Origin of the sequence: Microvirga soli, from assembly GCF_016734765.1 — a bacterium.
Classification (GTDB): domain Bacteria; phylum Pseudomonadota; class Alphaproteobacteria; order Rhizobiales; family Beijerinckiaceae; genus Microvirga; species Microvirga soli.
Map to the genome: position 1 here is coordinate 1 of NZ_JAERQE010000008.1, position 110,358 is coordinate 110,358.

110 protein-coding genes, 1 tRNA gene, 1 pseudogene and 1 riboswitch (1 of these 113 only partly in view) are annotated in these 110,358 nt (G+C 64.0%); of the genes and pseudogenes, 48 read left to right on the forward strand and 64 right to left on the reverse strand.

Going from position 1 to position 110,358, the window contains the following annotated elements; translation table 11 throughout:
* Positions 1-76 precede the first annotated feature (76 nt).
* The 4 genes from JKL45_RS09310 to JKL45_RS09325 form a co-directional block, all read right to left on the reverse strand.
* Positions 77-745 (reverse strand): calcium-binding protein, encoded by a 669-nt coding sequence (locus tag JKL45_RS09310; RefSeq protein WP_201860859.1) that lies wholly within the window; start codon positions 743-745, stop codon positions 77-79.
* 353 nt (positions 746-1,098) lie between these two features.
* On the reverse strand, positions 1,099-1,509 hold the full coding sequence (locus JKL45_RS09315; RefSeq protein WP_201860860.1) for a hypothetical protein: 411 nt from the start codon (positions 1,507-1,509) through the stop codon (positions 1,099-1,101).
* Positions 1,510-1,597: 88 nt separating this feature from the next.
* The gene (locus JKL45_RS09320) at positions 1,598-1,735 is read right to left on the reverse strand and encodes a hypothetical protein (RefSeq protein WP_201860861.1); all 138 of its coding nucleotides are present in this window, start codon (positions 1,733-1,735) and stop codon (positions 1,598-1,600) included.
* A gap of 386 nt (positions 1,736-2,121) precedes the next feature.
* Positions 2,122-3,999 (reverse strand): ABC-F family ATP-binding cassette domain-containing protein, encoded by a 1,878-nt coding sequence (locus tag JKL45_RS09325; RefSeq protein ID WP_201860862.1) that lies wholly within the window; start codon positions 3,997-3,999, stop codon positions 2,122-2,124.
* Between the two features lie 204 nt (positions 4,000-4,203).
* Here JKL45_RS09325 and JKL45_RS09330 point away from each other — a divergent pair, with 204 nt between their 5' ends.
* Positions 4,204-4,890 (forward strand): Crp/Fnr family transcriptional regulator, encoded by a 687-nt coding sequence (locus JKL45_RS09330; RefSeq protein ID WP_201860863.1) that lies wholly within the window; start codon positions 4,204-4,206, stop codon positions 4,888-4,890.
* On the opposite strand, the gene JKL45_RS09335 is transcribed toward JKL45_RS09330, so the two are convergent.
* Both JKL45_RS09335 and JKL45_RS09340 read right to left on the reverse strand, forming a co-directional pair.
* Entirely contained in the window at positions 4,887-5,801 is a 915-nt protein-coding gene (locus tag JKL45_RS09335; RefSeq protein WP_246498436.1) for a DMT family transporter, read from the reverse strand. The genes JKL45_RS09330 and JKL45_RS09335 overlap by 4 nt on opposite strands.
* A 69-nt stretch (positions 5,802-5,870) precedes the next feature.
* Complete coding sequence (locus JKL45_RS09340; RefSeq protein ID WP_201860864.1) at positions 5,871-6,536, reverse strand: TetR/AcrR family transcriptional regulator; 666 nt, start codon at positions 6,534-6,536, stop codon at positions 5,871-5,873.
* A gap of 135 nt (positions 6,537-6,671) precedes the next feature.
* On the opposite strand from JKL45_RS09340, the gene JKL45_RS09345 reads away from it, so the two are divergent.
* The 5 genes from JKL45_RS09345 (at position 6,672) to JKL45_RS09365 (ending at position 12,548) form a co-directional block, all read left to right on the forward strand.
* The gene (locus tag JKL45_RS09345; RefSeq protein WP_201860865.1) at positions 6,672-7,859 is read left to right on the forward strand and encodes an HlyD family secretion protein; all 1,188 of its coding nucleotides are present in this window, start codon (positions 6,672-6,674) and stop codon (positions 7,857-7,859) included.
* Positions 7,860-7,865: 6 nt separating this feature from the next.
* Complete coding sequence (locus JKL45_RS09350) at positions 7,866-9,461, forward strand: DHA2 family efflux MFS transporter permease subunit (RefSeq protein ID WP_201860866.1); 1,596 nt, start codon at positions 7,866-7,868, stop codon at positions 9,459-9,461.
* 206 nt (positions 9,462-9,667) lie between these two features.
* Positions 9,668-10,837, forward strand: coding sequence for an ABC transporter ATP-binding protein (locus JKL45_RS09355; RefSeq protein ID WP_210345729.1), 1,170 nt, complete (start codon positions 9,668-9,670; stop codon positions 10,835-10,837).
* A gap of 2 nt (positions 10,838-10,839) precedes the next feature.
* Entirely contained in the window at positions 10,840-11,745 is a 906-nt protein-coding gene (locus JKL45_RS09360; RefSeq protein WP_376771018.1) for an ABC transporter permease, read from the forward strand.
* Positions 11,742-12,548, forward strand: coding sequence for an ABC transporter permease (locus tag JKL45_RS09365; protein ID WP_201860867.1), 807 nt, complete (start codon positions 11,742-11,744; stop codon positions 12,546-12,548). The genes JKL45_RS09360 and JKL45_RS09365 overlap by 4 nt, the downstream gene beginning before the upstream one ends.
* Here the strand turns inward: JKL45_RS09365 and JKL45_RS09370 are convergent.
* Complete coding sequence (locus tag JKL45_RS09370; protein ID WP_201860868.1) at positions 12,542-14,353, reverse strand: AsmA family protein; 1,812 nt, start codon at positions 14,351-14,353, stop codon at positions 12,542-12,544. The two genes, JKL45_RS09365 and JKL45_RS09370, sit on opposite strands and share 7 nt — an antisense overlap.
* 199 nt (positions 14,354-14,552) lie before the next feature.
* On the opposite strand from JKL45_RS09370, the gene JKL45_RS09375 reads away from it, so the two are divergent.
* Both JKL45_RS09375 and JKL45_RS09380 read left to right on the forward strand, forming a co-directional pair.
* Positions 14,553-15,290, forward strand: a complete 738-nt coding sequence (locus JKL45_RS09375) for a CoA transferase subunit A (protein ID WP_201860869.1) — start codon at positions 14,553-14,555, stop codon at positions 15,288-15,290.
* Positions 15,290-15,967, forward strand: a complete 678-nt coding sequence (locus tag JKL45_RS09380; RefSeq protein ID WP_201860870.1) for a 3-oxoacid CoA-transferase subunit B — start codon at positions 15,290-15,292, stop codon at positions 15,965-15,967. The genes JKL45_RS09375 and JKL45_RS09380 overlap by 1 nt, the downstream gene beginning before the upstream one ends.
* A gap of 48 nt (positions 15,968-16,015) precedes the next feature.
* Here JKL45_RS09380 and JKL45_RS09385 read toward each other — a convergent pair whose 3' ends face one another.
* The 4 genes from JKL45_RS09385 to JKL45_RS09400 all read right to left on the reverse strand — a co-directional run bounded on the left by JKL45_RS09385 (position 16,016) and on the right by JKL45_RS09400 (position 20,033).
* The gene (locus JKL45_RS09385; protein ID WP_312896934.1) at positions 16,016-17,740 is read right to left on the reverse strand and encodes an ABC transporter permease; all 1,725 of its coding nucleotides are present in this window, start codon (positions 17,738-17,740) and stop codon (positions 16,016-16,018) included.
* A gap of 81 nt (positions 17,741-17,821) precedes the next feature.
* The gene (locus JKL45_RS09390) at positions 17,822-18,862 is read right to left on the reverse strand and encodes a Fe(3+) ABC transporter substrate-binding protein (RefSeq protein ID WP_201860871.1); all 1,041 of its coding nucleotides are present in this window, start codon (positions 18,860-18,862) and stop codon (positions 17,822-17,824) included.
* Between the two features lie 147 nt (positions 18,863-19,009).
* A complete protein-coding gene (locus JKL45_RS09395) occupies positions 19,010-19,672 on the reverse strand; it encodes a Crp/Fnr family transcriptional regulator (RefSeq protein WP_201860872.1) in 663 nt (220 codons plus the stop codon).
* A gap of 139 nt (positions 19,673-19,811) precedes the next feature.
* Entirely contained in the window at positions 19,812-20,033 is a 222-nt protein-coding gene (locus JKL45_RS09400; RefSeq protein ID WP_201860873.1) for a hypothetical protein, read from the reverse strand.
* A gap of 202 nt (positions 20,034-20,235) precedes the next feature.
* Here JKL45_RS09400 and JKL45_RS09405 point away from each other — a divergent pair, with 202 nt between their 5' ends.
* The 3 genes from JKL45_RS09405 to JKL45_RS09415 all read left to right on the forward strand — a co-directional run bounded on the left by JKL45_RS09405 (position 20,236) and on the right by JKL45_RS09415 (position 22,739).
* A complete protein-coding gene (locus tag JKL45_RS09405) occupies positions 20,236-20,964 on the forward strand; it encodes a pentapeptide repeat-containing protein (protein WP_201860874.1) in 729 nt (242 codons plus the stop codon).
* 116 nt (positions 20,965-21,080) lie between these two features.
* Positions 21,081-21,530, forward strand: coding sequence for a sigma factor-like helix-turn-helix DNA-binding protein (locus JKL45_RS09410; RefSeq protein ID WP_201860875.1), 450 nt, complete (start codon positions 21,081-21,083; stop codon positions 21,528-21,530).
* Between the two features lie 432 nt (positions 21,531-21,962).
* On the forward strand, positions 21,963-22,739 hold the full coding sequence (locus JKL45_RS09415; RefSeq protein ID WP_201860876.1) for an outer membrane protein: 777 nt from the start codon (positions 21,963-21,965) through the stop codon (positions 22,737-22,739).
* Positions 22,740-23,225: 486 nt separating this feature from the next.
* Here JKL45_RS09415 and JKL45_RS09420 read toward each other — a convergent pair whose 3' ends face one another.
* The 11 genes from JKL45_RS09420 to JKL45_RS09470 form a co-directional block, all read right to left on the reverse strand.
* Positions 23,226-24,458 (reverse strand): phenylacetate--CoA ligase family protein, encoded by a 1,233-nt coding sequence (locus JKL45_RS09420; RefSeq protein ID WP_201860877.1) that lies wholly within the window; start codon positions 24,456-24,458, stop codon positions 23,226-23,228.
* Between the two features lie 91 nt (positions 24,459-24,549).
* A complete protein-coding gene (locus JKL45_RS09425; RefSeq protein ID WP_201860878.1) occupies positions 24,550-24,939 on the reverse strand; it encodes a DUF805 domain-containing protein in 390 nt (129 codons plus the stop codon).
* Between the two features lie 105 nt (positions 24,940-25,044).
* Positions 25,045-25,881, reverse strand: a complete 837-nt coding sequence (locus tag JKL45_RS09430) for an ABC transporter ATP-binding protein (RefSeq protein ID WP_201860879.1) — start codon at positions 25,879-25,881, stop codon at positions 25,045-25,047.
* A 144-nt stretch (positions 25,882-26,025) separates the two neighbouring features.
* Entirely contained in the window at positions 26,026-27,348 is a 1,323-nt protein-coding gene (locus JKL45_RS09435; protein WP_201860880.1) for an ABC transporter substrate-binding protein, read from the reverse strand.
* Positions 27,349-27,422: 74 nt separating this feature from the next.
* On the reverse strand, positions 27,423-28,508 hold the full coding sequence (locus tag JKL45_RS09440) for a branched-chain amino acid ABC transporter permease (protein WP_201860881.1): 1,086 nt from the start codon (positions 28,506-28,508) through the stop codon (positions 27,423-27,425).
* Positions 28,509-28,521: 13 nt separating this feature from the next.
* Complete coding sequence (locus JKL45_RS09445; protein WP_201860882.1) at positions 28,522-29,478, reverse strand: branched-chain amino acid ABC transporter permease; 957 nt, start codon at positions 29,476-29,478, stop codon at positions 28,522-28,524.
* A 9-nt stretch (positions 29,479-29,487) separates the two neighbouring features.
* Positions 29,488-30,288 carry an ABC transporter ATP-binding protein gene (locus JKL45_RS09450; RefSeq protein WP_201860883.1) on the reverse strand — a complete coding sequence of 267 codons (801 nt, stop codon included), beginning with the start codon at positions 30,286-30,288 and terminating at the stop codon, positions 29,488-29,490.
* On the reverse strand, positions 30,285-32,201 hold the full coding sequence (locus JKL45_RS09455) for an AMP-dependent synthetase/ligase (protein ID WP_246498444.1): 1,917 nt from the start codon (positions 32,199-32,201) through the stop codon (positions 30,285-30,287). The genes JKL45_RS09450 and JKL45_RS09455 overlap by 4 nt, the downstream gene beginning before the upstream one ends.
* A 316-nt stretch (positions 32,202-32,517) precedes the next feature.
* The gene (locus JKL45_RS09460) at positions 32,518-32,721 is read right to left on the reverse strand and encodes a hypothetical protein (protein WP_201860885.1); all 204 of its coding nucleotides are present in this window, start codon (positions 32,719-32,721) and stop codon (positions 32,518-32,520) included.
* A gap of 300 nt (positions 32,722-33,021) precedes the next feature.
* Positions 33,022-33,186, reverse strand: a complete 165-nt coding sequence (locus JKL45_RS09465) for a hypothetical protein (protein ID WP_201860886.1) — start codon at positions 33,184-33,186, stop codon at positions 33,022-33,024.
* Between the two features lie 55 nt (positions 33,187-33,241).
* Entirely contained in the window at positions 33,242-34,765 is a 1,524-nt protein-coding gene (locus JKL45_RS09470; protein ID WP_201860887.1) for a sensor histidine kinase, read from the reverse strand.
* A 223-nt stretch (positions 34,766-34,988) separates the two neighbouring features.
* Between JKL45_RS09470 and JKL45_RS09475 the strand changes: the two genes are divergently transcribed.
* Positions 34,989-35,363 (forward strand): response regulator, encoded by a 375-nt coding sequence (locus JKL45_RS09475; RefSeq protein ID WP_201860888.1) that lies wholly within the window; start codon positions 34,989-34,991, stop codon positions 35,361-35,363.
* A 12-nt stretch (positions 35,364-35,375) separates the two neighbouring features.
* Here the strand turns inward: JKL45_RS09475 and JKL45_RS09480 are convergent, their stop codons facing one another.
* Complete coding sequence (locus JKL45_RS09480) at positions 35,376-36,698, reverse strand: cobyrinic acid a,c-diamide synthase CobB (RefSeq protein ID WP_201860889.1); 1,323 nt, start codon at positions 36,696-36,698, stop codon at positions 35,376-35,378.
* Positions 36,695-37,489, reverse strand: a complete 795-nt coding sequence (gene cobA / locus JKL45_RS09485; RefSeq protein WP_201860890.1) for a uroporphyrinogen-III C-methyltransferase — start codon at positions 37,487-37,489, stop codon at positions 36,695-36,697. Before cobA ends, JKL45_RS09480 begins: the two co-directional genes overlap by 4 nt.
* Before the next feature lie 71 nt (positions 37,490-37,560).
* Here cobA and JKL45_RS09490 point away from each other — a divergent pair, with 71 nt between their 5' ends.
* Complete coding sequence (locus JKL45_RS09490; RefSeq protein ID WP_201860891.1) at positions 37,561-38,664, forward strand: cobalt-precorrin-5B (C(1))-methyltransferase; 1,104 nt, start codon at positions 37,561-37,563, stop codon at positions 38,662-38,664.
* Positions 38,665-38,675: 11 nt separating this feature from the next.
* On the opposite strand, the gene cobM is transcribed toward JKL45_RS09490, so the two are convergent.
* Genes cobM through cbiE form a run of 3 tightly spaced genes read right to left on the reverse strand, consistent with a single transcriptional unit; the run spans position 38,676 to position 41,040 of the window.
* Positions 38,676-39,449, reverse strand: a complete 774-nt coding sequence (gene cobM, locus JKL45_RS09495) for a precorrin-4 C(11)-methyltransferase (protein ID WP_201860892.1) — start codon at positions 39,447-39,449, stop codon at positions 38,676-38,678.
* Positions 39,446-39,850 carry a cobalamin biosynthesis protein gene (locus JKL45_RS09500; RefSeq protein ID WP_201860893.1) on the reverse strand — a complete coding sequence of 135 codons (405 nt, stop codon included), beginning with the start codon at positions 39,848-39,850 and terminating at the stop codon, positions 39,446-39,448. Before JKL45_RS09500 ends, cobM begins: the two co-directional genes overlap by 4 nt.
* Positions 39,829-41,040: a precorrin-6y C5,15-methyltransferase (decarboxylating) subunit CbiE gene (gene cbiE / locus JKL45_RS09505; RefSeq protein ID WP_246498437.1), complete on the reverse strand. Its 1,212-nt coding sequence runs from the start codon at positions 41,038-41,040 to the stop codon at positions 39,829-39,831. The genes JKL45_RS09500 and cbiE overlap by 22 nt, the downstream gene beginning before the upstream one ends.
* Between cbiE and JKL45_RS09510 the strand changes: the two genes are divergently transcribed.
* A complete protein-coding gene (locus tag JKL45_RS09510) occupies positions 41,039-41,830 on the forward strand; it encodes a cobalt-precorrin-6A reductase (RefSeq protein ID WP_246498438.1) in 792 nt (263 codons plus the stop codon). The genes cbiE and JKL45_RS09510 overlap by 2 nt on opposite strands.
* Here the strand turns inward: JKL45_RS09510 and cobJ are convergent.
* The 8 genes from cobJ to JKL45_RS09550 are packed head-to-tail and all read right to left on the reverse strand — an operon-like array spanning position 41,812 to position 50,802.
* Entirely contained in the window at positions 41,812-42,576 is a 765-nt protein-coding gene (gene cobJ, locus JKL45_RS09515; protein WP_201860896.1) for a precorrin-3B C(17)-methyltransferase, read from the reverse strand. The two genes, JKL45_RS09510 and cobJ, sit on opposite strands and share 19 nt — an antisense overlap.
* On the reverse strand, positions 42,573-43,313 hold the full coding sequence (locus JKL45_RS09520; RefSeq protein ID WP_246498439.1) for a precorrin-2 C(20)-methyltransferase: 741 nt from the start codon (positions 43,311-43,313) through the stop codon (positions 42,573-42,575). The genes cobJ and JKL45_RS09520 overlap by 4 nt, the downstream gene beginning before the upstream one ends.
* Before the next feature lie 7 nt (positions 43,314-43,320).
* Positions 43,321-43,953 carry a precorrin-8X methylmutase gene (locus JKL45_RS09525; protein WP_201860898.1) on the reverse strand — a complete coding sequence of 211 codons (633 nt, stop codon included), beginning with the start codon at positions 43,951-43,953 and terminating at the stop codon, positions 43,321-43,323.
* Positions 43,950-45,248, reverse strand: coding sequence for a precorrin-3B synthase (gene cobG / locus JKL45_RS09530; RefSeq protein WP_201860899.1), 1,299 nt, complete (start codon positions 45,246-45,248; stop codon positions 43,950-43,952). The genes JKL45_RS09525 and cobG overlap by 4 nt, the downstream gene beginning before the upstream one ends.
* On the reverse strand, positions 45,245-48,691 hold the full coding sequence (gene cobN / locus JKL45_RS09535) for a cobaltochelatase subunit CobN (RefSeq protein ID WP_201860900.1): 3,447 nt from the start codon (positions 48,689-48,691) through the stop codon (positions 45,245-45,247). The genes cobG and cobN overlap by 4 nt, the downstream gene beginning before the upstream one ends.
* A 1-nt stretch (position 48,692) precedes the next feature.
* Entirely contained in the window at positions 48,693-49,730 is a 1,038-nt protein-coding gene (gene cobW / locus JKL45_RS09540) for a cobalamin biosynthesis protein CobW (RefSeq protein ID WP_201860901.1), read from the reverse strand.
* Between the two features lie 27 nt (positions 49,731-49,757).
* Positions 49,758-50,153, reverse strand: a complete 396-nt coding sequence (locus tag JKL45_RS09545) for a DUF1636 family protein (protein ID WP_201860902.1) — start codon at positions 50,151-50,153, stop codon at positions 49,758-49,760.
* Between the two features lie 19 nt (positions 50,154-50,172).
* A complete protein-coding gene (locus JKL45_RS09550) occupies positions 50,173-50,802 on the reverse strand; it encodes a HupE/UreJ family protein (RefSeq protein ID WP_201860903.1) in 630 nt (209 codons plus the stop codon).
* A gap of 120 nt (positions 50,803-50,922) precedes the next feature.
* Positions 50,923-51,108, reverse strand: a riboswitch (cobalamin riboswitch).
* Positions 51,109-51,212: 104 nt separating this feature from the next.
* Between JKL45_RS09550 and cobO the strand changes: the two genes are divergently transcribed.
* Together cobO and JKL45_RS09560 are read left to right on the forward strand one after the other, a co-directional pair.
* Complete coding sequence (cobO, locus tag JKL45_RS09555; protein WP_201860904.1) at positions 51,213-51,818, forward strand: cob(I)yrinic acid a,c-diamide adenosyltransferase; 606 nt, start codon at positions 51,213-51,215, stop codon at positions 51,816-51,818.
* Between the two features lie 12 nt (positions 51,819-51,830).
* The gene (locus JKL45_RS09560; protein WP_201861013.1) at positions 51,831-53,276 is read left to right on the forward strand and encodes a cobyric acid synthase; all 1,446 of its coding nucleotides are present in this window, start codon (positions 51,831-51,833) and stop codon (positions 53,274-53,276) included.
* Here the strand turns inward: JKL45_RS09560 and cbiB are convergent.
* On the reverse strand, positions 53,263-54,249 hold the full coding sequence (gene cbiB, locus JKL45_RS09565; protein ID WP_201860905.1) for an adenosylcobinamide-phosphate synthase CbiB: 987 nt from the start codon (positions 54,247-54,249) through the stop codon (positions 53,263-53,265). The genes JKL45_RS09560 and cbiB overlap by 14 nt on opposite strands.
* An 11-nt stretch (positions 54,250-54,260) precedes the next feature.
* On the opposite strand from cbiB, the gene cobD reads away from it, so the two are divergent.
* Both cobD and JKL45_RS09575 read left to right on the forward strand, forming a co-directional pair.
* Entirely contained in the window at positions 54,261-55,259 is a 999-nt protein-coding gene (cobD, locus tag JKL45_RS09570) for a threonine-phosphate decarboxylase CobD (protein WP_201860906.1), read from the forward strand.
* 590 nt (positions 55,260-55,849) lie between these two features.
* Positions 55,850-56,020, forward strand: a complete 171-nt coding sequence (locus tag JKL45_RS09575) for a hypothetical protein (RefSeq protein WP_201860907.1) — start codon at positions 55,850-55,852, stop codon at positions 56,018-56,020.
* Positions 56,021-56,042: 22 nt separating this feature from the next.
* On the opposite strand, the gene JKL45_RS09580 is transcribed toward JKL45_RS09575, so the two are convergent.
* Positions 56,043-56,297, reverse strand: a complete 255-nt coding sequence (locus JKL45_RS09580; RefSeq protein WP_201860908.1) for a hypothetical protein — start codon at positions 56,295-56,297, stop codon at positions 56,043-56,045.
* Positions 56,298-56,519: 222 nt separating this feature from the next.
* On the opposite strand from JKL45_RS09580, the gene JKL45_RS09585 reads away from it, so the two are divergent.
* Positions 56,520-56,762 (forward strand): DUF6894 family protein, encoded by a 243-nt coding sequence (locus tag JKL45_RS09585; protein WP_201860909.1) that lies wholly within the window; start codon positions 56,520-56,522, stop codon positions 56,760-56,762.
* 132 nt (positions 56,763-56,894) lie between these two features.
* Here JKL45_RS09585 and JKL45_RS09590 read toward each other — a convergent pair whose 3' ends face one another.
* Positions 56,895-57,206, reverse strand: coding sequence for a hypothetical protein (locus JKL45_RS09590; protein WP_201860910.1), 312 nt, complete (start codon positions 57,204-57,206; stop codon positions 56,895-56,897).
* A gap of 629 nt (positions 57,207-57,835) precedes the next feature.
* Between JKL45_RS09590 and JKL45_RS09595 the strand changes: the two genes are divergently transcribed.
* From JKL45_RS09595 to JKL45_RS09605, 3 genes are all read left to right on the forward strand, one after another.
* A complete protein-coding gene (locus tag JKL45_RS09595; protein ID WP_201860911.1) occupies positions 57,836-58,213 on the forward strand; it encodes a hypothetical protein in 378 nt (125 codons plus the stop codon).
* A 205-nt stretch (positions 58,214-58,418) separates the two neighbouring features.
* Positions 58,419-58,492: transfer RNA gene (locus tag JKL45_RS09600), tRNA-Gln, on the forward strand.
* A gap of 353 nt (positions 58,493-58,845) precedes the next feature.
* Positions 58,846-59,400, forward strand: a complete 555-nt coding sequence (locus JKL45_RS09605) for a calcium-binding protein (RefSeq protein WP_201860912.1) — start codon at positions 58,846-58,848, stop codon at positions 59,398-59,400.
* Between the two features lie 43 nt (positions 59,401-59,443).
* Here the strand turns inward: JKL45_RS09605 and ruvX are convergent, their stop codons facing one another.
* The 5 genes from ruvX to JKL45_RS09630 all read right to left on the reverse strand — a co-directional run bounded on the left by ruvX (position 59,444) and on the right by JKL45_RS09630 (position 64,281).
* Complete coding sequence (gene ruvX / locus JKL45_RS09610; protein WP_201860913.1) at positions 59,444-60,004, reverse strand: Holliday junction resolvase RuvX; 561 nt, start codon at positions 60,002-60,004, stop codon at positions 59,444-59,446.
* 64 nt (positions 60,005-60,068) lie between these two features.
* Positions 60,069-61,205 carry an ABC transporter ATP-binding protein gene (locus JKL45_RS09615; RefSeq protein WP_201860914.1) on the reverse strand — a complete coding sequence of 379 codons (1,137 nt, stop codon included), beginning with the start codon at positions 61,203-61,205 and terminating at the stop codon, positions 60,069-60,071.
* 15 nt (positions 61,206-61,220) lie between these two features.
* The gene (locus JKL45_RS09620) at positions 61,221-62,045 is read right to left on the reverse strand and encodes a carbohydrate ABC transporter permease (RefSeq protein ID WP_201860915.1); all 825 of its coding nucleotides are present in this window, start codon (positions 62,043-62,045) and stop codon (positions 61,221-61,223) included.
* Positions 62,042-63,013 (reverse strand): carbohydrate ABC transporter permease, encoded by a 972-nt coding sequence (locus JKL45_RS09625; RefSeq protein WP_201860916.1) that lies wholly within the window; start codon positions 63,011-63,013, stop codon positions 62,042-62,044. Before JKL45_RS09625 ends, JKL45_RS09620 begins: the two co-directional genes overlap by 4 nt.
* Before the next feature lie 2 nt (positions 63,014-63,015).
* Positions 63,016-64,281 carry an ABC transporter substrate-binding protein gene (locus JKL45_RS09630; protein ID WP_201860917.1) on the reverse strand — a complete coding sequence of 422 codons (1,266 nt, stop codon included), beginning with the start codon at positions 64,279-64,281 and terminating at the stop codon, positions 63,016-63,018.
* A 130-nt stretch (positions 64,282-64,411) separates the two neighbouring features.
* Between JKL45_RS09630 and JKL45_RS09635 the strand changes: the two genes are divergently transcribed.
* From JKL45_RS09635 to JKL45_RS09655, 5 genes are all read left to right on the forward strand, one after another.
* Positions 64,412-65,113, forward strand: coding sequence for a metal-dependent hydrolase (locus JKL45_RS09635; RefSeq protein ID WP_201860918.1), 702 nt, complete (start codon positions 64,412-64,414; stop codon positions 65,111-65,113).
* Positions 65,114-65,444: 331 nt separating this feature from the next.
* Positions 65,445-65,732: an Asp-tRNA(Asn)/Glu-tRNA(Gln) amidotransferase subunit GatC gene (gene gatC, locus JKL45_RS09640; protein WP_201860919.1), complete on the forward strand. Its 288-nt coding sequence runs from the start codon at positions 65,445-65,447 to the stop codon at positions 65,730-65,732.
* 117 nt (positions 65,733-65,849) lie between these two features.
* A complete protein-coding gene (gene gatA, locus JKL45_RS09645) occupies positions 65,850-67,364 on the forward strand; it encodes an Asp-tRNA(Asn)/Glu-tRNA(Gln) amidotransferase subunit GatA (protein ID WP_201860920.1) in 1,515 nt (504 codons plus the stop codon).
* Positions 67,365-67,369: 5 nt separating this feature from the next.
* Positions 67,370-67,669 (forward strand): hypothetical protein, encoded by a 300-nt coding sequence (locus JKL45_RS09650; RefSeq protein WP_312896935.1) that lies wholly within the window; start codon positions 67,370-67,372, stop codon positions 67,667-67,669.
* Between the two features lie 109 nt (positions 67,670-67,778).
* A complete protein-coding gene (locus JKL45_RS09655; RefSeq protein WP_201860922.1) occupies positions 67,779-68,696 on the forward strand; it encodes a DMT family transporter in 918 nt (305 codons plus the stop codon).
* 9 nt (positions 68,697-68,705) lie between these two features.
* On the opposite strand, the gene JKL45_RS09660 is transcribed toward JKL45_RS09655, so the two are convergent.
* Positions 68,706-69,233 carry a hypothetical protein gene (locus tag JKL45_RS09660; protein ID WP_201860923.1) on the reverse strand — a complete coding sequence of 176 codons (528 nt, stop codon included), beginning with the start codon at positions 69,231-69,233 and terminating at the stop codon, positions 68,706-68,708.
* A 154-nt stretch (positions 69,234-69,387) separates the two neighbouring features.
* Positions 69,388-69,708: a hypothetical protein gene (locus JKL45_RS09665; RefSeq protein WP_201861019.1), complete on the reverse strand. Its 321-nt coding sequence runs from the start codon at positions 69,706-69,708 to the stop codon at positions 69,388-69,390.
* Positions 69,709-70,044: 336 nt separating this feature from the next.
* Between JKL45_RS09665 and gatB the strand changes: the two genes are divergently transcribed.
* The 3 genes from gatB to JKL45_RS09680 all read left to right on the forward strand — a co-directional run bounded on the left by gatB (position 70,045) and on the right by JKL45_RS09680 (position 72,722).
* The gene (gatB, locus tag JKL45_RS09670) at positions 70,045-71,520 is read left to right on the forward strand and encodes an Asp-tRNA(Asn)/Glu-tRNA(Gln) amidotransferase subunit GatB (protein ID WP_201860924.1); all 1,476 of its coding nucleotides are present in this window, start codon (positions 70,045-70,047) and stop codon (positions 71,518-71,520) included.
* Between the two features lie 64 nt (positions 71,521-71,584).
* Entirely contained in the window at positions 71,585-72,235 is a 651-nt protein-coding gene (locus JKL45_RS09675) for an SGNH/GDSL hydrolase family protein (RefSeq protein ID WP_201860925.1), read from the forward strand.
* On the forward strand, positions 72,216-72,722 hold the full coding sequence (locus JKL45_RS09680) for a GNAT family N-acetyltransferase (RefSeq protein ID WP_201860926.1): 507 nt from the start codon (positions 72,216-72,218) through the stop codon (positions 72,720-72,722). Before JKL45_RS09675 ends, JKL45_RS09680 begins: the two co-directional genes overlap by 20 nt.
* 166 nt (positions 72,723-72,888) lie before the next feature.
* Here the strand turns inward: JKL45_RS09680 and JKL45_RS09685 are convergent, their stop codons facing one another.
* The 3 genes from JKL45_RS09685 to JKL45_RS09695 form a co-directional block, all read right to left on the reverse strand.
* The gene (locus tag JKL45_RS09685) at positions 72,889-74,295 is read right to left on the reverse strand and encodes an adenylate/guanylate cyclase domain-containing protein (RefSeq protein WP_201860927.1); all 1,407 of its coding nucleotides are present in this window, start codon (positions 74,293-74,295) and stop codon (positions 72,889-72,891) included.
* A 173-nt stretch (positions 74,296-74,468) separates the two neighbouring features.
* Positions 74,469-74,879, reverse strand: coding sequence for a DUF4345 domain-containing protein (locus JKL45_RS09690; protein ID WP_201861014.1), 411 nt, complete (start codon positions 74,877-74,879; stop codon positions 74,469-74,471).
* Positions 74,880-74,896: 17 nt separating this feature from the next.
* Positions 74,897-76,096: an MFS transporter gene (locus tag JKL45_RS09695; RefSeq protein WP_201860928.1), complete on the reverse strand. Its 1,200-nt coding sequence runs from the start codon at positions 76,094-76,096 to the stop codon at positions 74,897-74,899.
* A 160-nt stretch (positions 76,097-76,256) separates the two neighbouring features.
* Here JKL45_RS09695 and JKL45_RS09700 point away from each other — a divergent pair, with 160 nt between their 5' ends.
* Complete coding sequence (locus tag JKL45_RS09700; protein WP_201860929.1) at positions 76,257-76,898, forward strand: glutathione S-transferase family protein; 642 nt, start codon at positions 76,257-76,259, stop codon at positions 76,896-76,898.
* The gene (locus tag JKL45_RS09705; protein WP_201860930.1) at positions 76,895-77,353 is read left to right on the forward strand and encodes a GNAT family N-acetyltransferase; all 459 of its coding nucleotides are present in this window, start codon (positions 76,895-76,897) and stop codon (positions 77,351-77,353) included. The genes JKL45_RS09700 and JKL45_RS09705 overlap by 4 nt, the downstream gene beginning before the upstream one ends.
* 6 nt (positions 77,354-77,359) lie before the next feature.
* On the opposite strand, the gene JKL45_RS09710 is transcribed toward JKL45_RS09705, so the two are convergent.
* Entirely contained in the window at positions 77,360-77,722 is a 363-nt protein-coding gene (locus tag JKL45_RS09710) for a hypothetical protein (protein ID WP_201860931.1), read from the reverse strand.
* A gap of 35 nt (positions 77,723-77,757) precedes the next feature.
* Positions 77,758-78,009: a hypothetical protein gene (locus JKL45_RS09715; RefSeq protein WP_201860932.1), complete on the reverse strand. Its 252-nt coding sequence runs from the start codon at positions 78,007-78,009 to the stop codon at positions 77,758-77,760.
* 188 nt (positions 78,010-78,197) lie between these two features.
* Here JKL45_RS09715 and JKL45_RS09720 point away from each other — a divergent pair, with 188 nt between their 5' ends.
* Entirely contained in the window at positions 78,198-78,905 is a 708-nt protein-coding gene (locus JKL45_RS09720; RefSeq protein WP_201860933.1) for a glutathione S-transferase N-terminal domain-containing protein, read from the forward strand.
* A 126-nt stretch (positions 78,906-79,031) separates the two neighbouring features.
* Here the strand turns inward: JKL45_RS09720 and JKL45_RS09725 are convergent, their stop codons facing one another.
* Positions 79,032-79,433 carry a DUF2147 domain-containing protein gene (locus JKL45_RS09725; protein WP_201860934.1) on the reverse strand — a complete coding sequence of 134 codons (402 nt, stop codon included), beginning with the start codon at positions 79,431-79,433 and terminating at the stop codon, positions 79,032-79,034.
* A gap of 169 nt (positions 79,434-79,602) precedes the next feature.
* Here JKL45_RS09725 and ndk point away from each other — a divergent pair, with 169 nt between their 5' ends.
* From ndk to JKL45_RS09740, 3 genes are all read left to right on the forward strand, one after another.
* Positions 79,603-80,025, forward strand: coding sequence for a nucleoside-diphosphate kinase (gene ndk / locus JKL45_RS09730; RefSeq protein ID WP_201860935.1), 423 nt, complete (start codon positions 79,603-79,605; stop codon positions 80,023-80,025).
* 83 nt (positions 80,026-80,108) lie between these two features.
* Positions 80,109-82,262, forward strand: coding sequence for a molybdopterin-containing oxidoreductase family protein (locus JKL45_RS09735; protein ID WP_201860936.1), 2,154 nt, complete (start codon positions 80,109-80,111; stop codon positions 82,260-82,262).
* 233 nt (positions 82,263-82,495) lie between these two features.
* Positions 82,496-82,861, forward strand: coding sequence for a hypothetical protein (locus JKL45_RS09740; protein ID WP_201860937.1), 366 nt, complete (start codon positions 82,496-82,498; stop codon positions 82,859-82,861).
* Between the two features lie 77 nt (positions 82,862-82,938).
* On the opposite strand, the gene JKL45_RS09745 is transcribed toward JKL45_RS09740, so the two are convergent.
* The 3 genes from JKL45_RS09745 to purM all read right to left on the reverse strand — a co-directional run bounded on the left by JKL45_RS09745 (position 82,939) and on the right by purM (position 85,431).
* Positions 82,939-83,388 carry a cupin domain-containing protein gene (locus JKL45_RS09745; RefSeq protein WP_201860938.1) on the reverse strand — a complete coding sequence of 150 codons (450 nt, stop codon included), beginning with the start codon at positions 83,386-83,388 and terminating at the stop codon, positions 82,939-82,941.
* A 319-nt stretch (positions 83,389-83,707) separates the two neighbouring features.
* On the reverse strand, positions 83,708-84,361 hold the full coding sequence (gene purN, locus JKL45_RS09750) for a phosphoribosylglycinamide formyltransferase (RefSeq protein WP_201860939.1): 654 nt from the start codon (positions 84,359-84,361) through the stop codon (positions 83,708-83,710).
* Positions 84,361-85,431 (reverse strand): phosphoribosylformylglycinamidine cyclo-ligase, encoded by a 1,071-nt coding sequence (gene purM, locus JKL45_RS09755; protein ID WP_201860940.1) that lies wholly within the window; start codon positions 85,429-85,431, stop codon positions 84,361-84,363. The genes purN and purM overlap by 1 nt, the downstream gene beginning before the upstream one ends.
* Before the next feature lie 282 nt (positions 85,432-85,713).
* On the opposite strand from purM, the gene JKL45_RS09760 reads away from it, so the two are divergent.
* The 7 genes from JKL45_RS09760 to JKL45_RS09790 all read left to right on the forward strand — a co-directional run bounded on the left by JKL45_RS09760 (position 85,714) and on the right by JKL45_RS09790 (position 93,346).
* Entirely contained in the window at positions 85,714-86,244 is a 531-nt protein-coding gene (locus JKL45_RS09760; RefSeq protein ID WP_201861015.1) for a CDP-alcohol phosphatidyltransferase family protein, read from the forward strand.
* Positions 86,245-86,271: 27 nt separating this feature from the next.
* Positions 86,272-87,387, forward strand: a complete 1,116-nt coding sequence (locus tag JKL45_RS09765) for an AI-2E family transporter (protein ID WP_201860941.1) — start codon at positions 86,272-86,274, stop codon at positions 87,385-87,387.
* Positions 87,380-88,072, forward strand: coding sequence for a P-loop NTPase family protein (locus JKL45_RS09770; RefSeq protein WP_201860942.1), 693 nt, complete (start codon positions 87,380-87,382; stop codon positions 88,070-88,072). The genes JKL45_RS09765 and JKL45_RS09770 overlap by 8 nt, the downstream gene beginning before the upstream one ends.
* Before the next feature lie 122 nt (positions 88,073-88,194).
* Positions 88,195-90,387: an RNA degradosome polyphosphate kinase gene (locus JKL45_RS09775; protein ID WP_376771019.1), complete on the forward strand. Its 2,193-nt coding sequence runs from the start codon at positions 88,195-88,197 to the stop codon at positions 90,385-90,387.
* A gap of 1 nt (position 90,388) precedes the next feature.
* The gene (gene ppx / locus JKL45_RS09780) at positions 90,389-91,909 is read left to right on the forward strand and encodes an exopolyphosphatase (RefSeq protein ID WP_201860944.1); all 1,521 of its coding nucleotides are present in this window, start codon (positions 90,389-90,391) and stop codon (positions 91,907-91,909) included.
* 122 nt (positions 91,910-92,031) lie between these two features.
* The gene (locus JKL45_RS09785) at positions 92,032-92,655 is read left to right on the forward strand and encodes a 2OG-Fe(II) oxygenase (RefSeq protein ID WP_201860945.1); all 624 of its coding nucleotides are present in this window, start codon (positions 92,032-92,034) and stop codon (positions 92,653-92,655) included.
* A 136-nt stretch (positions 92,656-92,791) separates the two neighbouring features.
* Complete coding sequence (locus JKL45_RS09790) at positions 92,792-93,346, forward strand: NUDIX domain-containing protein (protein ID WP_246498441.1); 555 nt, start codon at positions 92,792-92,794, stop codon at positions 93,344-93,346.
* A 27-nt stretch (positions 93,347-93,373) separates the two neighbouring features.
* On the opposite strand, the gene JKL45_RS09795 is transcribed toward JKL45_RS09790, so the two are convergent.
* Positions 93,374-94,351 carry a hypothetical protein gene (locus JKL45_RS09795; RefSeq protein WP_201860946.1) on the reverse strand — a complete coding sequence of 326 codons (978 nt, stop codon included), beginning with the start codon at positions 94,349-94,351 and terminating at the stop codon, positions 93,374-93,376.
* A 119-nt stretch (positions 94,352-94,470) separates the two neighbouring features.
* Entirely contained in the window at positions 94,471-95,646 is a 1,176-nt protein-coding gene (gene rnd, locus JKL45_RS09800; RefSeq protein WP_201860947.1) for a ribonuclease D, read from the reverse strand.
* Between the two features lie 178 nt (positions 95,647-95,824).
* Here rnd and JKL45_RS09805 point away from each other — a divergent pair, with 178 nt between their 5' ends.
* Positions 95,825-95,947 carry a bacteriocin gene (locus JKL45_RS09805; RefSeq protein WP_201860948.1) on the forward strand — a complete coding sequence of 41 codons (123 nt, stop codon included), beginning with the start codon at positions 95,825-95,827 and terminating at the stop codon, positions 95,945-95,947.
* An 85-nt stretch (positions 95,948-96,032) separates the two neighbouring features.
* Here the strand turns inward: JKL45_RS09805 and JKL45_RS09810 are convergent, their stop codons facing one another.
* The 5 genes from JKL45_RS09810 to JKL45_RS09830 all read right to left on the reverse strand — a co-directional run bounded on the left by JKL45_RS09810 (position 96,033) and on the right by JKL45_RS09830 (position 100,912).
* Positions 96,033-96,977 (reverse strand): peptidase domain-containing ABC transporter, encoded by a 945-nt coding sequence (locus JKL45_RS09810; RefSeq protein ID WP_312896939.1) that lies wholly within the window; start codon positions 96,975-96,977, stop codon positions 96,033-96,035.
* An 87-nt stretch (positions 96,978-97,064) separates the two neighbouring features.
* On the reverse strand, positions 97,065-98,192 hold the full coding sequence (locus tag JKL45_RS09815) for a cysteine peptidase family C39 domain-containing protein (protein ID WP_201860950.1): 1,128 nt from the start codon (positions 98,190-98,192) through the stop codon (positions 97,065-97,067).
* Positions 98,189-99,328, reverse strand: coding sequence for a beta-barrel domain-containing protein (locus tag JKL45_RS09820; protein ID WP_201860951.1), 1,140 nt, complete (start codon positions 99,326-99,328; stop codon positions 98,189-98,191). Before JKL45_RS09820 ends, JKL45_RS09815 begins: the two co-directional genes overlap by 4 nt.
* A 233-nt stretch (positions 99,329-99,561) precedes the next feature.
* The gene (locus JKL45_RS09825) at positions 99,562-99,963 is read right to left on the reverse strand and encodes a hypothetical protein (protein WP_201860952.1); all 402 of its coding nucleotides are present in this window, start codon (positions 99,961-99,963) and stop codon (positions 99,562-99,564) included.
* A 163-nt stretch (positions 99,964-100,126) separates the two neighbouring features.
* Positions 100,127-100,912, reverse strand: coding sequence for a PhzF family protein (locus JKL45_RS09830; protein WP_201860953.1), 786 nt, complete (start codon positions 100,910-100,912; stop codon positions 100,127-100,129).
* 175 nt (positions 100,913-101,087) lie between these two features.
* Here JKL45_RS09830 and JKL45_RS29880 point away from each other — a divergent pair, with 175 nt between their 5' ends.
* On the forward strand, positions 101,088-101,504 hold the full coding sequence (locus JKL45_RS29880; RefSeq protein ID WP_246498442.1) for a GNAT family N-acetyltransferase: 417 nt from the start codon (positions 101,088-101,090) through the stop codon (positions 101,502-101,504).
* Positions 101,505-101,546: 42 nt separating this feature from the next.
* Here the strand turns inward: JKL45_RS29880 and JKL45_RS30780 are convergent.
* Positions 101,547-101,909 (reverse strand): annotated as a pseudogene (locus JKL45_RS30780) (Rap1a/Tai family immunity protein); the annotation flags it as partial.
* Positions 101,910-102,958: 1,049 nt separating this feature from the next.
* Here JKL45_RS30780 and aspS point away from each other — a divergent pair.
* Positions 102,959-104,767: an aspartate--tRNA ligase gene (aspS, locus tag JKL45_RS09840; RefSeq protein WP_201861017.1), complete on the forward strand. Its 1,809-nt coding sequence runs from the start codon at positions 102,959-102,961 to the stop codon at positions 104,765-104,767.
* 165 nt (positions 104,768-104,932) lie between these two features.
* Positions 104,933-107,236: an NADP-dependent malic enzyme gene (locus tag JKL45_RS09845; RefSeq protein ID WP_201860955.1), complete on the forward strand. Its 2,304-nt coding sequence runs from the start codon at positions 104,933-104,935 to the stop codon at positions 107,234-107,236.
* 185 nt (positions 107,237-107,421) lie between these two features.
* Here JKL45_RS09845 and JKL45_RS09850 read toward each other — a convergent pair whose 3' ends face one another.
* On the reverse strand, positions 107,422-109,281 hold the full coding sequence (locus tag JKL45_RS09850; protein WP_201860956.1) for an aq_1923 C-terminal domain: 1,860 nt from the start codon (positions 109,279-109,281) through the stop codon (positions 107,422-107,424).
* 88 nt (positions 109,282-109,369) lie between these two features.
* Positions 109,370-109,696: an iron-sulfur cluster insertion protein ErpA gene (gene erpA, locus JKL45_RS09855; RefSeq protein ID WP_201860957.1), complete on the reverse strand. Its 327-nt coding sequence runs from the start codon at positions 109,694-109,696 to the stop codon at positions 109,370-109,372.
* A 94-nt stretch (positions 109,697-109,790) separates the two neighbouring features.
* Between erpA and JKL45_RS09860 the strand changes: the two genes are divergently transcribed.
* Positions 109,791-110,358: the 5' portion of a deoxyguanosinetriphosphate triphosphohydrolase gene (locus tag JKL45_RS09860; RefSeq protein ID WP_201860958.1), read on the forward strand. Its footprint extends 641 nt past the window's final position; 568 of the gene's 1,209 nt are visible here — the first part of the coding sequence; its start codon is at positions 109,791-109,793; its stop codon lies off the right edge, out of view.

Genomic DNA, 110,358 nt, shown 5'->3' on the forward strand with positions numbered 1-110,358 from the left:
GCTGCCAGTCTACCGCATCGTTCGCTTCGCCGCCCTGCGCTCCCACATCACCCGCCAGAAATGGCCAAAGTCGAGCTCAGATGATGTAGAGATACTTCATGTCGGACGCGAGGCCGGCGTTCTTGAGCACGACGCCTGTCTCGAACTCACCATCGGCGTTGAGATCCGACACAAGGAAGCCTCTGTCGTCCTCAGGATTGTACAGGAACACGTGCCTGACGCTCGTGTCGCCGTACAGATAATCGGCGTCGGAGGCGGCGGTTGCGATGGAATACGCATCCGTCTTGACTTCACGGTAGTTGCGTGATGTTCCCTTGATCGTCATGTCGATGAAATCGTCGTAGCGGTTCCAATCCATGATCGTGTCGGCCGTGCTCTTCGTGAGGCCGGAATCGCCTCTCTTGAACACGAACTCGTCTTCTCCCGCTCCGCCGAACAGCGTGTCGCGTCCGGTGCCGCCGGACAGAAGATCGTCCCCGAAGCCGCCGGAGAGATAATCGAGACCGGACCCACCATAGAGGTCGTCTCGTCCGTCAGCACCGTAAAGGTCGTCATGGCCGGCGCCGCCGATCAGATAATCATCCCCGAAACCGCCATCGATCGTATCGTGATCCCAGCCGCCGAAGATGTCGTCGTGTCCATCCCAGCCGTAGATCAGATTATTGCCGTCATAGCCGTAGATGGTGTCTGAGCTATCAAAGCCTTCGATAGTGTCGTCGAAGTCATCCCCGTAGATAGTCGCCATCGTTGTCTCCGCAGTCTTCTGTTGCCGGGGTGCTCTCGTTGCGAGACCCGTCGAAGGTTCAGGCCCGAGTTGTGCCACAGGGCGGTTAACCCCTCGTGACTGCATCATCGGACAGGATGGCTGAATGGTGGCAAGGCGGCCCGTTCATCGGCCGTATAGCTGAAGGCCCGGCTGCGCACTGATAGCATGATGAACGATTGGTAAAGATCAGGACAGCACGCGAAGGCGTTCTCGCCATCCTGTGAAAGGTGGATGGAGTTTCCTCCATTCATTGGCAAAAAGGGCCGGCGCTTAAAGCATGAGCGCCAGACTCTTCGAATTCTCGGAAAAGGGATCGGTTGTCCGTCTACGGATCAATAAACGTCGTAGGATCGGTAAGGGCGCTCGTATCCCTCGTCATAATAGTCCCTCTGACCACGATCATACTCGCGGAAGGATCTGCGGTATCCGTCGTCGTATTGTCTGGGACGCTCCTCGTACCGTCTCGGACCCCGATCGCGTCCTTGGGCGATAAAGGCGCAGCGCTTGGCAACGCCTGGAGCGGGATCGCCGAACGCTCTGTTGGAGCAGGGGATGCCGCCGTCCCGAACGAAAACCTCAACGCTCCGACCGGGAATGCCGTAGATCACACGGGTCGGATAGGGAACGCGGCAAAACCCGTTCTCCCGTGCGCAAGGCACCAGCCCTTGCGCCTGTGCTCCCGACGGTATTCCGACGATGGCGCCACCGATGAGAAAAGCCGTGGCCAAAACTGCACGAAACATGGTCCGTTCTCCATTCCAGGTGTACCGGTGTACGCCTCTCATGATGAACGCAGCAATAATGGCGAGTGTTCACAACCGAGGTGATCGCTTACCGCCACACGCTCGGGAGCGGCGCCAGGGGATCGTCGTCATTGGCGCTCGCGACCGGCCTGGGCTTGATCATCACCAGCGGCAGGACGGCGTGCGAGAACAGTTTCGTGGTGCAGTAAGACAGGACCTGAGCCATCAAAGCCTCCATCGAGGGCAGCCGGAAGCTAGCCTCAGATGGGACGGCCCGATGTGCTCTTCCGCACCCTGCTTATGAAACGGCCTGACGCGTCAGATCGGAGGAGTGCCTCCGGTGCAGCCGTAGCCTCCATCTGGATACGGCCTGAAACGTGTTGTCGTTCACGGCTGACGTCGATCCGATCGTCATATGGGCCATCGGGATGAGACCCTCAGTGAAGGCTTTGTCGGTGCAGGCGGAAATCAGGATTCGCATGGTCAGCCTCCCCCAAAGGCTAGGATCAGCTTACGATCATGTTTCGATTTCGGGTGCACTCGGAGGAGGTAGCCTCGCTGCTCTGGGGGAGTATGCGGGCAGGTGCAGCCTAAAGCATCGGATCCGATGCTTTAGGCACTGGCATCCTCTATCTCGCTGCTCAGGGCCAGCCACTCTTCCTCGACCGCTCCCAGGGTGAACGCGGCCTCCGCGCGCATTCTGGACAGCTCGGATGCCTTCGCCGGGTCCTTCTGGAAGGCGGTACCGTCGGCCAGCGCCGCATCGACCTTGCCGATGACATCCGTGAGTTTGGCCATCCGGTTCTCGAGCGCCTCCAGCTTCTTGCGCAGAGGGGCAAGCGCCGCCCGGCGCTCAGCAGCGGCCCTGCGCTCGTCGGTTTTGGAGGCCGTGGGAGCCTGCTGCTTGTCGGAGCGCTTCTGCGGATCGAGCTCTCCCGAGAGGACGAGCTGGCGGTAATCGTCCATGTCGCCGTCGAAAGGCTTCACACTGCCGTTGCCGACGATCCAGAGCCGGTCGGCGCAGGCCTCGATCAGGAAGCGGTCGTGGCTGACCAGGATGACCGCGCCTGTATAGTCGTTGATCGCCTCCATCAGGGCCGTGCGGCTGTCGATGTCGAGGTGGTTCGTCGGCTCGTCGAGGATCAGCAGGTGAGGGCCGTTGAAGGCGGCAAGCCCCATGAGCAGGCGCGCCTTCTCGCCGCCCGAGAGCGCGGAGACCGGCGTGTCGGCCTTCGCACCGGGAAAGCCGATCTGCGCCGTGCGGGCGCGGATCCTGGCGACGGGCGTGTCCGGCATGCGCTCGGCCACATGGTCGTAGGCGGTGGCCTTCGGGTTCAGCTCGTCGAGCTGGTGCTGGGCGAAATAGGCGACATCCATGCGCGTGGGTGTTCGCATCTCGCCCTTCATGGGCGCGAGCCTGCCGCCGATGAGCTTGCAGAAGGTGGACTTGCCGTTGCCGTTGGAGCCGAGAAGCGCGATGCGGTCATCCGGCGAGATCGTCAGGTTGAGGCGGTCGAGGACGATGCGCTCGCCATAGCCGACAGCGCCGCTCTCGACAGTGATCAGCGGTGGGGCGGCCGGGCGCTCAGGCCCCGGCAGGTTGAAGGGCAGCACGTCGTCTTCCACGATGGTGGTGATCGCCTCCATCTTCTCCAACCGCTTGACGCGCGATTGCGCCTGCCTGGCCTTGGAGGCCTTGGCCTTGAAGCGGTCGACGAAGGCCTGGAGGTGCTTGCGCTCGGCCTCCTGCTTGGCAGCCGCCTTTGCGGTGAGCTCACGCTTTTCCGCGTATTGCTTGGCGAACGACGTATAGCCGCCGCGATAGATCGCGAGCTTGCCCCGGTCGAGATGCAGGATGTGGTTGACGCAGGTGTCGAGCAACTCGCGGTCGTGGCTGATGACGAGAACGGTATGCGGATAGCGCCCGAGATAGTCGTAGAGCCAGAGCGTGCCTTCCAAGTCGAGGTAGTTGGTCGGCTCGTCGAGAAGCAGCAGGTCGGGTTCGGTGAAGAGCACGGCGGCGAGCGCCACGCGCATGCGCCAGCCGCCGGAAAAGTCCGAGCAGGGGCGGTTCTGCGCCTCGGCATCGAAGCCGAGGCCGTGGAGGATGGCGGCCGCCCGCGCCGGGGCCGAATGGGCACCGATATCGGTGAGCCGCGTCTCGATCTCGGCCCGGCGCAGGCCATCGGCGGTTTCGGCCTCGGCCAGGAGGGCGGCGCGCTCCTTGTCGGCGGCCAGCACCACCTCGATCAGGGTCTCGGGGCCGCCCGGCGCCTCCTGGGCTACGGCGCCGATCTTCATGCCGCGGGGCAGGGTGACGGTGCCGCTCTCCGTGGCGAGATCGCCCTGGATGATCTTGAACAGGGTGGTCTTGCCCGCACCGTTGCGCCCGACGAGGCCCACCTTCGCGCCGTCAGGCAGGTTGAAGGAGGCGTGGTCGAGGATCAGCCGATCGCCGATGCGGTAGGTCAGGTCGTTGACGTGAAGCATGCCGCCTTTTGGCGCGGGACGGCCGCGCTGGCAAGGTGTCTGGACGGCTTGACCGCTTTGCCGCTGCCTTGCGGAAGGCCTGTGCCATAGCCGGAATCGCCAGTGACAGGATCCTCAAGGCTTGACAAAGGGATAAGGCATCTCTTCCGTACCGAAAATGCGGGATCTATGGTATAGCCAAGATATCGTGCAGGGAGGACACCGATGGGGCGGCTCACCGGGATCAAGTTGTTCAAAGGGCTGGAGATCGACCTTGCGCCTTTCGAGACGCGGGCCAATTGGCGCCGTTTCGACCCCGAGGAGGTTGTGGTCGACTTCGACGAGCCCTCGACGGACGTGTATTTCCTTCTCACCGGAGAGGTGCGGGTCCTCATGCGCACGGCCTCCGGCAAGGAGGTCATTCTTCACGAGATGAAGCCCGGCGACCTGTTCGGCGAGCTGGCCGCTCTCGACGGCGTTCCGCGCTCCGCCAACGTCACGGCGCTCACCCGGGGCGAGGCTTGCGTGATGCCGGCCTCCGTCTTCAAGGAGCTACTCTTCTCCCATCAATCCGTATCCGAGCGCCTGTTCTGCCTCATGGCGTCCCGCATTCGCGAGCTGAATGCCCGCTTCATGGAGCAGACGGTGCTCGACCTGCGGCACCGGCTCTATTCGGAGCTCCTGCGACTGTCGACGCCGCGTCAGGACAAGTCCGGCGAGCGGGTGATCACGCCGCCGCCCTTCCACCATATCGTCGCCGCCCGCATCGGCTGCCGCCGCGAACAGATCACCCGTGAGTTCACCATGCTGTCCCAGGAAGGGCTGATCGAGCGCACCAGGGGCGCCCTGATCCTGCGCCAGCCGGACGTGCTCAAGGCCCGGGTGGCCGAGGCCTTCCGGACCGATCATTAGGCCGATACGGCTGCGCGCCTTCCCTCGGTGAGGGCGAGGGCTGTGGCAGACAACATCACGGCCATGCCGATGGCTTCCGGCCAGCCGAAGGCCTCGTTCGCGAAGGCGACGCCCACAGTGACCGCCACGACCGGGCTGACGAAGGAGTAGAGCCCGGCCCGGAAGGCGCCCCAGTCACGCACGAGCCAGAGATAGATCGAGAATCCTCCGAGCGATCCGCCGAGGACCAGGATGGTCAGCCCCATGATGGCTCGTCCATCCGTAAGCCCTGCGAAATAGGCGGGGTCGTAGCCTTCCACCAGGAGCGATACGGGGATGAGGCCGAGTGCGCCGATGCTCGTCTCCCAGAAGGCGAGGGTGATCGGGTGCATCGTCTGCATCAGCGGCCGGCTGACCACGCCGCCCCAGGCGTAGCTCAAGGTTGCCAGAGCCACAGCGCCAAGGCCGATCAGGGCGCCATCCTGCGTCGAGCCTGTCCGCCCGGAGAAGAGCATCACGAGACCGAGGATTCCGAGCGCGATGGCTCCGAGCCTGCGGGGCGTGATCCGCTCCTGCCCATAGAGCGCGCCGATGAGGATCAGGAAGATCGGCATAAGGGAGAGGTTGACGATTGACGACAGCCCGGTCGGGGCGCGGGCCACACCCCAGAACAGCAGGCTGTAGCAGCCGGTGGTGATGAGAAGCGACGCGACGACGACACGCCCCGGGTGCTTCATCCTCAACGGCAGCCCTTTGACGAGGATGAAGGCGAGGTAGCAGAGGCCTGCGAGCAGAAAGCGCATCATCGCCAGGAAAATCGGCGGCACAGCCTCGGAGGCGATCTTCATGGGGAGCCAGGTCAGGCCCCAGATCAGAGCCATCAGAGCGAAGGCCACGATGTGCCCCGCTCCGCTCTTGCGCTCTCCCATCATCCCCTCCCAGCCGTCTGCGCCGTTAAACTAGGGAACGACGGGGCAGGCGGAAAGCGTCGCAAGTGGCTATTATTTTTGACCGTCAGGCCCATAGGCGGCAAAGAACACCCGCAGGGCATTCTCCACGTTCTTCTGAATCTGGTCTTCCGTCGGCGGCTCGCCCACCGAGAAAAGCAGGCGGCGCAGCATGCCCGAGACGCAGAGGTCGAGGAAATGCTGGGCAGCAACCTCGGTGTCCTCGATGGACAGCCGTCCCGCCTCGACCTGCCGGTCCAAATAGGCCTTGAGACGGGCCATGCCCTGGCAGGGACCGGCCTCATAGAAGGCTTGGCCCAAGCGTGGAAACTTCTCCGCAGCGCCCATGACCATCCGGATCGAGGAAATATGCTCGGGCTTGCCCATGCGTAACAGATAGCTCAGGCCGAGCTTTTTCAGGACGCCACGAACATCGGGATCCTCAGGGTCGAGCTTGAACAGCACCTCGGCCAAGCCCTGCTTCTCTTCCGTCGTCAGGGCCTCGAACAGGCTCTCCTTGCTGTCGAAGTAGACATAGAGCGTGCCTTTTGAGACACCGGCCACCTTGGCGATCTCGCCCATGCTGGCGCCGTCGAACCCCTGGGCGAGAAACACCTTTCGGGCGCCTTCCAGGATCTGGCGGCGCTTGGCGCTCTCGGCGCTCTCCTCCGTAATCTGGGAGAATTCTCGGTCCTGAGTGCTGACATGCACGGCGGTCATAGCTTCTATAAATTCCCTTTTAGGCTATTGACCGAACGGTTCGGTCAACTCATATATGGCAGGCAGACAACGCAGATCAAGGCCTATCTGGCAGCTCTATGCAAACAGAATTTGCAGGCCTTGCAGAGGTTTAACATGGCTTATCGGGAAGAGTTCGAGCAGGGCGCAAAGAGCGTCCCCGAAGGTGTTGGAGATGCGTCGGGGCGCCAAGCAGGGCAGGGTGCTCCAGAGGCTGCCGCGCCGCCTAAGGCCAAGAAGGGCCTTGGCAAGAAGCCGCTGATCCTGGCTGTTCTAGCCGGAGCGCTCGCCTTCGGCGGGTATGAAGGGCACGAGTGGTGGACGAACGGCCGCTTCATGGTCTCGACCGAGGACGCCTATGTGCAGGCGGACATCACGATCTTGTCGGCTAAGGTGTCGGGCCATGTGCAATCGGTTGCCGTGACGAACAACCAGAGCGTTAAGGCCGGCGACCTGATCGCCAAGATCGACGACGGCGATTATCGCTTCGCCCTCCAATCGGCCAAGGACAAGCTCGCGACGCAGCAGAGCGCCGTCACGCGCATCGGACGTCAGATCGAGGCGGGCCGCGCCTCCGTGGCGCAGGCTCAGGCGCAGATCGCCGCCGCGAAGGCTGAGGCCGAGCGCGCTGAAAGCGACTATTCTCGCCAGCAGCAGCTTGCCCGCTCCGACTTCACCAGCCGGGCAGCGCTTGAGAACGCCAAGGCCGCCCGCGACCGCTTCCAAGCCAATGTGCAGAGCGCCGAGGCCGCCTTTGCTGCGGCCAGAGCGAATGTCGACGTTCTCGCCGCGCAGCAGAACGAAGCCCAGCGCGTCGCGGCCGAGGAGCAGACCTCCGTCGAGAAGGCTGAGCGCGACCTCACCTTCACGGAGATCCGCGCGCCGGCCGATGGGGTGATCGGCAACAAGGCCATGGAGGTCGGCACGTATGTGCAGCCCGGCGCCCGTCTGGCGGCCCTCGTGCCCATGACCAGCGTGCATGTGGATGCCAACTTCAAGGAAACGCAGCTTGCGTCCCTGAAGGTCGGCCAGAAGGTGCGTATCGAGGTCGATGCCTTCCCGGATGCCGACGTGATCGGCACGGTGGAGAGCGTCTCGCCGGCCTCGGGCGCCGTGTTCAGCCTGTTGCCGCCGGAGAATGCAACCGGCAACTTCACCAAGATCGTTCAGCGCGTGCCCGTGCGCGTCTCCGTCAATCCCGAGATTGTCCAGCAGGGCATCCTGCGGCCCGGTCTCTCCGTGGTCGTCGACGTGGATACGCGCACCTCGGCCGACGGCGAGAAGACCGCCAGCCTCAAAGAGTAAGGAACCATGGCCGCATCGGCTGCCATCCCGAGCAAGCCGCAAGGCTCCATGCCGGCCGCGAAGCCGGCTCCTGTCAGCGGGCGCCGGACCTTTGCGTTCTTCTGCATGGTCTTCGGCATGTTCATGGCGATTCTGGACATCCAGATCGTCTCCGCGTCCCTCGCCGAAATCCAGGCCGGTCTCTCTGCGTCCTCTGAGGAAATCTCCTGGGTGCAGACGAGCTACCTGATCGCCGAAGTGATCATGATCCCGCTGTCGGGAACGCTCTCGCGCGTGCTCTCCACGCGCTGGATGTTCGTGATTGCATCGGGCGGCTTCACGTTTATGAGCTTCATGTGCGCCACGGCCACGAACATCGATCAGATGATCGTCTACCGCGCCCTGCAGGGCTTCATCGGCGGCGGCATGATCCCGACCGTCTTCGCCTCCGCGTTCACGATCTTCCCGCCGGAAAAGCGGCCGGTGATCTCGCCGATCATCGGCCTCGTGGCAACGCTCGCGCCCACCATCGGGCCGACGCTGGGCGGCTATCTCACCGACCTGTTCTCCTGGCACTGGCTGTTCCTGGTCAACATCGTGCCCGGCATCTTCGTGACGATCTCCACTTATCTGCTGGTCGATTTCGATGAACCTGACTTAAGCCTCTTCAAGAGCTTCGACTGGGCCGGCCTCGGCTTCATGGCGGCCTTTCTCGGCAGCCTGGAATATGTGCTGGAAGAGGGGCCCCTGAACGACTGGTTCCAGGACGAGCTTGTGCTGATCCTTACCATCGTGTGCGTGGTCGGGGGCCTCGGCTTCTTCTACCGGGCATTCAATGCCAAGCAGCCGATCGTGGATCTGCGCGCCTTCAGTGACCGCAACTTCCTCGCTGGTTCCTCCTTCAGCTTCGTCATGGGCATCGGGCTCTACGGCCTGACCTATCTCTACCCGGTCTATCTCGGCAGCGTGCGCGGCTATTCCTCGTTGCAGATCGGCGAGACCATGTTCGTGTCGGGCGCGACCATGTTCCTGATGGCGCCGGTGGCAGGTGTCCTGTCGCGCAAGATGGATCCGCGCGTCATGATGGGCATCGGCTTTGCCGCTTTCGCCTTCGGCACGTGGATGATGAGCGGCCTGACCAAGGATTGGGATTTCTGGGAACTCTTCGTGCCCCAGATATTCCGCGGCGTCGGCCTGATGATCTGCATGGTGCCGATCAACAACATCGCGCTCGGAACCTTGCCGCCAGACAGGATCAAGAACGCGTCGGGCCTCTACAACCTCACCCGCAACCTGGGTGGCGCCGTCGGTCTGGCGCTCATCAACACCGGGATCAACAACCGCCTGGACCTCCATCTCCAGCGCCTGCGCGAGAGCGTGAACTGGGGCCGGTCGACGGCGGTCGAGACGCTCGATGCCATGACCCAGAAGTTCCATTCCCTCGGTCCGGATGCGGGTGCGGCCGCGATCAAGACCCTGTCCAACATGGTTCACCGCGAGGCGATGGTCATGGCCTTCGCGGATGTGTTCCTCATGCTGACGATCCTGTTCTTAGGCCTGATCCTCGCCCTGCCGTTCATCAAGAAGCCCCGAGCGGCTCCCGCCGGTGGCGGCGGGCACTGAGTTAACCTCCAAACTTCAGCCCGGCTTTCGAGCCGGGCTTTTTCCTTGAATGGGGCTTTGTTCTCTCGGTCGAACGAAGCAGCCGAGCCTCGTTCCTGCCATCCGGCTCGATGGGCCGGGGAGTGGGGCTTTTAAGCTGTTGTTCTTGCAGTCCAAACATCATAGTTTGCGCGCTGGTTTTCTCAGACAGGTGAAGTTCAAGCATCTTGCCTCCTCCAGCCCGTCAATCCGCCTCCGTCGGTGCAGTGCGCCGCTCCTTCGCCCCCTGGGCGAATCCCGATGCCAAGCCGCTCATCCGCTTCGAGAACGTCACGAAGCGTTTCGGGGATTCCACGGCGGTCGATCATCTCTCCCTGGACATCTTCGAAGGCGAGTTCTTCTGCCTGCTGGGTCCTTCCGGCTGCGGCAAGACGACCCTCATGCGGATGCTTGCCGGCTTTGAGATGCCAACCGAGGGAGCGATCACCTTGGGGAACCAGAACCTTGCCGGCGTGCCGCCCTATCGACGGCCCGTGAACATGATGTTCCAGTCCTATGCGCTGTTTCCGCATATGAGCGTGGAAAAGAACATCGCGTTCGGCCTTAAGCAGGATGGGATGCACAAGGATCAGATCGCCGACCGGGTCGGCGAGATGCTGCGCCTCGTTCAACTCGAGAAGCTCGCCCGGCGCTACCCGAGCCAGCTTTCCGGCGGCCAGCGCCAGCGCGTGGCGCTCGCCCGCGCGCTTGCGAAGAAGCCCAAGGTACTGCTCCTCGACGAGCCGCTGGGTGCCCTCGACAAGAAGTTGCGCGAGGAGACCCAGTTCGAGCTGATGGATATCCAGCACGAACTGCACATGACCTTCGTGGTCGTCACTCACGATCAGGAGGAGGCCATGACCATGGCCGACCGGATCGCCGTCATGGACCACGGCCGGATCGTCCAGGTTGCCACGCCTGGCGAGATTTACGAGCAGCCCAAGACCCGCTTCATCGCGGAGTTCGTCGGCGACGTGAACATCATCGAAGGGCATGTGCAGGGGCAAGAAAACGGCCTGTGGCGGGTGAAGACATCGTCGGCCGAAGTGCCGCTCACCATCGACGACCCGGACGAGGTGCTGCATTCCGGGCAGCCGGTGGCGATTGCCGTGCGCCCGGAAAAGATGGTGATCCAGCGCGACCCGCCGGGGCCCGGCGCCATCAACGTGCTCACCGGCGAGGTGTGGGACATCGGCTATCTTGGCGACTGGACCGTCTATCGGGTCAAGCTCGCCACCGGAGAGATCGTGCGCGTGACGCGCGCCAACGCTTCCCGCTTCGTCGAGAGCCCCATCGAGTGGGATGAGCAGGTCTATGTCACCTTCGCGCCGAATGCGGCGGTGATCCTGGCGGAATAGCCATGATGGAACGCACCCTCACGCGGCGTCTCTCCGCAGGACTCGTGCCTGCCGTGCCTTATCTCTGGCTCGGCGTGCTCTTCCTCGTGCCTTTTCTCATCGTTCTCAAGATCAGCCTCTCGGATCCGGCGGTGGCACAGCCCCCCTACAAGCCCGTCTTCGAATGGAGCGACATTGCCGGCTTCTTCAGCGCGCTAGATTTCGAGAATTTCACCCTTCTGATCGAGGATGATCTCTATTTCAGGGCGACGCTTTCGTCCGTGCGCATCGCCGCCGTCTCGACATTGCTGCTGCTGCTCGTGGGCTTTCCCATCGCCTACGGCATGGCGCGCGCGCCGGAGCGCTATCGGGCGCTTCTTGTTGCGGCGATCATCTTGCCGTTCTGGACGAGCTTTCTCATCCGCATCTATGCCTGGGTGGCGATCCTCAAACCCGAAGGCCTGCTCACCCAGGCGCTCATGGCAGTTGGCCTGATCTCCGAACCGCTCGACATCCTGAACACCGAGACGGCGGTCTATATCGGTATCGTCTATGCCTATCTGCCCTTCATGGTGCTGCCGCTCTATGCGACATTGGAGAAGATGGACGACACGCTGCTCGAGGCGGCTCTCGATCTTGGCTCCACGCCCTGGCGCTCGTTCTGGACGATCACCGTGCCGCTCGCCATGCCGGGAATCATTGCAGGCTCCCTCCTGTGCTTCATCCCGGCGGTGGGCGAGTTCGTGATCCCTGATCTCCTGGGCGGCTCAGAAACCCTGATGATCGGGCGCCAGCTCTGGAGCGAGTTCTTTTCGAACCGCGACTGGCCACTGGCCTCTGCGGTCGCCATCCTGCTGCTCATCATCCTCGTCGTGCCCATCGTGATCTATCGCGATGTCGAGGCCCGGCGTGTGGAGGTACAGCGATGACGATACGCCGCCTCAGCGTCTTCAACGTCACCTCGCTGGTGATCGGCTTCGCGTTCCTGTACCTGCCGATCCTGCTGCTGGTGATCTATTCGTTCAACGCCTCGCGGCTGGTGACCGTTTGGGGCGGCTTCTCCACCCAATGGTACGGTGCGCTGTTCCGCAACGACGCGCTCATGGAAGCCGCCTGGGTGACGTTGCGCGTCGCTTTGCTGTCCGCAACCATCGCAACCGTTCTCGGCACCCTCGCGGCGCTCGCGCTCACCCGCTATGGGCGCTTTCCTGGGCGGACGCTGTTCACCGGCATGGTCTATGCGCCCATGGTCATGCCGGAGGTCATCACCGGCCTGTCGCTGCTGCTGTTCTTCGTGGCCGTCGATTTCGACCGCGGCTTCTGGACCATCACGCTGGCCCACACCACGCTCACCATGTGCTTCGTGACCGTTGTGGTGCAGTCGCGCCTCATGACGTTTGATCGTTCCTTGGAAGAGGCCGCGATGGACCTCGGTGCGCCGCCCCTGCGCACGTTCTTCTCGGTGACGCTGCCGCTGATCGCGCCATCCATCGTGGCGGGCTTCCTGCTCGCCTTCACCCTGTCGATGGACGATCTGGTTATTGCGAGCTTCAACGCGGGTCCCGGTGCCACGACGCTTCCGATCAAGATCTACAGCGCCGTGCGGCTCGGGCTCTCGCCCGAGGTCAATGCGGCGTCCGCCATCCTGATCGGGATCGTGACCCTGGGCGTGATCTCAGCGACCCTGCTGAGCAAGCGCTCGGTCCTGCGCTCGCGCCGCAACGCTCACTGAGCGGTGGCCTGCGGCCTCTGCTCACCTGTCGGAACGCGCTGCGACGGGAAGAGGGGCTTCGCCGCCCCCGACCGCTCGATGAGCGAGCGCACCTGAGGGGTGACGGCGACATTGTCCCAGTCGCCCGTGACGTCGAAGGCGAGGGCAGGGGATTGCCCTGCTGGCGCATCGAGAGCCGCAATGCCTGCCGTGACCTGGAGCGTCCGGTCGACCAGCAGCACCTGCCCGCGAAGCTGGGCCTGCACGGCGTCTCCCTTCAGCCGGCCTTCGACGATCTGGCCGACGCCGTCGTGCATCACGACCTGGGCTTCAGCCTTGCTGAAGGGCGTACGGCCGCCCTTCCAGTTCAGGGAGGCGAGGAGAGGGCGCTTCTCCACGCGGAGCAGGGCGTCCTGAAGGTTGATCCCCACCAGTTCTCCCTCCGTCAGCTCGATCGAGGAGCGGCCCTCGGCCTGACGGATTACGTCCGCAGGGTTGCGGCCCTGTCCATCGAAGCTGAACTGCCCCTGGGCACGGCCGGTAATCCAGCGCGGCTCGCCGACGGCGGCGAGAAAGGGGGCGATCTTCACCCCCGAAAAGGTGCCTTGGCTCTTGAAGTCGACGAGACCGTTATGAGCCGCCATCGACAACCGCCCCTTCAAGGTGCCGTCATAGAAGTCGGCCCGCCCGATGGACGCCTCGATGCGGCCGGGCTGGATGAGCACGCTGGCCGCCATGTCGTCCAGGCTGAGGCGCCCGAGGCTGGCGCTTGCGGCCGAGAGGCGGAGGTCGAGGTCGGTCCCCGTGGCCCCGGCCAGGTCGATGGCCTCCTCGCTCCATGAGCCTGAGGAGGTGCGCGTCTGGTTGAACGGCGCGAAGAGGTCGGACAGGTTGAGCGTATCGGCCGCCAGAGTTCCGGCAATAATCGGCCGCTCCGTATCGAAGCGGACCCCCAGGGTGCCCTCCAGCTTGTCCGATCCCAAACTGATGGAGACCGCAGGCCAGGAGAGACGGCGGCGATCCATGGAGAAGTCGCCGCTGATCGACAGCGCCTGCAGCAGGGATCCGAAAGGAAGGTTCAGTCCGCTCCATCGGGTGAAATCGCGCACCGAGGCCGTCTTGATGGTGCTCTCCCCGGTCACGCGTGGCCCATCCCCGAGTTGCGCCTCGCCCTCGGCCGTGAGGCGGGCGCCGGACGCGGACAGGCTCAAGGAGAACGGGCTGATCTTGTTGGAGGCCAGCAGGTCCGGGAAGATCGAAGCCTCGTCCAGGGAAACAAGCTCGTCCCGCCAGCGGGCGGACCCAGAAGCCGTCAGAGGTTCGGACGCGTCCACCCAGCGGATCATGGCATTGAGCCCGTCGAGATTGGCGTCTTTCAGGTCTGTCCAGCGCAACGAGGATTTCGACACCACGAGCCGGCGGGCATGGGTTTCGGTCGAATGGTCATTGAAGACCTCCGTCCATTTGACCACCCGGAGCTTCTGGGCCGAGGCGGTGATGCGGGTCTCTGTCAGGTCGAAATCGGACAGTTCGATCCGCCCGAAGAGCAGAGGCAGAATGCGCAGCTCGCCCCGCAGGGTGCCGCCTTCGGCCTTGAGCGCCTCGTCCGGGAACTGGAGCGCGACATCCTCGAACTTGACCCGCGGGATGGGCAGCACAGCGAAGGTGCTGCGGCCCCTGACCCTCAGGTCCAGGCCATATCGCTCTTTGACGTGCTCCCTCAGCTCCGCCGACAGGCCACCTCCCGGCAGTGTCCAGGGGGAGGCCGCCGTCCCCAGAACGGCAAGCGAAATCAAGGCGATGAGAAAGACAACGCGGCGAGACATGGAACGAATGTTGTAAACCTTGGGCGCTGCCTCGCAAGCGGTGAAGAGGAGATGTCCTCAGGGCAGGGCCGTATTCATGAATGCTATCCATATATCCATACGAAGGGATTGTCTAAATTGAGGCCAGGTTGCAGGGTGGCCGCCATTCGAACCGCGACACTTCGAACGGGCTGGCACCGGCCCACAAGGAGAGGATTTGATGGATAAGGTTTACAGCGACGCCCGCTCGGCGCTGGCTGGCCTGGTCAAGGATGGCATGACCATCATGGCCGGGGGCTTCGGTCTCTGCGGCATTCCTGAGGCGCTGATCGAGGCGATTCGTGATTCGGGGGCGAAGGATCTGACCTTCATCTCCAACAATGCGGGCGTGGACGGGGTCGGCCTCGGCCGTCTCCTGGAAACCCGCCAGATCCGCAAGATGATCTCGTCCTATGTGGGTGAGAACAAGCTCTTCGCCCAGCAGTACCTCTCCGGCGAGCTGGAGCTTGAGTTCAACCCGCAGGGCACCCTGGCCGAGCGCATCCGCGCCGGCGGCGCGGGCATTCCGGCCTTCTACACCAAGACCGGTGTGGGCACTCTCATTGCCGAGGGCAAGGAAGTGCGCGAGTTCAACGGCGAGAGATACGTCATGGAGACGGGGTTGTTCGCCGACATCTCGGTGGTGCATGCCTGGAAGGGCGACACGGAAGGCAACCTCGTCTACCGGAAGACCGCCCGCAACTTCAACCCGATGATGGCCACCGCCTCGCGGATGACCATCGCGGAGGTCGAGCATCTGGTACCGGCCGGCGAGATCGATCCGGACAGCATGCACACGCCAGGTATCTTCGTGAAGCGCATCGTACATGTGCCGAACCCGGCCAAGCACATCGAGCAACGCACGACCCGCAAGCGCGCCGAAGCCGCAGCGCCTGCGGCAGCAGGGGAGGAAGTCTGATGCCTTGGACCCGTGAACAGATGGCCGCCCGCGCGGCCAAGGAGCTGCGCGACGGCTTCTATGTGAATCTCGGCATCGGCATCCCGACGCTGGTGTCCAACTTCATCCCGCAGGGCATGCGCGTGCAGCTCCAGTCGGAGAACGGCATGCTGGGCATGGGCCCGTTCCCCTTCGAGGGCGAAGAGGATCCGGACCTGATCAATGCCGGCAAGCAGACGATCACCGAACTGCCGACCACGAGCTATTTCTCATCCGCCGATTCTTTCGGCATGATCCGCGGCGGCCATATCGACCTGTCGATCCTGGGCGCCATGCAGGTGGCCCAGAACGGCGATCTCGCCAACTGGATGATCCCCGGCAAGATGGTGAAGGGCATGGGCGGCGCTATGGACCTCGTAGCGGGCGTGAAGCGCGTCGTGGTGGTCATGGAGCATGTGGCGAAGGCCAAGGACGGCTCCGAGGACCCGAAGCTCCTGAACGAGTGCAACCTGCCGCTGACCGGGGCCGGTGTGGTGGATCTGGTGATCACCGATCTTGGCGTCTTTTCCGTCGACAAGAAGGGCGGCTCGGGCATGACCCTGATCGAGCTTGCCGATGGCGTGACGGTCGAGGAGATCAAGGCGAAGACTCAGGCCGAGTTCAAAGTGGCGCTCGGCAGCCAGTCCAACGCTGCTTGATCCGAACCAGAAGATGACAATGAAAGCGGCCTGAAAGGGCCGCTTTTCTTATGGACTCGAAGAGCCGGTAGAGTTTGCAGCTTCTGCTGTCACTTTCGGGCGAGCCTCGGCGCTGCGCACCAGCTGGATCACCGGGATGAGCCCGACCAGCACGATTACCAGGGCGGCAAGCGATCCGTCCTCGAAGCGCCCGCGTGACGCATAGGTGTAGACGAGCGTCGAGAGCGTTTCCGTGTTGAGGGGGCGCAGCAGCAGGGTCGCGGGCAGTTCCTTGATGCAGTCGACGAAAATCAGCAGGGCGGCGCTTGCGAGAGCCGGACGCATGAGCGGGATCTGGATCTTCCAGACCATCTCACGCCGTGATGCCCCGAGCGTACGTGCCGCATCTTCGAGACTGGGTGAAACGCGATCCAGTCCTGCGGAGAGCGAACCCGTCGCAATCGACAGGAAGCGGATCACGTAGGCGATGATGATGCCGCCTGCGGCTCCCATGAGCAGGAGGCCGATGCGCTCGCCGGTGAGGTGCCGCCAGATCGTTCCGATCAGGTTGTCGAAGCCGACCAGCGGCGTCATGAGCCCCAGGGCCAGCACGGTGCCCGGCAGGGCATAGCCGAGGCCCGCTGCAAGGAGCGCTCCCTTGGTAAGGGAGTTCTTGGACAGGCGGGCCGCCGAGACCAGCAGGACGGCGATGACCAGCACCGCAGCGGTTGCCACCAAGGAGAGGCCGATGGTCGTCATGAGGTGGGCGAGGAAATCCAAATTGAACTGATCGGCGAGGCCGCCGCGCAGGGTCTCGCGCACCAGGAATCCCGTCGGCAGGATGAAGCCCATGAAGACAGGCAAGGCGCAGAGCAGGGACGCGATCCAAGCGCGTCCACCGGTGAGCGCAACGGGATGGACAGTGCGCTGGCGCTTCGGCGACAGGGCATAGCGTCTGTCCCGACGGCCGTAACGCTCGATTAGGATCAAGCCTATGGCGAAAGCCAGCATCACGCAGGCGATCTGGGCCGCGCCCGCAAGGCTGCCGCGGTTGAGCCAGGTGTTGTAGACGGAGACCGTGAGCGTGCGCACGCCGAGATATTCACTCGCGCCGATGTCGTTGAGTGCCTCCAGCAGCGCCAGCGACACGCCGACTGCGAGTGCCGGTCGGGCAAGGGGAAGCGCGATGATCCGAAAGAGCTTGATGCGGCTCGCGCCCAGGGTGCGCGCCACCTCCAGCATGCTGGCGCTCTGCGTCAGGAACATCGCGCGCGCGGCGATGTAGATGTAGGGATAGAGCACCACGGACAGCACGAGGATGCAGCCGCGGAGAGAACGGATTTCCGGAAACCAGTAATCAGCCCGCGAACGCCAGCCCATGAAGTTGCGAAGCGCCATCTGCACGAGACCGGCGGAGTCGAAGATCTCCACGTAGATATAGGCCGTGATGTAGGTCGGCACGGCCAGCGGCAGCGGCAGGAGCCATACCAGGATGCTGCGGCCGGGGAAGCGATGGGCGGTGACGAGCCATGCCGTCGTGATGCCCATGGAGCCTGCCACGACGGCGACGCCCGCGAGCAGGGCGAGTGTGTCGATCGTGCTCGCCGGCAGCACATTGGCGATGAGGTGCGGCCAGATTTCCGCATCCCCCTCGGCCGCGATGCCGATGAGAGCGCCAACCGGCAGGAGAACGAGCAGACCGATGGCCGCCACGGCAGCGGACAGCCACCATGGAATGCGCTTTGCCTTCGTCGAGGACGAAAGGCCGATGACTGTCTCGGTTCTGGCGATCACGGTCAAATGGAAACGGCGCTACCGTTGCCGGCGGCGCCTCTCTAATAAGGAAGAGGGCGGCTGAAGGAGCCGCCCATTGTCTTATTGGTCGAAGCCAACCTTGTCGACCAGTTCGCTGGCCTTCTTGCGGAGCTTGGCGATCTCGGCGATCTGCACGTTGTCGGCCTTGAGCTCACCGAAGGACGCGATGGTCGGGTGGACCTTGATGCCGGCCTTGATCGGGTATTCCGAGTTGAGTTCGGCATGGATCTGCTGGGATGCGTCAGAGACCATGTACTCCATGAACTTCACGGCATTGGCCTTGTTCGGAGCGTTCTTGGCCAGCGCGAGACCGGAGACGTTCACGTGCGTACCGCCGCCTTCGAAAGTCGGGAGGATCACGTTGATCGCCTGGCCCCACTTCTTCTGCTCCTCGTCCTTGCCGTTGAGCATGAGCGAGACGTAGTAGGTGTTGCCGACAGCGATGTCGCAGACGCCGGCCAGGATGTCCTTGGCTTGCTCGCGGTCGCCGCCCGAGGGCTTCTTGGCGAGGTTCGCCTTCACGCCCTTCAGCCATTCCTCGGCCTTCGCCTCGCCCTTGTGGGCGATCATCGCGGCGATCAGGCTGATGTTGTAGAGGTGCTGCCCCGAGCGGATGCAGACCTTGCCCTTCCACTTGGGATCGGCAAGCTCCTCGTAGGAGATCTTGTCCTGCTTCACGCGCTCCTTCGAGGCGTACACGACGCGGCCGCGCAGGGCGATGCCGAACCAGTGGCCTTCCGGATCGCGGTAGGCAGTCGGAATGACTTTCTCGAGCGTTTCAGACTTCACGGCCTGAGTCACGCCATAATCCTTGGCTGCTGCCAGACGGCCGATATCGACCGTGATGATCACGTCGGCCGGGCTGTTCGCGCCCTCGGTGCGGATGCGCTCCTCGAGGCCGTTATTGATGAAGATCGTGTTGACCTTGATGCCGGTCTCTTTGGTGAACTCGTCAAGGACGGGCTTGATCAGGCCGGGTTCGCGGGTGGTGTAGATGTTCAGCACTTCTTCGGCCGAGGCGGAGAAGCTCGAACCGGCCAAGGCACCAAGGGCAGCCGCCCCGAAGAGCAGGCCGCGCGCAAACGAGATGTTCGCCATCATGAGTTCCTTCAGAATTGATTATGGGCGGCGTGGTGCCGTATCCCAACGATGCTGCAAGAACCATGATCGCACTTTGCGGTCAATCAAAAAGCAGATTGAAATCAATAACTTATAAGAATTCTAAACTGACAGCTCCTTATAATTCTTCTAAGCTGAGGCGGCCTTTCGGACTGTCTCGACCTCCGGCAGGGCAACCCGGAGGCGGGCGATCTCCTCCTCCATCCTCTCCATGTTGGCGAAGAGCCGCTCGCTGGCGAGACGCAGGAAGTAGAAGCCGAACTGCGGGTTCTGGAAGTAGAGCTGGCGCACCTCGTCATAGGAAATGCTCAGCACCTCGCCGGCCTCGATGCATTCCAGGGTCTGTGTGCGGGTGTTGTCGGGTGAGAGGAAGCCCATCTCGCCGACGACCTGGCCTTGAACCAACTCGATGCCCATCTCCTTCAGGCGGTAGCGCCCGGAGATCGTGTAGAACATGCAGGTGGCGACATCGCCCTTGGCGAACAGCACCTCGCCGGCCGCCGTTTTGCTGCGGGTCATGAAGGGCTTGAGCCACTCCATGGACAGGTCGCTCTTGGAAGCCAGCTTCACTCGCTTGATCAGCCCGAGCATCTGATAGAGCCGGACGCTGTTGATCGGCAGCAGGATCAGGTTGGCCACGACGCCTGGGATATTGCCCAGATAGGCAGAGACGATCAGGGAACAGATATTCGCTCCGATCCCGATACAGCGCAGCGGGATGATGGTCTTCATCGCGCTGCCCGTGATGGCGAGGGCTGCCCCGAACCAGCCGATGGCCTCAACCCAAGTCATGGAAAATCACCCGCATTATGATGTCACGTTAGGGCATATATCATCGGAATAGGAATCTGCGCCAGCTACGGATTGGCGCAGTACCGAGGGCTATCGACAGGGGTGTACATAGCCTAGGCCGCGAGCAGTTCCTACAGGGTCAGGAGCGGGGAGCGGCCTGACCTGGCACGCTCAGGGTCCGACGCTGAGTCGTGGTGCGGGCGCCTTGGCTGGCGGCATTGCCCCTCGTTGCTTGGCCGGAGACGGAAGGCGGGGGCGGAACGGGATCGCGCGGCAAAACACCCACCGGGCCTGTGGCGGCAACACAGCCGCCGAGGGTGAAGCCGGCGAGAATGAGTGCGGAAACGGTGATGATACGCATGTTTGGCTCCACAAGAATCGATGCAGAAGCTAGACCATACGTAAGGGAAGTCGAGTCTTGGGCAATCCGGGAAAGTTGCATCTCGGGCCTCCTCGGCAGAGATGCGAAGCCTAGTTATCAATCATAGCCTTGAGAGGGCCCTATGGAGGATTGTGAGTTCGTGCAGATGCGAGCGTCATCGCTGGCGATAGGTCGCCGGATCATGGGAGGCCTCACCCTCCTTGTCCTCTGCGCAGGACCTGCCGCGGCCAAGTGTCAGGACACGCCAAGTCCAGGCGCCGATTGGTCCGGATGCTCCAAGGCCCGCCTCGTCCTCACCGGCGAAGATCTGACCGGAACCATCTTCGAGCGCTCTCTGCTGACTTTGAGCGATTTCGCCTCGTCGAAGATGGTGGGGGCCAACCTGAGCGAGACCGAGGTAAGCCGCACCCGCTTCGAAGGAGCGGATCTGTCTCGTGCCGACTTTACCAAGGCCCTCGGCTGGCGGGCCAATTTCGGGCAGGCCACTCTCACCGGGACCCTGTTCGTCTCGTCGGACATGAGCCGCTCCAACTTCGCCCGGGCCAAAGCCGCGGGAGCGAACTTCAACAAGGCCGAACTGAACCGATCCGATTTCAGCGGAGCGGATCTGACGGGAGCGAACCTGGCCAAAGCCGAGCTTGCGCGCGTGCTGTTTCAGAGCGCCAAGGTGACGGGGGCGGATTTCAGCTACTCCAACCTGTCCCGAGCGCGCCTCAACGGGCTTGATCTTCAAGGGGCGAACTTCACCGGGACATACATGTTCCTGGCCCAGATCGGCGGCGCGGATCTGAGCCGCGCCGTCGGCCTGACCCAGGCCCAAGTCGATATTGCCTGCGGCACGGCACAGACCAAGCTTCCGGAGGGTCTGTCCGGGCCGAAATCCTGGCCCTGCAAGGAAGAGGAGGACTGATCGCCCGGTCCTTGCTGAAACCAAGCCCGAGCGTGGCCGTTGACTCGGTGAAGGACGTTCGTGCTGGAAGCCGGGTGCCTGCTTGTCTTCCTTGTCTCTGAAGGAGTGCGTTCGATTTGACCACGCTCAAGGAATTCGAGGATGCCCTGCGCGAGCAGGGAATGAACATGGCGCTCGCGATCCTGCAGAAGCTGCGGGACCGTGACCGCACCAAGCGTTCGGTGACACCGGCGCGACGCATCGCCGGGAAGAAGATGACGCCGGAACTGGCGAGGCATATCCTGGAGCTTCACGCAACGACGGAGATGACTCAGCAGGAGATCGCCTTCCAGCTCGGCGTCAACCAAGGCCGCGTCAACGAGGTGATCAAGCGCGGCAAGTGGCTGGACGACAACCCGGCAGCCCCGGAGGCGATTGCACGCGATAAAGCCAAGGCAAGAATGGCTGGTGCAGAGACTCGAAAGAGGCCTGAGCGGCGCGACATTCGAGCCGCCGCGGCCCCCAATAAAAAGCGTCCTGACCCGAAAGCAGGCGGCCAGGCTCAATTGCTCCTGGGTGACCTCTAAAGCATCGGACCCAAAAGTGGATCTGCACTTTTGGGATCCATCCAATGCCTTCTTCTTGAGTGAGAGCATCGTTGAGTGCAACCCTCTCTGGGTCCGCACGATGCCCAAGTTTGCCGGCGCCGAAGGCGCGTTCTCCAAGAAAAAACCCTGCCCGGTGGGGCAGGGTTGAGTGATCTCCTCGCCTTCGGGTGTCAAACCGAAAACATGGATATTAGGGCATCTGACGATAGTATTGTCAATCGAGTTTAAAGATTTCATTAAGAGACTTATTTTCATGAACTATGGACAATATTCTTGTTCGCGAAGGTGGTACTACTTTTTTGCCACTTGAATACTTTTTGTTTGTCTGGGTGTTGCCTGTCTGCAATATCTTTCCCCTGGGGAATGGGCGTAAGTTTCTCTCGTGAATCCTCACACCAAGGGGTTACGGTCATGAGAAAGTGCGTACTTAGTCTCCTGACAGGGGTTGCCAGCATAACGCTTGCTGCAGCCGCTGCCTCTGCTGCGGACCTTCCGGCCCGCGAAGCACCACCTCCGGCTCCGATCATCGCGGCCGCTCCAATCTTCACCTGGACCGGTTTCTACGCCGGTGTGAACGCCGGCTGGGGCTGGCGCAGCGACGACCGGCAAACTGTGATCCTCGGCGGGGCGGCGCCAGGCACGCTGATCTTCGACAACAACAACGACGGCGGCTTCACCGGCGGCGCGCAGATTGGCTACAACTACCAGATCGGCTCCTTCGTCATCGGTCTCGAGACCGACATTCAGTGGGCTGACACCGATCAGAACGTGGATGTGGCCTTCGTCCCGGCTGGAGCCCCAGGCACCTTCGTGCCCGGAACGTTCGATAACAACCTGTCGGATTGGTTCGGCACCGTGCGTGCCCGGGTAGGCGTGGCTTTTGACCGGGTCCTGATCTACGCCACCGGCGGCTTGGCCTATGCCGACGACAACACCGGCTGGGTGGCCGGCGGCGGTGTGGAATGGGCGCTGCCGGTAAACTGGTTCGGCTCCTCGGCGGTCACCTTCGGTATTGAAGGGCTATGGCTCGGGTTCGATGACGACGATGACTTTGGCGGGACGGTTGGAACCTTCACCCCGGGTGGTGGGGGAGCTGCCATCCCAGTTATAGCGCCGGACATGGGCAACGATGACAACGACTTCTTCGTCGCCAGGGCCAAGCTGAACTTCAAGTTCGGCACTTACTAAGAGCCAACAGGCCTTGTGCCTGAGGGGTCCGGGGTTTCCCGGGCCCCTTTCTTTGCCTTCAGAGCCTCCAAAGGGTGGAGGCACAGACAGGAATGAAAGAGGGAAAATGGCCGCGACCCGTCCTTAAAGGATCTGTGGTCGCGGCCCCGGCCCGTAGTTGCCCCCACGGGAAGCTCAGCTCTAGACCCGGTAAACGTGACCTCATTGAGGCGCTGGTCCGGCTACAAAATTTTTCAAAAAAGTTTGGAACTAACTTTCGGCACCTGCGTTTATAGGCATCTCCGGTCACTTTTGCCCCTACGGCCGGACACCTTAGAGCACCCTTCGGGGTGCTCTTTCTTTTTTGTATTCCCTTAATTTTCCACGCTTTCCCGAATCACTGTCGAGCTTGAGCTTATGAATTGCGAGTCAGGCGTTCAAGGCTGAGAAGCTTGGCTGTCATTGCATCCACGCAAAGCAAGATTGTCTGCATGAAAGCGGAGTGGCTCAATCATATTTCCGCTGATCGGCTATGACCTTTCCGTCGTTGGGAAGCCCCCCGGGCGAAGCAAATGTAACTGTGCCCTTCAATTTCGTGAGGCTTTGCAGCGTCGTGCCGATAGCCGCAGCAAGGTTATCGCTCGGCGTAGCCGTCTCTGCCGCCAGGGTCATGACGTCCGTCTCGCCCTCGCGGGTCACGATCAGGCGCAGGCGTCCCAGTTCCGGATGCCGGCGGCCGATCTCGGCCACCTGCTCGGGACGCACGAACATGCCCTTGACCTTAGTGGCTTGATCGGCCCGGCCCATCCAGCCCTTGATGCGCGTGTTGGTGCGCCCGCACGGGCTCGTGCCGGCCATCACCGCTGTCAGGTCGCCAAGGGCAAGACGAATGAAGGGATGATGCGGATCGAGGGTGGTGACGACGATCTCGCCCACTTCGCCCTCCGGCACGGGATCGCCGGTGCCAGGCCGGACGATCTCGACGATGATGTCCTCGTTCACCACAAGCCCTTCGCTGGCAGGGGTCTCGTGAGCGATGAAACCGAGATCCGCCGTGGCATACGCCTGATAGGCCTCGATGCCCTTTGAGGAGAATTCCTCCTGCAGCGATTTCGGAAAGGCAGCCCCCGATACGAGCGCGCGCCTGATGGAAGAGATGTCTCGTCCTGACGCCGCAGCCCCGTCGAGCAGGATCTTGAGGAAGTCCGGCGTGCCGCAATAGGCGATAGGGCGATAGGCTTCAATCAGCTCGAACTGCTGCTCGGTGTTGCCGGGTCCCGCTGGAATGACCGCGCAGCCCAGGGCTCGTGCCCCGGAATCCATGATGAAGCCGCCAGGCGTGAGGTGATAGCTGAAGGTGTTGAGCACCACGTCACCGCGTCGGAAGCCTGCGGCGAACAGCCCGCGCGCCGAGCGCCAGGGGTCAGAGACGGCGGATTCCGGCTCGAAGATCGGCCCAGGCGATGTGAAGAGGCGCCCGAAAGATCCCGGGGCATCGGCCACGAGGCCGCCAAAGGGGAGGGCGGCTTTTTGCAGACCCGGCAGTTCAGCCTTGCGCAGCACGGGCAGCTTTGCCAGAGCCTCGCGGTTCGTAATGCTGGCAGGATCGATCCCCTTCAGCCGCTCGGCATAGACCGGCGAACGGACTGCGACCTTGAGGATCTCAGGCAGCTGCGCGAAGAGCGAAGCCTCACGCTCAGAGGGATCACGGGTTTCGAGAGTATCGTAGTGATCAGCCAAGAGCCTGTCCCAAGTTCAATAGGATGTTGATGGAGAGATCGCCGGAACCGCCCGATGATCTCTCCACTGCCGTACTGGCGCCAACAGAGTGTTAGGCGCGGGCCACATGAGCGTTCGAAATCGACGCCTGCAACGGATCCGACCCGAACTGGTTCGGTCCGACAGTACCGCGCTGACAGAAGAACACGATCAGTACGATGGCGCCGACCACCGGAATGAATCCTACCAGAAGCCACCAGCCCGACTTGTCGGTATCGTGCAGGCGGCGCACGCCCGCAGCGATGCTGGGGATGATAAGGGCCAGCGTGGCGATCAGGTAAAGAACCGGAATGTCGCCGAAGATCACGGAGTCAAGAACGCTGGCGACGATGTTCACGATCACCAGGAGCAGGAAGAAGTACCAGTACTCCGAACGTTGGGCCCGGCCGGTGAAGGTGGCGTATTTGTTGAGACAGGTTCTGATTGCTTGTGCGAAGTCCATTGAATGCCCCCAGTAAGGTGTCGCGTGAGCAATTCGTCACTCACGGGAACGGACCGTATGAAAAGCTATGACAGAGGGTCAAGTGCGGTGCGGCACATCCTAGCGTCAAGCCAGCCAGCGCTTGCGGCGCTTGTAGCTCTTCACCTCGCGGAACGACTTGCGGTCACCTTCCGACACACCGAGGTAGAATTCCTTCACGTCTTCGTTCTCGCGCAGCATCTGGGCCGGCCCGTCCATCACCACGCGGCCGGTTTCGAGAATGTAGCCGTAGGTGGCGTATTTGAGCGCCATGTTGGTGTTCTGCTCTGCCAGCAGGAAGGAGACGCCCTCCGTCGCGTTGAGCTTGCGGACGATCTCGAAGATCTCCTCGACGATCTGCGGCGCGAGGCCCATGGAGGGCTCGTCCAGCAGGATCATAGAGGGCTTGGACATCATGGCCCGGCCCACGGCGCACATCTGCTGCTCGCCGCCGGAGGTGTAGCCCGCCATCGACGTGCGGCGCTGCTTGAGACGTGGGAAGTATTCGTAGATCGCCTCGATGTCACGGCGGATGGCGGCATTGCCGTCGCGCCGCGTGAAGGCCCCCGTGAGCAGGTTTTCCTCGATGGTGAGATGGCCGAAGCAGTGGCGGCCCTCCAGCACCTGGATGCAGCCGCGGCGCACGAGCTCGTTCGGTGAGAGCTTGTCGACGCGCTTGCCGTTGAACTCGATCGAGCCCTTCGTCACCTCACCGCGTTCGGCGTGCAGCAGGTTGGAGATGGCTTTCAGGGTCGTCGTCTTGCCGGCGCCATTCGCCCCGAGCAGCGCCACGATTCCACCCTTGGGCACAGTGAGCGAGACGCCCTTGAGCACGAGGATCACGTGGTCGTAAACGACCTCGATGTTGTTGACCGTGAGGACAGTGTCGGCCGTCTGCAGTCGCATCTGAGCAGCGCTCGTCATCAGGGGCTCTCTGTGTTTCCCTCCCCCTTGTGGGGAGGGATTAAGGGTGGGGGTGTGAGCGCTGAGCTGGACCAGCGTGGTGCCGGCACCCCCACCTCCAACTCCTCCCCACAAGGGGGAGGAGGGCTAGGGTTGCGTTCGAATTTAGCTCGCCTTGTCGCAAGCTTCCGAGCGCTTGGGCCAGCCGGCATTCTTCTCGGCATAGTCCTTCGCGGCCGCTTCGAGTTGTCCCTTCACGCGGTCGGTCATCGGCTCGATGGGGTTGGAGATCTTCACCCACTTGGTGCCGTCCCATTCCTGCATGAAGGCGGCGCGATGGCCGTTGTGGTCCGCGCAGGAGAGAACGAGCTGGTCGGTGAAGCCCTCGAGACCGAGCTCCTTCAGGCGGGCTGGATCGAGCTTGATGTTCTCCATGCCGCGGCGCACGTCCTCACCGGTCACGACCTTCTTGCCCGTGACCTTCTGGGCCTGGGCAATGCCCTCGGCGATCAGCAGCGAGTTGTAGACGCCGCGGTTGTAGAGAAGCTCGCCGACCTTGTCCTTCGGGGCTTTCGAAAGGCCCTTGTCGACCACGTGCTTCTGGATGTCCTGGAGAGCTGGGAAGTTCGCCCCCACCCCATGCCAGTTGAGCATCTTGAAGCCCTTGGCGCCGGCGCCACCGGAGCGGGCGTCGTCCTCACCCGGCCACCAGACCGAGTAGAACTTGTCGATGGGATAGCCCGAGCGGACCGCTTCCTTCACGGCCGCGCCGTTCATGGAACCCCAGCCCCACATGATCATGTAGTCCGGCCGGTCGCGGCGGGCGCTGAGCCATTGCGAGGACTGGTTCTGCATGTCCTGGGCAGCAACGGGATAAAGCGCGACCTCGAAGCCGATATCCTTCGCCAGTTCCTGGAGCAGTGGGATCGGCTCCTTGCCGAAGGCGGCATCGAGATGCAGGAAGCCGATCTTCTTGCCCTTCAGCTTCTCAAGCCCGCCTTCCTTCTCGCCGATGTACTTCACGATCATCGACAGGCCGTCCCAATAGGTGGCCGGCGGGTTGAACACCCAAGGGAAGATGTCGCCGCGGGCCGAGGCCGAGAGACCATAGGCCATCGACAGGATCGGGATCTTGTCCACGGAGGCGCGCGGGATGAGCGGCAGGGTGATGCCCGTCGACCATGGGTTCACGATGACCGGGTTCTTGCCCTTCACCGATTCATAGCATTCCACGCCCTTCTTGGTGTCGTAGCCGGTCTCGCATTCCTCGAGAACGAGCTTCACGCCGCCGATGCCGCCGTCGCGCTCGTTCAGCATGCGAAGATAATCATGCATGCCGTCGGCGATGGGGGTGCCGGATCCGGCAAAGGGGCCGGTGCGGTAGGTGAAGAGGGGAACATAGACCGAGTCCTGCGCCAGCGCAGGCAGGGCCAGGCCGGCGAGCATCGTCGCGGCGGCTAATCCAAAACCAATTTTGCGAAACGACATTTTTGCGTTTCCTCCCGTTGTATCGACCGGTGGCCGAATTCTTGTTCCGTCTTTCGTCTCCTTGCAGTCCGCCATCAGTAGGGGAAAGGCCAGACCAGGAGCTTCTGCTTGCCGATCTGCCAGAGCCGCGCGAGGCCGTGCGGTTCGACGATCAGGAAAAAGATGATGAGCGCGCCTACGATCATGAAGCGCAGGTGCTCGATGACGTCGGCGCCCACCGAGAGCCCGAAAGGCGCCAGGATGGCGGGCAGCACGATGCCCAGCACAATCGGAAGGATGAAGATGAGCGCCGCGCCGAAGAACGAGCCGATGAGGCTGCCAAGTCCCCCGATGATCACCATGAACAGGATGAAGAACGACTGGTTGATATTGAACACGTCGTATTCAGCGCCGCCGTACCAGAGGAACACGAGGAGCGCCCCGGCGACGCCGCAATAATAGGACGACACCGCAAAGGCCAGGAGCTTGGTCTGGAGCGGGCGAATGCCCATCAGCTCGGCCGCTAGATCCATGTCGCGGATCGCGATCCACATGCGCCCGATGCGGCCATGGACGAGGTTGGAGGCGAGCCAGGTGAGCAGGATCACGATGGTGAGCACCACCAGATAGCGTGTCTGCGGCGTGGCGTTCGGGCCCATGATCGGCGTGCCGAACAGGGTCCGCAGCGGTGCATCGAGGGCGCCCGAGACATTGTAGTTCACCAGCCACGGAATGCGGATGAGGCACCATTGCAGGAAGAACTGCGCGGCGAGCGTCGCGACTGCGAGATAAAAGCCCTTGATGCGTAAGGAAGGTAGGCCGAACAGAGCCCCGATGGCGGCGGAGAAGAAGCCGGAGACGAAGATCCAGACGATAACGTTCACGCCTGGAAAAGCCGTCATCAACTTGTAGCAGGCATAGGCGCCGACACCCATGAAGGCGCCGGTGCCGAGCGACAGCAGGCCCGTGTAGCCCGTGAGGATGTTGAGCCCGATTGCAGCGAGCGAGAAAACCAGGAACGGGATCAGCACTGCCTGGAGGAGGAAGTCGCTGCCCATGAAAGCTAGCGCATAGGCGGCGATGATGATGAGGCCGAGGCCGATCCTGTCCTGGCGCAGGGGGAAGATCGCGCTGTCCGCGACATAGTTGGTCTTGAACTGGCCGGCCTCACGGTAGAGCACTGAACAATTCCTCTTAAATCCGTTCGATGATCTTTTCGCCGAACAGCCCTTGCGGTCTGTAGAGCAGGAAGAGCAGGGCAATCACATAGGCAAGCCACGTCTCGACACCGCCGCCCACGAGCGGGCCCCAGTAGAACTCGCCGATCTTCTCGCCCACCCCGATGATCAGCCCGCCGATGATGGCGCCGGGAATGGACGTGAAGCCGCCGAGAATGAGAACGGGCAGGGCCTTCAAGGCGATAATCTGGAGCGAGAACGACACGCCGGAGCGTGCGCCCCACATGATGCCGGCCACCAGCGCCACGATACCGGCGGCGAACCAAACGATCACCCAGATCTGGTTGAGCGAGATGCCGACCGAAAGCGCCGCCTTGTGACTGTCCGCCACCGCGCGCAGCGCCCGGCCGATGCGGGTCTTGGAGAAGAACACCGCCAGGAGGCCAATCATGATCGACGCGATGATGGCTGCGGCGATGTCGAGGTGCTGGAAACGCACCATTCCGCCCAGCATGTCCAGTTCCGTCGTGCCCTGGGGCAGGAACAGCGCGTCGGTGATCATTTCCTTCGGATTGCCGCCGAAGATGAGCTCGCCGAAGCCGATGAGGAAGTAGGTGAGCCCGAAGGTCGCCATGAACAGGATGATGTCGGGCTGGTTGACGAGAGGCCGCAGCACCACCCGCTCCACTACGATCGCGAGAACGAGCATGACGAGCACTGCGAGGATCAGGGCAAGGAAGGCTGGCACGCCCTTCTCGTAGAGCCCCACCAGGGTGAGGGCAGCAAACACGACCATGATGCCTTGAGCGAAGTTGAAGACGCCCGAGGCCTTGAAGATGAGCACGAAGCCGAGCGCGATCAGCGCATAGAGCACCCCGGAGACCAGACCTTCCCAAAGGGTCTGGATCAGCAGATCGGGCGCCTCGCCCATGAACACGAAGGGCTCGATGAAAATCTTATAGAGAATGTCCATCGCCCGCCCTCAATGCGCCACGCCGAGATAGGCATCGATCACGCGCTGGTTGCCCTTGACCTCCTGCGGCGTTCCGTCGGCGATCTTGCGCCCGTATTCCAGCACCACGACCCGGTCGGAGAGATCCATCACCACGCCCATGTCGTGCTCGATGAGGGCGATGGTGGTGCCGTATTGCTGGTTCACCTCGAGAATGAAGCGCGACATGTCCTCCTTCTCCTCGAGGTTCATGCCGGCCATGGGCTCGTCGAGGAGGAGAAGCTCCGGCTCCATGGCGAGCGCCCGCCCGAGCTCGACCCGCTTCTGCAGACCGTAGGGAAGACGTCCCACGGGGGTCTTGCGGATGTGCTGGATCTCAAGGAAGTCGATGATCTCCTCAACGAAGCGGCGATGCGCGACCTCCTCCTTCATGGCCGGGCCATGGCGGAAGAGCTGCCAGAAGAAGTTCGACCGCATCTTGATCGACCGGCCGGCCATGATGTTGTCCAGCGTCGACATGCTCTTGAAGAGGGCCACGTTCTGGAACGTGCGGGCGATACCGCCCCGCGCCGCCTCGTAAGGGCGCATCTTGGGCCGCTTCACGCCCTTGAAGGTGATGCGTCCTTCTGTGGGGTAGTAGAAGCCGTTGATGCAGTTGAGCATCGATGTCTTACCGGCACCGTTCGGCCCGATGATGGCGCGGATCTCGCTCTTGCGGATGTCGAAGGACACGTCGGTCAGCGCCTTCACGCCGCCGAAGCCCAGCGAGACGTTGTCCACGGCCAGCAGCACGTCGCCCTTAGCCAAAACGGGGTTGTCGGGCGCTCTCATTCTGCGGCCTCCAGTGCGTGCCCGTTCTCAGCCGGATAGAGCTTCATGTCCTTGATCTTGACCCGTGCGGAGATCACGCCTTTCCGACCGTCCTCGAACGTGACTTCTGTAGAGATGTCCGCCTCGGTGGAGCCATCATAAAGCGCCTGGATCAGGGGTGCGTAGCGGTCGGCGATGAAGCCGCGGCGCACTTTTTGCGTGCGCGTGAGCTCGCCGTCGTCGGCATCGAGTTCCTTATGCAGAATCAGGAAGCGCTTGATCTGGGCGCCGCCCATGCGGGGCTCGGAGGCGAGAGAACGGTTCACCTCGTCCACATGCTTCTCGATCATGTCGTAGACACGGGGATGCCCGGCGAGCTCCTGGTAGGAGGCGTAAGTGACCCCGTTCCGCTCGGCCCAGTTGCTCACTGCAACGAGGTCGATGTTGATAAAAGCCGCCACATGATCCCGGCCGTCGCCGAAGCAGACTGCTTCCTTGATGTTGGGATAGAATTTCAGCTTGTTCTCGACGTATTTGGGCGGGAAGAGCGCGCCATCGCGCATCTTGCCCACGTCCTTGGCGCGGTCGATGATCTTGAGATGACCGTTCTGGTCGAAGAAGCCGGCATCGCCCGAATGCACGAAGCCGTCTGGCGTCTTCGTTTCGGCGGTCTTCTCGTCGTCCTTGTAGTAACCGACGAACACGCCGGGCGAGCGATAGAGCACCTCGCCGTTCTCCGCGATACGGATCTCCACCTGCGGCGCAGGGCGGCCCACCGTGTCGGCGCGGATCTCACCATCCGGCTGCATGGTGATGTAGACGGAGGCTTCCGTCTGCCCATAGAGCTGCTTCAGGTTCACCCCGATGGAGCGGTAGAAGCGGAAGATCTCGGGGCCGATGGCTTCGCCGGCGGTGTAGCCCACCTTCACGCGCGTCATGCCGAAGCGGTTGCGCAGCGGCGCGTAGACGAGCACGTTGCCGAGCTTCCAGAGGAAGCGGTCCCAGGCGCCGACGCCCGGCTCCCGGTTCAGGATTTTCTCGCCCACCTTGTTCGCGTGGTTGATGAAGTAGTGGAACATGCGCCGCTTGAGCGCGCTCGCATCCTCGATGCGAACCATGGTGAGCGTCAGCATGCTCTCGAAGATGCGCGGCGGGGCAAAGACGTAGGTGGCGCCGATCTCGCGGCGGTCGTCCGCCACCGTCTCCGGGTTTTCGGGACAGTTCACGCAGAGCCCGGCAAGGAAAACCTGGGCATAGGAGAAGATGTGGTCTCCCACCCAGGCGATCGGCAGATAGGCCATGATCTCGTCAGTCTCGTCGAGCCTGTCGAAATCGCAGCCGATCTCGGCGGCTGCGATCACTGCGTCGGAGGTGAGCATCACGCCCTTGGGCCGGCCCGTGGTGCCGGAGGTGTAGAGAATGATTGCGAGATCCGATCCCTTGCCATCCTGGAGAGCGCGCTCGATGGCTTGCGCCTCTTGAGCATCCGCAAGCCGCGCGCGGCCTTCCTCCACGACGGACTCGATGGAGTGCAGATGGCCGTGATCGTAATCCCTGAGGCCTTTCTGCTCGTCGTAGAGCACATGCTGAAGCTGGGGCAGCTGCTCTGACACGGAGAGAAGCTTGTCGACCTGCTCCTGGTCCTGCACAGCGGCGTGGGTCACTTCCGCATGGGCCAGCACATAGGCCATCTCGTCCGCGACAGAGTCGGCATAGACCGGAATCGGAATTGCGCCGATCCATTGAGCGGCGGCGATGCTCCAATAGAGATGGGGGCGGTTATAGCCGATGATGGCGATCTTGCCGCCGCGCTTCAGTCCGAGTGCCTGGAGCCCGCTGGCATAGGCCCGCACGATCTCGTGCACCTCGCCCCATGTCCAGGATTGCCAGATCCCGAGATCCTTGTGCCGAAACGCCGTGCGGTTCGGACGCATGCGCGCATTGCGCACGAGCAATTTTGGAAAGGTATCTGCGCGCGCATCTGCTGCCGTCGTCAAAGACGTCAACCTCCCTGGCACCCGCACGTCTTCTCGCGCGGTATGGCTACGTTCCCTCTTGATGCATGGCCGTACCGACGCATGCACCTGCCGGTCTTGCTGCCGGCTGTCCGTCTTCGGACTTCGTTAGGGAAGCATTCTGTCGCGCTCACCCAGGGAGAGCAAGGTGCCGTCACCCGCTACCATGGGCTAATACGCCGCCGGAAGCCGATCTCCGGCGGGTTCGACAGCCAAGCAGGGTTTCAGGCGACGCTTAGGGGACAGCCGTCAGGGCTGCCGGCTCGATCTCGTCGGCCCTGACGAGGCGCTCAATGCCCACCGTGTTCTTGACCCGGTAAACCGCGTAACCGTCCGACTTCGACACAAGACAAACAATGCAGTAGGTGCGGTGATCGGCATAGCCCGAGGAGGGTCTGCTGATCCGGACAAGCTGTCCGATTTGGAATGCCTCTCTCATGGGCGTCTCCACGATCCTCGACGCAAGGGGAGAGAGCTAAAATGCAGACGGGGCTGCCAAGCTCGATGAGCCGCTCGCGTTCTTCCACGCTCTGGCCAAATTAGGAGGGAAGGCTGCGGCGAAAGGATGACGATCACTCGCTTAGAACCCTGCCGCGGCATGATGCCGTCCTGTTCCAGCCATGACAGGTATGAGGAGACCGCGGATCCGTCTGGGGCGCATTAACATGGGATAAGGCCGAGGCGGATGGTCAGTGGCGCCGCCTCGGGACCATTCAGGATCGTGAACCAGTAGACGGCCTTACTGCGCAGGCGGTCCTGCTGGACGGCTGGGAGCAGCCGGATTGGCTGGCGTCGTTTGGGCTGGCTGGTTGTTCTCCGTGCTGCCCGTCTCGTCAGGACCATCATCACCGCAGGCGGACAGGGCGAGGAAGGCAGCCAGGGGCAGGATCAGTTTCAGGCGCATGATGGTCTCCTTGTTGGGTTCTGTTCAACTCCTGCCCCATCAGGAGGTTCATCGATCAGCCCGGTTCGACCGGCATGGTCACCGTGAAGCGCGCCCCCGAGGGAGAGTTCGCGCCCGGTTCCACCTGGGCCTGCAACTGCCGGGCGATGTTCACGATCAAGCGTGATCCAAGGCTCTTGCGGTGCTTGGAGAATTCGAACTCCGCCGGGAGGCCGACGCCCTGATCCGCCACCTCCAGCCGAAGCTCGCCGCCGCTCGCCGAGAGCCTGACCTCGACAGGCCCGCCGCCACCTTCGGGATACGCGTATTTGAACGCGTTGGTGACGATCTCATTGAGCAGCAGGCCCAGCGAAATCGCCCGATCGGTCGTGATCATGACCGAATGACCATGAAACTCGAGCCGGTGCTCCATGGCTGTTTCCTGAAGCTTGTGACAGAGGTCGTTGAGGAAGCCGCAGAGGTCGACGCTCTGGGCATCGTATTGCCGCCAGAGCCGGTCGTGGATCTGCGCGATGGTCTGGACCCGCGCATAGGCATCCTCCAGGGCCTGCCTGGCCTCGGGGTTGGTGGTCGAGCGCGACTGAAGCCCGAGCAGGCTCGCCACCAGGGCCAGGGAGTTCTTGACCCGGTGGCTGACCTCCTGGGTCATCAGCTGGCTTCGCTCCTCCGCCTCGCGCTGCTCGGTCACGTCCGTGTTGGTGCCGAACCAGCGCAGGATCCGGCCAGCGCTATCGCGGATCGGCAGGGCGCGGGAGAGGAACCAGCGGTAGGAACCATCCTGGCCCCGGAGCGGAAAAGTATCCTCCCACGGCTCGCCCGTTTCGAAAGAGCGGCGGAAACGCTCCACCACCCGCTCCACGTGGTCGGGGTGATGCAGGGAGCGCCAGCCCCACCCCTTGATCTCTTCGAAATCCAAACCCGTGTAGTCGAAGATCCGCTGATTGTACCAATAGATCGACCCGGAAGCATCGGCCATCCAGGCGAGCTGCGGGATGGAATTAGCCAGGGTGCGGAAGCTCTCCTCACTCTCCTGAACCGCCTGCTCAACCCTGACGCGCTCCATGGCGACGCCCAGGATGTTGGCCACACCCTGCAGAAAGGCGGTGTCAGCCTGGGTGAACTTATTCTCCTGTGGACTGTCGACTTCAAGCACGCCGAAGGGACCATCGCGTCCGCGGATCGGCGCATTGATGGCACGGCGGACGCCATGCTCGACCATGATCGGGGAGGCGCGGAACCGGTCCCCACCCTCGGCCGCGGCTGCTCCGAGATGACTGGACAGCACGGGTTCACCGGTGCGGAACGTATAGCCCGCCGCCGAGCCCAGGTCGGCCGCCGCGCGCGAATGCCCGACGACGCCGGGCCGCCAACCCATGCCGGCACGCATCAGGAATTCGTCGTCGTCCGGGCGGTATTCGAGCACTTTCGACAGCTCGCCCCCGAGGCCACTGGCGCTAATCCTGCAGGCCTCCTGCAGGAGGGCATCGAGATCCATGGCCTGCAGGGCAAAGAGGCCAAAGCCCGCCAGAACCTCCTGCTGCCGGAGCCGGTATGCCAATTCCTCGGATCGATGCGACATGGGGAGGAGTTCGGCTCCTCTGGACGGTGATGGGCTGCTGCTCACAAGCCGGACTCATGACAAGATGTGAAAACGCTAACCTGTCGAAACGTGCGTTCGCGAAGCTCTGTTCCCCCGCCTGTCCTCAGGCACATGGCTGCCCCTCGTCGAATGTCAGGAACAGCCGCCGGGATGGCGAATTGACTCGATCTGAAGCCCTTGCCCTGCAACTGAGGAGACCGGGATGTTGAATGGCTTGCGTGTTCTCGTGGTCGAGGACGATCCTGCTATCGCAACCGACATCAGCGACCTCATCGAGCGGGCTGAAGGGGAGGTGATCGGTCCCGTGGGATCGCTGCGTGAGGCCCGGCAGGCGGTGAAAGCCGATCAGGCCATCCACGGCGCGGTGCTTGATGTGAATCTGGGCGATGGGGATGTCACGCCCGTGCTCGAATCCCTGCGCGCCCGGAAGGTCGGCGTCGTGGTTTATACCGGAAGCGCCGGGCTGCCCTCGGGCGTGGGCGACCGCCATCCCGACATCGTCGTGCTTCAGAAGCCCGTACAGCCCGGCCGTCTCGTGGGTGAAATTCAGCGCGCCTGTCGCGGCGTAAGCGTGTGAGGGATCACACCATCAGCGAAGGGCGATGGTGTGGAAGAAGCTGCCTGTCACTAGACCTCTGCGGTGGCCGGCGATGCCAAGATCCTGGCCCTCTGCATCTGTGATCCTGGCGAAAGCAGCCTCTTCGGACATGTCGCTCTGCGTCACCGAGGCATAGTGGAATTCATGGCCGACAAGGCGCGAGCCAGCTCGTCCAAGCGCCCCGTCATTGAGCAGATCCGCAACCCGATAACCGAGGTGCATTTTGCGCCTAGCATAGCTCGTCTCGACCGGAAGGAGGCCTGCCATGGAGTGCGTATGGCCATCACCGTCTTCGAGAGACTGCCCTAGCACCATGTAGCCGCCGCATTCCCCATGAACAGGTCGGCTCGCTGCAAAGCTCCGCAGCCCTTCGAGAAAGCGGCTGGCATCGGCAAGGCGTCCCGCGTGCAACTCCGGGTAGCCTCCAGGCAGCCAACAAACGTCGCAGTCAGACGGCGGAGGCTCGTCGGCGAGAGGCGAGAAGGTCACGATCTCCGCACCTGCCTTGCGCCAGCCCGCGAGCACATGCGGGTAGACGAAGGAGAAGGCTTGGTCCGTCGCCAGCGCGATGCGCTGGCCCGGCGGCGGCAGGGGGATCACGTCGTCAGGGCTGTCGAGCTGCGTGGGGCCGGCGAGGGCTAAGAGCCGGTCGAGATCGACAGCGCCTTCCACCGCATCCGCCAGGCGCTCCAGCCGTGCGTCGAGTTCCTCCGTCTCGCCTGCCTGGACAAGACCGAGATGGCGCTCTGGCAGAGCCAAATCCGCGTTGCGCATGAGAGCGCCGAGAACGGGCAGGCCGATGCGGGCCATGCCATCCTCCACCAGCCTGCGGTGCCGCTCGCTCGCGACCTTGTTCAGCACCACGCCGGCCACGTTAATCCGTGGATCAAACCGGGCACAGCCGAGCGCGACAGCGGCGGCCGATTGCGCGTGTCCCGATACGTCCAGCACAAGGACCACCGGCCAGCCGAGGAGAGCGGCGATGTCGGCGCTCGCGCCCGTGCGGCCGATCTCGTGGCGGATGCCGTCAAAGAGCCCCATCGAGCCTTCGGCAATCACGAGATCGGCGCTGCCAGCAGCCTGCGACGCGATGGAGCCGAGCAACGGTCCGTTCATGGCAAAGCTGTCGAGATTGAAGCTCGGGGCGCCGGTGGCGGCCGCGTGAAACGCCGGGTCGATGTAGTCGGGGCCGCATTTCACGCCGCGCACGTTGAGGCCCCGGCGGGCGAGCGCCCGCTGCAGGCCGAGCACGACAGTCGTCTTGCCCGAACCCGAACGGGGCGCGGCGATGAGAAGGCCGGGGCCGAGGCTCACTGGGCGGCCTCGCTGCCGAACTCGAGCAGATGATTGGCAATGGCTGAGCGGAAGGCCGCAATGGCCCCGATGGCCACGATGGCAGGCGAGCGGATGAGCCCATCCTCCGCAAGCTTCGGGAGGGTCGCGAGCGTTCCCTCCACGAGGCTCTCCTTGGCGGTTGTTGCCCCATGGACCACGAGCGCCGGCGTGTCGCCGGACAATCCGCCTTCCATGAGGCCCTGCACGATGGACGACAGGTTCGAAACCGCCATGTAGAGCACGATGGGCGCGCCCGTGCGGGCCAGCGACGCCCATTCGATCTCCGCATCCGGGGCAGGGTGGCCGGTGGCCAGGATCACCGCGTGGTTCGTCTTGCGCATGGTCGCGGGCACGCCGTGGATGGCCAGCGACGCAAGTCCGCTCGACACGCCCGGAATGATGCGGAAGGGAATGCCGGCCTCGGACAAGGCCAGGGCTTCCTCGCCGCCGCGTCCGAAGATGAAGGGGTCGCCGCCTTTGAGCCGCAGCACCCGCTTGCCCTCGCGGGCGAGCTGGATGAGCCGCTCGCAGATATCCCGCTGCACGGCCGAAGGCTTGCCGCCGCGCTTGCCGGCGAATTCGAGAGTGGCTCCCTCGCGGGCGAAGGATAGGACGGCCGGATCGACAAGGGCGTCGTAGACGATGACATCCGCCTTCGCGAGCGCGTTGAGGGCATGGATCGTGAGCAGGCCGGGATCGCCCGGGCCTGCGCCGACGAGCCAGACCGTGCCGGGCGCGAAGGGCGGCGTGAGGCGGGAGAGGGCGGTCATGCGGGTCTCCCGCCGTGACGAGCCGTCCCGAGATGGCTGTTGGAATTCATGAGGACGTTGTAAGAGGGCTTATGGACGAGAGTAAACCCGCCGGATCGTTGCGCCGTGGCTGGACCACGGGCGCCTGCGCCACGGCGGCGGCCAAGGCAGCCTTTTTGGGCTGGCAGACGGGCGAATGTCCCGATCCCGTGGAAATCGTGCTGCCGGGCGGCGCCAGGCCGGCATTTTCCCTGGCAGTCGCGGAAACCATCGAAGGCGGCATGCGGGTCGGCATCGTCAAGGATGCCGGCGACGACCCGGACGTGACCCATGGCGCCCTGGTGATCGCGACTGTCCGTGCCGGCGAGCCTGGCTCCGGCGTGACGTTCCGAGCCGGTGAGGGCGTAGGCACCGTCACCCGCGCAGGCCTGCCCCTGCCTCCCGGTGAGCCCGCGATCAATCCGGCGCCGCGCCAGATGATCCGCGACAACCTGGAGGAGGCGGCGCGAAGCCTTGGGGGACCGGCAGACGTCGAGGTGGTGATTTCCATTCCTGGCGGCGAGGCCATCGCTCAGAAGACCCTCAATCCGCGCCTCGGCATCCTGGGCGGGCTGTCGATCCTCGGCACCACCGGCGTGGTAGTTCCCTATTCCTGCTCGGCGTGGATCCACAGCATCTATCGCGGCATCGACGTGGCCCGCGCCGGTGGCCTCGATCATGTGGCCGGTGCTACGGGTTCCACCTCCGAGAAGGCCGTGCAGGCGCTCTACAACCTGCCGGACTATGCCCTCATCGACATGGGCGACTTCGCCGGCGGCATGCTCAAATATCTGCGCCGCAATCCTGTGCCGAAGGTCACCATTGCGGGCGGCTTCGCCAAGATGACCAAGCTCGGTCAGGGCCTGCTCGACCTGCATTCGCGCTCCGGCGCGGTCGATCTCGCGTGGCTGTCCGAGCGCCTGCTCGAAGTTGGTGCCGAGCCCGCCATCGCGGAGCAGGCGCGCAGCGCCAACACGGCTCTCGAAGTTCTGGAGACCGCCAGAGGCCTCGGCCTTCCGCTGGCCGACGTGGTGGCGCAGCATGCCTGGCAGACGGCCGCCAAGGCCCTGCGCGGTGCCGATGTGGCCCTTGAGATCATCGTGTTCGACCGCAGCGGCGAACTCGTGGGCCGCTTGTCGTTCCATCCAGTGGCCTAACTCTGCGGTTATCATCGGCTGCCCTCGCGGGCGTTCGGGCGGAAGCGCCGGTCGTAATCGGTCGAGTAGAGCGCGCTGTCGCGAAAATCTTTTGCCTCCAGCGTACGCCCGACTAAAATCAGCGCCGTGCGCTCCAGCTTTTCCGCGCGCACCATGGCGGCGATCGTGGACAATGTGCCCTTGATCACGCGCTCGTCCGGCCATGAGGCACGCCAGACCACCGCCGCGGGACAGTCGGGGCCGTAGGCGGGCAGCAGATCCTCGACCACCTGCTCGATCACATGGATCGAAAGATGGATCGCGAGTGTCGCTTTCGTCTGCGCAAAGGTCGAAAGGCGTTCCGTCTCCGGCATGGCTGACGCCCGGCCCGAGGTTCGCGTGAGCACCACCGACTGCCCGACCTCCGGCACCGTCAGCTCGCGCCCGAGTGCAGCGGCGGCGGCAGCGAAGGCGGGAACGCCGGGTGTGATCGTGTAAGGGATACCAATCGCATCGAGCCGCCGCACCTGCTCGCCCAAGGCGCTCCAGATCGAGAGATCGCCGGAATGGAGCCGCGCCACGTCCTCACCCTTCTCGTGGGCCTGCACATATTCGGCCGTGATAGCGTCGAGGTCGAGAGGAGCCGTGTCGACGATCCGCGCGCCGGGCGGGCACCACGACAGGATCTCCGGTGGCACGATGGAGCCGGCATAAAGGCAGACCGGACAGCGCTCGATGAGCGAACGGCCGCGTACGGTGATGAGGTCGGGCGCGCCGGGGCCTGCTCCGATGAAATGAACGGTCATGAGCCGGTCTCCAAACGCGCGAGGGCGCAGGTGGCGGAGCCCGATGCAATGCGCTCAAGGATGAGTTGTGCATGCGGCCCCGCGGCGCCGAGCGCTGTGGCTTCCGCCACCGATCCGACCCCGTGCGCCGCGATGGAGCGCGTCGATTGCGTGCGCACATGAGGCGCTGCCGCCAACAAGGCAGGTTCGGCAACACGTGCAGCGGCAACATCGAGCCGACGGGCGGCCTCCATGAAGGCGGGCAGGGAGGCGAGCGCCTCGATAGTCGCAAGCTTCCCGAGGGCATCGCGCGTGAACGATGCCCGCTCCAGCGCCTGCTCCACGAGCGCCACGATCTCGTCGGCCTCGACGCTTTGCCTGAACCCTACGCCGGCCACGATCATGGTTTCGTCACCACCCATTGCGTAACGGGCATCGCCGCCCGCCAACCATGCATGCCGCCTACAGCCTCGAGACGCGAGAGCGCCAAGCGCCGCATGGTGCCGCCGTGCCGTGCATAGAGCGTTCCGAGCAAGATCTCGGTCTCCAGCGTCACGGCATTGACGATGAGGCGCCCGCCGGATTTCAGTGCCGTCCAGGCAGCATCGAACACGCCGGGCTCCGACGCGCCGCCGCCGATGAAGACGGCATCCGGCCCCGGCAGATTGGCTAGGGCCTCGGGCGCCTGCCCGATGCGGATGTCGAGGGCCGTGACGCCGAGCTCCTGCGCATTGCGTCGGGCGCGCTCGGCCCGTTCAGCCCGCTCCTCGATGCCGATGCAGCGGTTGCGCGGATGACGCAGGCACCACTCGATGCCCACGGAACCTGCACCCAGCCCGATATCCCACAAAAGCTCACCGGCCTTCGGCGCAAGCGCTGCCAGGGTCAGTGCGCGGATCTCCGCCTTGGTGAGCTGGCCGTCATTCTCGAACCAGGAATCGGGAAGACCGGGCGTGAGCGGAACGATCCGAGCATCGCGCGACGCCACGACCTCGACCGCCACCGTGTTGAGCGGGTCGATGTCCATGATTTCGAACCGGTTCGCGTCCGCATGGCGGATGCGCTCACGCGGGCCGCTCATGGCTTCCAGCACCGTGACCGTCGAGGCGCCCATGCCGCGCGCCTTTAGCAGCTCCGCGAGCTTGCCCGGCGTCGAACTATCCCATGACAGAGTGAGAATGCGAGCGCCCGGTTGCAGGAAAGGGATGATCCGCTCCAGCGCCCGCCCGTGCAGGCTCACGCAGCTGCAATCCGGCAGGGACCATCCCAGGCGCGCAGCCGCGAGGCTGAAGGCAGAGGGCTGCGGATGGCATACAATCTCGTCCGCCGGGATCAGGTGCGCGAGTTCCGCCCCAACGCCGTAATGAAATGGATCACCCGTCGCGAGAACGCAGGTCGGCTGCTCCCGGCGGGCCAGGATCATCGGGTAGCCCTCGGCAAAGGGCGAAGGCCAAGTCTGCGTCTGCGCGGACAAGGGCGCCGCAAGCTCAAGATGGCGCATGCCGCCGATGACGAACTCGGCCCGGTCAAGCGCCGCCAGGGCGGCAGGGGAGAGCCCGGCGCGACCGTCCTCGCCGATGCCGATGATGGTGAGCCAGGGAGCCTTCCTCATGCTCGACTCCGCGTCAGAATTCGGGGAAAAGGAGCACATGCGCATTCTCATTCTGGGCGGCACGACGGAGGCTTCCGCACTCGCGAGGTGTCTCTCCGGACGATCCGAGTTCAGCCCGCTTCTGTCCATGGCCGGGCGCACCAGCGACCCACGACCCCTGCCGATCCCGACCCGCATCGGCGGCTTCGGCGGGGTGGAGGGGCTTGCCCGCTTCCTGGTGGAGGAGCGGATCGAGGCGGTGATCGATGCCACCCATCCCTTCGCGGCCGTGATGTCGCGCAACGCGGCTGAGGCCTGCGCGCAAGTGCGTGTCTCGCTGCTCGCCCTGCGCCGACCGCCTTGGACCGCCCAAAAGGGTGACCAGTGGATCGAAGTCAGCTCGATGGAGGAGACTGTCCAAGCGCTGGGCGATGAACCCCGACGCGTGTTTCTCACCGTGGGGCGTCTTGAGCTCCCGCCCTTCGCGGCTGCGCCGCAGCATACCTATCTTGTGCGCACCATCGAGCCCATCAGGGATGCGCTGCCGGTGCCGCACGTCATCACGATCCAGGACCGCGCGCCTTTCAATGAAGCATCCGAACGAGCGCTGATGGAGCGCGAACGCGTCGAGGTGGTAGTCACCAAGAACTCGGGCGGAAGCGCGACCTATCCGAAGATCGCGGCAGCTCGCGCTCTCGGGCTGCCCGTCATCGTCGTGGCGCGGCCGCAGAAACCTCGCGGCGTCGAGGAGGTTGTGAGCGCGGACGCTGCCCTGGAATGGCTCGAGCGCCATCACGGCCGCACTCCGTAGAAGCGCGGCGTGTAGACATAGGGTGCCTTGTCGTCAGAGCGCTCGATGAGCTTGGTGGTGCTGGCGCCGATGGTCACGACGGTGGACATGTCGGCCATGGAGGCTTCGACCTCCGAGAGCGGCACGATCCTGATCCGCTCGTCCGGCCGCATCACGGCTCGTGCAAGGATGATCGGCGTGTCGGGACCGCGCGTCTCCGCCACGATCTTGAAAGCGGCGCCGAGCTGCCAGGGCCGAGCCGAGGAAATCGGGTTGTAGAGCGCCACGACGAAATCCGCCGTGAGAGCGGCGCGCAGCCGCGCCTCGACAACGTCCCACGGCTTCAAATTGTCGGAGAGCGACATGACGCAGAAGTCGCCCCCAAGTGGCGCGCCCACGCGGGCCGCCGCCGCAAGCATGGCCGTAATGCCGGGCTCGACGCGGATGTCGAGGCTGCGCCAGGCAGGATCGCCATTGTCGACAGCCTCGAACACGGCCGCCGCCATGGCGAACACGCCGGGATCGCCGCCGGATACCACAGCCACGCGTGCTCCTTTCGCGGCAAGATCGAGGGCGAAGCGCGCGCGATCAAGCTCGACCCGGTTGTCCGATGAATGGCGGCGCTGGCCTGCCCGCTCCGGAATACGGTCGACATACGGCCCGTAGCCGACAAGATCGGTCGCGGAGGCGAGCGCCTCCGCGGCGGCGGGGGTCAGATAGCGCGGATCGCCCGGGCCCAGGCCTACGATGGTGACGAGGCCCGTCATACGCGCCTCCCTTGACCCGGCACGATGATGAGCGAGAAATAGGGAGCGTCGAAATCCTCAGGCATCTCGGGAAGTGGGATGATCTTCTCTTCCGCCATTGTGGCGCGCTCCACATAGATCGCGCGCTCCAGAAGGCCTGCTGTGCTGAGTGCAGCACGAACCTTCGGCAGGTTGCGTCCGAGCTTCATCACCACGGCGGCATCGGTGCCGGACAGGCGCCGCGTCAGCTCCGCTTCCGGCAATGTGCCGGGCACAATTGTGAGCACGTCGTCGCCCCAGGTGATCGGCGCGCCAGCGCGCGTCCAGGCGCCCGACATGCCCGACACGGCCGGCACGACTTCTGTCGGCACCTTGTCCTTGAGACGCCACCAGAGATGCATGAAGGAGCCGTAGAAGAAGGGATCGCCCTCGCTAAGGACAGCAACTGTGCGGCCTGCCTCGATCTCGGCGAGGAGCCCTGCTGCCGCTTCCTCGTAGAAGGGATTGAGAGCGGCCGCGTAATCGGGGTGATCGGCGGGAATTTCCGTCGTCACCGGATAGACGAGCGCGATCTCCCGCTCAGGATCCTCGCCGACGATCGCATCCGCGATGGTGCGTGCGCTGCCGCGCCGTCCACGCTTGCAGAAATGAACCAGCCGGTCAGCCGTTTCCAGAATCCTGCGGGCGCGCACGGTCATGTAGTCCGGATTGCCGGGGCCGAGGCCTAAGCCGAAGAAGCGGATGGTGTCGTTCGCCATATCCACCTCACTCCACCGGGTTCGCAAGGGCATTGACGGCCGCCGCCGCCATGGCGCTGCCACCGCGTCGGCCGTGGACCACGAGGTACGGCACACGCCCGTCGCGGGCAAGCGCCTCCTTGGACTCCGCCGCCCCGATGAACCCGACCGGAATGCCGATCACGGCGGCGGGCTTCGGCGCGCCGGCATCGAGCAATTCGAGCAGATGAAAGAGCGCGGTGGGCGCATTGCCGAACACGACGAGCGCGCCTCCCAGCCGCTCGCGCCACAGCTCCATGGCGGCGGCCGAGCGGGTGTTGCCGAGCTCCATGGCGAGTGCTGGAACGCGCGGATCGTCCAATGTGCAGATCACCTCGTTGTTCGCCGGCAGCCGCGCCCGGGTGATGCCGTTCGCCACCATCTTGGCATCGCACAGGATCGGCGCGCCATTCTTCAGGGCGGCTTCCGCCTTTGCAGCGAAATCGGCGGAGAGATCGATGTCCTTCGGAAGATCGGTCATGCCGCAGGCATGGATCATTCGCACGGCGACGCGCTCGGCGGTGCCCGAGAAACGTGAGAGATCCGCCTCTGCCCGGATGATCGCAAAGGAGCGGCGGTAAATTTCCGCGCCTTCGCGGATGTAGTCGCGAGCCTCGCTCATCGCGGGCTCTCCGGGAACGCACGGCGCAAGGAATCCGTGGATGTCACAGTCGATAAACGGAGCATGATCTCGTCAATGGAGTGGTGAATGGATGAAGCATCGCGGGTCGAGCCGTCCGGCACGACGTCGTAGCGGCCATCGCCGCGGGCCACCAGGGTGAGGTCCGCCTTGCCGGGGTGAGCGCAGCCTTTCGGGCAGCCTGAGACGTGAAGGGTTGCTCCGTCTCGGAGCACGGTTCCGCAGGACTCCGCGATCCGCAGGGCATCGGCGGGAGCAGCTGTGAGACCGTTGCCGCAATCGGGCTGGCCTGGGCAGGCGAAAAGGGAGAGGCGCGGATCGGCTGGATCTGTGATGAAGCCAGCACGGCCGGCCTCGTCGATCAAAGCGCGTACGTGCTCGTCCGCGATCTTAGGCAGCAGAAGGCCAAGCGTGAAGGAGAGGCGGAGTTCACCACTGCTGAAGCGCTCGCTCCAGGCAGCAACCTGTATCAGCTGCTCGGTGTTGCAGCGACCGAATGGCAGGGCGAGGAGAAGTGCGGATTTCTTGTCGAGGGACAGCACACCCGCGCGAGGACCCGCTGAACGCAAGGTCGGTTCGACAGCCGTGCTGAGAGCAGCGCGTGCCGCAAGCTCCCGCACAAGATCTGGCTCAAGATCACGCAGACGCCGCGCCTCGGCCACGCTCCTGCGCCGCAGTTCCGCGAAGCCTGAAAGCACCGTGTGAACGGCTTCCGGCGTGCGGCAAAGGGTCGACGTTCCGATCCAGCGCGGGCCGTTGGAAGAAGAGATCGCAAAAGCAATGGTGTCCTCACCCATCGCCAGCAGATGAAGATCCGCACCGAGAGTGTCGAGGGGCATCGCCGCGCCACCGTCGATGGTGACGAAGAACTTCGCAGGCAGATCCTGGATGGCACCTGCCGCATTCTCGATGGCTTGCGCCAGGGCGAGAACATCGCACCTCTCGAGCGGATCGAGGCCGGCCGCGGGCGACAGCACCGTGAGGCGGTTCGGTCCATTGCCTTCGGGCTCGGCGAGGCCTCCGCGCTCAAGGAGGGCGAGCAGGGCCGGATAAGTATCCTCGCGGACACCGCGTATCTGCAGGTTGCCACGCGCCGTGATGTCGAGATGGCCGTTGCCATAGTCACGCGCGGCCTGCGCGATGAGCCGAGCCTGATCGGCCGAGACCCTGCCGGCAAAGGGATGCAGGCGTACGAGCAGGCCGTCGCCGGTCATCATCGGGCGGCGCACGCCCGGGCACCAGCCTCGGCGACGCAGGATGTCGGCTTGCGCGCTCATTCGGCAGCCTCCTTCCGGCCATCTTCGAAGAGGGCTGCAACAGAATTGAGGCGGCTCTCCCACAAGCCCCGACGACGCGCATCCGCCAAACGATCGCGGATTGCCTGCGCGGCAGCCGGGTTGGCGCCGGCGATCTGCTCCCAGATGGACTCATCGGCAAGCAGGGCCGTGAAAACGAGATCGAGAGACGTGGAGGAAACGGCGTCTGTGGTCGCAGCAAAAGTGAAAAGCGCATCCACCCCTTGCGCGATCTCCGCCGCGCCGCGCCAGCCGTGGCGCAGCTGGCCGGCGATCCAGCGCGGGTTCGTCAGGCGGCCGCGCACGAGGCGGTCCACATCTTCCGCAAGGGTGCGAGCCTTGGGTGCCTGCGGCCGGCTCGTGTCGAGGCTGTAGAGGGCAGGATTCGTGCCCATCGTCTGCGCGGCTGCCGCGAAGCCGCCGATGGCATCCGCGGCGGAATCGCCATCGAGGATGTCGCGCTCGGCCACGTCGCTCACATGCACGAAGGCTTCCGCCTGTTCAACACGCTGCGGAAAGCTCTGATCGGCCCGAGCCTCGCCGCCGGCACCGAAAGCGTGGGATGTGCCTTCGAGATAGGTGCGGCCGAGATCGCTTCTGTCTGACCATTCACCATCAAGCGCCTGCGCCGAGACGCCCGCGCCGTAGGTGCCGGGCGCAGAGCCGAACACGCGGGAGAGCGCCTCGCCCCGGCGGCGTGCGGCGGCAAGCTCGTTCCACTCGTCGTCCTCGTTGAGCGCCGCGACGGCGCGGGCTGCCTGATCGAGGAGGGCGATCTGGTCCGGGAAGGTGTCGCGGAACGCGCCGGAAACCCGCACCGTCACATCAGCGCGGGGCCGGTCGAGGAGCGGCGCTGGCACGATCTCGAAGCCGGTCACGCGGGTCGAGGCATGATCCCAGGTCGGGCGAACGCCCATGAGGGCTAGGGCATGGGCGATGTCCTCGCCGCCGGAGCGCAGCGTCGGCGAGGCCCAGAGGTCCATTACGATCCGGCGCGGCCAGTCGCCCTGCTCCTGCAGGTGGCGGCGCACCACTTCGGCGGCTGCGCGCCAGCCGAGTTCGGTTGCGGCACGGGTAGGGATCGCGCGCGGATCGAGGGTTGCGAGGTTGCGGCCGGTGGGCAGCACGTCCGTCTGCCCGCGCGAGGGTGAGCCAGAAGGGCCGGGCACCACGAAGCGGCCGTCCAGCGCTTTCAGCAACCCTTCGCTCTCACCTTTGGCGCATGTCTCGAAGCCATGCGGCGCATGACCGAAGACATGCAATCCATCGCGGATCGTCACCTCGCCGAGATCGCAGAGATGCGCATCGAGGCGGGTGAGCGCCTCGTCCATCGGCATTCTGGCATCGACGCTGCAGGCGGCAGCGAGGTCGCTTGCCTGCGCGCGCTCAAGAATGTCCTGCGCCACCAGCTCCGCGCGTCCGGGGTGGAGCACCTGGGCTGAGGAAAACTCTTCCACCAGCTCGCGCAGCGCTGCGGCCTCGCCGTGCAGACCGGCCTCGGCGGTCTGAGGCGTAAGGTGCCCGATGGTGACGGCGCCGATGCGGCGCTTGGCGGGTGCCGCCTCACCGGGATCATCGACGATGAAGGGATAGATGACGGGCACCGGGCCGACAGCGAGGCGCGGCCAGCAGATGGCGGACAAAGCCACCGCCTTGCCGGGCAGCCACTCGGTGGTGCCGTGGGTGCCGAGATGCACCAGGGCGTGGATTCTCTCCAGAGCCCTCAGGCCGCAATAGAAGGCGAGATAGCCGTGGCTCGGGGGGCATTCGGGGTCATGGTAGAATCCCTTGCGATCCTGTCCATGTCCGCGATCGGGCTGCAGGGCGACGAGCACGTTGTCGGCACGACTGGCACGGAAGCGGAAAGCGCCGTGCGAAAAGGCAGGATCGTTCTCGGCAAGCCCCCAGCGATCATCGATGGTATCACGCTGTTCGCGTGGCAGCGTATCGAGCCATGCGCGATAAGCGGCAAGAGGAACCTCGAAGGTTTCCTCGCCTTCCGTGAGACGGGGCATCAACCCGTCAGCGGTGAAATCCCGCTCGGCCAAGTAGCCCGCTTCGCGCAGCAGATCGAGGATCGTGCAGGCACTCGCCGGTGTATCCAGTCCCACCGCGAAGCCGGCGCGGCCGCCGCGTGCCGGGTAGTCGGAGAGCACAAGCGCGAGCCGCCGTTCTCGGCGTGGCGTGCAGGCGAGTCGCACCCAGGCGGCCGCCATATCGGCCACGGCATTGATCCCGGCTGCATCCGGAGCTTGCACCCGGCGGGAGAAGGCGAGTGCCGGATCGGCGGCCTCCTCGGCCTTGAACGATACAGGACCTGCCGCAATGCGGCCGTCGAATTCAGGCAGGGCGATCTGCATGGCGAGATCGGCGGAGGAGAGGCCTCGCGGCGAAGCCTCCCAGGCATCCTTGGCGCTGCCGACAGGGATTGCTTGCAGGATCGGGCAATCGGCTTCGTCGAGCACGAAGCTGTCGTCGTCCCGCGCCGAGAAGGCGGTGGTCGTGACGATGATGTCGGGACGGCGCGTTTGTATTGCCTGTCGAACAACCGCGACGGCTTCCGGATCCTTCAGGCTCGACACCGCCAGCACGAGGGTTTCGATGCCGCGCTCGCGGAGCGCTGCGGACAGATCCTCAATGGCCTGCGTGTCGCCAGAGAGCACGGCGGAGCGGTAAACGATAAGATAGGCGAGGGGGCGCTCGTGGGAGATGCAGGCGAGGGCAGATTCAGGCTCTGCAATGCCGCCGCCTTCGATCCCACAGACCTCATCCTGAGGAGCAGACGCAGTCTGCGTCTCGAAGGAGCGTCCAGAGTGCACTGGAGCCTCCTTCGAGACGCCGCTGGCGAGGCTCCTCAGGGTGAGGTCGGAGTGGTGGAGCGGGGGAGCCCATGCGAAGGCGCGGGGTGCTGCGCGCGGCGGCTCGGTGGCAGCATTTACTTCGCCGATCTCCATGCCGATATGTGCGAGTAGGCGGCTCATGTTGTCGATGCCGCCGGCCTGGAAATAAACTTCGATCTCGTTGCAGAGCGTCTGCGGAACGGTGGCGTAGGCGGCAAGCCTCGGGTCAGGGCGGTCGTCGCCCGGCAGCACCGCGAGCTTCACGCCATGAGAGCGGCACGCCTCGGACAGCCGCTCCAACCCATAGCGCCAGTAATCGAGCCCGCCGAGGCAGCGCACGAGAACGAAGCGAGCCTTCGCTGCCGTCTTGTCGATGTAGAGATCGACCGAGAGAGGATGGCGCAGGCGGCGCAGGGATGCGAGGCGCAGCGACGGGCCACCCGCCTTCAGCCGATGGGCCGCCGCCAGCGCGCCGAGGTCACTGTCCGCAAACGAGAGGACGACGGTATCCCCCGGAGGCTGCTGGAGGTCGATGGCCTCCTGGCCTTCCTCGAGGGAGATCGTTGTGACCGGAAGGAGGTGCATATCATCCCGCGCGCAAGGCGGCTTCGACGGCTTTCACGTCGAAGCCTTTCAGGCCGATCACCACCATGCGTCCGTCGCGTGCTTCGCCCGCCTTCCACGGCCGGTCGAAGTGATGCGCGATGCGCTGGCCGACGCCCTGCACCACGAGGCGCATGGGCTTGCCCTCCACGGGTGCGAAGCCCTTGATGCGCAGTACGCCCGAAGCCTCGGCCGCGCGCTCGACGCGGGCGACGAGCGCCTCCGGGGTCGCAACGGCATCGACGGGGATCGCGATGCTCTCGAAATCGTCGTGGTCGTGATCGTCCTCCGTCTCGTGATGGGAGGGGCGGGCGTCGAGATCGGCCTCCGCCGCGGCGCCCATACCGATCAGCACGGTCGGGTCCACCTTGCCGTGAGCGGCCTCGATCACCTTCACGGCGCGGGGCAGGTGCTCGTTGATCTCGGCCAGAACCTTGCCCTTGTCGCCCGCTTGCATCTGGTCGATCTTGTTGAGGATGATGAGGTCGGCGCAGAGCAACTGATCCTCGAACACTTCCTCCAACGGATTCTCGTGATCGACGGAGGTGTCGGCTGCGCGCTGGGCTTCGAGCGCATCCGGATCATCGGCAAAGGCGCCCGAGGCGACGGCGGGGCCATCGACCACGGCGATCACACCGTCGACCGTCACACGAGAGCGGATGTCTGGCCAGTTGAAGGCACGGACCAGCGGCTTCGGCAGGGCGAGGCCGGAGGTCTCGATCAGGATGTGCTCTGGAGGGTTGGGCCGATTGAGCAGGGTATTCAGGGCAGGGACGAAATCGTCCGCTACCGTGCAGCAGATGCAGCCGTTGGGCAGGTCCACGATGTCGTCCTGCGTGCAGCCTTCGATGCCGCAGCCCTCGATAAAGGAGCCGTCGAAGCCGAGATCGCCGAACTCGTTCACGAGAACCGCCAGCCGGCGTCCGTTCGCGTTCTCCAGCAGGTGCCGCACCAGGGTGGTTTTCCCGGCGCCGAGGAATCCGGTGATGATCGTGCAGGGGATCTTCGAGAGATCGCTCATGAAAGCCTTGCCTTTCGGCGGCGTGTCTCAAGCCGCGCTATTTGTCTTGAACGGAGGAATGCGGGCGACCACGCCCTTGCGGAACGCCTCAGGCCGCTCGCGCCAGGGCACGAGGCCGTCCGAGGTTGCTGCATAGCGGCGCAGGCCGTCGAGAATGGTCTCCACCGAAGTGTCGGCGCTCAGGTCGCCGTAGATATAGGTCCAGCGACCGGGGCCGGAGACCGCGATGGTACAGGGGCGCTTGCAGACCGAGAGGCACTCGACCGGCTCGACGCGTACGTTCGGCGCATCGGAGTGTGAGAGCGCTTCGGTCAGCGCACGATGAAGGATCGCACCAGGCCGGAGCGCCTTGTCGTCCGGGCCACCTGCCTGACGGCAGGTGACGCAGACATGCAGGCAGATCTCCTCAGGGGATGAGGTCATCGCTCGTGAGCCGATCCGCTCAGGCGAAGGCCGGCAGGGCGAGGAAGGCCGCGCCTGTGACCGCAACGGCGAGGCCAGCGAGACGAAGCTGGGGTGCAGGCGCGGCGAACGAACCCTTCATCACAAAACGGGCCGCCAGGGCAATACCGGTGGTGAGCACCGTCTGAACCGCCACGAGACCAATGAGGTAGGCAGAAAGTGGCGAGGTTTCAGCGCCGATGATCGACTCGCCAAGGGCATAGCCATGCACCGCGCCGCCGATGGCAAAGAGACCGGCGATCAGCGCATAGGGAAGGGTGGTGCGGATTGTGGCGGCCAAGCCGATGGCGACAACGCTCAGCGCGACCAGCGCTTCGGTGTAAGGCAGATCGAAGCTGGCGAGGTGCAGGCCCACACCGGCGGCCATGGCCACAACCCAGAAAGCCGGAAGAGTGAGGCCGCGGGCGAAACGCGAGGCGACGAGGCCGACACCCACGAGGGCGGCGAGATGGTCGAGACCGATGACGGGATGGCCGAGGCCCGAGAGCAGGCCCTGCGTGAAGGTGGCCGGAATCATGCCTCCCATGGGGTGGTGGGCGAGGGCCGGGGTCGCGGCCGCAAGGCCGGTGAGCGTCAGGGCGAGGAGGCGGGTCTTGGGCAGAATGGTCATCGTTCTCTCCGTCGGGAGACTCAAAGGTCAAGAGTCTGGTGCGCTTCCACGGACGGAACCGAACGACGGGAGGTCATTCGACTACGGTCACCGTCGGCACACCCCGTCCGACAGACCCGATAGAAGCTAAGGCTGACGGCAGGTCTCCTGGCTCGCGGGTCGATGCTTTTCGCCGCCTTCCCGGGGTTGGATCCCAGTGGCATGTGGAGCGAAGGCTCGCCGCTTACAGTTGCGGGGGCAGCCGCGGTGTCTCACCGCATTCCCTTTTCACCCCGTTGCCGGGGCACCGTCATCACCATGCTTATCTGGCCGGGAAGGATGTTTCAAGTCTGGGCGTCGCGCATGGCCGGCCTTGAAATCGGGTCGCAGCCTGTTCATGGTGCGGCCCTTCCACAGGAAAGCAGGCCGGGATGTCCCAGGACGAAGAGGCGCGCCACCGCGCCAAGATGATCAAGCGCAAGGAAGTGCAGGACCGGGAGGTCGCCTCCAAGACCGTCGAGAAGGGGCTCCTCATCGTCCATACCGGCCCCGGCAAGGGCAAGTCGACGGCCGCCTTCGGGCTGATGCTCCGGGCGCTCGGGCGCGGTTTCCAGGTGGGCGTGGTGCAGTTCATCAAGGGTGCCTGGGAGACCGGGGAGCGCATGGCGCTGGATCGTTTCAGCGATCAGGTCGAGTGGCACACCATGGGCGAGGGCTTCACCTGGGAGACCCAGGACCGTTCCCGCGACGTGGCGGCGGCCGAGCGCGCCTGGGAGAAGGTCAAGGAACTGATGGCCCGCGAGGACATCCGCCTCCTGGTGCTCGATGAGCTCAACATCGCGCTGCGCTACGAGTATCTCGATCTGGCCGAGGTGGTCGAGACCCTGAGGCAGCGCCGGCCCGATCTTCACATCGTGGTCACCGGCCGGAACGCTAAGCCAGAGCTGATCGAGGCGGCCGATCTCGTCACCGAGATGACCCTGGTGAAGCATCACTTCGCCGCCGGCGTGAAGGCGCAGGAAGGCGTGGAGTTCTAGATGCGCGCCCTCATGGTGCAGGGCACCGGCTCCAATGTGGGCAAGTCGCTCCTGGTGGCGGGCCTGTGCCGGGTGTTTGCGCGAAAAGGGCTCAAGGTCCGGCCGTTCAAGCCTCAAAACATGTCCAACAATGCCGCCGTCACAGCCGATGGCGGCGAGATCGGCCGCGCCCAGGCGTTGCAAGCACGCGCGGCGGGCGTGGCGCCCAGTGTCCATATGAATCCAGTGCTCTTGAAGCCCCAGAGCGAGATCGGCTCGCAGGTGGTGGTGCAGGGGCGCGTCGTCGGAACGGCGAAAGCGCGCGAATACCAAGCCTGGAAGCCGCGCCTGATGGAAGCGGTGCTCGACAGCTTCGGGCGGCTCTCGAACGAAGCTGACCTTGTTCTCGTCGAGGGCGCGGGCTCGGCGTCGGAGGTCAACTTACGGGCTGGCGATATCGCCAATATGGGCTTTGCCCGCGCGGCGAACGTGCCCGTGGTGCTGGTGGGTGATATCGACCGCGGCGGCGTGATCGCGAGCCTTGTCGGCACAAAGGCGGTGCTCGATGAGACCGATGCCGCGATGATCCGTGGCTTCATCGTCAACCGCTTCCGGGGCGATCCGGCCTTGTTCGACAGCGGCATGCAGTTTGTGGCCGAACGCACCGGCTGGCCCGCGCTCGGCCTCGTGCCGCACTTTGCCGATGCCGCGCGCCTGCCGGCGGAGGATGGGCTGGGATTGCGGCGCGAGGGGCAAAAAGGCTCGGTCGTGATCGCCGTGCCGGTCACGCCGTGGATTTCGAACTTCGACGACCTCGATCCTCTACGTGAGGAGCCGGGCGTGGAGGTGGTTCTGGTCGAACCCGGCGAGCCGCTCCCGGCGAGGGCCGCTCTTGTCCTGCTGCCCGGCTCCAAGACCACCATCGACGATCTCCTCTTTATTCGCCGGCAGGGCTGGGACATCGACCTCAAGGCGCATGTACGCCGGGGTGGGCGGGTGCTCGGCCTGTGCGGAGGCTACCAGATGCTTGGGACGCGCATCGACGATCCTTCCGGCATCGAGGGTGAGGCGGGCCGCTCCATCGAGGGATTGGGGCTTCTCGACATCGCGACCGTGCTGACGGCGAAGAAGCGGCTGGAGGCCGTGACAGGCACCACGGTTCCCGACGGCACATCGCTGTCCGGCTACGAGATGCATATCGGCGAGACTTCAGGACCCGACGCTCTGCGGCAGCCCTTCGCGCGACTGACGAGCGGGCAGGCGGACGGCGCAGTCTCGGCAGATGGTCGCGTGATGGGCACCTATGTGCACGGCCTCTTCGCGGACGACCGGCAGCGCGCTCGGTGGCTCAGGCTGCTCGGAGCCGAGACGAGCGATCTGGCCTATGAGACCCTGGTCGACGATATCCTCGACCGCTTCGCCGATCATCTCGAAGCGCATCTCGACTGCGAGCGGCTGCTGGCAATCAGCGCACGATGAACCACGCCAGCAGGGCCAATCCTGCGGCGAGACCGAAAAGAAGCGCGCAGGCCGTACGATAGAGCTTCAGCGTCAGGTCGATGTCGTCGGCTGTTGCTTCTGCACGCCCGTCGCCCATCCAGCGATCCTCGACGCGTACATCGCCATAGACGCGCGGTCCCGCGAGCCTCAAGCCCAGCGCTCCCGCCATCGCGGCCTCGGGCCAGCCTGCATTGGGCGAGCGGTGATGCGAGGCGTCGCGCCGAACGGCGCGCAGGGCGTCGCCTGGGGAGGCGCCTGAGTTCAAGGCCGCCGCCGCAATGATGAGCAGCGCCGACAGACGCGAGGCGGGGAGGTTCACGAGATCGTCGAAGCGGGCGGCCGCCCAGCCGAAGGCCTCGTGCCGGGGCGTGCGGTGGCCGATCATGCTGTCGGCGGTGTTCCCCGCCTTGTAGAGCGCGGCACCCGGAAGCCCGCCGAGCCCGAGCCAGAAGGCGGGCGCCACGATGCCGTCGGAGAAGTTTTCCGCCAGACTTTCGATGGCCGCGCGGGAGACGCCTGCCTCATCGAGGCTCTGCGGGTTGCGGCCTACGATCATCGACACGGCCTTGCGTCCTCCGTCGATTCCACCTTCGCGCAGTCCCTTCGACACAGCCGCCACATGCTCATGCAGGCTGCGCTGGGCAATCAGGCTGCCGGCGAGGATTGCCAGAAGGAGAATACCGATGAGACCGAGCGGCAGGAGGAGCGCGCTCAGCACCCAGGCCGCCAGCCCTGTGACGGTGAGGAGGATCAGGAGGGCCAGGATGCCGGCACTGCGTCGCTGCGCGAAGGACCAGGCCTCCCGGTTCAAGGCTCGGTCGAGCCCTTTGATCAGCCGGCCGATCCAGGTGACGGGATGCCCGATCGCCGTGTAAAGGCGGTTGGGATAGCCGACAGCTGCCTCCGCCGCGAGGGCGAGGCTTAAAAGAAGCAGGCTGTCGGAAAGGATCATGGGTGAATCGGATGAGTGAGGCGCGGATCTGGCACGGGGGCGATCTGGACGAGGCCCGGCGGCTGTTTCCGCAGGCGCCCGAGCCGTGGATCGACCTGTCGACGGGGATCAACCCCATAGCCTATCCGGTGCCCCCCTTGCCAGCCTCCCTGTTTGCGCGGTTGCCGTCGCCGGCCGATCACCGGGATCTCGAGGCGGCCGCCGCTGAGGCCTATGGAGCTGAAAGCACCGCCACGGTGGTCGCGGCGCCCGGAACGCAGGTTCTGATCAGCCTTCTGCCTCATCTGCGGGCACCCTCCCGCGTGGCCATTCTGGGGCCAACCTATGCGGAGCACGCTCATTCATGGCGCAAGGCCGGTCATGACGTGGCCGAGATCCCGTCTCTGAATCGCCTCGATCATGCGGATGTCCTGGTCGTGGTCAATCCGAACAATCCCGACGGCAGGCTCCTCAAACGCGAGGCCCTGCTTCACCTCGCCAAGAACTTTCGCCTACGCGGCGGCTGGCTCGTGGTGGATGAAGCCTTTGCGGATTTCGACGCCGGCGAGAGCCTCATGCCCGTGCTGCCGTCCAACGCGATCATCCTGCGGTCCTTTGGCAAGACCTATGGTCTGGCGGGGCTGAGGATCGGTTTTGCGGTGGCGCCGGAGCCGATCACGATAAAGCTGAGATCGGCGCTGGGTCCCTGGGCGGTCTCGGGCCCTGCCATCGAAGCCGGGCGAAAGGCCCTTCGCGACCGGCAATGGCTCGATTCTGCCCGGGAGGCCCGCACTGCCGATGCTCGCCGGTTGGACGCTCTTTTGATGCACGTGGCAGAGGCGCCCCTGCAGGGCACGATCCTCTATCGCCTCCTGGAGAGCCCTCGAGCGGGCGAACTCTTCCGGGCTCTCGGAGACCGCGGCATCTGGGTCAGGCGGTTTCAGGATAGGCCGCACCTGCTGAGGTTCGGGCTGCCCTGCACGGACGCGGAATGGAAGCGTCTTGAGGCAGTCTTGGACAGCTTCTCTTAAGCAGAGCCTCCGGCTTTTACATTGCGCGGAAAAAAGAAAAGCCGCGGCCAGTCGTAAAACTGGTTCGCGGCTCTCACCGTGTCTGCCCCCGCCGACACGAAAGTCTTATAAATTATATATTTGGTTGAGTTCTTTATAATCGTTCCGTCTCAATGCGAAGATCTATAAGCTGATTTGCTGGTTAATAGGAATAGTGGAAATTACGTAGGTCGCTACATTCAGGCTTATACTTCTGCGTGAACGCGGCTCAAAGTAAACTTGGCCATTCGTCTCATCGTAACGCGAATATAGGGCCCAAACCCTTCAGATATCCGGATTTCTGTCCCACCCGGATCATGATTTTCGACTTTCGCGAGAACAGCCACACCTCAAATGACAGCACGCCGGCACTTACCGCGCAAAGTGTCGCACCTCTTCGATTCAAGGGGCTGTTCGGGAGCGACCAGCAGGCCGCAGAGGGGAGAATGTCTCACTTCGTCACTAATGGCCGAAGCGATGTGACGGGGTCTCGATGACCGGGTTCATCAAAGGAGGAACCAGCCGTTAGCGCCAGAGTTCAGCCCTCTACATGGCCTTGACGGAGAGCACTCATGAACACCCGAAGCTGGACGGCGCTGGCGCTTGTTGCGCTTGCCGTTGTGGTCGTCTTCTTCGCGCTTCGCGAAACGCACTCCGACCCGGAGAACGCACCCGGCCGGGCCGCCAGCCAGGAGACGATCAAGCCCATCCCGTCCAATCCGGATACGGTCGCGCCGCGCTGACCGGGGTGATTATCGCCGTGCCTTACCGGCTCAGGCGCTTCGAGTTGGCACGGACTTTCCTGCGATATCCCTTGACGATCTTATGAGCGGAGCCGCCGGTAGCGAGCACGGCTGCCGCTTCCGTGAAAGCCGTGATCTTCTCCGTCACCATGAGCAGGTTCTCCGCGTGGGATCCTTGGCCCATGGCGGCTTGGGACATGCGGGTCCAGATCACAGCCTGCGCCTCAAAGGCCAGCATCGTGGTGTCAGTCGCAAGCTTCATCCAAGGTAAAAGCATCGGAACTCCTGAGGCGCTTCTCTCAATCGATAACATCGAGCGCCGGCATCTTGATCCTCTCGAATCCGGAAAGTTGGACCACATCTCCCCCAGGAGAGCAGGTTTCGCTCGAAAGAGTGGGGGGCGATTCAGAGTGAATTTCAGCGATGCACGCTGTCGTTTAACATACGTGTATATAATGAGGGGCCGCCCCTCAGGTCCAGAGTTATCGAGGGGAATGTCTTGCCCCGCTATTATATCGACATCAGAAGTCACCTCGGCCTCGAGGAGGATCCGAGCGGTGTGGAACTGCCGGATATTGCAGCTGCCAAGTCTGAAGCTCTGAAAGTGATTCAGACGCTTCTGAGCAGCTGGGCCTCCATGCAGCCGAGCTACGGCGACGAGATCTTCATTGAAATCGTCGGCGAGGATCTTCGCCCAGTGCTGATCATTCCGTGCTCCGACGTGAAGATAATAAAGCAGTGAAGGCTGCGTAACGGTTCGTTGGCGAACCGGCATAGCGCAGGAAGCCCTTCAGGTGCGCCCGAAGCAATAACGAGGCGTCATGAGTGAGATTGGGCCCTGAGGCAGTCCTCAAGGCCCTTTGGACTCACTGCGCTAGTTGTTGCTGGCCCAGCCGGACAGAGCAGTCTCGGGAAACTTGTCGGTGGGCACGGCGACCTGCACGGGAGCCGGAGGTCTTGCTCTCGTCATGCACTCGCGCATGTGGTCCTGGCGGGCCACCTTGATGATCTCCCGATAATCCTGGCTGGATTTGTTGCGGGTTCTGTGGATCAGCCGGGTCTCCTTGTAGCACGCATCCCAGCGCGCTTTCCCATCGGGGGTAGAGGCCCATCCTCCTTCCTGAGCGTAGGCATTCATGGAGATAAGGGAGGCTGCTGCAAAGACACACAAAGTCGAAAAACGCATATCGGTGCTCACGTTGTGAGTATCGGCTCACTTCACGAACGATAACCTTTTTCGGCCCTGAACGTCCCGTCGAAGGGGCTAGGGCAAAAGGCTATCTACTTTTGCGTTACCGTCTGAGGAGGAATAAATGGGCCTGGGCCGCTGAGCCTGGCCTAGGGCAACTGGCAGCAGATGAGGAATGCCGTCACAGCAGCCACGAGCGCCGTGGCCATGAGGCCCCGGTCGACGAGATCATGGGGACCCGTTCTGCGGACCAGCGCGCGCCTGATCAAAGCCCAGCTCTCGATGCAATTGACATAGGTTGAGCTAGATGTAGCAGCGGAGGCCATCGTCAACCTCGCTCCCTATACGACTAACAGCTGATCTTCCGCGCCTCGCTGAGAGCACCAGAGACAATTGGGCTTCCTGATCGGCTTGAGAGGCCGGGCTGCATCGAGCCAAGCCTCGAGCATCGTCAGCATAGAGCAGCCGGTTTCGTGCGGATAGCGCGGGCTCCTTGCCTTTCAAGCGTCATCCCTTTGGAACTGCCCAAATGACCTATCGTTTACCCATGTGAGGTATGTCTGTGACGAGGTGGCGATCCCCGATGTGGGCCCAGCGATCATCGTTCGAGCATATGAGGCAAGGCAGTGACGGAGCTGAAAACGATCAAAGAGGCTGTTACGGCCTCCACGCGCGATGAGGAACTGGCCTCGGCGACCTGTTATGAAGTCGAGGCTTACGTGAAGCTCTGGCCGTTCGTTTTCCTGGTCAACGACTGGGAGATCTGGAACGGGAGCAAGAGAGCGCTCAAGCTTCAGGTCGTTCGCTGGCTTGAGGACGAAGGCGGGCCGTACGACTTCTTTCATATCCGAACCGGCTTCGGCCTCATGGGCTTCAAGGATCAAGCCGCGGCCAGAAAATTCGAGCTGCGGTGGTCAGGCGGATCACAAGCAAAGCCGGTCTCAAATGGAGATTGGAACCCGCATCCCCTCAAGAGCACCTTCGAACCAGTCCACGCGAATTAGGCTGCATCTTGGGAATCTGATCCTTAATCTTGGGCGGTGTTTGCTCCGGCCCACTTTTGAAAGACCGGAGCCGATGCAGCGCATATTTGAAGGCTTGACGTAGCAAAAAAAGCCCCCTATCTCAGCGCCACCACGGACGTTGATCGGCGACACTGACATGGCCTGAGGCCTCGGCCCAGAAACGCTTGCAGATCAGCAGCTTCGGTGGGGGATAGTTTAATGGTAGAACAGCGGACTCTGACTCCGTTAGTCTTGGTTCGAATCCAGGTCCCCCAGCCATCTCGCACTCCAGTCGCTTAGCACTCCCTCGTCTCCCGCGGGTCTGACCCCCTTCAACAAGCAGTGCCTGCGATGACGCGACCATGTCGGACATGGCCCGATCAGCAAGAACGCTGCTTCTGCGCCAGAGATCTCAGCCTTCGAAGCGCCTATCCTCCTGCGCCAGCCTTGACTCTCTTCTGATCCATGTGCGCTCCCGCACTGCTTGGTTTCGGCGAAGAACTACAAGGAACAGCCCCGCTGGAGCGGCCGATACCATCGATCGATATGGAGTTGCTTTTTCGGACCGTGGATTCTATTCCAGATCACCGGGGATGACTTAACGTTAGATTGTTCAAAGGAAAGATTTTTTTATGGCCATCAGGAGAGTGAACAGCAAGGGCGTGGCCGTCGGTACGTCTGGAAATGACACGGTCTACGGTAACAACCGTGACAATGTTCTCGGAGGCGCTGGGGGAAATGACACGCTTTGGGGCCGAGGCGGTATCGACATCATCGATGGCGGATCGGGCAACGACAAGCTTTACGGTGAAGCCGGGAATGACATTCTCGTCGGTGGTCTGGGCCAGGATACGCTGGTTGGAGGCTCTGGATATGACTTCTTCGGCTTCGATGCCAGACTGTCGAGCAGCAACATCGATGTGATCGATGATTTCAGCGTCAAATACGACTCCATCCTTCTCGATAAGAAGATCTTCAAGGTATCCGCCGACTCGAAGGGCTACATTAAGTCGTCCGCTTTCTGGACGGGTTCCGCTGCACACGATTCCAACGATCGTATCATCTACGACAAGACCACAGGTGCCCTCTACTACGATGCCGACGGTACGAATCCGAAGGCTGCGGTGCAGTTTGCCGAACTCGATGCGAATCTGCGACTGACCTACAAGGATTTCGGTATCCTGTAAGGCTCAAGTCCAACTTTCTTTCGTGGGTCTACCCGACCTCGAACTAATCATTCCTCACGCCGCCTCCGGGCGGCGTTTCCATGTCAAGGCCGGCTCTCGCGGCGGCCTCGTCCTCGGCATCCGCCGCGTCAGCCGCCATCCGCTCGTAGCGGTCGAGGGCGCCTTGGAGGATGTAGGCGGCGGCCATCTTGTCCACCGCATCGGCCCGCTTGGCCCGGGAGGCGTCCGCGTCGAGAAGGGTGCGGGTCACCACCATGGTGGACATGCGCTCGTCCCAGAACAGGATGGGCAGGGGGAGGAGCGGCTTCAGGTTGCGCACGAAGGCCCGGGTGGCCTGGGAGCGGGGGCCCTCCGTGCCGTCCATGTTGAGGGGCAGCCCGAAGACGAACCCGCCGACCTCGTAGCGGGCGGCAAGATCCTTGATGCGGCCCACGTCGGGGGTGAACTTCGCCCGCTTGATCGTCTCCAGCGGCGTTGCGATCCGGCGCTCCACATCGGAGAGGGCGAGACCGATGGTCTTGGTGCCGAGGTCGATCCCCATGAGGCGGGCGCGCGGAGATAGGCCGTCGATGAAGGCGATCAGTTCATCGTCCTTGGAAATCATGGGCGCCTCCTCATCCAGCGTGCCGGAACACCCGCAGTATAGAGGAAGTCGCCCGGCGTCGAGATCAGGCGGCGCTGCTGGTCAGATCGGGAGAGGGCGAGGCGGGGCTCGTATGACCTTTGAGTGGCGGCAACGCTTCGCCGGTGCCCCGGAACAGGTGGCAGAACTCGCGGGCGAGGTCGAGGGAGACGGTTGAGCCCGCCTCGTGCCGTGCGTCGCCGGGTTCGCGGACGGTGAGGCGGCGGCCCTGGCCTGCGTCGACATAGAGCAGATGGTTCTCGCCCAGTTCCTCCACCAGCTCGACCCGGCCGCTCAGCGCGCCCTCCGGGCTGATCCTGAGATGGTCCGGCCTGATGCCGAGGGTGACGGAGTCACCGGCCTGCACGCCGTCGGGCTGGACCGGGACAGACAGGCTGCCGCCGCCCGGCAGGCTCACCAGCACCTCGCTTGGGCCGACGCCGGCGACCTGGCATGGGATGAGGTTCATCTGCGGCGATCCGATGAAGCCGGCGACGAACAGGTTCGCCGGGCGGTGATAGAGCTCGAGCGGCGTGCCCACCTGCTCGATGTGACCTGCGTTGAGCACCACGATCCGGTCTGCGAGCGTCATGGCTTCCACCTGATCGTGCGTCACGTAGATCATGGTCGCGCGCGTGTCGGTATGGAGCTTGGCGATCTCGATGCGGGTCTGCACGCGCAACGCCGCGTCGAGGTTGGAGAGCGGTTCGTCGAACAGAAACACCTTCGGATCGCGCACGATGGCGCGGCCAATGGCGACGCGCTGGCGCTGGCCGCCGGAGAGCTGGCGTGGCTTGCAGTCGAGGAGCGCCTCGATCTGCAGCAGGCGCGCGGCCTCGCGCACCTTGGCGTCGATCTCGGCTTTCGAGGATTTCGCCAGCTCCAGCCCGAAGGCCATGTTGTCGTAGACGTTCATGTGCGGATAGAGCGCGTAGGACTGGAACACCATGGCGATGCCGCGCTTGGCGGGCGCAAGGTCGTTCACCCGCTCGCCGCCGATGAAGAGATCGCCCGCCGTGATGTCCTCCAGCCCAGCGATGAGGCGCAGCAGCGTCGACTTCCCGCAACCGGAGGGGCCGACGAAAACCACGAACTCGCCGTCGCGGATGTCGAGATCGACGCCGTGGATGACCTTCGCCTTGCCGAAGGATTTCTGGACGTTCTTGAGGACCACGTCAGCCATGCATGTCTTCCCGAATTAGCCCTTTACCGCGCCGGCCGTGAGGCCCGCCACGATCTTGCGCTGGAACACGAGCACAAGAACGATGATAGGCACGGTCACGATAACGGAGGCCGCCATGATCGTGCCCCACGGCAGCTCGTACGCCGTCGAGCCGGTCATGAGCGCAATGGCGGGCGGCACGGTGCGGCGTTCGTTGGTCAGCGTAAAGGTGAGCGCGAAGAGAAACTCGTTCCACGACACGATGAAGGCGAGAAGCCCCGTCGTTACCGCCGCCGGCGCCATGAGCGGCAGGAACACGCGCCGCACCACGATCCAGGGCGTTGCCCCGTCGACAAAGGCTGCCTCCTCGATCTCCTTCGGCAGCTCGCGCATGAAAGTGGTGAGCACCCAGATCGTGAAGGGCAGGGTGAGCATGAGATTGGCGAGGATCAGGCCCGGCAGGGTGTTGTAGAGCCCGAGGCTGCGGATCAGCTCGAACATGCCCGACAGCACGGCCACCTGCGGAAACATGGAGACGGCCAGAATAGTCATGAGCAGGAGCGCGCGGCCGCGAAACGCGATGCGCCCGAAGGCATAGGCCGCCGTCATGCCGAGGCCCAGCGAGATGGCGACGACGGTGCCTGCGACGATGATCGAGTTGAGGATGTTCTGCCCGAAGGGCTGGCGGTCGAAAACGGCGATGTAATTGGTCGGGTCGAAGCGCTCCGGCAAATAGGCGGTCGTGAACAGCGCCGAGCCTGAGCGGAAGGACGAGATGATCGCGTAATAGAGCGGGAAGAGCGCGAAAAGCCCGATGGCGATCACGAGCAGCCAGAAGCCGATGCGGCTGAGGACTTTCATCGCGGATCCTCACCGAGGCGCACGCGGCCCGCCGCCAGGGTGATGACGACGATGAGCGCGATGATGAGAAAAATCAGCGTGGATGCGGCGGAACCCAAGCCGACCTCCTGGAAATCCACGAGCTGCTGGCGCGCATAGATCGACATGGACGCCGTGTCCCGCGAGTTCGAGGTCAGCACATAGATGAGGTCGAACACGCGAAGCGCATCGAGGCTGCGGAAGATCACCGCCACCAGCAGCGCCGGCTTGATCAGCGGCAGGGTGATGCGGAAGAACACCCGGGTGGGAGACACGCCGTCCACCTTGGCGGCCTCATAGATATCCTGCGGCAGCATCTGCAGGGCCGCCAGGATAAGCAGGGCCATGAAGGAGGTGTGCTTCCAGACATCCACCGCGACGGCGGCCCAGAGCGCCGTATCCGCATTGGCCGTCCAGGTCATGGGCGCGGCGATCAGGCCGGCACGCAGCAGCATGTCGTTGATGACGCCGAACTGGTCGTGCAGCATCCAGTTCCACATCTTGGCGGACACGATGGTCGGGATCGCCCAAGGGATGAGAATGATCGCCCGCATGAGGCCCCGACCGGGGAAGGTGGCATTGAGGATTAGCGCCACGATGATCCCGAGCACCGTCTCAATGGATACGGACACGAGGGTGAACCACACCGTGTTCCACACGGATTGCCACCAGTCGGGATCGGTCAGAAGCCCGAGCCACTCGCCATCATAATTGGCAAGGTAGTTCTCGAAGCCGATGAACTCGTAGTCACTCAGGTTATTGAGATTGGCGTCGGTAAAGCTGAACCAGATCGTCCGCGCCAGGGGCCATCCGGCGATGAGCGCGAGGATGATCAGGCTCGGGGCGATGAAGAGCCATGCAGACCGGATGCGCGAGCGCGTCAGCGATGAGCGGCGCCTCCGTGCTGCAACACGCACGAAGACGTCTCCTTGAGCGACCGCGCCGGCCATGCTTACTTCCAGCCGTCCCGCTTGATCCGCTTCAGGTCACGGTCGAGGCGGCTCAGTGCCTGGGCAGGTTCGGCCCGCTTCGACAGTACCTGATGCACCGCGTTGAAGAATTCGGTCGAGACCTTGTTGTAGTTCTGGCCGGTTGCCGTAGCCGGGCGCGCCACCGCATTGGTGAAAACATCCACGAGATCACCGATGAACGGGTTGGCCTTGGCGATGTCCGCATCGCTGTAGAGGGACACGATGGTGGGGTTGAAGGAACCCTCCACGGCCCGGCGCTTCTGTTCCTGCTGACCCGTCAGATAGAGGACGAGATCCGTCGCGGCATCGGCGTTCTTGGAATACTTCGACACGGCGAGAAGCTGGCCGCCCAGCGTGCCCGCGTTGCGCCCATCTGCGCCGCCCTTCGGGAGTGGCGCAATGCCGACCTTGCCTTTGATGGTGCTGTCGGCGCCTTGCGCCAGCGCCCACGCATAGGGCCAGTTGCGCATGAAGGCGGCGTTGCCGGACTGGAAGACGCCGCGGGATTCCTCTTCCGTGTAGTTGAGCACGCCTTCCGGCGTGACGGTGCCGACCCACCCGGCGGCGGCCTTTAGGGCTTCCGCTGCTTTCGGGTTCTCGATGGTGACGTCGCCCTTGTCGTCGATGATCGTACCGCCGCCGAACGAGGCCACCCATTCCAGCGCATTGGTAGTCAGACCCTCATAGGCGCGGCCCTGCCAGACATAGCCCCAGAAGTCGCCGCGCCCGTCCTTGCGCTCGCCGTCCTGGATCATGCGGGCAGTCTCGGTGAGGTCGGCCCAGGTCTGCGGCACGGGGCGCTTGTACTTGTCGAGGAGGTCCTGCCGGTAATAGAGCAGGCCTGCATCGGCGAACCAAGGCATGGCCATGAGCCTGCCGTTGACCCGGCTCGTCTCGACCATGGCAGGCAGGTGATCGTCGATGTCGGCCTGGCCCTTGGCGGTCAGGTCCATGAGATGATCGGCGAGAATGCCGGTCCAGACCACGTCGATCTGGAAGACGTCGATGTCCGACGCGCCCGCCGCCAGGAGTTGCTGATAGAGGGCGAGCCGCTCGGTTGCGGAGTTCGGCGTCGAGACGATTTTGGCCGTGTTGCCGGTCTTCTTCGCCCAGGCATCGACGCCCTGCTTGCAGATCTCGTATTCCTTGCCGAGCGCGCTGCACGAAATGGAGATTTCGACGGCCCAGGCGCTGGTCGAGGCGAGGATTCCGGCGGCGAAGCCGAGGCTGGCAATCAGACGTGGCATGGCTATCCTCCTGCAGGCTTGATGTTTATTGCTTAGCTTCTTAAAGCCCGACCTCTGGTTTTGTTCCTTTGGAACGTGGTCGGACGCCGAAGCCGCTCCATTTCATCTGGCCGAAAACGAGGGACTTTCCATGAAAATCACGTGGTTCGGACATTCCGCCTTCCGGCTCGACTTCGCCGGCAAGGCCGTGCTCATCGATCCGTTCTTCACCGGCAATCCCGGCTTCGAGGGCGACAGGGCGAAGATCACCGAGGGCGTGTCCCACATCCTTCTCACCCACGGCCACGGGGATCACGTGGGCGATACGGTGGAGATTGCGAAGGCGACCGGGGCCAAGGTCGTGACGAATTTCGAGCTCTGCATGTATCTCGCCAAGCAGGGCGTCGAGCACTTCGATCCCATGAACACCGGCGGCACGACCGGGCAGGGTGGCTTCACCGTCACCCTCGTGCGGGCGGACCACTCGTCCGGCCTCGTCGAGATGGATGTGAACTTCCCCCTCGGCAGCGCCAACGGCATCATCGTCAAGGCGATGAACGAGCCGACCGTCTATCACATGGGCGATACGGACATCTTCGGCGACATGGCCCTGATCGCCGAGATCCATCAGCCCGACGTGGTGATCGTGCCGATCGGCGACCGCTTCACCATGGGCCCCGAGGTCGCGGCGCTCGCCGTCGAGCGTTATTTCAAGAATGCCAAGGCGGTGATCCCCTGCCACTACGGCTCATTCCCGATGATCCTGCCCAACGCGGACCGCTTCGTCGCCGCCATGGACGGCAAAGGGATTCAAGTGGTCGTGCCGCACAAGACGGTCGGGGTGACGATTTAGCCTCCCCGCCATGGTCCTCCCGGGGCCGCGGAGCGGAACCCGGGATTGTGGGACGAGTGTGGCGCCTGTTCACCTCTCCCGGTGGGAGAGGTCGCGCCTTCAGGCGCGGGCGAGGGGTTAGCGTCTTTTCCGGATGAGGCTGTAACCCCTCACCCCAGCCCTCTCCCTCAGGGAGAGGGGGCTTAGAGCCCCATCCTGCACACGATCCCGGATCGGCTGCGCCGTCCGGGATGACCGCATGAACATTAGAGCTCTGCACATCCGCCGTTGCCCCCCGGCGCGGGCGGGTGCTATAGCCCGCCGATCAGATATCCAAGGGGTATGACCATCTATGTCGGTCGATGAGAAAACGGTCCGCCGCATCGCCCATCTGGCGCGCATTGCCGTGACGGATGAGGAGGTGCCCCATCTCCAGGGCGAGCTCAACGCCATCCTAGACTTCGTCGAGCAGCTCAACGAGGTGAACGTGGAGGGTGTCGAGCCCATGACTTCCGTGACTCCCATGGTGATGAAGAAGCGCCAGGACGGCGTGACCGATGGCGGCTACCCGGAGAAGATCGTCCAGAACGCCCCCGCGACGGAAGACAGCTTCTTCCTGGTGCCCAAGGTGGTCGAGTAAAAATTCTTCATCCCGGGAGGCCGCAGCAGCGGAGAGCCGGGATCGCTAAACCAGTTATTGCCTCCAGACGATCCCGGATCGCGGCTCCGCCCCGTCCGGGATGACAGGATGATCCCCGTGACCGAACTGACCCATCTCACGATCGCTGAGGCCCGCGACGGCCTGAAGGCCAAGACCTTCTCCGCCACCGAGCTCACGCAGGCCCATGTGGATGCCATCGAGAAGGCGAGGGCGCTCAACGCCTATGTGCTCGAGACGCCGGAAAAGGCGCTCGCCATGGCCAAGGCCTCCGACGAGAAGATCGCCAAGGGCGAGGCCGGTGCGCTCGAGGGTATCCCGCTCGGCATCAAGGACCTGTTCTGCACCGAGGGCGTGGTCTCCACGGCAGGCTCGAAGATCCTCGGCAACTTCACCCCGCCCTACGAGTCCACCGTCACCCGGAACCTTTGGAACGACGGCGCCGTGATGCTCGGCAAGCTCAACATGGACGAGTTCGCCATGGGCTCCTCCAACGAGACCAGCGCGTTCGGGCCGGTCGTGTCGCCTTGGCGGCGCGAGGGCTCGAACGTGAGCGCGGGCGCTTCCGGGGCCATCGAGGGCACGCATCTGGTTCCCGGCGGTTCCTCGGGCGGTTCGGCCGCGGCGGTTGCCGCGCATCTGTGCCTTGGCGCTACCGCGACGGATACCGGCGGCTCGATCCGCCAGCCGGCGGCCTTTACCGGCACGGTGGGCATCAAGCCGACCTATGGGCGCGTCTCCCGCTGGGGCACCGTGGCCTTCGCCTCGTCGCTGGATCAGGCCGGCCCGATCACCCGCACCGTGCGCGATTCCGCCATCATGCTGCGCTCCATGGCGAGCCCTGACCCGAAGGATACCACCTGCGTGGACCTGCCGGTGCCGGATTTCGAGGCTGCCATCTCCCGTGGCGTGAAGGGCCTCAAGATCGGCATCCCGAAGGATTACCGGATCGACGGCATGTCGCCCGAGATCGAGCAGCTCTGGCACCAGGGCGCCGAATGGCTGCGCGCTGCCGGCGCCGAGATCGTCGAGGTTTCCCTGCCGCACACCAAGTACGCGCTGCCCGCCTATTACATCGTGGCCCCAGCGGAAGCTTCCTCGAACCTCGCCCGCTATGACGGCGTGCGCTACGGCCTGCGCGAAAACGGCCGCGACATCGTCGATCTCTACGAGAAGTCCCGCGCCGCCGGCTTCGGCCGCGAGGTCAAGCGCCGCATCATGATCGGCACCTATGTGCTCTCGGCGGGCTATTACGACGCCTATTACGTCCGGGCCCAGAAGCTGCGCACGCTCATCAAGCGCGACTTCGAGGAGGTCTACGCTAAAGGAGTCCACGCCATCCTGACCCCGGCGACCCCGTCCTCGGCCTTCGGCATCGGCGAGAAGGGCTCGGGCGACCCGGTCGAGATGTACCTCAACGACATCTTCACCGTGACGGTGAACATGGCAGGCCTGCCGGGCATCGCCGTGCCGGCTGGGCTCGACGCTCAGGGGCTGCCCCTGGGCCTCCAGCTCATCGGCCGCGCCTTCGACGAGGAGACCCTCTTCGCCGCCGGCCAGGTGATCGAGGATTCCGCCGGCCGCATCAAGCTGCCCCAAGCCTGGTGGGCGTAAGCGGCGTGGGACCGACCGTACCCGTCGTCACCCTCTGGGACTGGCTGCCTGCGGCCTTCGATCCGGTTCTCATCCTGATCGCGGTCTGGCTCGGCTGGAAGGCCGATCAGTTCGGCAAGGTGCTGATCGTCGGCATGATTGCCCTGGCCGTGTCGGTCCTCGTCTCCTGGGCGATCAGCAGCATGGGATTGCCTTGGATCGCGCCTGTGCGGTCCGATGGACTGACCCTGTTCCCCGTGCGCTTTGTCGCTGCCATGCTCTGGGCAAGCGGCGCCTACGTCGTCCGCCGGGTGGTGCGGCGCTAGAATCCTGCTCGGCGACAGTTCGGTCGTCGCCGAAGCATTCAGACGCGACAGGCGCCGCCGGTTCTGTCAGGGTCGTGCCGCTTTCTCCTGCCCGCATGGACCTTCGATCATGGCGACGAGCCACAAGCCCAATCACACCCTCGGGCTCGCACTCCTGGCTGCTCTCGCGACGCTTTGGGCGTCGTCCTATACCTTCATCAAGATCGGCGTCGAGACGATCCCGCCCATCACCCTGATCGCCGCGCGCACGCTGATTGCGGGTGGGATCCTTGTGCTGATCATGCGGCTGAGGGGAGTCCGCCTGCCTCGCGAGAGAACCCAGTGGAGGAACTTCGCGGTGCAGGCTTGCCTCAACAGCGTTGTTCCGTTCACGCTCATCGCCTGGGCGGAGGAGTCCATCGATGCAGGGCTCGCCGTCATCCTGAACTCGATGACGCCGGTCTTCACCTTCCTGATCACCTGGATGTGGTCCCGTCATGAGGCGACATCCGCCCGCAAGCTCATCGGGGTCGTCCTGGGCCTTGCGGGCACATGCGTCATCGTCGGAGGCCAAGCCTTCACCCATGTCGGGCAGGAGCTGGCCGCGCAGCTCGCCGTCGTGCTGGCGACAATCTGCTATGCTGGAGCGGCCATTTTCGGACGCAGTTTCAAGAACCTCGATCCCATGGCACCGGCCGCGGGCTCGCTTCTGTCCGGCGCGATAATCCTGCTTCCGCTGAGCCTCATCGTGGACCGGCCCTGGAATCTGGCGCCGTCACAAGCCTCGATCATGGCCCTGGTCGGGCTTGCGGTGTTCTCCACGGCCATGGCCTTCGTGATCTACTTCCGCCTGATCCGCACCCTGGGCTCGGTGGGGACGACAGCACAGGCCTATCTGCGGGCTCCCATCGGCATCATGATCGGAGCTTATTTCCTCGGAGAGAGCCTCAGCGAGGCGGCCTGGCTGGGGCTTCTCTGCATCCTCGCAGGCGTGGCCTTCATGACGATCCCCGAGGCCAAGACGAAGGCGGCCGTCCAAGCCACGTGATCGGGAGGATCAGGTTTCGGCGATCCCTGCGCCGGAACCGGCCGGGTTGCCGAGCGCTGTGCCGATTTCTGCCAAGGTGGCCTTCTCGGCATCGCTCACGGCCACGCCGCCGAAACCGAGGAATCCGCCTTCCTTGCCGGCCTCGGCCGATTTTCGGGCAACGCTCCAGAGCCAGGACTTGAAGGAAACCGCCTCGTCGGGGGCCTTGGTGTCGAGCAAGCCGGAGACCGCGTGAAGCTCCTCGATGGCCTTGCTTTTCACGTCGGCGAACTGGCTGCCCTTGAATTGAGCCTGGAACGACTCGCGCACGGCATTGCGCGTCTCGGTGTTGGCGATGTCATCGGCCACGGCTTTGACGAGCGGAGTGGCCTGAGCATCCTGCTTCGCCTCCAGCAGGGCCCAGCCGCTGGACATGGATTCCTGCAGGAGGCTCCAGAGCCCGCCCGGATCTGCCGCGGTGATCGCCATGCTGGCAACCACGGGGCTTGCAACGAGGCGGGACCATTCTTCGGGAGTGAAGCTCGACTTGTTCGCCATGGTTGGCCTCCTGATTGCAGCTTGGGAACTCCCAAACGCAACCGCTCAAGCTTGCGATTGGTTCCTCACCGAAGCCTTGGTGCCAGGGCCAAAAGAAATGGGCCCGACCGCGAGGGTCAGGCCCATCCTGAGCAGTGAAACGCGAGACGCTAGATTACTGCGGGTTGGCCGGAGCCGCGGGAGCGGCCGGGGAAGATGGGGTCATCGGGGCAGCCGGGGTCGCCGGAGCGGTCGAGGAACCGCCGGTGGCGCCGGAACCGGTGCGGGGTGCAGAGCTTTCCGTCTGCGTGCCGGTGCTGCCGGTGGTCGTCGGCTCGCTGCCGCCATCATAGAAGAGGAAGGCGAGCAGGCCGAGGGCGATAACAAGACCGCCGATCACGTAAGCAAGTGTGTTCGAACCACGGCTGCTGTTATCGTAGACATTGGTCTCGCGATTGTAGACGTTGGGTTCGCGATCCATGGGATCCATAGCCATTTTGAAACTCCTTGACCGTTTTACCTCCCGAACAACGCCGTATATCGGATGGGGTTTCATCGCAGCGTGGCAATTATTTCCGGAATCTGTGCATAATTTATTTCTGATCTTAACGAATGGCTTACCTGGCTGAACGTCCGTTCATTTTGAAAGGGGTTGACCGGCTTGAGCGCCGCTCGTACTCCGACAAGAGCATCGTGCGGAAAAGTGGACCCGGTTTTCCGCCCTAAACGATGCTCTCATTTATGGAAGAAGCATCGGATGGGTCCCAAAAGTGCATTCCACTTTTGGGTCCGATGCTTTAGCAAAAAGTAAGAGATCAAAGGCGCAAGGCTCATGAACGCTCCGGTCAACCCTAAGAAGCTCATCAAGGGCGCGACAGGCGATTGGGAAATCGTCATCGGCATGGAGATCCACGCCCAGGTGACGAGCCAAGCCAAGCTCTTCTCCGGAGCTTCGACGGCTTTCGGCGGCGATCCGAACAGCCACGTTTCCCTGGTGGACGCGGCCATGCCCGGCATGCTGCCCGTGATCAACGAGGAATGCGTCCGTCAGGCGATCCGCACCGGCCTTGGCCTCAAGGCCGAGATCAACCTGCGCAGCACCTTCGACCGCAAGAACTACTTCTACCCGGACTTGCCCCAGGGCTACCAGATCAGCCAGTACAAAAGCCCCATCGTGGGCGAGGGCGAGGTGATCGTGGACGTGCCGGAGACGGGCGAGACGATCATGGTGCGCATCGAGCGCCTGCATCTCGAGCAGGATGCCGGCAAGTCGATCCACGACCTGCACCCGACCCTGAGCTTCGTCGACCTCAACCGCTCCGGCGTGGCGCTCATGGAAATCGTGTCGAAGCCCGACCTGCGCTCGGCCGACGAGGCGCGGGCTTATGTGACCAAGCTGCGCACGATCCTGCGCTATCTCGGCACCTGCGACGGCGACATGGACAAGGGCAACCTTCGCGCCGACGTGAACGTGTCCGTGCGCCGTCCGGGCGAGGAGCTCGGCACGCGCTGCGAGATCAAGAACGTCAACTCCATCCGGTTCATCGGCCAGGCCATCGAAGTCGAGGCGCGCCGCCAGATCGCGATCCTGGAGGACGGGGGCAAAATCGACCAGGAGACCCGCCTCTACGACCCGGGCAAGGGCGAGACCCGCTCCATGCGTTCCAAGGAAGAGGCGCACGATTATCGCTACTTCCCCGATCCGGACCTGCTGCCGCTTGAGTTCGACCAGGCCTATGTGGACGATCTCGCGAAAGGCCTGCCGGAGCTGCCCGACGAGAAGAAGGCGCGGTTCATGGCCGATTATGGCCTCTCGCCCTATGACGCGAGCGTGCTGGTGGCCGAGCGCAGCTCCGCCGACTTCTTCGAGGAGGTAGCCAAGGGCCGCGACGGCAAGGCCGCGGCGAACTGGATCATCAATGAGCTGTTCGGCCGCCTGAACAAGGAAGGCAAGGACATCTCGGAAACCCCGGTCTCGGCCGCCCAGCTCGGCGCCATCATCGAGCTCATCGGCGAGAACGTGATCTCCGGCAAGATCGCCAAGGACCTGTTCGAGATCGTGTTTACGGAAGGCGGCGACCCGCGCGAACTCGTGGAAACGCGCGGCATGAAGCAGGTGACCGACACCGGCGCCATCGAGAAGGCCGTGGACGAGATCATCGCGGCGAATCCCGACAAGGTGGAGCAGGCGAAGGCCAAGCCTACGCTGCTCGGCTGGTTCGTGGGCCAGACCATGAAGGCCACGGGCGGCAAGGCCAACCCGCAGGCCCTCAACGAGATCCTCAAGCGCAAGCTTGGGATCGAGTAAGGCCGTTCGGTCATCCCGGCGGAGCGCACCCGCGCCCGCCGGGGCTCATGCAGGTGCCGGACCCGTGACCTCGCAGCCCAGCCCCTTCGCCTCGCACTGGCTGATCCGCGACATCGTGATCGCCTCGCATCGCGCGGCCGTCGGTCCGGGCGGTCTGCTCTTCGTGGGCGATTCCCTTGTCGAGGGTTTCTACTGGAACCGGGTCGGTTCGCTGCCCGTGCTGAACGCCGGCTATTCCGGCATCTGGACCGAGGCGCTGGAACCGCGCATCCCTCTTCTCCTGCAATCGGCGAGCCCCGGCATCGCGGTGCTGCTTGTCGGCACGAACGATGCGAAGAAGGACTGCTCTGAGAGCGCCCTCGATGGGGTGGCGGAGCATTTCGACACGATCCTCCGCCATTTCGAAACCGCCGCCGTGCCGGTGATCGTCATGACCCCGCCGCCGATCGAGCGGGCCAAGCGCCTCACGAACTTCTACTCGGCGGACGCCATGGCTTCCTTGAGCCGTCGAATCGTGCAGATTGCGGATGGCCGCGCGGCTGCCATCGCCGATCTGCACACGGCTTTCGGCGATGGCGCAGGGGCGGCGCGCGAAGGGCTCACGACGGATGGTGTTCATCTGTCGGCGAGAGCCTACCGGCAATTGCACGACGTGCTTGAGAAGACCGTCGCAAATGTGGCGATGAGGAAGGGGCATGATGAACCTGGCGCTTAAACGTGAAGACCTGCCCGCCATCCGGCCCGTTGCGGACGGCGACAGGCAGGACCTCTTCGGGCTGATCGCGATCTGTTACGCGGACTATCCCGGCTGCTTCGTCGATCCGCATGACGACCTGCCGGATCTGCGCGCCCCCGGCTCGTCCTATGCAGAAACGGGCGGCGCATTCTGGGTTGTCGAAGATGAGCGCGGACGCGTCTGCGCCTGCGTGGCGGTGGACTTTCCGGAAGCAGAAACCGCGGAACTGCACCGGCTGTATGTGCGTCCCGACCGGCGAGGAATGGGACTAGGCTCGCGCCTCGTGCATCAAGCCGAGGCGCACGCGCGCAGCAGGGGCACGTCGCGCATAATCCTGTGGTCCGACACGCGCTTCGTCACGGCGCACCGGCTCTACACAAGATTGGGCTATGTGCAGGACGGGGGACAGCGTCAGCTCGCGGACATTTCACACTCGGTGGAGTATCGGTTCGAGAAGGCGCTCTAAAACAAGCCTTCGTACTGTCATCCCGGACGAAGCGCAGCGCAGATCCGGGATCGCTTTCAAAATTTGGTGGTGAACACCCTTTCCCATAAGGAGAGGTGAACAGGCGCCACTCTCGTCCAGCGATCCCGGATCGGCTTTGCCGTCCGGGATGACGTGTTGGCGAGCCTCAAGGGATCTCATAAACCGCGAACTCGTCATTGAGCCCGCGCAGAGCTGTCTTCTGCAATGTCGGGTGCAGGCCCTGCTTCTCGATGATCTGCGAAGAGCGTGGGTTCTCGACCACTGAACCGGTCGCGAAGATCGAGCGCGACACGGCAAGGCCCTGAACACGGGAGGCGATGTTCACCGTTTGGCCGAAATAATCCTGTCGGTCATTCAGGGTCACGGCAAGACAAGGGCCCTCGTGAATGCCGATCTTGAGCAGCAGGTCTTCGCTTCCGCGCTCCTCGTTGAGCTGGCGCATCGCCTCGCGCATCCGCAGCGCGGCCGAGATCGCACGATCCGGCATCGGGAAGGTCGCCATCACCGCATCGCCGATGGTCTTTACCACGGCGCCGGATTCGGAGGCGGCGATCTCGTTCAGAACCTGGAAGTGCGACCGAACGAGATCGTAGGCCACGAGGTCGCCGACGCGTTCGTAGAGCTGCGTCGAGCCTTTCAGATCGGTGAAGAGAAACGTGAGGCTCGTGATTTTCAGTCGCTGGTCGATGTCGAGAGTATCGGTGCGGTACAGATCGCGAAAAGTCTGGTTGGTGAGCAGGCGCTTTGCCGTCAGGAAGGGTCGCCGCCGCTTCAACATCTCATGCAGTTCGTCGCCCGCAACCCAGACGGCGGGCAGGGCGCGCCTGTTCGTGCGGTTCTCGATGGAGATGCGCAGGGGGCCCGGCCGCATGGTGAGGGTCTGGTTCTGCGGATGAGACTCGTTGATGATGAGCGACAGGCTCTGGCGCTCGCGGGTGGGCTCGCCCTGCACGTCGATGAACTGGGCCACATGGGTGACGGGCTCGAAGACGATCACGAATTGCGCCGGAAGCTGCAGGGACATGATCGCCCTTTCGCCGGGCGGAAGCTCGACGGCATCGAGCACGATCTCGTCGATCATGTGCTCGAAATCCTCGGGCAGGTCGACACCGGAGCCCCAGAAGATCTGGCGTTCATATTCATGCAGCGGCAGGGTATCCGGATCATGCGCGGCGATCTTGCGCACGCGCGGGCTCACCGTGAATGTGACCTCCACCATCTCGTCGAGGGTCGGCTCGTAGCCTGCGGAGCAGAGGGCGCAGCAATATTCGTCGCGGTTCACCGATTTTAGGCTCATGCCCGATTCAAGCACTCCACCGCAACCGGGGCAGAGAACGTTCCATGACATCTCGAACAGCCCGAGCCGGGAGGCGTGGAGGAAGGCGGCGATCACGCGGTCCTCGTCGAAGCCCTGCCTCGCCGCGAAGGCGAGTGCATTGAGGCGGTTCAGTTCATGATCCGGAGCGTCCCGGATCAGGCGCTCGATGGCATCGACAATCTCGGCATCAGCGGATTGCCGGAGAATGGCGAAGGGCTTTTCGTGCTCGTTCATGGTGCAACCTCCTTCGAGGCGCGAACCGGGCCATGCATCATGGCAATGCGAAGCGCCCGCTGGCGCGCCTTGCGACGGCGCACCCCGGCTGCATGTCTCAAGGATGTCAGGATGCGCCCGCAATCCGGCAATGTCAGGGCAGGGGCGAGACGGGGGCTTCGTGCGCGAAGGCTTCAGCCCTCCGCCACCCCATGCTCCTCGGCGTAGCGGTTGGCGACCCGCGTCTGCCACAGGCACAGCACCGGCGCGGCAACGAGTTCGACGAACAGGCCGCCGAGCATGAAGAGCGAGGGCAGGCCCGTGAGGGCGAGGCCGATGAGGCGGCTCAAGCCCCCGATAACCACGAGCAGGGTCAGCAGCCGGATGCGGCCGGTGTGGATCTCGATGGAGGGCAGGGTGCTCCAGAAGCACAGGCCGATGCCCAACAGCAGCCCCGACAGGTAACGGAAGTGGCTCTCCGCCGAGATGCTCACGGCGTCCCCCGTCAGCGCCTGCCCGAACAGAACGCCATAGAGCCCGGTTGCCACCGGGATGGCAGCGACAATCGCCACACTCTGCTGCAGGAGCCTTCGCTCGCGTTCCATGCTGGGCATGCCGTCTCCTATCTGTTTGACTGCTTGAGAGCAGGTGATGCGGTTATGGCAACAATGACGCCGATTGCTCCCATGACCAATGAGATGCCGCCGATCACCAGGCCCAGGCTGCCCGGACCCGAGAACAGGCCCACCAGCAGACCCGCCAAAGGCTGCGAGAGATTGTTGACGGTGATCATCGCACCGGTCGTCTTGCCGAAATCCTTCTGCGGAATGATCTTCTGGCGCAGGCTCCTGATGTAGATGGTGAACATCTTGTCGAAGCCGAGGACGAGAATGTAGCCCGCGGCATAGATCCCGTAATTGGGGCTGATGGCCGTCAGCAGGCCGCCGATGAAGATCGCCGTGTAGCCGATAGCCCCCATCGCCCTCAAGGGAATGACGATATGGGCCAGGAAGGTCAGGATCGCGATGCTCGCGAGGGCGCTGGCCGTCTGCAGAAGCGCGTAGCTCTGCTCGGACTGGCCATGGATGCCCGTCACCATCGCGGCTGATGTGGCCAGCGTCGCGCCAAAGACGAAGTTCAGCCCGGCCGCCAGCGCGGCGGCCCTTCTCAATCCCGGCAGTTGCCAGATGTGCTTGAAGGCGATCCGGAAAGGATCGATCCAGCTCTCATGGGCCGCTTCCGGCGGGGCAAGGTCGATCCGGCTGAAGCGATGCCACAGGGTGAGCCCGAGATCCGCCAGCAGGAACAGGAACGCCGTGATGCCGACCACGATCTGCCAGGGCCAGAGACCGAGCAGGGCGGCGGCCAGTATGGGGCCCATCACCATCCCGAGCTGGTCGCCGAGCTGCGAATAGGACAAGACCTTTTCGAACCGCTGCTGCCTGAAGATCTGCGGCAGCATCACCTCCCTGGCGAGAAACCCCTGCGTCGAGAGGATTCCGCAGAAAGCCGAGAGAGCGACCAGCCAGCCGATGCCGCCGATGAGCTCGTAACCGGCAACGCCCACCGCGCAGGTAAGCAGGCGGAAGCGCTGGCTGATGACCAAAAGCCACACCGGCGATCGGCGATCGCAGAGGATTCCGCAGACCGAGAACAGAAGGTAACGGGGCAGGGTCTCAATGAAGAAGGCAATCCCTGACAGGGCTGCGCTCTGGGTCGTCTGGAACACCACGAGGGGCACCAGGAACAGCAGCATCTGATCCGCCAGGCGGGCGAAAAAGAGAGAGACGAAGAAGCTGATATCCTTGGCGCGCACTGGCATTCCCCGCGATCGACCCGGTGCGGCCGTCTCATGCAATAACCTGTCATATAGTCTGCCCGGCGCTTGCGCCAGATCACAGCTCTTTCACGAAGAGTTCTTTTCTGTTGGAAGAGAGGCGTCTAGTTTCGCAGGCAACTGCATCGCTTCAGGGGGATTCCTCATGCCGGCACGGTTCGAACTCAACGGCGTCTTTCTCTCGGGCCCGACCTATAAGGTCGGCCTGACGCTGGCTCTGGCCGGCGAGCCTTTCGATTATGTTCATGTCAACATGATGCAGGGCGAGCACAAGCAGCCGCCCTACATGTCCAGGCAGCGTTACGGGCAGGTTCCCTTGCTCGTCGACCGAAGCAATGGACGGCAGCTGTGCCAGTCCGCTGCCATCATGGAATATCTCGCCGACATGACGGGCAAGTTCGGCGGCGCCAATCTCGATGAGCGTCTGCAGGCGCGCGAATGGATGTACTGGGATTTCGACCGGCTCGCCTCGAATGTCTACCGCGCCAGGGCGATCACGCTCGGCATCCGCCCGGCCGCACCGGAAGTGGTGGAATTCAGCATGGCCGGAGGCAACGCCGCCCTGAAGGTGCTCGACGAGCATCTCGCCGGCCGCAACTGGATCGTCGGTGAGGGCGTCACCATTGCCGATATCGACATTTACGGCGTCGTCGCCTTCGCGGACGACGGCGGCTTCGACCTTGCCGCTTATCCCAACATACAGACCTGGGCAGGGCGGTTCGAGGCTCTGCCCGGTTTCAAAGGCCGGAAGGATCTCCTGCCGGCGGAATCCCAGGCCGCCGCATGAGCGATCTCCTGATCCGCGAAGCCGAGGCCGGCGATCTCGAAGCCATCATCCGCCTGCACGAGGAGGATGAACTGGGCTCCCATGGCGATGTCTGGTCGCCCGAGACCCGCCCGGCCTATGAGGCGGCTTTCGCCGCCATCCAGCGCAGCCCCGAGAACCAGTTGTTCGTGGCCGTCGACGGCCATGAGATCGTGGGCACATTCCAGCTCACCTTCATCCCCAATCTCACGGGGCGCGGTACGATGCGGGTGAAGGTGGAGAGCGTGAAGGTGAAAGCCGCGCGGCGCTCAAGCGGCATTGGCGCCAGGATGATGGCCTTCGCGGAGGACCACGCCCGCACACAGGGCGCCCGCGCCATGGAGCTGACCTCCAACAAGACCCGAGGAGCCGCCCACCGCTTCTACGAACGCCTCGGCTTCTCCCGCACCCACGAGGGCTTCAAGAAGAAGCTCTGAGGGCGGTTAGTTGAGCGTGTAGATCTCGTGCCGGGCCGTGCCCGGAGGTCCCTTGCGGATCGTCACGCTCGCATCCTGGGCCAGCGGGTGTGTCTTCAGAATCCGCTCGACGGCGTGGTACATCGCCTCCGCGTCCGGGCCGTAGAGATAGATGATCGTATCGGTTGCCCCAATGGCATGGCCGTCGATTTCGCCGAGGTCCCCGAGGGCGATCTCCAGCTGGCTCTCGAAACCCGGGAGGCCGTACTCCTCATAGATGGCACGGGGGAGGGACTCCCCGTCGAGGCGAATGAAAAGCGCCTGTTGAGGCGGAACGTAATTGCCGCCGGCAGCGTGTTGCTTGCCGATGATGCGGGATAGCCAGTTCATGGAGAGCTCCTGTCCAATCGAGGCGACGCCCGTGCTTAGGCCTTCGCGCCTTCCTTGAGGCGCTTGTTGCAGGCGCTCCAGAACGCCGGCCACTTCATGTCCTTGGCGAGTTTGCCGCCGATCTTGGCTTCCTTCCACTCGAGGCTGCACTTGCTCATGCGCTCGCGGGCAGCCACTTGGGCGGCGCTCGGCTCCTTCTTCGGCTTGGTCTCGACAGCCTGCGCGGCACCGGTGAGCGCGAAGGTCATGGCGGCAGCAAGAGCCGCATTTACTAGTCGGTTCATCATCGAATCACCCCCACAGCGATTGCTTTATGTTATAAACTTTCTGAATCGACGCGCGGCAACATGCAAGGCCTTAAGAGCTGCCATGCGTCGTTTTCGTGGATTTTCGTTGCAGGCGAGGGTGCCAGCCCCGATCTTATGGCTTAACGTTCAGTCACGAATTCGTATCGTCACCTGAAAAGAGGCGTTTCATGGCGGCTTCCGCGCAGCAACCGATCGATCTCTATTACTGGCCGACTCCGAACGGGTGGAAGATCACCATCATGCTCGAGGAATGCGGGCTGCCCTATACGATCCAACCGGTGAACATCGGCAAGGGCGATCAGTTCAAGCCGGAGTTCCTGAACATTTCCCCCAACAACAAGATGCCGGCCATCGTCGATCATGACGGGCCTGGGGGCGAACCGATCTCCGTGTTCGAGTCCGGCGCCATCCTGCAATATCTCGGCCGCAAGACCGGGCAGTTCTATCCGCAGGACGAGAGGGAGCGCGTCGAGGTCGACCAATGGCTGTTCTGGCAGATGGGCGGCTTCGGCCCCATGCTCGGCCAGGCGCACCATTTCCGCATCTACGCGCCGGAAAAGGTGCCCTACGCCATCGACCGCTACACCAACGAGACCAACCGCCTCTACGGCGTGCTGAACAAGCGCCTCGCGGACCGGGAATTCGTGGCCGGCGCCTATTCCATCGCGGACATGGCCATTGCGCCCTGGGCTAAACTCTGGGAACGCCAGGGCCAAAACATCGAGGATTTTCCGCACGTGAAGCGCTGGCTTGAGACGATGCTCGCCCGCCCGGCGGTCCTGCGCGGCATCAAGGTCAGCTCCGAGGACCGTAGCGTCAACGACATGAAGGACCCGGCCGTCCAGGCCGTCCTGTTCGGGCAGCGGGCGCGGTAGCCTTAGTACCTCGTCATGCCCGGCCTTGTGCCGGGTATCCACGTCTTGATGGCGCAGTGGTTCAAAGACGTGGATGGCCGGGACAAGCCCGGCCATGACGCAGGTTGATTAGGTGGAATTGGGGTCTCAATTCGCCTTCGTCCAAGTCTGTGACTTGCAGATCAGCCCGCCGAAGACGCAGCCGGAGAGCTGCAGGGTTTTCGCGCTCGTCATCTTAAGCTTGCCCGTATAGGTCTTGCCGTCCTGCGGGTTATAGAGCTGGCCGGTGTAGCCGTCCCCTTCCGGCTTGAGGTCCCAGATCATCCGGACGCCCACGATGTTGCGGTCCCGCAGCTTCGGATCGGCGTTGTTCGTGTCCTTCTGAAAGGTCGAGGCGGCGATGGTGCCGCAATACTCGGCCCCGCACTTGGCGATCCGGACGCGGGTGTCGCCGCTCTGGGTCAGCCAGGTGCCGCTCGGATCGGCCGACTGGGCCTGGGCCGGAAGGGTCAGCATAACGAGACTGAGAGCGAGGATGGCTTGTTTCATGGAGAACTCCCATTAGGTCGGTCTTCAGCGGACCGCTCGCAGAAGAGACTAGGGGAGGCGGTTAAGCTTTCCAAGCGGGCCCCGGCAAAAGGCCCTTGAGGCACAGGGGCCTCGCCGCTATAAGCGCCCCACTTCACCCATTTCCCTCATAATATAGAAACGAGTTGTCATGGCCATCGAGCGCACCTTCTCCATCATCAAGCCCGACGCGACCGAGCGTAACCTCACGGGCGCCGTCAATGCCGTCATCGAGCAGGCCGGCCTGCGGATCGTCGCCCAGAAGCGCATCCTCATGAGCCGCCGCGAGGCCGAGACCTTCTACGCGGTCCACAAGGAGCGCCCCTTCTTTGGCGAGCTCGTGGACTTCATGGTCTCGGCTCCGGTCGTCGTACAGGTTTTGGAAGGCGAGAACGCCGTGCTCCGCTACCGCGAGATCATGGGCGCCACCAACCCGGAGAGCGCCGCCGAGGGCACCATCCGCAAGCTCTACGCCAAGTCGATCGGTGAGAACTCGGTCCACGGCTCCGACAGCCAGGACAACGCCAAGATCGAGATCGCCCAGTTCTTCTCGGGCAACGAGATCGTCGGCTAAGCCCCTGTTGCATAGCCTTCATGTTCAGGCCGCCTCCGGGCGGCCTTTTCATTTTTCGGCCTTTCCCTCATCATGCGCCCGCCATGAACCAAGCTCCCCGTATCGAACGCCGCGCCTCCGTCTGCCCGCATGACTGCCCCTCCGTCTGCTCCCTCGAGGTGGAGGTGATCGACGGGCGAAGCATCGGGCGCGTGCATGGGGCGAAGTCGAACACCTACACGGCGGGCGTGATCTGCGCCAAGGTTGCCCGCTATGCCGAGCGCATCCACAACCCGGACCGGCTGCTCTACCCGATGAGGCGCACCGGCCCGAAGGGCTCAGGCCAGTTCGAGCGCATCTCATGGGACGAGGCGCTGGACATCGTGGCCCGCGAGTTTCTGAAGGCGGAGCGGGAGTTCGGGACGGAGTCGGTCTGGCCGTACTACTATGCCGGCACCATGGGCTACGTGATGCGCGACGGCATCAACCGCCTGCGGCACGTGAAGAAGTATTCCGGCCAGTATTCCACCATCTGCACGGCCATGGCCTGGACAGGCTACGTGGCCGGCACCGGACATCTGAGGGGCGTCGACCCGCGCGAGATGGCGGTCTCCGACTGCATCGTGATCTGGGGCACCAACCCGGTGCATACGCAGGTCAACGTGATGACGCATGCGATGAAGGCTCGCAAGGAACGCGGGGCCAAGATCGTCGCCATCGATATCTACAACAACGCCACCATGAAGCAGGCCGACATGGCGCTGCTGGTCAAACCCGGCACCGACGGAGCGCTTGCCTGCGCGGTGATGCACGTGCTCTTCCGCGACGGCTACGCGGATCGGGATTATCTGGCGCGCTACACCGACCATCCCCACGAACTGGAAGAGCACCTCAAGACCCGCGATCCGGCTTGGGCCTCGGCTATCACCGGGCTGTCGGTGGAGGAGATCGAGGCTTTTGCCAGGCTCGTGGGCACCACCAAGCGCACCTTCTTCCGCCTCGGCTTCGGCTTCGGTCGTCAGCGCAACGGCGTGGTCAACATGCATGCCGCCCTGTCGATCCCGGCGGTGACCGGCGCGTGGCAGGTCGAGGGCGGCGGCGCCTTCCATTCCAACAGCGGCATCTTCCACTGGAACAAGGCCCTGATCGAAGGGCACGACGCCATCGACAAGAGCATCCGCCTCCTCGACCAGTCGCAGATCGGCCGGGTTCTTACCGGTGACGCCGAGGCGCTTTACAACGGCCCGCCGGTCAAGGCGATGCTGATCCAGAACACCAACCCTGTCTCCGTCGCGCCGGAGCAGGAGCTTGTGAAGCAGGGCTTTGCCCGCGACGACCTCTTCGTCTGCGTCCACGAGCAGTTCATGACCGAAACGGCCCTGATGGCCGACATCGTGCTGCCCGCGACCATGTTCATGGAGCACGACGATCTCTATTCCGGCGGCGGGCACCAGCATTTCCAGGTCGGGCCGAAGCTCATCGACCCGCCGGGCGAATGCCGCTCGAACCATGAGGTGTTCCGCGGATTGGCCCAGCGCCTCGGCGCCGAGCATCGCGGCTTTGGCATGGAGCCGCGCGAGATCATCGACTGGACACTGCAGAATTCCGGCTGGGGCTCGCTCGAGAACCTGGAGGCGCATGTGCATTTCGATGCGCAACCGCCCTTCGAGGAGGCGCATTTCCTGAAGGGTTTCGGCTATCCGGACGGCAAGTTCCGCTTCAAGCCCGACTGGACCAAGGTGCCGTCCTACAACAACGGCGCCATGGGTCCTTGGTCCAGCATGCCGGCTTTGCCCGATCATTGGGGGGTGATCGAGGCGGCGACCGAGGAGCATCCGTTCCGCCTCGCCACGAGTCCGGCGCGCAACTTCCTCAATTCCAGCTTCACCGAGACGCCGACGTCCCTGGACAAGGAGCGCCGGCCCGAGGTGATGATCCACCCGCTCGATGCGCAGACCCAAGGGATTGCAGACGGCGACTGGGTGAAGCTGAAGAACCAGCGCGGCGAGGTCTATCTTCGCGCCAAGCTGTTCGACGGCGTACGGCGCGGCGTGCTCATCGCCGAGGGCATCTGGCCCAATGCGGCCCACCCCTTCGGGCGCGGCATCAACACGCTCACCGGCGGTGATCAGGTGGCGCCTTACGGCGGTGCCGCCTTCCACGACAACCGCGTGGCGCTGGAAAAGGCGGAAATCGACCCGGCCCTGGAGCCGACAGTGGCAAGGAAGCAGCATCAGCCTGAGGCGCTCGTCGGTTAAATCCAAGAAGAACGTCTCTTCGTCATGGCCGGGCTTGTCCCGGCCATCTCGGTTCGAAGCGCACGGTGCTCAACATGGTCGAGATCACCGGCACAGGGCCGGTGATGACGGGGAGGCGGTCTCCGGACCGCTTTGGTCAGACCTTCTTAAGCCTATCTCCCGCTTCCCCTTGATCCTGAACGGCCAAGCCTATTCTTAAGGCCGAACGTGATTTCATCTCTGGGGAGCTATCCATGATCTCGACCGTCCGTGCGCTGCTCGTTGCAGCGGCCGTTTCCTTGAGCGCGACCGCCGCCTATGCGGCCGCCTCCAACATGCCGACCCAATACCAGCCCGATCCGGCCCTGAAGACCGAGAGCGTCGGCCAGCTGCGCGCCCGCGTGAGCCAGGCCTGCGCGATTACGCAGGCGAAGCTCCAGAGCGAGGCCAGCGAATCCTCCCTCAACCGGTCCTGCGACTGCTATGCCGGCCGCACCATGCGTTCGCTCAGCCCCGAGGAAGTGCAGGCCTATCGCGACACCGGCGTGTTCAACGACACCGCCCGGGCGAAGGCGCTGACGGCCCTCGACGCCTGCAAGCTGCCACGGCCGCAGATGTAAGGGCAGATACCTCATGGCATCCGGGATTGGGATCGCGGATGCCGTGATTTCTTAGGGAAATTCAGGGTGACGCGGCCTCAATAAGGCGTGCCATCCTTATGCGTATCGCCGGCCTTGCTCCAGACGAGGTCGATATCGGAATAGGTGCAGACGTCCTGCTCCGGGCGGCGCGATCCCATCTCCAGGATCACGGCTGTCCGGTCCGAACGGTTCTGAAGATGGTGTCCGTTGGCATCTCCAGCCTTGAACGCGGCGCAGTCGCCCGCACGCAGGATCTCCTCACCCTCGCCCGATACCAGAACGAGCTCGCCCTCCAGGATCCAGACGAACTCATCCTCGGCGCTGTGCCAGTGCCGCTGGGATGACCATGCGCCAGGCAGAATGTGCGTGAGATTGACGCCGAACTGGGTCAGATGGGCGGTATCGCTCAACGCCTGACGAGTGCGGCCGCGGCAGGGAGTGTCGTAAGGCGAGGGATAGTCCGATCCCTCCGTGCGCGGCGCGGCGGAAATGTCGATCTTGCCCATCAGGTGCCTCTCTGTGTTTCCGACATTTGTAGCTCAGACCGCAGGCGGCCGCGCCTGCGGATTTATAACTGCAATGGTCATCCCGGACGGCGGAGCCGATCCGGGATCGCGAAACCCAGTCCAGCACCGTCATCCCGGGGCCGCGCAGCGGAGCCCGGGACCCACAACCGCCAACGATGCAGAACGAGGCTCCACGCTCAGCGCCTTCTCCTGAGGCGTCGTGGTTATGGATCCCTGCCTTCGCGGGGATGACAGTGTGGAGGTTCCGGCGCTCCATCCTGCACACGATCCCGGATCGGCTCCGCCATCCGGGATGACGCTATTGATGAGTGCTCGGCGAATGCAGCGTTCCGCCGGCATCCCATCCACGCGCAAACACCACCCGGCCGTTCTGCAGCCGTGCCATCCCATCGCAGATCATCCGCAGCGCCTGCGGATAAAGCCGGTGCTCCTGCACGATCACCCGGGCGGCGAGGCTCTGCTCCGTGTCGTCCGGCACCACCGGCACGACGGCTTGAGCAATGATCGGGCCGGCGTCGAGCTCCGGCACCACGAAATGCACCGTGCAGCCATGCACCAGCACGCCGTCTTCCAGCGCCCGCCGGTGGGTCTGCGTGCCGCGATAAAGGGGCAGGAGGGAGGGGTGAATGTTGATCATCTTACCCGACCAGCGCTCCACGAACCAGTCGCTGAGCACCCGCATGAAGCCCGCAAGGCAGATGAAGGCGATGTCATGCTCGTTCAGCGCCGCATCGAGCGCCCGGTCGAAGCTCTCCCGGTCGGGAAAAGCCTTGTGGTCGATGGCAAGCGTCGCGATCCCGGCGTCCTTCGCCCGCTCCAGCCCTTCCGCATCGGGACGGTTGGAGAGAACGAGGGCGATCTCGGCCGGCAAGTCTGCAGCCTGAGCAGCCTCGATAAGGGAGGCCATGTTCGAGCCGCGGCCCGAGATCAGGATGGCGACGCGGCGGGTCATCAGAGCTTCAGGGAGCCCGAATTCTGCACGCGTTCCCCGCCCGTGTGTGCAATGGTCTCGCCGATGCGCACCGGGTTTTCGCCCGCCTTCGCCAATCGCTCCATCACCGCGTCGGCCTGATCGGCGCCCGCCACCAAGATCATGCCGATGCCGCAGTTGAAGGTGCGCAGCATCTCAGGCTCAGCCACGCCGCCGGTCTTGGCCAACCAGCCGAACACGGGCGGAACCGCGATGGCATCGAGGTCGAGGCGCACGCCGACGCCGTCGGGCAGCACGCGCGGGATGTTGTCCGGGAAGCCGCCGCCGGTGATGTGGCACAGCGCGTTGATGCCATCGCCCCCATTGAGCACCTCCAGCAGGGCCTTCACGTAGATGCGGGTGGGCTCCAGCAGGGCCTGGGCGAGGGTCTTGCCCGGCGCGAAGGGAGCCGGCGCATCCCAGGCGAGGCCGGAATGCTCGACGATCCGCCGCACCAGGGAGAAGCCGTTGGAATGAACCCCGGAGGAGGGCAGGCCGATCAACACGTCGCCCACCGTCACGTCCTTGGGGAGCAGCGTGCCGCGCTCTGCGGCCCCCACGGCAAAGCCCGCGAGGTCATAGTCACCCTTGGCGTAGAGACCCGGCATCTCGGCGGTCTCGCCGCCGATCAGCGCGCAGCCCGCCTGGAGGCAGCCCTCGGCGATGCCCTTGACGATATGAACGCCGACCTCAGGCGAGAGCTTTCCGGTGGCGAAATAGTCGAGGAAGAACAGGGGCTCGGCGCCCTGCACGATGATGTCGTTCACGCACATGGCCACGAGGTCGATGCCGATGGTGTTGTGGATGCCCGTGTCGATGGCGATCTTCACCTTGGTGCCGACCCCGTCATTGGCCGCCACCAGGATCGGATCCTTGAAGCCCGCGGCCTTGAGGTCGAACAACCCGCCGAAGCCGCCGATCTCCGCATCCGCGCCCGGCCGGCGCGTGGACCGCACCAGGGGCTTGATCTGGTCGACCATGGCGTTGCCCGCATCGATATCGACGCCCGCTTGGGCATAGGTCAGGCCGTTCGTCTGCTTCTCGGTCGTCATGGCTCACCCCGTGTTGAGGGGGCAGTAAGACGGGAGGGGGCGGGAGGCAAGGGGATTTGGGAATGTTTCGATGGTCATCCCGGACGAAGCGCAGCGGAGATCCGGGATCGTATGCAGGATGGAGCGCTTGTTTCCCTCCCCCTTGCTGGGAGGGAACGGAGGCTCACTCGTCCAGCGATCCCGGATCGGCTTCGCCGTCCGGGATGACCACTTGGACCTCGTTATCCCCACCCCTCAGCCGCCCGATTGAACTCCGCCCTCCGAGCGTCCATCATCGCCCTGATGACCATTCCGAACATCATCACCATCGGGCGCCTCATCATCGTGCCCATCGTGATCGTCATGATCATGCAGCAGCGGTGGGGTGCGGCCTTCGTGCTGTTCGTGGTGGCGGGGGTATCGGATGCGGTCGACGGGTTCATCGCCCGCCGGTTCGACATGCGGAGCGAATTCGGGGCCTATATCGACCCCATCGCCGACAAGGCGCTCCTGGTCTCGATCTATGTGACGCTCGCCATCGTGGGCGCCATCCCGAGCTGGCTGGCCATCGTCGTGGTGTCCCGGGACGTGATGATCGTGGCCGCCGTGCTCCTGTCCTGGGTGATGAGCCGCCCGGTCGAAATTAAGCCGCTCCTTGTCAGCAAACTCAATACGGGCGCGCAGATTGCGTTTGCGGCCTTCGCGCTCGCCGCCAACGCCTTCGGGGCTGAACTCGCCGGGCTTGAGGATGTTGCCATGCTGGTGGTGGCTGCCTTGACCGTAGCCTCCGCCGGTGCCTATCTCGGGGGCTGGCTGCGGCACATGGGGAGCTGAGAGCCGAAGGTTGGGGTTGGAGTACCGATGACGGTTCAACGGCAGATCGGGTTCTGGATAGCGGCGCTGGTCGTCGGGGTGCTGCTGCTGTTCGTGCTGCGCGGCATCCTGCTGCCCTTCGTGGCGGGCTTTGCGCTCGCCTATCTGCTGGATCCCCTGGCCGACCGGATGCAGAAACTCGGGATCGGGCGCCTGGGCGCCAGCCTGCTGATCCTCGTCCTGTTCGTGCTGGTCTTCATCATCGCCCTGATGATCCTGGTGCCCTTCGCGGCCCAGCAGGTGGGCGCCTTCGTGGAGCGGCTGCCCGGCTATGTGGCAAGGCTCCAGGAGCTCGGGGCCGAGCAGCTCGGCCCGCTCATCCGCAGGCTCGGCATCGAGGATGCGCTGCCCGCCGCACCTCCCTCCGTGGGCAACCTCATCAGCCAGGGCATCGCCTGGATGACCACCTTCCTCCAGGGCCTGTGGTCCGGCGGGCAGGCTCTGATCGGCATCTTCTCCCTGCTGGTGGTGACGCCGGTGGTGGCCTTTTACATGCTTGTCGACTGGGATCGCATGGTGAGAACCGTGGATTCCTGGATGCCGATGACCCACCGGGACACGATCCGCGACATTTCCCGTGATATCGACCGTGCCATCGCCGGCTTCGTGCGCGGGCAGGCTCTGGTCTGCCTCATCCTCGGCACCTTCTATGCGGTCAGCCTTGCCCTGATCGGGCTCAATTTCGGTGTCCTGATCGGCATGACGGCAGGCCTCCTGAGCTTCATCCCGTATGTGGGCTCACTGACCGGCCTCATCCTGTCGGTGGGCGTCGCCATCGTGCAGTTCTGGCCGGACTGGACCATGATCGCCGCAACGCTCGGCATCTTCATCTTCGGCCAGTTCGTGGAGGGCAACATCCTGTCGCCCAAGCTGGTGGGCGAATCCGTTGGCCTGCATCCGGTCTGGCTCATGTTCGCGCTCGTTGCCTTCGGGGCGCTCTTCGGCTTCGTCGGCCTGCTGCTCGCCGTGCCGCTCGCGGCCGCCATCGGGGTCATCGCCCGCTTTGCCCTGCGCCAGTATCTCGCCAGCCCGATCTACCGGGGCGTGGATCCGGTGATTCTCAAGCCCCGCATCGAGATCGACAAGGCCAATCGCGATGCGTGAGGCCCCCCGGCAACTGGCCTTCGACCTTCCGCTGGATCCCCGCTTCGGCGCCGAGGACTTTCTCGTCAGCCCATCCAACGAGCAGGCCTACGGCCTCATCGAGAGCTGGCCCGACTGGCCGGACACGATCCTCCTGCTCGTCGGCCCGCGCGGGAGCGGCAAGAGTCATCTGGCCTCCATCTGGGCCACGAACGCCCATGCCTGGACGGTCGATGCCGCGGCGATCACCCACGACAAAGTCCCGCATCTCGTCTCGAATGGAGCGCTCGCCATCGAGGATATGGACCGGGGCGAGCGTGACGAGGCGGCCCTGTTTCACCTGCTGAACCTAGCCAGGGAGAAGAAGGCATCCCTCATCATCACGTGCGAGACGCCTCCCGACCGCTGGTCCCTGAAAACCCCCGATCTCCTGTCCCGCCTGCGGCTTGCCCCGAGCTGCGCCCTGGACGCGCCGGACGATGCCCTCCTCAAGGCTGTGCTGGTGAAGCTGTTCGTCGACAGGCAACTCGTGGTCGACACCTCCGTTGTCGACTATATTGCTCTGCGGATCGAACGCTCCCTCGCCAAGGCCTCCGAGATCGTGGCTCTCCTCGACCGGGAGGCCCTGAGCCGGGGCCGGCGCGTCTCGCGGGCGATCGCGGCGGAGATCCTTGGCGCCGCGCAGGAAACGGATGAGAACGAGTGAAGCCAGACACTGACGCCCTGTTGTCGAACCGTCGTGAAACCGTCACGAAGCCCAGAGCAAAACGGACGCCGAAGAGTGAAGCGGCGGAGAACGAGGTGCGCAGCGCGATTGCCCTGAAAGAGGTGGAGACCGTCAGCGAGGCTCCCTTGCCGAAGGCTCCGCCGGATATCGAGTTCGACGGCGCGGCTTTGCGGCGGTTCCCGCAGCGCTTCATCAACCGGGAACTCTCCTGGCTGCAGTTCAACCGGCGGGTGCTGGAGGAAGCGTCCAACGGCAACCACCCGCTCCTGGAGCAACTGCGCTTCCTCTCGATCTCGGCCGAGAACCTGGACGAGTTCTTCATGGTCCGTGTCGCGGGTCTGCGCGGTCAGGTGCGCTCCGGCGTGGCCACCGTCTCGCAGGACGGGCTCTCGCCGCAGGAGCAGCTCGCGAAGATCTCCGCCGAGGTCTCGCATCTCGCCTCCGACCAGCAGCGCCGCTGGCGCGAACTGCGCGACATTCTGCTGGAGGAAGGCATCGTCCTGACCGAGGGAGCAGGCCTGACGAAGGCCGAGGCCTCATGGCTCGAGGATTACTTCCTCAACCATGTGTTCCCGGTGCTGACGCCGCTCGCCATCGATCCGGCGCATCCGTTCCCGTTCATCCCCAACCTCGGTGCCTCCATTGCCCTGAAGCTGGTGCGCCAGAGCGACGGCAAGGTGCTGAACGCGCTCATCCGCCTGCCGTCGCGGGGCGAACGCTTCATCCGCCTGCCGGACTTCGCCGAGACCGGCGCCACCCGCTTCATCGCCCTCGAGCAGATGATCGTGCTGTTCACGAGCAGGCTCTTCCCCGGCTACGAGGTGCAGGGGCAGGGCGCCTTCCGGGTGATCCGCGACTCCGATCTCGAGGTCGAGGAAGAGGCCGAGGATCTGGTGCGCCTGTTCGAGACGGCGCTCAAGCAGCGCCGCCGCGGCAGTGTCATCCGTCTCGAGGTCGAGGCGGCCATGCCCGAGGACCTGCGTCTCTTCGTGGCCGAGGAATCGGAGGTGTCCCCCGACGAGGTCTTCGTCGTCGAGGGCATGATGGGCCTGCGCGACCTGTCGCAGCTCGTGGCTTTGGAGCGTCCCGATCTCAAGTTCAAGCCGTACAATGCGCGCTTCCCTGAGCGCATCCGCGAGCACAGCGGCGATTGTTTTGCGGCGATCCGCGAGAAGGACATCATCGTTCACCATCCTTACGAGTCCTTCGATGCGGTGGTGCAGTTCCTGCACCAGGCGGCGCGGGACCCAAACGTGGTGGCGATCAAGCAGACGCTCTACCGCACGTCCTCGAACTCGCCCATCGTGGCGGCTTTGGCGGAAGCCGCGGAGGCCGGAAAATCCGTCACCGCCCTGGTGGAGCTGAAGGCCCGTTTCGACGAGGAGGCCAATATCCGCTGGGCGCGCGATCTCGAACGCGCGGGCGCGCAAGTTGTGTTCGGCTTCATCGAGCTGAAGACCCACGCGAAGCTGTCCATGGTGGTGCGGCGCGAGGGCAGCCAGCTCATCACCTATTGCCACGTGGGCACGGGCAACTACCACCCGATCACGGCGCGCATCTATACGGACCTGTCCTATTTCACCGCCGATCCGGTGATCGGCCGCGACGTGTCGCGCATCTTCAATTTCGTCACGGGCTATGCGGAGCCGGCGGAGCTGGAACGCATGGCGGTCTCGCCGCTCACCCTCAAGAAGCGTCTGCTCCAGCACATCGAGGAGGAGATCGCCCACGCCAAGGCCGGACGGCCCGGCGCGATCTGGTGCAAGTGCAACTCCCTCGTCGATACCGACATCATCGACGCGCTCTACGATGCGTCGGCCGCCGGCGTGCAGATCGACCTCATCGTGCGCGGCATCTGCTGCCTCAGGCCCGGCATCAAGGGCCTGTCGGAGAACATCCGGGTCAAGTCCATCGTCGGGCGCTTCCTGGAGCACACGCGCATCTATGCCTTCGGCAATGGGCACGGCCTGCCCAATCCCAAGGCGCATGTGTACATCTCGTCGGCGGATCTCATGTCGCGTAATCTCGACCGGCGCGTCGAGGCGCTGATGCCGATTGTCAACACCACCGTGCACCAGCAGGTGCTCGACCAGATCATGCTCGCCAACCTGCTCGACAACGAGCAGAGCTGGACGGTGCTGCCCGACGGAACGAGCCGGCGGGTGGTGCCGGCCAAGGGCGAGGAACCCTTTAATGCCCATAAGTATTTCATGACCAACCCGAGTCTCTCAGGCCGTGGCAAATCCCTCAAGACCTCCAGCCCCAAAGCGCTCGCCAAGCGCGGGCAGCGCTAGCATGCCGGCGCTCAGCTTCGAGGCTCCTGGCCGGCTCAAGCTCGGTCGCCCAGTCGCGATCATCGATATCGGCTCAAACTCGGTGCGCCTCGTGGCCTATGAGGGCCTGTCCCGCGCCGTCACGCCGATCTACAACGAGAAGGTCCTCTGCGGCCTCGGCCGTCATGTAGCGACCACCGGCCGCCTCGACGACGAGGCCGTCGACCGGGCCCTTCGGGCGCTCGCGCGGTTTCGCGTTCTCTGCAACACGATGAATGTGTCGGAGATCTTCGTGCTTGCCACCGCAGCGGCGCGGGATGCCTCCAACGGCCCTGCCTTCCTGGAGGCGGCGGCGAAAGCCTGCGGGCAGCCGATCAGCCTTTTGTCCGGCGCCGAGGAGGCGCGGGCCTCGGCGCTCGGCGTCATCGCCGGCTTCCATGAGCCGGACGGAATCGTCGGCGATATGGGCGGCGGCAGCCTGGAGCTTGTGGACGTGCGCGGCTCGCAGGTGGGGCAGGGTGTCACCATGCCGCTCGGCGGCCTCGCCCTGCTGGACGTCAGCGGCGGCTCGTTGAAGAAGGCCCAGAAGATCGTGCGCGAAGCCCTTGAGCGCGCGCCGGAATACCTCGAAAACCTGCATGGCCGCACCTTCTATGCGGTGGGCGGCACATGGCGCGCGCTCGCCAAGCTGCATCAGGCGGCGCACGATTATCCGCTTCACGTGATGCACGGTTACATCCTCGATCCCGAGGACGGCCTCGACTTCCTGCGTCTCGTCGAGGGGGCCGACTCCAAGACCCTCAAGGATATCGAGAGCATCTCCGAGGCTCGCCGCCCGCTGCTGGCCTATGGCGCCATGGTGCTCGAAGAGATCATCCGTCTCGGCGAGCCCAAGGAGGTGGCGATTTCCGCCTTCGGCGTCCGCGAGGGCGTGCTGTTCGACAAGCTCGACCCCGAGACGCGTGAGCGCGACCCGCTCATCGCGGCCGCGAGCGACCTCAACCTCCTGCGCTCCCGCTCGCCGCGCCATGGCGAGGAACTGTGCGCCTGGACCGAAGCCTTCATCCGCAGCCTCGGCCTGCCGGAGACGGACGAAGACATCCGCCTGCGCCGCGCAGCCTGCCTACTAGCGGATATCGGCTGGCGCGCCCATCCCGATTATCGCGGCGAGCAGAGCCTCAACCTCATCGCCTACGGGGCCTTTGCCGGCCTCGACCATCCGGGCCGCGCCTATCTCGCCCTGTCGATTTTCTTCCGGCACGAAGGGCTTTCGCCCGACAAGGTGAGCTCGCGCATCAAGACGCTCGCCGGCCCGCGCCTCATGGAGCGCGCCCGCCTGCTGGCGGCGCTGATGCGCGTCGCCTACCCGGTCTCGGTCGCCATGGAGGGCGTGCTGCCCCAGGCGCCGCTCCTCGCCCGGGGCAACCAGGTGGTGCTGCAGCTTCCCGCCCACCTAGAGCCGCTCGCGAACGAGCGTCTGAAGGGCCGCATGCGGGGCCTGGGCAAGCTCCTGAACATGGAAACGCTGATCGATATCGTGTGAGGACGCGCTCCCTTTGTTTCCGTGGGTCATCCCCATCCATAATTTCACTGATCTATGTTAATTTCCTCACGCGTCTGCTCAGTTAGCGTGAAGCCTGGAGATGCCAAGCCTGGGAGATGCCCATGCAGCTGATTGATCTCACCGCGGTGCGCAGTGCCGAACGCTCGTCGGAGCCATACGAGTATCTGCTCACGTCCAACCTCCTGAAGCAGGATGCCATCGACGACCTGCGTCGCGATTTTCCCGACATCAACAAGCCGGGCTATCTTACGGTCGACGAGGTCAAGCTGCACGGGCGCTTCAAGCAGCTCATCGACGAACTCGAAGGGCCGGAGGTGACGGAGGAGCTTTCCAAGAAGTTCGGCCTGGACCTCCACCAATATCCGCGCCTGACCACCATCATGAGGAAGTCGCAGCCGAAATACGGCTCCATCCATACGGATGGGCCGTCCAAGGTCATGACCATGCTGGTCTACATGAACGACGAATGGCAGCAGGACGAAGGCGGGCGCCTGCGCGTTCTCTACGACGACAAGAATTACGATAAGTACAAGCTCGAAGTGCCGCCCACCATGGGTACGATGTTCGCCTTCCTGCGCTCCGACAATTCCTGGCATGGGCATCTGCCCTTCACCGGCGAGCGCCGCGTGGTCCAGATCGCCTGGGTGAAGAGTCAGGCCGACGTGGACCGCAAGAAGAAGCACAACAAGATGGCCCAGTTCTTCAAGGGCATCTTCGGGCGGTAAGAGCCTGCTTTCACTTCATAGGCGTGCTCGTCACGGCCATCCACACATTATCGACCTTCGGACGTGGATGCCCGGACCAAGTCCGGGCATGACGAAGAACAGGATTTCCACGCGGCTCCTGTGAGGCACATCAGGCATGACGAAGCTCACCCGTCCTGACATCAAGACCCTTTCGAGCCGTGTCGTCTACGAGAACCGGTGGATGCGCGTCCGCGAGGATGCCATCGAGCGGCATGATGGTTCGCCCGGCATCTACGGCGTCGTCGAGAAGACGGATTTCGCCGTCATCGTGCCCATCGACAACGGCCTGATCCATCTGGTGGAGCAGTATCGATACCCCGTGCAGGGCCGCTATTGGGAGCTGCCGCAGGGCTCATGGGAGGATGCGCCCGGCACCGATCCGCTGGACCTCGCCCGAGCCGAACTGCGCGAGGAAACCGGTCTGACGGCCGCCACTATGACCCATGTGGGCCATCTCTTCGAGTGCTACGGCTATTCGACCCAAGGGTACAACATCTATCTCGCCCAAGGGCTCCAGGCGGGCGAAGCGCAACGCAAGCCAACCGAGCAGGACATGGTAAGCCGCGCGTTCCCGGTGGAGGAGGTGCTGGCGATGATCAGCGACGGCGCCATCAAGGACGCGGCGACAGTGGCGGCGCTTGGGATGCTGCGGCTGAAGGGGCTTCTCTGAGATGTTTTTTACGAGAGCAGATTGCGGCTATCGCGCTTCGACAAGGACCTTTGCATACCTGACGGCACTTTCGAGTGCTTGCGTCCTCAAATCAGCAAGTGATTGAGTAGGGTCGGCGAGAAACTTACCGCGTGCCACATTCTCAATCTCGGGCCTGCAAATATCCAGCATCATCGAGATAAGCTTCTCCTGGTCGACAAGCTGACCTTCGCGCAGGGAGGTCGCATCTCTCAAACAATTTTCCGGGGTCTGAATGTTGGAGGCCTGAGTAGAAGGTTTGGGCAGAGCCGCCGACAGGGCCTGTGCAGGCGGTTGTGTCTTCTTGGCGTTGGCTCTCGCCTGAACTGCGCTTGTAACCACATTCTTTTTGATGACATCGTTGAGATTGCTTCGAATGCCGTCGGGGGCGGCACCGTCAAGACGGACCACCTCCATTGCTGCATCCAAGGCCGCCTGTACCTCTTTGTTACAGATCGTCATGGCGGCCGTGGCAAGAACCTCTGCGCTTTCCGACGACGCAACAAGATCTTCGATTTCGCTCGTGGTGCAGGCATACATGCGGTCCCGCAGCAAGTCCCGCGCCTTTGCGGCCTCCTCGGTACGCTGCTTGCGGAGAGCATTCGCCTGCTCAACCTCATTGGAGCGTCGTGCAATAGAGCCATTGAGCCTCGTGCCGACGGCTCTCGGCAAATCTGCGACGTAAGGCCCTTTGAAGAAGGTGGCTCCGGTCCCCGCGCCATAGAGTTGATCGTGCACGTTGATCATGGCGATGACTGGCGCGTCGCATGTCTTTCCGACTGCGCCTAGCGCGTCGTACCAACGCCCCTGGATCGCCATATCCAGAGCAGAAGTGCTTGCTTCGATTGCTTTGGCAAAACAGTCGGTTGCGGCGCGAACATAGGGCAGGTGGAGCCGTCGTTTCTGCGGCTCGGTCAAAGTTTGGGCGAATGCAGCACTGATAAAGAGGATCGAAGATGCCCCAAGAGCAAAAATAATACGTTTCATGATTTCAAGCCAACACCCCGGGTCGAGGTTAACACGACTTGAAGTCGCAACGAAGGGGTTGCCCTGAAGGAATTCTACGGGACTGCTGACGCACTTGCCGCGTTGGCGGGAACGCGGATCTAGATCCTCGCGATCGGGTCCGCCGCAATCTCCCTGAGCTTCACCCGCCCGCGCTCCAGCACCAGCCCGAGTTGGCCGTTCTTAAGCGCCAGCGCCTTGTCGCCGAAGAGCTTGCGGCGCCAGCCGTGGAGGGAGGGGACGTCGGCTTCGTCGCTGTCGGCGATGGCTTCCAACTCCTCGACGGTCGCGATGATCTTTGGCGCGACGCCCTCCTGTTCGGCCACGGCCTTGAGCAGGACCTTCAGCAAATCGACCACGGAGCCGGTGCTGTTGCGGCCGCGGCTGCGTTCCGGCATGGGGATCGTGGCGGGATCGCGGGCGAGGGCCCGCTCCACGGCCTCCAGGATTTCGCCGCCGGTGCGGGAGCGCTCGAACCCGTTGGGGATGGTCCGCAGGCGCCCGAGGGCCTCCACGCTGCGCGGCGCCGAGGTGGCGATGTCGATCACCGCGTCGTCCTTGAGGATGCGCCCGCGCGGCACATCCCGGTTCTGCGCCTCGCGCTCGCGCCAGGAGGCAACCTCCATGAGCACGGCGATTTCCTTCTGCTTGCGCAGGCGGCCGGAAAGGCGGCGCCAGGCATTGTCCGGATCGGCCTGATAGGTCTCGGGTGAGGTGAGGATCGACATCTCCTCGCCGAGCCATTCGAGCCGGCCATTCGCCTGCAACTGGCTCACGAGGGCTTCATAGACCTTCACCAGATGGGTGACGTCCGAGAGTGCATAGGTGAGTTGGGCGTCGCTCAAGGGGCGGCGCGACCAGTCGGTGAAGCGGGAGGACTTGTCTATCTTGGCCTTGGCAAGATCGTTGCTCAGCTGCTCGTAGGAGACCGAGTCCCCATAGCCGCAGACCATGGCGGCCACCTGGGTGTCGAACAGGGGCTCGGGCACGATGCGGCCGAGATTCCAGATGATTTCCAGGTCTTGCCGGGCCGAATGGAAGACCTTCACCACGTTCCGGTTCGCCATGAGGGCCATGAACGGCTCGAGGCTCATGCCCTCGGCGAGCGGATCGATGAGGCAGGCATCGGCCGGATCCGGCCCCGCCATCTGGATCAGGCAGAGCTTGGGGTAATAGGTGGTCTCGCGCAGGAACTCCGTGTCGACGGTGACGAACGGATGCTGGCTGAGGCGGTCGCAGGCGGCGGCCAGGGCGTCGGTGGAGGTGATCAGGTCCATAAGGCGTTCATAACCCATCGGGAAACGCCCCGCGAGTCCGCTGACGATCGATCCACCGATTGTCCTAAGAGAAGATAAAACCGCATTTGACTTACGTACCGGGAAGATTGGTACTTTGTATCACTGGCTGGTTCGCCAGAATTTGGTGCCAACAACACTCAAAAGTGGGGAGGTCTTCATGAAGAAGACACAGACCAAAACCGATAAGAAGGTGATCAAGGCCGTCGTCGAGCTGAGCGAGAAGGAACTCGCCTCGGTTGCCGGTGGCGCGAAGAAAGATCGCCGGATCATTGTCTACTAAACCACTTGCTGATCGCTTCGAGCGTGCAAGCGCATCGGATCGCCAGGCAAAGGGCGCGGTCGTCAAGGTCGCGCCCTTTTCATGTTCACGCCCGGCCGAGGCCCTGGCGCGCCGCTTCCGTGAAGGCCAGCGTCTCGCCGCCCAAGGGCGGGGAGACCCGGCCCTCCCGCAGCACCACGATCCGGTCCGCGGCGCGGATCGTTTCCGGGCGATGGGCGATGACGATGCGGGTGATCTTCAATTCCGCCAGCGCCCGGTTCACCTCACGCTCCTTGTCGAGGTCGAGGCTCGATGTGCCCTCGTCCATGAACAGGATGCGGGGACGGCGGTAGAGCGCACGGGCCAAGAGCACCCGCTGGCGCTGTCCGCCCGACAGGGTGGTGCCCATGTCGCCGATGAGCGTGTTGTAGTTCATGGGCATGGCCATGATCTCATCGTCGATGCCGGCGACCTGAGCGCAGGCGCGCATCCAGTCGAGATCGAGGCTGGCATCGAAGAAGCAGATGTTCTCCGCGATGCTGCCTGACAGAAGCTGATCGTCCTGCATCACCACGCCGATCTGCCGGCGGAAGGCTTGGCTGCCGAAATGCTCCATGGGCGTGCCGTCGATGAGCACCGTGCCCTCCAGCGGCCTGAACAGGCCGAGCATGATCTTGAGTAGCGTGGTCTTGCCGCCGCCCGACGGCCCGGTCATGGCCACGAACTCGCTCGCCTCGACCTTGAGGTCCACGCCCGACAAAACCTCCGGCTCGGTATCCGCATAGCGGAAGCCCACGCCTTTCAGTTCTACCGCGCCCCTGACATCGCGCGGCACGAGGCTTTCCCCGTGCCGGTCGTTCTCACGCTCGGCGAGGGCGATGTCGGAGAGCCGGTCGAGGTGCAGGTCGAGCATGCGGTACTGGATGCCGGTCTCGATCAGGTTGGTGGCCTTGGAGAGGAACTGCTCCTTGTAAGCCATGAAGGCGTAGAGCATGCCGATAGTCATGTCGTTCGCCATGATCGCCTTGGCGCCGAGCCAGACCACGAGCACGTTCTCCAACCCGTAGATCAGGTCGTTCGCCGTCTTGAAGCCGATGGTGAAGCGGCCCTGGCGAATGGTGCGGCTGATCGAGGCCGGTTAGCGGTTCTGCCACACGGCCTCCCGGTCGGATTCGCGGCCGAAGATCTTGATGCTCTGGATCGCCCGCGCGGTCTCGATAAAGGTGGTCTGCTCCTTGGCAGCGGCCTCGATCATCTCCTCCTGCCGCTGGCGCAGGGAGCGGTAGAGGGCGAAACGCAAGGCGGCATAGAGCGCGAGCGCCGCGAACACGATGCCCGAGAGTGCCGGGCTGTAGATCAGGATCATGGCCAGCGTCAGCGTCGCCATCACGCCGTCGACGAGGGCGGCCACAAGTCCTTCCGAGATCAGCCGCTGGATCGGCTCCGCCGAGCGGAAGCGCGAGACGAGATCGCCGATATGGCGCTTCTCGAACCAGCCTAAAGGAAGCCGCACCAGATGGTGGAAGAGGTTGGCGCCCATCTGGAAATTGAGCGCTCCGCTCAGGAACAGCAGCACATGCGAGCGCAGCCAGCCGGCCCCGATATGAATGAGGGTGAGCAGGCCGAAGCCCAGTGCCAGCGCGGTCAGCAGGCCCTGGTCGCCCTTCATCACAGCCTCGTCCACGGCAAGCTGCATGTAGAACGGCGTGGCGAGCACCACGAGCTGCAGCACGGCGGAGAGCACGAGCGCCTGGGCGAGCGCCCGCTTCACCCCGCGCATCCGGCCCCACAGGGCCGTGAGGCTTAAAGAAGAGGTCTCCTTCCTGCGCTCGAAGGTTTCCGTCGGCGTCAGCTCCAGGGCAATGCCGGTAAAATGGTGGCCGAGTTCGTCGAAGGTGAGGCTGCGCACGCCGAGCGCCGGGTCGTGAATCACGACCTTCCTGGTGCCGACCTCTTTCAGCACCACGAAGTGGTTCATGTCCCAGTGCAGGATGCAGGGCAGCTTGATCTGTCCGAGCTGCTCGGGCTCGAGCCGCAGGCCCCGGCCGCTCATGCCGAGGCGCTGGCCCATGACCAGCACGTCCTTGAGGGTGACGCCTTTCAGCGAAATCGAGAACAGGCGGCGAAGCGCCACGAGATCCACCTCGCGCCCGTGATAGGTCGCCACCATGGCCAAACACGCAAGCCCGCATTCGGCGGCTTCCGACTGCATGATCGCGGGCAGGCGAGGGGCGCCGAAATAATCAAGCGTTGCGGAGAGCTTCACATCCGCCCCCTGACGCCGATCAGCGGCTCGAACAGCCAGGCGACGAGGGAGCGGCCCTCCAGCACGATATCGGCCTTGAGGGTCATGTCGGGCTGGAGCGGCACCTCGCGCCCGAAGGCGTCGATGGCCTGCCGGTCGAGGCGCACGGTCACCCGGTAGGCGGGCTCCGTCAGGGTCGTCCTGCCGATGACCTCGTTCGGGGAAAGCACGGCCTGCGAGACGGTCTCGACGGAGCCGCTGATGGTGCCGAAGCGCTGATACGGGAAGGCATCGACCATGAGGCGCACCCGCTGGCCGGGCTCGACGAAGCCGATGGCCCGGCTCGGCACGAAGAGCTCTGCGAGCAGGCTCGCGCCATCGGGCAGGAGGGTCAGCAGCGGCTTGTTGGGATCGACGATCTGGCCCGGCGAGGCCTGGAGAGCCGTGACGCGCCCGGCCAGCGGCGCGGCGATCACCTGCGCCCGCTGGGCCTGCGCCTCGGCGCGCTGCCGCTCCCGGTCGGCGAGGTTGAGGCGTAAGCCCGCCAGACGCTCGGCCTGCTGCACGGGCAGCTGCTCGCGCTGAAGCTCGGTCTGGCCCAGCTCCTTTTCGGCCGCCGCGAGATCACGGTCGACCTCGGCCAGATTCTGCCGGCGAGACAGCAAGGCCTCGTCCTGCTCCTGTAGGGCGGCCCGGGTCGTGTGGCCCTGCTCGTTGAGCCGCGCGATGGTGTTGCGCCGCTCCTCCGTCACCTGCACCCGCTCGGCCATGAGTTTGCGCTGGGCAATGAGCGCATCCCGCTCCGCCGTCACGGACACGATGGTCGCCTCAAGCCGCCGGGTCTCGTTCGCCATCCGGGCCGGGTCGGCGGCGATCTGGTCTCTCAAGACCTGTGTCTGGGTGTCGAGGGAAGCCAGGATCGCGGCATCGAGAGTGCCGCCGGCCTCAAGCCCCTGGCGCGAGGCCACTGTGAAGAGCGGCTGGCCTGCCGCAACCCGGTCGCCTTCCCGGACCTTGAGCTCCGTCACAACGCCGCCGCGAAGCGCGCTGACGCGCACCGCGCCGCCCGCCGCCACGAGGGAGCCGCCGGCGGTCTCCTTGCGGGCATATTCAGCGGTGGCGAGGAAGAAGACCACGACGACCACGCAGGCGAACACGAAGCCGCCGAGGAGCCGCCAGGACAGGGGGCAACCGGTAGCGACACGGACGAGTGCTCGCCCATGGCCGCCATCACGGCCTGCGGCCGGAACAAGGATCGCTGGGCCACCCCAACCCCCAACGCAACATTATTATGAGACTATGTTGCAGAAAGACCGGGGTGGCACAAGGGCAGGAGGCGCGGGAGAGCCCGTTTGGCCTTTCTGTCGCAGAAGAGGGTTAAGCCGGGGAGTTAAGCCCCGGCCTGCATGCGGGCGAGGTGCTTCTTGCGCGCCTTCGCCTGCCGCTCGGCGAGCTTCATGAGCCAGTCGAGGATGTTGTGCTCGACTGTGAGCCCGGTCTCCGCGTCCTCCAGGCGCTGGATCCGGTCGACCCGGAAGCCGCGATAGCCTTCGTCCAGCAGGATATCGATGCCCCCCAAAAGCATCTTGCCAGGACCCACCTTCAGCTCGCGCGCCAGCACCCAGCGCCGGGTCGCATTGCCGGCCTGGTCCACATAGTCGAGCTCCAGCGCCGCCTCCAGCGGATAGACGTGCCAATTGCCCTCGATCCGCTCCTCGACAGGAGCGTTCCGGGTCGGCCTCAACAGGGATGTTGCAAGGGTGATAACCATAGGCGGAATATGGGGTTTCACCCTTTGTTCTGCAAGGAATTCAGGGACTCGATAAGGAGGAAAATTCCTTAAAAACAAAGCGAAATTTGCGGCTCAAGGACCCTGTGCCAGCTGTTGTAGCTCGCGGACTCCGCGTCTGGGTTTGACCAAGCTTCTGACTATGGCTGGATGACCTCAAACCGGCTCAATACTCCACTGTCCCTTCCAGGTAGAAGACGCAGGCCCCCTCGAGCTCCACCCGATCCCCGACGAGCCGGCAGACGATTTCTCCGCCGCGCCGCGAGGCCTGAAACGCTCTGAAGGAGGTCTTGTTCAGCCTCTCCGCCCAGAACGGCGTCAGGCCGCAATGGGCGCCGCCCGTCACGGGATCTTCGGGAATGCCTTTGGCGGGCGCGAAGTAGCGGCTCACGAAATCGAAGCCTACATCTCCAGGCGCCGTCACGATCACGCCCGAACGGGCCAGCCTTTCAATCGCTGCCAGATCGGGATTGAGATTGCGGACAATCTCGGCCGTGGCAAGCCGCGCCAGGAAGTTGGAGCCGTCCCAGACCACCTCGGATGGCGTTGCGCCAAGGGCCGACGGCAGCTCCGGCGGCGTCGCCACGGGCTCCAGGGTTCGCCTCGGGAAATCCATAACGTAACCGGTCCCTGACCGGCTGACCGTGAGTGGTCCGCTCGCGGAATGGAACACGACCACCTCGCGCCCGCGCTCAACGCGCTCCATGACGACCGCCGCGCTCGCCAGCGTTGCGTGGCCGCAGAGCGGCACCTCGACCGTCGGCGTGAACCAGCGGATTCTGTAATCGCCCTTGTCGGCAACCAGGAAGGCGGTTTCGGGAAGGTTGTTTTCGGCCGCAACAGCCTGCAGCACTTCCTCGGACGGGAAGCTGTCCAACACCATGACGGCAGCCGGATTCCCGCTGAACCGGCGGCTTGTGAAAGCATCGACCTGGAAAATGGGCGCACGCATTCCGTTCGCTTATCAACGCTGGAAAAGGGCTGCAACGGCTGCGGCCGTTCTGCGCTTCGGAACCTGAGGATATCTCCTTGCACGGCTAGAGCCGGTTGCGGGCGAGTCCCTTTATCGAAGGCGTGCGATCGCTTAGACAGGCTGCAACAGTACTGCGCACGCCCGAGGCGATTCCATGCAGATCGAGGTTCTCGAAGAAGCCAATCCGCCCGGCGCGGAGGACGTGACGGCGGGCTTGCGCGCTCACCTGATCGAGCAGACCGGCGCCTTGCCCTTCATCCCGCTAACCCTGCTCCTGCGGGATGAAGGCAACCAGGTGCGCGGCGGCATTCGGGGCGCCGTCGCCCTGCTATGGCTCCAAGTGGACCATTTCTGGGTCGACGAGACCCTGCGCGGGCAGGGCTATGGCGCCCGCCTGTTGGACAAGGCCGAGGAGGCTGCCCAGATACATGGAGCCATCGGCGCGCAGCTGACCACATCGACGTTTCAAGCCGAGGGGTTTTATCGGAAGCAAGGCTATGCCGAGATCGGCCGCCTGAAGGATCGCCCACCCGGCCATGACCGGATCTGGATGGCCAAGCGGTGGGGCTGACTTACGGAGGGACCGAGACCCGGATTGTTTGCAGGGGAAGGCATCTCCGAGGGCTTTCAAGACGATGCTGGCTCCCGAAAGGTGGCGCTGGGTTGGGTTGCTCTGCAGGTATTTGCAGACTACGCCGATCACGTGGCCTGAGCTGACCCGACCCCAGGGGCAGACCAGCTTCTCCTGCTTTCCGAGCCCTGCGACCGCCTGCTGCGCATCGTGGACTCCGAGAATGTAGTTCAGCGCGCTGGCGCTTCGGGTCTGGCAGTGCTCATACAAATCGTTGCCGTCCAGAAAATTCGCCCGTGCCGGGGCTGTGGCCAGCAGCAGAGCGGCACAGGCTGAAAGGACTGCGAGAAGTCTTAAGCGATTCCCTCGCCGGGCTTGTGTTGCTGCAACCGCCCTGTCCACCATCCACCTCCTGGCCTGGCGAACGTTACCCACCGAACCCGGCTTTGGCGACCGGCCGGAGGGGGTAATCACCTTGCCGAGGTTGTGGGCAAGACATGCGACGAAGGCGCCCTAGTGTCATCCCTGGCGAGCGTAGCGAGGGAAGGAGACCCATGGCGTTGCGCTTGACCGTGGATTCCCTCCCCCCTACGCTTTCGCTCCGGCCGGGAATGACAGCCTCTTCGTCATGCCCGCAATTGTTGCGGCCATCCCCGTCTTCAGCCTGGCCCAAGACGGGGATGGCCGGGGCAAGCCCGGCCATGACGCGGCGTGTCTCTATCCCGCCCCTTTGCGGGGGAGGGTGGCGAGCGGCGCTAGCCGGGAGAGGTGCGGTGCTTGTCCTGACGGCCCCTCGCCCGACCTGCTGCGCAGGCCGCCCTCTCCCGCTGAACGGGAGAGGGAGCACAGTGTTCGTTCACTCTTTGTTCTTGACAATTCTCCTAAGCTGAGCCATACCTGTGCCGTCCTGCTTCACGAGGGACGCGCCCGAGGCGTCGGTTGTGGAGGCGGGATGCGGCTCTGGCCGCTGCGGGACAAGACGCTGGTCCCCCATGCCAGGGCTCTGAGTGGAGGATGAGGTTCATGGCGGCTGTTCGGGCAGGGCCATGCGCACGCTTTCCAAGCCTCGCCAGCCCGAGGATCTTCATCAAGGGCTGCGTTCGAGAAGTGCCGTGAAGCGGGTCTGAGGGTGCCGTCCCTGATCCCGCCGGAGCGCGAGGCTCAGGGTCGAAAAGCCGTGCGCGGGAGGCAAGGTGCTTCCCGTCCGGGCGGAACTCCCGTCCCGACCCGATCCTTCGCCCGCTCCATCGGAGTGCAGCGAAGCCGCCTTGCCTCCCGCGCTTCCCTTTTAAGTGCCCGAGACGAGCCACAGCCAGCCTGCAGCCGCCACCCCGATCAGGGGAGGGAGCGCCCCCGCACAGGCTCGATTTCAGCCTTCCGCCTTGACTTCCCCGGCCTCCCATGGATGTTGCGCCTCAAACCGAACCAGCAGGCTTTTGTCCATGTCCGCCTCCATGCACCGTTACCGTTCCCACACCTGCGGCGCGCTCCGCGAATCCGATGTCGGCGGGATCGCCCGCCTGTCCGGCTGGTGCCACCGCATCCGCGACCATGGCGGCGTGCTGTTCATCGACCTGCGCGACCATTACGGCATGACCCAGTGCGTGATCGATCCGGATTCCCCGGCGTTCAAGATGGCCGAGACGGCCCGGTCCGAGTGGGTCATCCGCGTGGACGGCAAGGTGCGCAAACGCCCGGCCGGCACCGAGAACGCCGAGCTGCCCACCGGCATGATCGAGGTCTACATCACCGACATCGAGGTTTTGGGCCCGGCGGCCGAGCTGCCCATGCCGGTCTTCGGTGACCAGGAGTACCCGGAGGAGACCCGTCTCACCTACCGTTACCTGGATCTGCGCCGCGAGAAGCTGCACAACAACATCATGAAGCGCGGCGCGATCGTCAACGCGCTGCGCACCCGGATGCAGCAGAGCGGCTTCTTCGAGTTCACCACGCCGATTCTCACCGCCTCGAGCCCTGAAGGCGCGCGCGACTTCCTGGTGCCGTCGCGCATCCATCCCGGCAAGTTCTATGCGCTGCCGCAGGCCCCGCAGCAGTTCAAGCAGCTGATCATGATCTCCGGCTTCGACCGGTACTTCCAGCTCGCCCCCTGCTTCCGCGACGAGGACCCGCGCGCCGACCGCCTGCCGGGCGAGTTCTACCAGCTCGACGTGGAGATGAGCTTCGTCACCCAGGAAGACATCTTCCAGACCATGGAGCCGGTGATCCGCGACACCTTCAAGGAGTTCGCGGACGGCAAACCGGTGACCGAGACCTTCCCGCGCATTCCGTATTTCGAGTCCATGCTGAAGTACGGCAACGACAAGCCGGACCTGCGCAACCCGCTGATCATTGCCGATGTGTCGGAGGTGTTCACCCGTGAGGATGTGACCTTCAACGCGTTCAAGAACGTCATCAAGTCCGGCGGCGTGGTGCGCGCCATTCCGGCGACGGGCGCAGCCTCTCAGCCGCGCTCCTTTTTCGACAAGCTCAACGACTGGGCGCGTACGGAAGGCGCGCCTGGCCTCGGCTACATCGTGTTCGAGGAAGAGGGCGGCCAGATCGTCGCTAAGGGCCCCATCGCCAAGTTCATCCCGGAAGCGGCCCAGGCCGTCATCCGCGAGAAGGCCGGCATCAAAGCGGGCGACGCGGTGTTCTTCTCGGCCGGGTCTGAGGACAAGGCGGCGTCGCTTGCCGGCAAGGCGCGCACGCGCATCGGCGACGAACTCGGGCTCACCGACAAGGATCGGTTCGAGTTCTGCTGGATCGTCGACTTCCCGCAATACGAGTGGAACGAGGACGAGAAAAAGATCGACTTCTCCCACAACCCGTTCTCCATGGGCAACATGGACCATGACGAGTTCATGGCGCTCGATCCGTCGGACAAGGACAAGATCCTCAAGATGACGGCCTTCCAGTACGACATGGTGTGCAACGGCTACGAGATGGCTTCGGGTTCGATCCGCAACCATCGTCCCGACCGGATGGTGAAGGCCTTCGAGATCGCCGGCTATGGCGAGCAGGAGGTCATGGAGCGGTTCGGCGGCATGTACCGTGCCTTCCAGTACGGCGCGCCTCCACATGGCGGCATGGCGGCTGGCGTCGACCGCATCGTGATGCTGCTCTGCGGCGCCCAGAACCTGCGCGAGATCACGCTCTTCCCCATGAACCAGAAGGCGGAAGATCTGCTGCTGGGCGCACCCTCCGACGTGACGCCCAAGCAGCTGCGCGAGCTGCACATCCGGCTGAACCTGCCGGAGAAATAAGCTTAAGCGCGTTTCGTATTGATCCTTGATTTCGGCAGTGCCCAGGCGCTGCCGAAATCGTTTTAGGCTCTCTGCTTACTTCGCCGCCGGAGAAGAACGTTGACGGCGAGGGGCAGGGCGCTCACAAGGTCCTTAGATATTCAATAGTTGTTGGGAGCGTCGGGGATGGGAGACAACATCTCGCAGGATCTGAAATCGGGAGCGATGTTCTACCATCAGTATCCGCGCCCCGGTAAGCTCGAGATCCAGCCCACCAAGCCCCTCGGCAACCAGCGCGACCTGGCGCTGGCCTATTCCCCCGGTGTGGCAGCCCCGTGCGAAGCCATCGCGGCCGATCCGGCGCAAGCCGCTAACCTTACCTCCCGCCAGAACCTCGTGGCCGTGATTTCCAATGGCACGGCCGTGCTGGGCCTCGGCGATATCGGCCCGCTCGCCTCAAAGCCGGTGATGGAAGGCAAGGCGGTCCTGTTCAAGAAGTTCTCCGGCATCGACGTGTTCGACATCGAGGTGGCCGAGAACAACGTGGACAAGCTGGTCGAGGTGATCGCGGCCCTTGAGCCCACTTTCGGCGGCATCAACCTCGAGGATATCAAGGCGCCGGAATGCTTCGAGGTCGAGGAGCGGCTGAAGGCCCGCATGGGCATCCCGGTCTTCCACGACGACCAGCACGGCACCGCGATCATCGTGGGCGCCGCCGTGACGAACGCGCTGGAACTGTCGGGCAAGCGCATCGAGGACGTGAAGATCGTCACCTCGGGCGCCGGTGCCGCCGCGCTCGCCTGCCTCAACCTGCTGGTGTCGCTGGGCGCCAAGCGCGAGAACATCTGGGTCACGGACATCAAGGGCGTGGTCCACGAGGGCCGTAACGAGCTCATGGACCGCTGGAAATCGGTCTATGCTCAAGTCACCGATGCGCGCACGCTCGCCGACGTGATCCCGGATGCGGACGTGTTCCTCGGTCTGTCCGCTGGCGGCGTGCTCAAGCCCGAGCTGCTCGCCCAGATGGCCCCGCGCCCGCTCATCATGGCATTGGCCAATCCTTATCCTGAGATCATGCCGGAGGAAGCGGAGGCCGCGCGTCCCGACGCGATGATCTGCACCGGCCGCTCGGACTATCCGAACCAGGTCAACAACGTCCTGTGCTTCCCGTACATCTTCCGCGGCGCGCTCGATGTGGGCGCCACGACCATCAACGAGGAAATGAAGGCTGCAGCCGTGAAGGCCATCGCAGGCTTGGCCCGCGAGGCACCCTCCGAGGTGGTGGCGCGCGCCTATGGCGGCGAGGCGCATCCCTTCGGCCGCAAGTCCCTGATCCCGAGCCCGTTCGATCCGCGCCTGATCCTGCGCATCGCGCCGGCAGTCGCTCAGGCCGCCATGGATTCGGGGGTCGCCACGCGTCCGCTGGAAGACCTTGAGGCCTATGCCGAGTCCCTCGGCCGCTTCGTGTTCCGCTCCGGCTTCATCATGAAGCCGCTGTTCTCGCAGGCGAAGGCCAACCCCAAGCGGGTGATCTATGCCGAGGGCGAGGACGAGCGGGTCTTACGGGCCGTGCAGGTCATCGTCGAGGAAGGCATCGCCAAGCCAATCCTGATCGGACGCCCCAGCGTGATCGAGACGCGCATGAAGCGCTTCGGCCTCTCCATGGAGATCGGCCGTCATTTCGAGCTTGTGAACCCGGAGGACGATCCGCGCTATCGCGACTACGTGACCACCTACGTGGAGGCGGCGGGCCGCAAGGGCATCACGCCGGACGCGGCCCGAACCCTGGTGCGCACAAACTCCACGGTCATCGGCGCGCTTGCGGTGCGGCGAGGGGATGCGGATGCGCTGATCTGCGGTCTCGAAGGCCGCTTCCAGTCCCGCGTCAAGCACATCAAGGACATCATCGGCTTGGCACCCGGCGTGAACGAGCTGGCGGCCCTGTCGCTGGTGATCACCTCGAAGGGGGCCTACTTCCTGGCCGACACGCATGTGCAGATCGACCCGACCGCCGAGCAGCTCGCCGACATGACGATCGCCTGCGCGAGCCATGTGCGCCGCTTCGGCATGGAGCCCAAGATCGCGCTCCTGTCGCATTCGGATTTCGGCGCAGCCGACAGCCGCTCGGCACTCAAGATGCGCGAGGCGCTGGCCTGCATTACCGAACGTGCGCCCGACCTCGAAGTCGACGGCGAGATGCAGGCGGATTCGGCCCTATCCGAAATGCTGCGCGAGCGGGTAAACCCCCATTCGCGTTTAACCGGCGAGGCGAACGTGCTGATCATGCCGAACCTGGATGCCGCCAACATTGCATTCCAGTTCACCAAGATCCTGGCGGATTCGCTTCCCGTCGGCCCGATTCTCATCGGACCGGCCAAGCCCGCCCATATCCTGACGCCGTCCGTGACAGCCCGCGGTATCGTCAACCTCACGGCCATCGCGGTCGTCGAGGCGCAGGCGGCCGAGCAGGATCAGCCGATGCTGATTTGAGGGCAGGTTTTCAGCAACCTCACCGTCATCCCGGGGCCGCGTAGCGGAGCCCGGGATCCATAAACGCTAACGATACAGGAAGAGGCGAAACGCTGATCGCTTTTTCTTGAGATGCAGTGGTTATGGATCCCCGCCTTCGCGGGGATGACAGCGGGGGGGCATGCCCCCGCTGATATGGCGATGGCCTACTCCACCTTCGCGGAGATGTTCAGTTTCGCCAGCGCTTCCTTCGGATCGGACGCCAGCATCGCATCCATCACGCCGAAGCCGGACGGATTCTTGGGCTGCGCATTGAGCGTGAGCTTGCCGGGCTTGGCGATGAAGCGGCCGATGGCCTGACCCAGTGTCGAGGCCTGTTCCGAATTGCCGATCATGGACGACACGACGAACGGCGCGGCGCTCGCATAGATCGTCCGCAGCGCCTCGGGCGTGGTTTTCTGTTCCTTGGCTGCCTGGATCAGGTAGCGCCCGAGCAGGCCCTTGTCCTCGACAACGATATCGGCCGATTTCGCCTTGGCGCCGATCAGCGCCGCCGCAGCGGTCGCCTCATCGGCGCTGAAGAGGTCCTGGGTGACGTTGCCGATGGTGCCCGTCAGCGAGAGGCTGCCCATGTCCTGCCCCTGAACGGACACTTCCTTAAGGGCAATTTCCTTGGCGCTTTCGTTCCATATCGCGGCAGCCAGGAACGAGACGTCGATATTCTTGTAGCCCAGCGCCGTGAGCTCCTTGACGCCGTCGTCGGTGCTTTTCGACGGCAGGGTCATCGTCAGGTTCTGCAGTCCGATCCGGAGATTGGTCGGGATGGCGTTCACCGGCTTATCGGCTGTCAGCTCGAAGCCTTTCAGCGCGGCCTGCACCTTGACCTTCTTGCCCTCGTCCTCAGTCGTTCCGTCGATGGAGAAGCCCGAGAGGCGCAGGGTCCCCAGGGTCGGAACGAGGCTGCGCATCGTCGCGGCATCGAGATCATCAAAGGACTTGGCCTGAAGGTTCCTGAGGCCGTCGAGCGTCTGCCGGAACGAGAAGCCCGTGAGGCTCAACGAGTCGAGCTTCATGCGGTTGTCCTTGTCGGAGAACTCGAAGCCCTCCCATCGCATGTCCGCCGGCTGGGCATCGGTGCCGCCCGTATAAGCGATGCGGGCAATGCGTGCCTGACCGGAAGAGCCCTTGGCCTTAGTGGTCATCTCGATTCCGGAGGCCTCCATGAAGCCGATCTGGAAGGAATCAATGAGGTCGGCGATTGCCGGCAGCAGGCGTGCCTGATCCTCGGCCGACAGGTCGGTGCGGTCCGACATTTCGGTCATGAGGGTCACCGTGCCGTTCCAGGAATCCTTGGTCGGGCGCCCGAGGAAGTCGCGGCCGCCGAGGCGGGCAATCTTGAAGGTGATGCCTTCCCGGCTGTCCACCAGCTGCAGATTCTCAAGCGAGAAAGCCCCATAAATCTTGGCCATGGGCGTGGAGGGGCCATCGGACTTGGCCTCGTAGAGCCGCGCCATCGCCGGCAGGTCCACCTCGCTCATGGTGGTGCGGCCCCCGGTGACCACAACCTTGTCCTTGGTGCCAGACGATTCCATGGCCATCGTCTCGATCGCAACCGATGCGATCCGCCCTTGGGAGACGTCGCTGACGACCGTGTTGCGGTAGGTGGTGGTCTGGGTTTCCTTGCCCATAACCTGCTTCACCCGAGCTTCGGGAATCGTGATCTGCTTGGCATTGATCCGCCTGAGGCGGCTTTCCATCGGCTCGGACGAAGCGGACGAGAACAGCGCTTCGATCTCGGCCCGCGGTGTGGACACGCCGGAGAACTCGATCCGCTTCATCTCGTAGGTCGTGACACCGAAGGTGAAGGTCACGTTGTCGAGGCTGAAGCTGTCGGCGGATTGCGCGAAAGCGGCGCTCCAGAGCGGGACCTTGACGGCTCCAACTGAGATGCGCTGTCCGCCTGACTCGATGACTAGGTCGCGCAGAACGGCCGGCTCAAACGACAGCGCGGTCGAGCCGGCAAGCAAAGCGAGGGCGGCAACGCCGGCGTGGTAACGAAGTCTCATGATGTCTCCCAAAGCCGGCGAATCGGATGCCAGTATCCTTTAGCCGAAAGGCGCCCAGGAGGGGAGAACAGGGGAGTACGTAACGTTTTTACAACGAGAACGAGGTGCCGCAGCCGCAGGCGGCGGTGGCGTGGGGGTTCTCGATCTTGAAGGACTGGCCGATCAGGTCGTCGACGAAGTCGATCACGGAGCCGTCCATGTACTGGATCGACACCTCGTCCACCACCACTTTGGCCCCGTCCTTCTCGATCACGAGATCGTCGTCCTGCCGGGTCCGGTCCACATCGAAGGCATATTGAAAGCCCGAGCAGCCGCCGCCGTTGACGCTGATTCTCAGGTGCGAGCCGTCTGGCTCGGAGGCCATGATCTCGTTGATACGGCGGGCGGCGCGTTCAGTCAGGGTGATACCGGTCATGGGCACTTCCAGTCCATCGAAGGACGACTTTCTTGCACTAGGTGTTAAGAGCAAGGTAAGTGCGCCCTGACAAGGCTTCAACCCGGGGAAATGTGTGCGGCCCTTTGGCGAGAGATGGCGAGCCCCTTATGCCTGCGACCCGTGGGGGAGCCGAGGCCGGCTTTTCCCTGAGGCAGTCTCCCCGACCCGCAGCGAGTTTCAGCGCGACCGGGACCGGATCATCCACTCCTCGGCCTTCCGCCGGCTCAAGCACAAGACTCAGGTGTTCGTCTATCACGAGGGCGACCACTTCCGGACCCGGCTGACCCACACCATCGAGGTGAGCCAGATCGCCCGGGCGCTGGCCCGCTCCCTCGGGCTCGACGAGGATCTGGCCGAGGCGCTGGCGCTCTCCCACGACCTCGGCCATACGCCGTTCGGGCATACGGGCGAGGATACGCTGGACGAGTGCATGGCGGGCTTCGGGGGCTTCGACCACAACGCCCAGGCCCTGCGCGTCGTGACCCGGCTGGAGCGTCGCTACGCGGAATACGATGGCCTGAACCTCACCTGGGAGACCCTGGAGGGGCTGGTCAAGCACAACGGTCCGCTCCTCGATGCGCAGGCGCAGCCGACCCTGCGCTATGCCGCCCGGGGCGTGCCGCTGGCGATCCTCGAATACA

What these genes read in the sequence shown, in the direction of transcription:
- JKL45_RS09310 (WP_201860859.1), bottom strand. Translation starts at nt 745, where the DNA reads ATGGCGACTATCTACGGGGATGACTTCGACGACACTATCGAAGGCTTT.
- JKL45_RS09315 (WP_201860860.1), bottom strand. Translation starts at nt 1,509, where the DNA reads ATGTTTCGTGCAGTTTTGGCCACGGCTTTTCTCATCGGTGGCGCCATC.
- JKL45_RS09320 (WP_201860861.1), bottom strand. Translation starts at nt 1,735, where the DNA reads ATGGCTCAGGTCCTGTCTTACTGCACCACGAAACTGTTCTCGCACGCC.
- JKL45_RS09325 (WP_201860862.1), bottom strand. Translation starts at nt 3,999, where the DNA reads ATGCTTCACGTCAACGACCTGACCTACCGCATCGGCGATCGGCTGATC.
- JKL45_RS09330 (WP_201860863.1), top strand. Translation starts at nt 4,204, where the DNA reads ATGGGGCGGCTCACCGGGATCAAGTTGTTCAAAGGGCTGGAGATCGAC.
- JKL45_RS09335 (WP_246498436.1), bottom strand. Translation starts at nt 5,801, where the DNA reads ATGATGGGAGAGCGCAAGAGCGGAGCGGGGCACATCGTGGCCTTCGCT.
- JKL45_RS09340 (WP_201860864.1), bottom strand. Translation starts at nt 6,536, where the DNA reads ATGACCGCCGTGCATGTCAGCACTCAGGACCGAGAATTCTCCCAGATT.
- JKL45_RS09345 (WP_201860865.1), top strand. Translation starts at nt 6,672, where the DNA reads ATGGCTTATCGGGAAGAGTTCGAGCAGGGCGCAAAGAGCGTCCCCGAA.
- JKL45_RS09350 (WP_201860866.1), top strand. Translation starts at nt 7,866, where the DNA reads ATGGCCGCATCGGCTGCCATCCCGAGCAAGCCGCAAGGCTCCATGCCG.
- JKL45_RS09360 (WP_376771018.1), top strand. Translation starts at nt 10,840, where the DNA reads ATGATGGAACGCACCCTCACGCGGCGTCTCTCCGCAGGACTCGTGCCT.
- JKL45_RS09365 (WP_201860867.1), top strand. Translation starts at nt 11,742, where the DNA reads ATGACGATACGCCGCCTCAGCGTCTTCAACGTCACCTCGCTGGTGATC.
- JKL45_RS09370 (WP_201860868.1), bottom strand. Translation starts at nt 14,353, where the DNA reads ATGTCTCGCCGCGTTGTCTTTCTCATCGCCTTGATTTCGCTTGCCGTT.
- JKL45_RS09375 (WP_201860869.1), top strand. Translation starts at nt 14,553, where the DNA reads ATGGATAAGGTTTACAGCGACGCCCGCTCGGCGCTGGCTGGCCTGGTC.
- JKL45_RS09380 (WP_201860870.1), top strand. Translation starts at nt 15,290, where the DNA reads ATGCCTTGGACCCGTGAACAGATGGCCGCCCGCGCGGCCAAGGAGCTG.
- JKL45_RS09390 (WP_201860871.1), bottom strand. Translation starts at nt 18,862, where the DNA reads ATGATGGCGAACATCTCGTTTGCGCGCGGCCTGCTCTTCGGGGCGGCT.
- JKL45_RS09395 (WP_201860872.1), bottom strand. Translation starts at nt 19,672, where the DNA reads ATGACTTGGGTTGAGGCCATCGGCTGGTTCGGGGCAGCCCTCGCCATC.
- JKL45_RS09400 (WP_201860873.1), bottom strand. Translation starts at nt 20,033, where the DNA reads ATGCGTATCATCACCGTTTCCGCACTCATTCTCGCCGGCTTCACCCTC.
- JKL45_RS09405 (WP_201860874.1), top strand. Translation starts at nt 20,236, where the DNA reads ATGGGAGGCCTCACCCTCCTTGTCCTCTGCGCAGGACCTGCCGCGGCC.
- JKL45_RS09415 (WP_201860876.1), top strand. Translation starts at nt 21,963, where the DNA reads ATGAGAAAGTGCGTACTTAGTCTCCTGACAGGGGTTGCCAGCATAACG.
- JKL45_RS09425 (WP_201860878.1), bottom strand. Translation starts at nt 24,939, where the DNA reads ATGGACTTCGCACAAGCAATCAGAACCTGTCTCAACAAATACGCCACC.
- JKL45_RS09430 (WP_201860879.1), bottom strand. Translation starts at nt 25,881, where the DNA reads ATGACGAGCGCTGCTCAGATGCGACTGCAGACGGCCGACACTGTCCTC.
- JKL45_RS09435 (WP_201860880.1), bottom strand. Translation starts at nt 27,348, where the DNA reads ATGTCGTTTCGCAAAATTGGTTTTGGATTAGCCGCCGCGACGATGCTC.
- JKL45_RS09445 (WP_201860882.1), bottom strand. Translation starts at nt 29,478, where the DNA reads ATGGACATTCTCTATAAGATTTTCATCGAGCCCTTCGTGTTCATGGGC.
- JKL45_RS09450 (WP_201860883.1), bottom strand. Translation starts at nt 30,288, where the DNA reads ATGAGAGCGCCCGACAACCCCGTTTTGGCTAAGGGCGACGTGCTGCTG.
- JKL45_RS09455 (WP_246498444.1), bottom strand. Translation starts at nt 32,201, where the DNA reads ATGCGTCCGAACCGCACGGCGTTTCGGCACAAGGATCTCGGGATCTGG.
- JKL45_RS09460 (WP_201860885.1), bottom strand. Translation starts at nt 32,721, where the DNA reads ATGAGAGAGGCATTCCAAATCGGACAGCTTGTCCGGATCAGCAGACCC.
- JKL45_RS09465 (WP_201860886.1), bottom strand. Translation starts at nt 33,186, where the DNA reads ATGCGCCTGAAACTGATCCTGCCCCTGGCTGCCTTCCTCGCCCTGTCC.
- JKL45_RS09470 (WP_201860887.1), bottom strand. Translation starts at nt 34,765, where the DNA reads ATGTCGCATCGATCCGAGGAATTGGCATACCGGCTCCGGCAGCAGGAG.
- JKL45_RS09475 (WP_201860888.1), top strand. Translation starts at nt 34,989, where the DNA reads ATGTTGAATGGCTTGCGTGTTCTCGTGGTCGAGGACGATCCTGCTATC.
- cobA (WP_201860890.1), bottom strand. Translation starts at nt 37,489, where the DNA reads ATGACCGCCCTCTCCCGCCTCACGCCGCCCTTCGCGCCCGGCACGGTC.
- JKL45_RS09490 (WP_201860891.1), top strand. Translation starts at nt 37,561, where the DNA reads ATGGACGAGAGTAAACCCGCCGGATCGTTGCGCCGTGGCTGGACCACG.
- cobM (WP_201860892.1), bottom strand. Translation starts at nt 39,449, where the DNA reads ATGACCGTTCATTTCATCGGAGCAGGCCCCGGCGCGCCCGACCTCATC.
- JKL45_RS09500 (WP_201860893.1), bottom strand. Translation starts at nt 39,850, where the DNA reads ATGGGTGGTGACGAAACCATGATCGTGGCCGGCGTAGGGTTCAGGCAA.
- JKL45_RS09510 (WP_246498438.1), top strand. Translation starts at nt 41,039, where the DNA reads ATGCTCGACTCCGCGTCAGAATTCGGGGAAAAGGAGCACATGCGCATT.
- cbiE (WP_246498437.1), bottom strand. Translation starts at nt 41,040, where the DNA reads ATGAGGAAGGCTCCCTGGCTCACCATCATCGGCATCGGCGAGGACGGT.
- cobJ (WP_201860896.1), bottom strand. Translation starts at nt 42,576, where the DNA reads ATGACGGGCCTCGTCACCATCGTAGGCCTGGGCCCGGGCGATCCGCGC.
- JKL45_RS09520 (WP_246498439.1), bottom strand. Translation starts at nt 43,313, where the DNA reads ATGGCGAACGACACCATCCGCTTCTTCGGCTTAGGCCTCGGCCCCGGC.
- JKL45_RS09525 (WP_201860898.1), bottom strand. Translation starts at nt 43,953, where the DNA reads ATGAGCGAGGCTCGCGACTACATCCGCGAAGGCGCGGAAATTTACCGC.
- cobG (WP_201860899.1), bottom strand. Translation starts at nt 45,248, where the DNA reads ATGAGCGCGCAAGCCGACATCCTGCGTCGCCGAGGCTGGTGCCCGGGC.
- cobN (WP_201860900.1), bottom strand. Translation starts at nt 48,691, where the DNA reads ATGCACCTCCTTCCGGTCACAACGATCTCCCTCGAGGAAGGCCAGGAG.
- cobW (WP_201860901.1), bottom strand. Translation starts at nt 49,730, where the DNA reads ATGAGCGATCTCTCGAAGATCCCCTGCACGATCATCACCGGATTCCTC.
- JKL45_RS09545 (WP_201860902.1), bottom strand. Translation starts at nt 50,153, where the DNA reads ATGACCTCATCCCCTGAGGAGATCTGCCTGCATGTCTGCGTCACCTGC.
- JKL45_RS09550 (WP_201860903.1), bottom strand. Translation starts at nt 50,802, where the DNA reads ATGACCATTCTGCCCAAGACCCGCCTCCTCGCCCTGACGCTCACCGGC.
- cobO (WP_201860904.1), top strand. Translation starts at nt 51,213, where the DNA reads ATGTCCCAGGACGAAGAGGCGCGCCACCGCGCCAAGATGATCAAGCGC.
- JKL45_RS09560 (WP_201861013.1), top strand. Translation starts at nt 51,831, where the DNA reads ATGGTGCAGGGCACCGGCTCCAATGTGGGCAAGTCGCTCCTGGTGGCG.
- cbiB (WP_201860905.1), bottom strand. Translation starts at nt 54,249, where the DNA reads ATGATCCTTTCCGACAGCCTGCTTCTTTTAAGCCTCGCCCTCGCGGCG.
- cobD (WP_201860906.1), top strand. Translation starts at nt 54,261, where the DNA reads ATGAGTGAGGCGCGGATCTGGCACGGGGGCGATCTGGACGAGGCCCGG.
- JKL45_RS09575 (WP_201860907.1), top strand. Translation starts at nt 55,850, where the DNA reads ATGAACACCCGAAGCTGGACGGCGCTGGCGCTTGTTGCGCTTGCCGTT.
- JKL45_RS09580 (WP_201860908.1), bottom strand. Translation starts at nt 56,297, where the DNA reads ATGCTTTTACCTTGGATGAAGCTTGCGACTGACACCACGATGCTGGCC.
- JKL45_RS09590 (WP_201860910.1), bottom strand. Translation starts at nt 57,206, where the DNA reads ATGCGTTTTTCGACTTTGTGTGTCTTTGCAGCAGCCTCCCTTATCTCC.
- JKL45_RS09605 (WP_201860912.1), top strand. Translation starts at nt 58,846, where the DNA reads ATGGCCATCAGGAGAGTGAACAGCAAGGGCGTGGCCGTCGGTACGTCT.
- ruvX (WP_201860913.1), bottom strand. Translation starts at nt 60,004, where the DNA reads ATGATTTCCAAGGACGATGAACTGATCGCCTTCATCGACGGCCTATCT.
- JKL45_RS09615 (WP_201860914.1), bottom strand. Translation starts at nt 61,205, where the DNA reads ATGGCTGACGTGGTCCTCAAGAACGTCCAGAAATCCTTCGGCAAGGCG.
- JKL45_RS09620 (WP_201860915.1), bottom strand. Translation starts at nt 62,045, where the DNA reads ATGAAAGTCCTCAGCCGCATCGGCTTCTGGCTGCTCGTGATCGCCATC.
- JKL45_RS09625 (WP_201860916.1), bottom strand. Translation starts at nt 63,013, where the DNA reads ATGGCCGGCGCGGTCGCTCAAGGAGACGTCTTCGTGCGTGTTGCAGCA.
- JKL45_RS09630 (WP_201860917.1), bottom strand. Translation starts at nt 64,281, where the DNA reads ATGCCACGTCTGATTGCCAGCCTCGGCTTCGCCGCCGGAATCCTCGCC.
- JKL45_RS09635 (WP_201860918.1), top strand. Translation starts at nt 64,412, where the DNA reads ATGAAAATCACGTGGTTCGGACATTCCGCCTTCCGGCTCGACTTCGCC.
- gatC (WP_201860919.1), top strand. Translation starts at nt 65,445, where the DNA reads ATGTCGGTCGATGAGAAAACGGTCCGCCGCATCGCCCATCTGGCGCGC.
- JKL45_RS09655 (WP_201860922.1), top strand. Translation starts at nt 67,779, where the DNA reads ATGGCGACGAGCCACAAGCCCAATCACACCCTCGGGCTCGCACTCCTG.
- JKL45_RS09660 (WP_201860923.1), bottom strand. Translation starts at nt 69,233, where the DNA reads ATGGCGAACAAGTCGAGCTTCACTCCCGAAGAATGGTCCCGCCTCGTT.
- JKL45_RS09665 (WP_201861019.1), bottom strand. Translation starts at nt 69,708, where the DNA reads ATGGCTATGGATCCCATGGATCGCGAACCCAACGTCTACAATCGCGAG.
- gatB (WP_201860924.1), top strand. Translation starts at nt 70,045, where the DNA reads ATGAACGCTCCGGTCAACCCTAAGAAGCTCATCAAGGGCGCGACAGGC.
- JKL45_RS09680 (WP_201860926.1), top strand. Translation starts at nt 72,216, where the DNA reads ATGATGAACCTGGCGCTTAAACGTGAAGACCTGCCCGCCATCCGGCCC.
- JKL45_RS09685 (WP_201860927.1), bottom strand. Translation starts at nt 74,295, where the DNA reads ATGAACGAGCACGAAAAGCCCTTCGCCATTCTCCGGCAATCCGCTGAT.
- JKL45_RS09690 (WP_201861014.1), bottom strand. Translation starts at nt 74,879, where the DNA reads ATGGAACGCGAGCGAAGGCTCCTGCAGCAGAGTGTGGCGATTGTCGCT.
- JKL45_RS09695 (WP_201860928.1), bottom strand. Translation starts at nt 76,096, where the DNA reads ATGCCAGTGCGCGCCAAGGATATCAGCTTCTTCGTCTCTCTCTTTTTC.
- JKL45_RS09700 (WP_201860929.1), top strand. Translation starts at nt 76,257, where the DNA reads ATGCCGGCACGGTTCGAACTCAACGGCGTCTTTCTCTCGGGCCCGACC.
- JKL45_RS09705 (WP_201860930.1), top strand. Translation starts at nt 76,895, where the DNA reads ATGAGCGATCTCCTGATCCGCGAAGCCGAGGCCGGCGATCTCGAAGCC.
- JKL45_RS09710 (WP_201860931.1), bottom strand. Translation starts at nt 77,722, where the DNA reads ATGAACTGGCTATCCCGCATCATCGGCAAGCAACACGCTGCCGGCGGC.
- JKL45_RS09715 (WP_201860932.1), bottom strand. Translation starts at nt 78,009, where the DNA reads ATGATGAACCGACTAGTAAATGCGGCTCTTGCTGCCGCCATGACCTTC.
- JKL45_RS09720 (WP_201860933.1), top strand. Translation starts at nt 78,198, where the DNA reads ATGGCGGCTTCCGCGCAGCAACCGATCGATCTCTATTACTGGCCGACT.
- JKL45_RS09725 (WP_201860934.1), bottom strand. Translation starts at nt 79,433, where the DNA reads ATGAAACAAGCCATCCTCGCTCTCAGTCTCGTTATGCTGACCCTTCCG.
- ndk (WP_201860935.1), top strand. Translation starts at nt 79,603, where the DNA reads ATGGCCATCGAGCGCACCTTCTCCATCATCAAGCCCGACGCGACCGAG.
- JKL45_RS09735 (WP_201860936.1), top strand. Translation starts at nt 80,109, where the DNA reads ATGAACCAAGCTCCCCGTATCGAACGCCGCGCCTCCGTCTGCCCGCAT.
- JKL45_RS09740 (WP_201860937.1), top strand. Translation starts at nt 82,496, where the DNA reads ATGATCTCGACCGTCCGTGCGCTGCTCGTTGCAGCGGCCGTTTCCTTG.
- JKL45_RS09745 (WP_201860938.1), bottom strand. Translation starts at nt 83,388, where the DNA reads ATGGGCAAGATCGACATTTCCGCCGCGCCGCGCACGGAGGGATCGGAC.
- purN (WP_201860939.1), bottom strand. Translation starts at nt 84,361, where the DNA reads ATGACCCGCCGCGTCGCCATCCTGATCTCGGGCCGCGGCTCGAACATG.
- purM (WP_201860940.1), bottom strand. Translation starts at nt 85,431, where the DNA reads ATGACGACCGAGAAGCAGACGAACGGCCTGACCTATGCCCAAGCGGGC.
- JKL45_RS09760 (WP_201861015.1), top strand. Translation starts at nt 85,714, where the DNA reads ATGACCATTCCGAACATCATCACCATCGGGCGCCTCATCATCGTGCCC.
- JKL45_RS09765 (WP_201860941.1), top strand. Translation starts at nt 86,272, where the DNA reads ATGACGGTTCAACGGCAGATCGGGTTCTGGATAGCGGCGCTGGTCGTC.
- JKL45_RS09770 (WP_201860942.1), top strand. Translation starts at nt 87,380, where the DNA reads ATGCGTGAGGCCCCCCGGCAACTGGCCTTCGACCTTCCGCTGGATCCC.
- ppx (WP_201860944.1), top strand. Translation starts at nt 90,389, where the DNA reads ATGCCGGCGCTCAGCTTCGAGGCTCCTGGCCGGCTCAAGCTCGGTCGC.
- JKL45_RS09785 (WP_201860945.1), top strand. Translation starts at nt 92,032, where the DNA reads ATGCAGCTGATTGATCTCACCGCGGTGCGCAGTGCCGAACGCTCGTCG.
- JKL45_RS09790 (WP_246498441.1), top strand. Translation starts at nt 92,792, where the DNA reads ATGACGAAGCTCACCCGTCCTGACATCAAGACCCTTTCGAGCCGTGTC.
- JKL45_RS09795 (WP_201860946.1), bottom strand. Translation starts at nt 94,351, where the DNA reads ATGAAACGTATTATTTTTGCTCTTGGGGCATCTTCGATCCTCTTTATC.
- rnd (WP_201860947.1), bottom strand. Translation starts at nt 95,646, where the DNA reads ATGGACCTGATCACCTCCACCGACGCCCTGGCCGCCGCCTGCGACCGC.
- JKL45_RS09805 (WP_201860948.1), top strand. Translation starts at nt 95,825, where the DNA reads ATGAAGAAGACACAGACCAAAACCGATAAGAAGGTGATCAAGGCCGTC.
- JKL45_RS09830 (WP_201860953.1), bottom strand. Translation starts at nt 100,912, where the DNA reads ATGCGTGCGCCCATTTTCCAGGTCGATGCTTTCACAAGCCGCCGGTTC.
- JKL45_RS29880 (WP_246498442.1), top strand. Translation starts at nt 101,088, where the DNA reads ATGCAGATCGAGGTTCTCGAAGAAGCCAATCCGCCCGGCGCGGAGGAC.
- aspS (WP_201861017.1), top strand. Translation starts at nt 102,959, where the DNA reads ATGCACCGTTACCGTTCCCACACCTGCGGCGCGCTCCGCGAATCCGAT.
- JKL45_RS09845 (WP_201860955.1), top strand. Translation starts at nt 104,933, where the DNA reads ATGGGAGACAACATCTCGCAGGATCTGAAATCGGGAGCGATGTTCTAC.
- JKL45_RS09850 (WP_201860956.1), bottom strand. Translation starts at nt 109,281, where the DNA reads ATGAGACTTCGTTACCACGCCGGCGTTGCCGCCCTCGCTTTGCTTGCC.
- erpA (WP_201860957.1), bottom strand. Translation starts at nt 109,696, where the DNA reads ATGACCGGTATCACCCTGACTGAACGCGCCGCCCGCCGTATCAACGAG.